The organism is Paenibacillus sp. F4 (assembly GCF_002894905.1).
In the GTDB taxonomy this organism is placed as follows: Bacteria; Bacillota; Bacilli; order Paenibacillales; family Paenibacillaceae; genus Paenibacillus; species Paenibacillus polymyxa_B.
In genome coordinates, this window is record NZ_POVS01000009.1 from 230,687 (window position 1) to 346,029 (window position 115,343).

Annotated in this window: 119 protein-coding genes and 2 pseudogenes (2 of these 121 running past the window's edge); 16 read left to right on the forward strand and 105 right to left on the reverse strand. The window is 45.8% G+C overall.

The window, feature by feature from the left end:
• From C1T21_RS07975 to C1T21_RS08245, 55 genes are all read right to left on the reverse strand, one after another.
• On the reverse strand, positions 1-342 hold the start of the coding sequence (locus C1T21_RS07975; protein ID WP_103047859.1) for a PolC-type DNA polymerase III. Its footprint begins 3,975 nt before the window's first position; only the first 342 of its 4,317 coding nucleotides appear in the window; the start codon lies at positions 340-342; the stop codon falls past the left edge of the window.
• Between the two features lie 202 nt (positions 343-544).
• The gene (gene proS / locus C1T21_RS07980) at positions 545-1,993 is read right to left on the reverse strand and encodes a proline--tRNA ligase (protein ID WP_103047860.1); all 1,449 of its coding nucleotides are present in this window, start codon (positions 1,991-1,993) and stop codon (positions 545-547) included.
• A 51-nt stretch (positions 1,994-2,044) separates the two neighbouring features.
• Positions 2,045-3,316, reverse strand: a complete 1,272-nt coding sequence (gene rseP / locus C1T21_RS07985; RefSeq protein ID WP_103047861.1) for an RIP metalloprotease RseP — start codon at positions 3,314-3,316, stop codon at positions 2,045-2,047.
• Positions 3,317-3,422: 106 nt separating this feature from the next.
• Positions 3,423-4,562 carry a 1-deoxy-D-xylulose-5-phosphate reductoisomerase gene (locus C1T21_RS07990; RefSeq protein ID WP_103047862.1) on the reverse strand — a complete coding sequence of 380 codons (1,140 nt, stop codon included), beginning with the start codon at positions 4,560-4,562 and terminating at the stop codon, positions 3,423-3,425.
• A gap of 145 nt (positions 4,563-4,707) precedes the next feature.
• Complete coding sequence (locus C1T21_RS07995; RefSeq protein WP_103047863.1) at positions 4,708-5,499, reverse strand: phosphatidate cytidylyltransferase; 792 nt, start codon at positions 5,497-5,499, stop codon at positions 4,708-4,710.
• A gap of 17 nt (positions 5,500-5,516) precedes the next feature.
• Positions 5,517-6,284, reverse strand: a complete 768-nt coding sequence (locus C1T21_RS08000; RefSeq protein ID WP_023988210.1) for an undecaprenyl pyrophosphate synthase — start codon at positions 6,282-6,284, stop codon at positions 5,517-5,519.
• Between the two features lie 84 nt (positions 6,285-6,368).
• Complete coding sequence (gene frr, locus C1T21_RS08005; protein WP_029517013.1) at positions 6,369-6,923, reverse strand: ribosome recycling factor; 555 nt, start codon at positions 6,921-6,923, stop codon at positions 6,369-6,371.
• A complete protein-coding gene (gene pyrH / locus C1T21_RS08010; protein WP_013309918.1) occupies positions 6,923-7,651 on the reverse strand; it encodes a UMP kinase in 729 nt (242 codons plus the stop codon). Before pyrH ends, frr begins: the two co-directional genes overlap by 1 nt.
• 120 nt (positions 7,652-7,771) lie before the next feature.
• Complete coding sequence (gene tsf, locus C1T21_RS08015) at positions 7,772-8,422, reverse strand: translation elongation factor Ts (protein ID WP_013309917.1); 651 nt, start codon at positions 8,420-8,422, stop codon at positions 7,772-7,774.
• 131 nt (positions 8,423-8,553) lie between these two features.
• A complete protein-coding gene (rpsB, locus tag C1T21_RS08020; RefSeq protein ID WP_013309916.1) occupies positions 8,554-9,252 on the reverse strand; it encodes a 30S ribosomal protein S2 in 699 nt (232 codons plus the stop codon).
• A 253-nt stretch (positions 9,253-9,505) separates the two neighbouring features.
• Complete coding sequence (locus C1T21_RS08025) at positions 9,506-10,153, reverse strand: endolytic transglycosylase MltG (RefSeq protein ID WP_103047864.1); 648 nt, start codon at positions 10,151-10,153, stop codon at positions 9,506-9,508.
• Positions 10,150-10,782, reverse strand: a complete 633-nt coding sequence (locus C1T21_RS08030) for a hypothetical protein (protein WP_103047865.1) — start codon at positions 10,780-10,782, stop codon at positions 10,150-10,152. The genes C1T21_RS08025 and C1T21_RS08030 overlap by 4 nt, the downstream gene beginning before the upstream one ends.
• A gap of 41 nt (positions 10,783-10,823) precedes the next feature.
• A complete protein-coding gene (locus C1T21_RS08035; RefSeq protein ID WP_103047866.1) occupies positions 10,824-11,144 on the reverse strand; it encodes a hypothetical protein in 321 nt (106 codons plus the stop codon).
• 82 nt (positions 11,145-11,226) lie between these two features.
• On the reverse strand, positions 11,227-12,636 hold the full coding sequence (locus C1T21_RS08040) for a flagellar assembly protein A (RefSeq protein ID WP_103047867.1): 1,410 nt from the start codon (positions 12,634-12,636) through the stop codon (positions 11,227-11,229).
• 44 nt (positions 12,637-12,680) lie between these two features.
• The gene (locus C1T21_RS08045) at positions 12,681-13,469 is read right to left on the reverse strand and encodes a FliA/WhiG family RNA polymerase sigma factor (protein ID WP_103047868.1); all 789 of its coding nucleotides are present in this window, start codon (positions 13,467-13,469) and stop codon (positions 12,681-12,683) included.
• 14 nt (positions 13,470-13,483) lie between these two features.
• The gene (locus C1T21_RS08050; protein WP_103047869.1) at positions 13,484-13,897 is read right to left on the reverse strand and encodes a hypothetical protein; all 414 of its coding nucleotides are present in this window, start codon (positions 13,895-13,897) and stop codon (positions 13,484-13,486) included.
• Between the two features lie 2 nt (positions 13,898-13,899).
• Positions 13,900-14,397 carry a chemotaxis protein CheD gene (locus C1T21_RS08055; RefSeq protein WP_010346358.1) on the reverse strand — a complete coding sequence of 166 codons (498 nt, stop codon included), beginning with the start codon at positions 14,395-14,397 and terminating at the stop codon, positions 13,900-13,902.
• Positions 14,390-15,016 carry a chemotaxis protein CheC gene (locus C1T21_RS08060; RefSeq protein WP_023988204.1) on the reverse strand — a complete coding sequence of 209 codons (627 nt, stop codon included), beginning with the start codon at positions 15,014-15,016 and terminating at the stop codon, positions 14,390-14,392. The genes C1T21_RS08055 and C1T21_RS08060 overlap by 8 nt, the downstream gene beginning before the upstream one ends.
• Positions 15,017-15,019: 3 nt before the next feature.
• Positions 15,020-15,481, reverse strand: coding sequence for a chemotaxis protein CheW (locus C1T21_RS08065; RefSeq protein ID WP_007430046.1), 462 nt, complete (start codon positions 15,479-15,481; stop codon positions 15,020-15,022).
• A 62-nt stretch (positions 15,482-15,543) separates the two neighbouring features.
• Entirely contained in the window at positions 15,544-17,640 is a 2,097-nt protein-coding gene (locus C1T21_RS08070; protein WP_103047870.1) for a chemotaxis protein CheA, read from the reverse strand.
• 33 nt (positions 17,641-17,673) lie between these two features.
• Positions 17,674-19,218 (reverse strand): chemotaxis protein CheB, encoded by a 1,545-nt coding sequence (locus tag C1T21_RS08075; RefSeq protein WP_103047871.1) that lies wholly within the window; start codon positions 19,216-19,218, stop codon positions 17,674-17,676.
• Positions 19,219-19,248: 30 nt separating this feature from the next.
• Positions 19,249-20,136: a MinD/ParA family protein gene (locus tag C1T21_RS08080; RefSeq protein WP_103047872.1), complete on the reverse strand. Its 888-nt coding sequence runs from the start codon at positions 20,134-20,136 to the stop codon at positions 19,249-19,251.
• On the reverse strand, positions 20,133-21,575 hold the full coding sequence (gene flhF, locus C1T21_RS08085; RefSeq protein ID WP_103047873.1) for a flagellar biosynthesis GTPase FlhF: 1,443 nt from the start codon (positions 21,573-21,575) through the stop codon (positions 20,133-20,135). The genes C1T21_RS08080 and flhF overlap by 4 nt, the downstream gene beginning before the upstream one ends.
• Entirely contained in the window at positions 21,572-23,605 is a 2,034-nt protein-coding gene (gene flhA, locus C1T21_RS08090; protein ID WP_016820963.1) for a flagellar biosynthesis protein FlhA, read from the reverse strand. The genes flhF and flhA overlap by 4 nt, the downstream gene beginning before the upstream one ends.
• A gap of 23 nt (positions 23,606-23,628) precedes the next feature.
• Entirely contained in the window at positions 23,629-24,741 is a 1,113-nt protein-coding gene (gene flhB / locus C1T21_RS08095) for a flagellar biosynthesis protein FlhB (protein WP_049827737.1), read from the reverse strand.
• On the reverse strand, positions 24,741-25,526 hold the full coding sequence (gene fliR, locus C1T21_RS08100) for a flagellar biosynthetic protein FliR (protein WP_023988198.1): 786 nt from the start codon (positions 25,524-25,526) through the stop codon (positions 24,741-24,743). Before fliR ends, flhB begins: the two co-directional genes overlap by 1 nt.
• Before the next feature lie 10 nt (positions 25,527-25,536).
• The gene (gene fliQ, locus C1T21_RS08105; protein ID WP_025723725.1) at positions 25,537-25,806 is read right to left on the reverse strand and encodes a flagellar biosynthesis protein FliQ; all 270 of its coding nucleotides are present in this window, start codon (positions 25,804-25,806) and stop codon (positions 25,537-25,539) included.
• A 37-nt stretch (positions 25,807-25,843) separates the two neighbouring features.
• Entirely contained in the window at positions 25,844-26,599 is a 756-nt protein-coding gene (gene fliP, locus C1T21_RS08110; RefSeq protein WP_013309901.1) for a flagellar type III secretion system pore protein FliP, read from the reverse strand.
• Positions 26,596-27,129 (reverse strand): flagellar biosynthetic protein FliO, encoded by a 534-nt coding sequence (locus C1T21_RS08115; protein ID WP_103047874.1) that lies wholly within the window; start codon positions 27,127-27,129, stop codon positions 26,596-26,598. Before C1T21_RS08115 ends, fliP begins: the two co-directional genes overlap by 4 nt.
• Positions 27,130-27,141: 12 nt before the next feature.
• On the reverse strand, positions 27,142-27,507 hold the full coding sequence (locus C1T21_RS08120) for a response regulator (RefSeq protein WP_010346372.1): 366 nt from the start codon (positions 27,505-27,507) through the stop codon (positions 27,142-27,144).
• Positions 27,508-27,536: 29 nt separating this feature from the next.
• Positions 27,537-28,847, reverse strand: a complete 1,311-nt coding sequence (fliY, locus tag C1T21_RS08125) for a flagellar motor switch phosphatase FliY (protein ID WP_103047875.1) — start codon at positions 28,845-28,847, stop codon at positions 27,537-27,539.
• Positions 28,837-29,835, reverse strand: a complete 999-nt coding sequence (fliM, locus tag C1T21_RS08130) for a flagellar motor switch protein FliM (RefSeq protein WP_103047876.1) — start codon at positions 29,833-29,835, stop codon at positions 28,837-28,839. The genes fliY and fliM overlap by 11 nt, the downstream gene beginning before the upstream one ends.
• A gap of 43 nt (positions 29,836-29,878) precedes the next feature.
• On the reverse strand, positions 29,879-30,352 hold the full coding sequence (locus C1T21_RS08135) for a flagellar basal body-associated FliL family protein (protein ID WP_023988194.1): 474 nt from the start codon (positions 30,350-30,352) through the stop codon (positions 29,879-29,881).
• Entirely contained in the window at positions 30,349-30,573 is a 225-nt protein-coding gene (locus C1T21_RS08140; RefSeq protein WP_013309896.1) for a flagellar FlbD family protein, read from the reverse strand. Before C1T21_RS08140 ends, C1T21_RS08135 begins: the two co-directional genes overlap by 4 nt.
• A 60-nt stretch (positions 30,574-30,633) precedes the next feature.
• Positions 30,634-31,443, reverse strand: coding sequence for a flagellar basal-body rod protein FlgF (gene flgF, locus C1T21_RS08145; protein WP_103047877.1), 810 nt, complete (start codon positions 31,441-31,443; stop codon positions 30,634-30,636).
• A gap of 104 nt (positions 31,444-31,547) precedes the next feature.
• Complete coding sequence (locus C1T21_RS08150; RefSeq protein WP_103047878.1) at positions 31,548-31,928, reverse strand: TIGR02530 family flagellar biosynthesis protein; 381 nt, start codon at positions 31,926-31,928, stop codon at positions 31,548-31,550.
• Complete coding sequence (locus C1T21_RS08155; protein WP_103047879.1) at positions 31,925-32,458, reverse strand: flagellar hook capping FlgD N-terminal domain-containing protein; 534 nt, start codon at positions 32,456-32,458, stop codon at positions 31,925-31,927. The genes C1T21_RS08150 and C1T21_RS08155 overlap by 4 nt, the downstream gene beginning before the upstream one ends.
• Positions 32,459-32,477: 19 nt before the next feature.
• Positions 32,478-33,935 (reverse strand): flagellar hook-length control protein FliK, encoded by a 1,458-nt coding sequence (locus C1T21_RS08160; RefSeq protein ID WP_103047880.1) that lies wholly within the window; start codon positions 33,933-33,935, stop codon positions 32,478-32,480.
• A 26-nt stretch (positions 33,936-33,961) separates the two neighbouring features.
• Entirely contained in the window at positions 33,962-34,945 is a 984-nt protein-coding gene (locus C1T21_RS08165) for a magnesium transporter MgtE N-terminal domain-containing protein (protein WP_103047881.1), read from the reverse strand.
• A gap of 47 nt (positions 34,946-34,992) precedes the next feature.
• Positions 34,993-35,436 (reverse strand): flagellar export protein FliJ, encoded by a 444-nt coding sequence (gene fliJ, locus C1T21_RS08170; RefSeq protein WP_013309890.1) that lies wholly within the window; start codon positions 35,434-35,436, stop codon positions 34,993-34,995.
• 10 nt (positions 35,437-35,446) lie between these two features.
• Entirely contained in the window at positions 35,447-36,766 is a 1,320-nt protein-coding gene (gene fliI, locus C1T21_RS08175; RefSeq protein WP_103047882.1) for a flagellar protein export ATPase FliI, read from the reverse strand.
• The gene (locus tag C1T21_RS08180) at positions 36,753-37,589 is read right to left on the reverse strand and encodes a FliH/SctL family protein (RefSeq protein WP_025723732.1); all 837 of its coding nucleotides are present in this window, start codon (positions 37,587-37,589) and stop codon (positions 36,753-36,755) included. The genes fliI and C1T21_RS08180 overlap by 14 nt, the downstream gene beginning before the upstream one ends.
• A complete protein-coding gene (gene fliG / locus C1T21_RS08185) occupies positions 37,582-38,598 on the reverse strand; it encodes a flagellar motor switch protein FliG (RefSeq protein ID WP_013370674.1) in 1,017 nt (338 codons plus the stop codon). Before fliG ends, C1T21_RS08180 begins: the two co-directional genes overlap by 8 nt.
• Positions 38,599-38,609: 11 nt before the next feature.
• Positions 38,610-40,193: a flagellar basal-body MS-ring/collar protein FliF gene (gene fliF / locus C1T21_RS08190; RefSeq protein WP_013309886.1), complete on the reverse strand. Its 1,584-nt coding sequence runs from the start codon at positions 40,191-40,193 to the stop codon at positions 38,610-38,612.
• Between the two features lie 35 nt (positions 40,194-40,228).
• On the reverse strand, positions 40,229-40,543 hold the full coding sequence (gene fliE, locus C1T21_RS08195; protein ID WP_007430020.1) for a flagellar hook-basal body complex protein FliE: 315 nt from the start codon (positions 40,541-40,543) through the stop codon (positions 40,229-40,231).
• 39 nt (positions 40,544-40,582) lie between these two features.
• A complete protein-coding gene (flgC, locus tag C1T21_RS08200) occupies positions 40,583-41,035 on the reverse strand; it encodes a flagellar basal body rod protein FlgC (RefSeq protein WP_013309884.1) in 453 nt (150 codons plus the stop codon).
• 6 nt (positions 41,036-41,041) lie between these two features.
• A complete protein-coding gene (gene flgB, locus C1T21_RS08205) occupies positions 41,042-41,449 on the reverse strand; it encodes a flagellar basal body rod protein FlgB (RefSeq protein ID WP_013309883.1) in 408 nt (135 codons plus the stop codon).
• Between the two features lie 408 nt (positions 41,450-41,857).
• Complete coding sequence (gene hslU / locus C1T21_RS08210) at positions 41,858-43,258, reverse strand: ATP-dependent protease ATPase subunit HslU (protein ID WP_103047883.1); 1,401 nt, start codon at positions 43,256-43,258, stop codon at positions 41,858-41,860.
• Between the two features lie 36 nt (positions 43,259-43,294).
• Positions 43,295-43,837: an ATP-dependent protease subunit HslV gene (gene hslV, locus C1T21_RS08215; protein ID WP_013309881.1), complete on the reverse strand. Its 543-nt coding sequence runs from the start codon at positions 43,835-43,837 to the stop codon at positions 43,295-43,297.
• Positions 43,838-43,863: 26 nt separating this feature from the next.
• The gene (gene trmFO / locus C1T21_RS08220) at positions 43,864-45,204 is read right to left on the reverse strand and encodes an FADH(2)-oxidizing methylenetetrahydrofolate--tRNA-(uracil(54)-C(5))-methyltransferase TrmFO (protein ID WP_025723278.1); all 1,341 of its coding nucleotides are present in this window, start codon (positions 45,202-45,204) and stop codon (positions 43,864-43,866) included.
• Between the two features lie 27 nt (positions 45,205-45,231).
• Positions 45,232-47,334, reverse strand: a complete 2,103-nt coding sequence (topA, locus tag C1T21_RS08225; protein WP_103047884.1) for a type I DNA topoisomerase — start codon at positions 47,332-47,334, stop codon at positions 45,232-45,234.
• A gap of 285 nt (positions 47,335-47,619) precedes the next feature.
• A complete protein-coding gene (gene dprA / locus C1T21_RS08230) occupies positions 47,620-48,738 on the reverse strand; it encodes a DNA-processing protein DprA (protein ID WP_103047885.1) in 1,119 nt (372 codons plus the stop codon).
• A 229-nt stretch (positions 48,739-48,967) separates the two neighbouring features.
• Positions 48,968-49,897: a succinate--CoA ligase subunit alpha gene (gene sucD, locus C1T21_RS08235; protein WP_025723280.1), complete on the reverse strand. Its 930-nt coding sequence runs from the start codon at positions 49,895-49,897 to the stop codon at positions 48,968-48,970.
• Positions 49,898-49,946: 49 nt separating this feature from the next.
• The gene (gene sucC / locus C1T21_RS08240; protein ID WP_053325253.1) at positions 49,947-51,107 is read right to left on the reverse strand and encodes an ADP-forming succinate--CoA ligase subunit beta; all 1,161 of its coding nucleotides are present in this window, start codon (positions 51,105-51,107) and stop codon (positions 49,947-49,949) included.
• Positions 51,108-51,445: 338 nt separating this feature from the next.
• The gene (locus C1T21_RS08245) at positions 51,446-51,916 is read right to left on the reverse strand and encodes a MarR family winged helix-turn-helix transcriptional regulator (RefSeq protein WP_103047886.1); all 471 of its coding nucleotides are present in this window, start codon (positions 51,914-51,916) and stop codon (positions 51,446-51,448) included.
• A 147-nt stretch (positions 51,917-52,063) separates the two neighbouring features.
• On the opposite strand from C1T21_RS08245, the gene C1T21_RS08250 reads away from it, so the two are divergent.
• Positions 52,064-52,492, forward strand: a complete 429-nt coding sequence (locus C1T21_RS08250; RefSeq protein WP_103047887.1) for an organic hydroperoxide resistance protein — start codon at positions 52,064-52,066, stop codon at positions 52,490-52,492.
• A 372-nt stretch (positions 52,493-52,864) separates the two neighbouring features.
• Here the strand turns inward: C1T21_RS08250 and C1T21_RS08255 are convergent, their stop codons facing one another.
• From C1T21_RS08255 to C1T21_RS08405, 30 genes and pseudogenes are all read right to left on the reverse strand, one after another.
• Complete coding sequence (locus C1T21_RS08255; protein ID WP_103047888.1) at positions 52,865-54,484, reverse strand: YifB family Mg chelatase-like AAA ATPase; 1,620 nt, start codon at positions 54,482-54,484, stop codon at positions 52,865-52,867.
• Between the two features lie 178 nt (positions 54,485-54,662).
• Positions 54,663-54,881 carry an EscU/YscU/HrcU family type III secretion system export apparatus switch protein gene (locus tag C1T21_RS08260; RefSeq protein WP_103047889.1) on the reverse strand — a complete coding sequence of 73 codons (219 nt, stop codon included), beginning with the start codon at positions 54,879-54,881 and terminating at the stop codon, positions 54,663-54,665.
• A gap of 1,177 nt (positions 54,882-56,058) precedes the next feature.
• Positions 56,059-56,349: pseudogene (locus C1T21_RS28440) on the reverse strand (ATP-binding protein); the annotation flags it as partial.
• Positions 56,350-56,560: 211 nt separating this feature from the next.
• Positions 56,561-57,112 (reverse strand): nitroreductase family protein, encoded by a 552-nt coding sequence (locus C1T21_RS08275; protein WP_025723284.1) that lies wholly within the window; start codon positions 57,110-57,112, stop codon positions 56,561-56,563.
• A 155-nt stretch (positions 57,113-57,267) separates the two neighbouring features.
• Positions 57,268-57,651 carry a YraN family protein gene (locus C1T21_RS08280; protein ID WP_103047891.1) on the reverse strand — a complete coding sequence of 128 codons (384 nt, stop codon included), beginning with the start codon at positions 57,649-57,651 and terminating at the stop codon, positions 57,268-57,270.
• Entirely contained in the window at positions 57,651-57,950 is a 300-nt protein-coding gene (locus C1T21_RS08285; protein ID WP_023988176.1) for an EscU/YscU/HrcU family type III secretion system export apparatus switch protein, read from the reverse strand. The genes C1T21_RS08280 and C1T21_RS08285 overlap by 1 nt, the downstream gene beginning before the upstream one ends.
• Positions 57,947-60,064 carry a DNA ligase gene (locus C1T21_RS08290; protein ID WP_103047892.1) on the reverse strand — a complete coding sequence of 706 codons (2,118 nt, stop codon included), beginning with the start codon at positions 60,062-60,064 and terminating at the stop codon, positions 57,947-57,949. The genes C1T21_RS08285 and C1T21_RS08290 overlap by 4 nt, the downstream gene beginning before the upstream one ends.
• Before the next feature lie 90 nt (positions 60,065-60,154).
• Positions 60,155-60,802, reverse strand: a complete 648-nt coding sequence (locus C1T21_RS08295; protein ID WP_081112524.1) for a ribonuclease HII — start codon at positions 60,800-60,802, stop codon at positions 60,155-60,157.
• Positions 60,803-61,012: 210 nt separating this feature from the next.
• Positions 61,013-61,873: a ribosome biogenesis GTPase YlqF gene (gene ylqF, locus C1T21_RS08300; protein WP_103048252.1), complete on the reverse strand. Its 861-nt coding sequence runs from the start codon at positions 61,871-61,873 to the stop codon at positions 61,013-61,015.
• An 87-nt stretch (positions 61,874-61,960) separates the two neighbouring features.
• Positions 61,961-62,587: a signal peptidase I gene (lepB, locus tag C1T21_RS08305; RefSeq protein ID WP_103047893.1), complete on the reverse strand. Its 627-nt coding sequence runs from the start codon at positions 62,585-62,587 to the stop codon at positions 61,961-61,963.
• Positions 62,588-62,688: 101 nt separating this feature from the next.
• A complete protein-coding gene (gene rplS / locus C1T21_RS08310; RefSeq protein WP_010346403.1) occupies positions 62,689-63,033 on the reverse strand; it encodes a 50S ribosomal protein L19 in 345 nt (114 codons plus the stop codon).
• A gap of 224 nt (positions 63,034-63,257) precedes the next feature.
• Positions 63,258-64,076 carry a tRNA (guanosine(37)-N1)-methyltransferase TrmD gene (gene trmD / locus C1T21_RS08315; protein ID WP_103047894.1) on the reverse strand — a complete coding sequence of 273 codons (819 nt, stop codon included), beginning with the start codon at positions 64,074-64,076 and terminating at the stop codon, positions 63,258-63,260.
• Complete coding sequence (rimM, locus tag C1T21_RS08320; protein WP_069291714.1) at positions 64,076-64,591, reverse strand: ribosome maturation factor RimM; 516 nt, start codon at positions 64,589-64,591, stop codon at positions 64,076-64,078. Before rimM ends, trmD begins: the two co-directional genes overlap by 1 nt.
• 97 nt (positions 64,592-64,688) lie before the next feature.
• On the reverse strand, positions 64,689-64,919 hold the full coding sequence (locus C1T21_RS08325; protein ID WP_013309863.1) for a KH domain-containing protein: 231 nt from the start codon (positions 64,917-64,919) through the stop codon (positions 64,689-64,691).
• 23 nt (positions 64,920-64,942) lie between these two features.
• Positions 64,943-65,215 carry a 30S ribosomal protein S16 gene (rpsP, locus tag C1T21_RS08330; protein ID WP_013309862.1) on the reverse strand — a complete coding sequence of 91 codons (273 nt, stop codon included), beginning with the start codon at positions 65,213-65,215 and terminating at the stop codon, positions 64,943-64,945.
• 67 nt (positions 65,216-65,282) lie between these two features.
• A complete protein-coding gene (gene ffh, locus C1T21_RS08335) occupies positions 65,283-66,659 on the reverse strand; it encodes a signal recognition particle protein (protein ID WP_103047895.1) in 1,377 nt (458 codons plus the stop codon).
• A 51-nt stretch (positions 66,660-66,710) separates the two neighbouring features.
• Positions 66,711-67,079, reverse strand: coding sequence for a putative DNA-binding protein (locus C1T21_RS08340; protein WP_023988169.1), 369 nt, complete (start codon positions 67,077-67,079; stop codon positions 66,711-66,713).
• A gap of 166 nt (positions 67,080-67,245) precedes the next feature.
• The gene (gene trhA / locus C1T21_RS08345) at positions 67,246-67,896 is read right to left on the reverse strand and encodes a PAQR family membrane homeostasis protein TrhA (protein WP_013309859.1); all 651 of its coding nucleotides are present in this window, start codon (positions 67,894-67,896) and stop codon (positions 67,246-67,248) included.
• Positions 67,897-68,058: 162 nt separating this feature from the next.
• Positions 68,059-69,075, reverse strand: a complete 1,017-nt coding sequence (gene ftsY, locus C1T21_RS08350) for a signal recognition particle-docking protein FtsY (RefSeq protein ID WP_103047896.1) — start codon at positions 69,073-69,075, stop codon at positions 68,059-68,061.
• Positions 69,076-69,113: 38 nt separating this feature from the next.
• Positions 69,114-72,683 (reverse strand): chromosome segregation protein SMC, encoded by a 3,570-nt coding sequence (gene smc, locus C1T21_RS08355; protein WP_103047897.1) that lies wholly within the window; start codon positions 72,681-72,683, stop codon positions 69,114-69,116.
• A 256-nt stretch (positions 72,684-72,939) separates the two neighbouring features.
• Complete coding sequence (rnc, locus tag C1T21_RS08360) at positions 72,940-73,638, reverse strand: ribonuclease III (protein WP_013309856.1); 699 nt, start codon at positions 73,636-73,638, stop codon at positions 72,940-72,942.
• 12 nt (positions 73,639-73,650) lie between these two features.
• Positions 73,651-74,889, reverse strand: coding sequence for a beta-ketoacyl-ACP synthase II (gene fabF, locus C1T21_RS08365; protein WP_061832008.1), 1,239 nt, complete (start codon positions 74,887-74,889; stop codon positions 73,651-73,653).
• A 228-nt stretch (positions 74,890-75,117) separates the two neighbouring features.
• The gene (locus C1T21_RS08370; protein WP_007429985.1) at positions 75,118-75,351 is read right to left on the reverse strand and encodes an acyl carrier protein; all 234 of its coding nucleotides are present in this window, start codon (positions 75,349-75,351) and stop codon (positions 75,118-75,120) included.
• Between the two features lie 108 nt (positions 75,352-75,459).
• Entirely contained in the window at positions 75,460-76,209 is a 750-nt protein-coding gene (gene fabG / locus C1T21_RS08375) for a 3-oxoacyl-[acyl-carrier-protein] reductase (protein WP_103047898.1), read from the reverse strand.
• Positions 76,210-76,259: 50 nt separating this feature from the next.
• Entirely contained in the window at positions 76,260-77,204 is a 945-nt protein-coding gene (fabD, locus tag C1T21_RS08380; protein WP_069291710.1) for an ACP S-malonyltransferase, read from the reverse strand.
• An 81-nt stretch (positions 77,205-77,285) separates the two neighbouring features.
• Positions 77,286-78,275 carry a beta-ketoacyl-ACP synthase III gene (locus tag C1T21_RS08385; protein ID WP_023988162.1) on the reverse strand — a complete coding sequence of 330 codons (990 nt, stop codon included), beginning with the start codon at positions 78,273-78,275 and terminating at the stop codon, positions 77,286-77,288.
• An 8-nt stretch (positions 78,276-78,283) separates the two neighbouring features.
• Positions 78,284-79,276, reverse strand: a complete 993-nt coding sequence (gene plsX, locus C1T21_RS08390; RefSeq protein WP_103047899.1) for a phosphate acyltransferase PlsX — start codon at positions 79,274-79,276, stop codon at positions 78,284-78,286.
• On the reverse strand, positions 79,260-79,856 hold the full coding sequence (gene fapR / locus C1T21_RS08395) for a transcription factor FapR (protein WP_007429980.1): 597 nt from the start codon (positions 79,854-79,856) through the stop codon (positions 79,260-79,262). The genes plsX and fapR overlap by 17 nt, the downstream gene beginning before the upstream one ends.
• Before the next feature lie 282 nt (positions 79,857-80,138).
• Entirely contained in the window at positions 80,139-80,312 is a 174-nt protein-coding gene (gene rpmF, locus C1T21_RS08400) for a 50S ribosomal protein L32 (protein ID WP_007429979.1), read from the reverse strand.
• A gap of 187 nt (positions 80,313-80,499) precedes the next feature.
• A complete protein-coding gene (locus C1T21_RS08405) occupies positions 80,500-81,018 on the reverse strand; it encodes a YceD family protein (protein WP_069291707.1) in 519 nt (172 codons plus the stop codon).
• 355 nt (positions 81,019-81,373) lie between these two features.
• On the opposite strand from C1T21_RS08405, the gene C1T21_RS08410 reads away from it, so the two are divergent.
• Positions 81,374-82,609, forward strand: coding sequence for a nucleotidyltransferase (locus C1T21_RS08410; RefSeq protein WP_103047900.1), 1,236 nt, complete (start codon positions 81,374-81,376; stop codon positions 82,607-82,609).
• Here C1T21_RS08410 and C1T21_RS08415 read toward each other — a convergent pair.
• Positions 82,599-83,630 carry a YlbL family protein gene (locus C1T21_RS08415; RefSeq protein ID WP_103047901.1) on the reverse strand — a complete coding sequence of 344 codons (1,032 nt, stop codon included), beginning with the start codon at positions 83,628-83,630 and terminating at the stop codon, positions 82,599-82,601. The genes C1T21_RS08410 and C1T21_RS08415 overlap by 11 nt on opposite strands.
• Before the next feature lie 197 nt (positions 83,631-83,827).
• Between C1T21_RS08415 and C1T21_RS08420 the strand changes: the two genes are divergently transcribed.
• Positions 83,828-85,111 (forward strand): nucleoside recognition protein, encoded by a 1,284-nt coding sequence (locus tag C1T21_RS08420; RefSeq protein WP_103047902.1) that lies wholly within the window; start codon positions 83,828-83,830, stop codon positions 85,109-85,111.
• Here the strand turns inward: C1T21_RS08420 and coaD are convergent.
• From coaD to C1T21_RS08460, 8 genes are all read right to left on the reverse strand, one after another.
• Positions 85,074-85,595, reverse strand: coding sequence for a pantetheine-phosphate adenylyltransferase (gene coaD / locus C1T21_RS08425; protein ID WP_103047903.1), 522 nt, complete (start codon positions 85,593-85,595; stop codon positions 85,074-85,076). The genes C1T21_RS08420 and coaD overlap by 38 nt on opposite strands.
• Positions 85,588-86,229, reverse strand: a complete 642-nt coding sequence (gene rsmD / locus C1T21_RS08430) for a 16S rRNA (guanine(966)-N(2))-methyltransferase RsmD (protein ID WP_103047904.1) — start codon at positions 86,227-86,229, stop codon at positions 85,588-85,590. Before rsmD ends, coaD begins: the two co-directional genes overlap by 8 nt.
• Positions 86,230-86,543: 314 nt before the next feature.
• Positions 86,544-86,666, reverse strand: coding sequence for a cyclic lactone autoinducer peptide (locus C1T21_RS08435; protein ID WP_023988155.1), 123 nt, complete (start codon positions 86,664-86,666; stop codon positions 86,544-86,546).
• Positions 86,667-86,671: 5 nt separating this feature from the next.
• Complete coding sequence (locus C1T21_RS08440) at positions 86,672-87,187, reverse strand: accessory gene regulator ArgB-like protein (protein WP_103047905.1); 516 nt, start codon at positions 87,185-87,187, stop codon at positions 86,672-86,674.
• The gene (locus tag C1T21_RS08445) at positions 87,180-87,812 is read right to left on the reverse strand and encodes a hypothetical protein (protein WP_103047906.1); all 633 of its coding nucleotides are present in this window, start codon (positions 87,810-87,812) and stop codon (positions 87,180-87,182) included. The genes C1T21_RS08440 and C1T21_RS08445 overlap by 8 nt, the downstream gene beginning before the upstream one ends.
• Positions 87,813-87,983: 171 nt before the next feature.
• Entirely contained in the window at positions 87,984-89,102 is a 1,119-nt protein-coding gene (locus C1T21_RS08450; RefSeq protein WP_103047907.1) for an acyltransferase family protein, read from the reverse strand.
• 179 nt (positions 89,103-89,281) lie between these two features.
• On the reverse strand, positions 89,282-91,099 hold the full coding sequence (locus C1T21_RS08455) for an APC family permease (protein ID WP_103047908.1): 1,818 nt from the start codon (positions 91,097-91,099) through the stop codon (positions 89,282-89,284).
• 193 nt (positions 91,100-91,292) lie between these two features.
• Positions 91,293-92,129, reverse strand: a complete 837-nt coding sequence (locus C1T21_RS08460) for an AraC family transcriptional regulator (RefSeq protein WP_069291699.1) — start codon at positions 92,127-92,129, stop codon at positions 91,293-91,295.
• A gap of 138 nt (positions 92,130-92,267) precedes the next feature.
• Between C1T21_RS08460 and C1T21_RS08465 the strand changes: the two genes are divergently transcribed.
• From C1T21_RS08465 to C1T21_RS08475, 3 genes are all read left to right on the forward strand, one after another.
• On the forward strand, positions 92,268-94,295 hold the full coding sequence (locus C1T21_RS08465; RefSeq protein WP_103047909.1) for a beta-galactosidase: 2,028 nt from the start codon (positions 92,268-92,270) through the stop codon (positions 94,293-94,295).
• Positions 94,296-94,364: 69 nt separating this feature from the next.
• Positions 94,365-95,591, forward strand: coding sequence for an MFS transporter (locus C1T21_RS08470; protein ID WP_103047910.1), 1,227 nt, complete (start codon positions 94,365-94,367; stop codon positions 95,589-95,591).
• A 210-nt stretch (positions 95,592-95,801) separates the two neighbouring features.
• Positions 95,802-96,437, forward strand: coding sequence for a hypothetical protein (locus C1T21_RS08475; RefSeq protein WP_103047911.1), 636 nt, complete (start codon positions 95,802-95,804; stop codon positions 96,435-96,437).
• A 74-nt stretch (positions 96,438-96,511) separates the two neighbouring features.
• Here C1T21_RS08475 and C1T21_RS08480 read toward each other — a convergent pair whose 3' ends face one another.
• The gene (locus C1T21_RS08480) at positions 96,512-97,342 is read right to left on the reverse strand and encodes a DegV family protein (RefSeq protein WP_103047912.1); all 831 of its coding nucleotides are present in this window, start codon (positions 97,340-97,342) and stop codon (positions 96,512-96,514) included.
• A 21-nt stretch (positions 97,343-97,363) separates the two neighbouring features.
• A complete protein-coding gene (locus tag C1T21_RS08485; RefSeq protein ID WP_103047913.1) occupies positions 97,364-97,801 on the reverse strand; it encodes a MarR family winged helix-turn-helix transcriptional regulator in 438 nt (145 codons plus the stop codon).
• Between the two features lie 191 nt (positions 97,802-97,992).
• Here C1T21_RS08485 and C1T21_RS08490 point away from each other — a divergent pair, with 191 nt between their 5' ends.
• Entirely contained in the window at positions 97,993-98,460 is a 468-nt protein-coding gene (locus tag C1T21_RS08490; protein ID WP_103047914.1) for a GNAT family N-acetyltransferase, read from the forward strand.
• 189 nt (positions 98,461-98,649) lie between these two features.
• On the opposite strand, the gene C1T21_RS08495 is transcribed toward C1T21_RS08490, so the two are convergent.
• Positions 98,650-99,231 (reverse strand): NAD(P)H-dependent oxidoreductase, encoded by a 582-nt coding sequence (locus C1T21_RS08495; RefSeq protein ID WP_103047915.1) that lies wholly within the window; start codon positions 99,229-99,231, stop codon positions 98,650-98,652.
• A 71-nt stretch (positions 99,232-99,302) separates the two neighbouring features.
• Positions 99,303-99,725 carry a MarR family winged helix-turn-helix transcriptional regulator gene (locus tag C1T21_RS08500; protein WP_103047916.1) on the reverse strand — a complete coding sequence of 141 codons (423 nt, stop codon included), beginning with the start codon at positions 99,723-99,725 and terminating at the stop codon, positions 99,303-99,305.
• Positions 99,726-99,860: 135 nt separating this feature from the next.
• Here C1T21_RS08500 and C1T21_RS08505 point away from each other — a divergent pair, with 135 nt between their 5' ends.
• Positions 99,861-100,154, forward strand: coding sequence for a MazG-like family protein (locus tag C1T21_RS08505; protein WP_103047917.1), 294 nt, complete (start codon positions 99,861-99,863; stop codon positions 100,152-100,154).
• A gap of 137 nt (positions 100,155-100,291) precedes the next feature.
• Here the strand turns inward: C1T21_RS08505 and C1T21_RS08510 are convergent, their stop codons facing one another.
• The gene (locus C1T21_RS08510) at positions 100,292-101,413 is read right to left on the reverse strand and encodes an NADH:flavin oxidoreductase (protein WP_103047918.1); all 1,122 of its coding nucleotides are present in this window, start codon (positions 101,411-101,413) and stop codon (positions 100,292-100,294) included.
• Between the two features lie 246 nt (positions 101,414-101,659).
• Between C1T21_RS08510 and C1T21_RS08515 the strand changes: the two genes are divergently transcribed.
• The gene (locus tag C1T21_RS08515) at positions 101,660-102,256 is read left to right on the forward strand and encodes a TetR/AcrR family transcriptional regulator (protein WP_167686438.1); all 597 of its coding nucleotides are present in this window, start codon (positions 101,660-101,662) and stop codon (positions 102,254-102,256) included.
• Positions 102,257-102,351: 95 nt separating this feature from the next.
• On the opposite strand, the gene C1T21_RS08520 is transcribed toward C1T21_RS08515, so the two are convergent.
• Positions 102,352-103,503: an iron-containing alcohol dehydrogenase gene (locus C1T21_RS08520; RefSeq protein WP_103047920.1), complete on the reverse strand. Its 1,152-nt coding sequence runs from the start codon at positions 103,501-103,503 to the stop codon at positions 102,352-102,354.
• Between the two features lie 253 nt (positions 103,504-103,756).
• Between C1T21_RS08520 and C1T21_RS08525 the strand changes: the two genes are divergently transcribed.
• From C1T21_RS08525 to C1T21_RS08540, 4 genes are all read left to right on the forward strand, one after another.
• Positions 103,757-104,791 carry a C40 family peptidase gene (locus tag C1T21_RS08525; protein ID WP_103047921.1) on the forward strand — a complete coding sequence of 345 codons (1,035 nt, stop codon included), beginning with the start codon at positions 103,757-103,759 and terminating at the stop codon, positions 104,789-104,791.
• Between the two features lie 241 nt (positions 104,792-105,032).
• Entirely contained in the window at positions 105,033-105,563 is a 531-nt protein-coding gene (locus C1T21_RS08530) for a GNAT family N-acetyltransferase (protein ID WP_103047922.1), read from the forward strand.
• A 160-nt stretch (positions 105,564-105,723) separates the two neighbouring features.
• Positions 105,724-106,095: an iron chaperone gene (locus C1T21_RS08535; RefSeq protein ID WP_103047923.1), complete on the forward strand. Its 372-nt coding sequence runs from the start codon at positions 105,724-105,726 to the stop codon at positions 106,093-106,095.
• 172 nt (positions 106,096-106,267) lie between these two features.
• Positions 106,268-106,945, forward strand: a complete 678-nt coding sequence (locus tag C1T21_RS08540; RefSeq protein ID WP_103047924.1) for a tetratricopeptide repeat protein — start codon at positions 106,268-106,270, stop codon at positions 106,943-106,945.
• A gap of 247 nt (positions 106,946-107,192) precedes the next feature.
• On the opposite strand, the gene C1T21_RS08545 is transcribed toward C1T21_RS08540, so the two are convergent.
• The 5 genes from C1T21_RS08545 to C1T21_RS08565 are packed head-to-tail and all read right to left on the reverse strand — an operon-like array spanning position 107,193 to position 111,063.
• Complete coding sequence (locus C1T21_RS08545) at positions 107,193-107,858, reverse strand: YukJ family protein (protein ID WP_103047925.1); 666 nt, start codon at positions 107,856-107,858, stop codon at positions 107,193-107,195.
• A gap of 14 nt (positions 107,859-107,872) precedes the next feature.
• Positions 107,873-108,607, reverse strand: a complete 735-nt coding sequence (locus tag C1T21_RS08550) for a hypothetical protein (protein WP_103047926.1) — start codon at positions 108,605-108,607, stop codon at positions 107,873-107,875.
• A gap of 26 nt (positions 108,608-108,633) precedes the next feature.
• Positions 108,634-109,629: a S8 family peptidase gene (locus C1T21_RS08555; RefSeq protein ID WP_103047927.1), complete on the reverse strand. Its 996-nt coding sequence runs from the start codon at positions 109,627-109,629 to the stop codon at positions 108,634-108,636.
• 37 nt (positions 109,630-109,666) lie between these two features.
• Positions 109,667-110,533, reverse strand: coding sequence for an endonuclease I family protein (locus tag C1T21_RS08560; RefSeq protein WP_258012395.1), 867 nt, complete (start codon positions 110,531-110,533; stop codon positions 109,667-109,669).
• Positions 110,534-110,550: 17 nt separating this feature from the next.
• The gene (locus C1T21_RS08565) at positions 110,551-111,063 is read right to left on the reverse strand and encodes a histidine phosphatase family protein (RefSeq protein WP_103047929.1); all 513 of its coding nucleotides are present in this window, start codon (positions 111,061-111,063) and stop codon (positions 110,551-110,553) included.
• Between the two features lie 416 nt (positions 111,064-111,479).
• Between C1T21_RS08565 and C1T21_RS08570 the strand changes: the two are divergent.
• From C1T21_RS08570 to C1T21_RS08580, 3 genes and pseudogenes are all read left to right on the forward strand, one after another.
• A pseudogene (locus C1T21_RS08570) lies at positions 111,480-111,863 on the forward strand (tetratricopeptide repeat protein); the annotation flags it as partial.
• Between the two features lie 235 nt (positions 111,864-112,098).
• Entirely contained in the window at positions 112,099-113,502 is a 1,404-nt protein-coding gene (locus C1T21_RS08575) for an efflux RND transporter periplasmic adaptor subunit (protein WP_134903016.1), read from the forward strand.
• Positions 113,499-115,343 carry the 5' portion of an efflux RND transporter permease subunit gene (locus C1T21_RS08580; protein WP_103047931.1) on the forward strand. Its footprint extends 1,236 nt past the window's final position, so the window shows 1,845 of its 3,081 coding nt (coding positions 1-1,845); it begins with the start codon at positions 113,499-113,501; the stop codon falls past the right edge of the window. Before C1T21_RS08575 ends, C1T21_RS08580 begins: the two co-directional genes overlap by 4 nt.

Consider the following 115,343-nt stretch of genomic DNA (forward strand, 5'->3'; position numbering starts at 1 on the left):
ACCGTTAACAGATGGAATCTCACGATGTACCCACTCTAGAAAAAGTTTCCAGTATTCACTAATGATATCACCCGGCTGAATCTGCTCACTATACTGAAAACGGAACGTAATTTTTGCGATGTGACTCATTTTTTCCTGTACTTGAATACAGAACGTACGATACACCTGAGCGGGGACCAGTGTCTCCTTGGCAATAGTGATATTCCAATCCTTATTGGTACGGCTAATCTCCACTTGATCAATCCAACCGTCCAAAAAATAAGGTTCAACCACTCCAGCCGGCATCCCAACTTGCTTCATCAGCAGTTCCAGCCGCTTTCTCTTTTCTTCAGCTCCGCCCATGGCTCTCCCCCCAATTTTAAATCTACCATTCTGAAAACATGAAAAGCTTCTGCGTCAAAAACATCTCCGACCGCAAAAGCTTTTCATAGCCCTCTTCAATCCTTATCACAACGACATAGATCCTTCGGAACATTGTCCCGTAACAGCTACCATGTCAGCAAAGAGAATGAAGTGAGTATAGTGGTATTGTCCTACTTCTATATTAGTACGCCCGTGCGAACACTACTGTATGCTTGGCAGGTTTGCCACAGCACAAACATGTGGACTTTTGCTCGGTTGTTTTAAACGGTATATTACGGCTTGTAGCACCTGTCACTTCTTTAACTTTGTCTTCACATTCTTCAGATCCGCACCAGCCTGCCAAAGTAAAGCCGCGTTTTTCTTCCATGAGAGTCTTCATTTCATCCAGCGTATCGACGGAATAGAAGTTTTCTTCCATGAAGTTTTTCGCACGATCAAACATCTCCTGCTGTACCTGTGCGAGCATCGCGTGTACTTCCTCAACCAGATTATCCTGCTGCACGATTTTTTTCTCACCGCTGATGCGAGATACGAGCACACAGACACCGTTTTCCATATCACGAGGCCCGATTTCCAGACGAACCGGCACACCGCGCATTTCATATTCATTAAATTTCCAGCCTGGACTTACATCGCTGCGGTCGTCCATTTTAACACGCACTCCCGCTTGTTTCAACTCAGCAAATAGTTCATCTGCACGAGCGATAACGGCATCACGCTTCTTAGGTGGTCCAATTGGAACCATAATAACCTGCGTAGGCGCAACTTTAGGAGGCAATGCCAGACCACGGTCATCTCCATGGACCATAATCAGTGCACCGATCAAACGTGTACTTGTTCCCCATGAAGTCGTATGCGCGAATTCCAGGTTGTTTTCACGACTCAAATATTTAATGTCAAATGCAACGGCAAAATTAGTTCCCATATAGTGGGAGGTCCCAGCTTGTACCGCCCGTCCATCCTTCATCATCGCTTCCAGTGAAAATGTATCCTTCGCACCTGCAAACTTTTCAGAAGGTGTTTTCTGTCCAGTAATAACCGGAATAGCCAGAACTTCCTCAATAACCTCACGGTATACTTCCAGCATTTTCATCGTTTCTTCACGTGCTTCTTCTTCTGTTTCATGGGCCGTGTGACCTTCTTGCCACAAAAATTCACTTGTGCGCAAGAAAGGCAGCGTGCGTTTTTCCCAACGTACTACATTAGCCCATTGGTTAATAAGCACAGGCAGATCACGATAGGATTGAATCCATTTGGAGTACATATGACCAATCATGGTTTCCGAAGTCGGACGAATTGCAAGACGCTCTTCCAGCTTTTCCCCGCCAGCCTCGGTTACCCAAGGCAGTTCAGGATTAAACCCTTCAACATGCTCTTTTTCCTTTTGAAAAAAGCTTTCTGGAATGAACATTGGAAAATAGGCATTACGGTGACCTGTTTCTCTGAAGCGCACATCCATGGCTTCCTTGATATGCTCCCAGATTTCAAAACCATCGGGGCGGAATACAATACATCCGCGAACAGGGGAATAATCCATCAGTTCTGCTTTTTTAATAACATCAATATACCATCGGGAAAAATCTTCGCTCTGCGGCGTAATTTCCTCGACAAACTGTTTATCGTTCGACATAGAAATGCATGTCCTCCCATACAGACCGTTTTTATATAAGTCCGTCTCTAATTAACCATTAATTAAGCGTAAAATATCGTTATACGTGACCGCAATCATAAGCAGGAATAGCATAGCAAAACCAACGAAATGGACCATTCCTTCCCTGCTCGGATCGACGGGACGCCCTCTTACCGCCTCCACACCAAGGAAAACAAGTCTGCTTCCATCCAGCGCCGGAATAGGCAGTAAATTAAATATCCCCAGGTAAAGACTCATTATGGCAGTCCAATACGTCAACTGCTCAATCCCCTGCTTGGCAATTTGCCCCGTCACTTCAAAAGTACGTACCGGGCCTCCCAAGTCATTGATAGAAAATCGTTGAATGAGCTGGCTAAATCCTTGGAAAATAATATCGGTCGTTCTGACCATGGATTGTCCGGCAAATTTGAACGTTTCACCCACACCTGCTTGGCGTTTTGGAAGTTCAGGCACAATGCCCACCTTGCCACCCTTTTGTCCTTCCATTGCACGAGGTGTAATAGTAAGATCAAAGGTCTTATTATCACGGCGAACCGTCCACTTCATAGGCTTGTCTTGAGAATCCGCAATCAGTTTGATCATGTTTTCAACATTCGCACCAATGGCTATTCCATTCACCGATTCGATGATATCTCCCTTATGCAAATCAGCTTCAGCAGCAGGCATACCTGCTGTAATTTCACTAATTTGGACATAAGTCGGGTTGTCCACTTGTATGCCGACCATCTGAATATGCAGACCAAACAAAATAAAGGCAAGAATAAAATTCATCAGTGGTCCAGCAAAAATAGCCATCGCACGCTGTCCTACTGTTTTACTCCCATACTGCCGATCCTTGGGTGCAATCTGAATGGATTGACCTTTGGTTACCATCATCGCTTGCGGGTGTACAGTGTATCGCTGATCTTCGCCATCTACATCCAATTTTAAAGTTAGCGACTGTTCCAGATCAATATCCAACACTTCGCCGCGCACCACATTCTTGCGATTATCCAGTTGATCCAGATAGATGGTCTTCACGACGTCATCCGTTACACGTACAGCAATCGTTTGTCCGGTCTCAATTTCATTGACCTCCGGATCCTCTCCCGCCATGCGGGCAAAGCCACCGAACGGCAACAAACGCAACGTAAATCGCGTCTCGTTTCTTTTATAAGAAAACAGTTTCGGACCGAAACCGATCGCAAACTCCCGTACCAGAATCCCGGCGCGCTTGGCAAAATAATAATGCCCCCATTCATGCACCGTCACTATGACGAAAAACATGAGCACCGTCATCAACACTATTTGAATCGTTTCCAATCGTTTCCGTTCCCCTTTCAATGAGATCGAGTTTGTCTTCCTAGATTATCATTATTCTCCGATCCCGCACAAGAGAATCACATTTCGTTTCTAACCCAACATTAGCCTACAACCCCTCAGCTATGCTACGAGTCTCTCCGTCACATGCTTCAATTGCAGACAGATCAGGATTAGCCACATTGACATGCCGCTCCAGCACACGTTCAATAATAGCTTCAATATGCAGAAAAGAAATTTCTCCACGCAGGAAACGGGCAACAGCAATCTCATTAGCTGCATTAAATGCGGTCGGTGCTGTACCACCCATTTTACCACATTCGAAGGCAAGCCTTAAACAAGGAAAACGATTATAATCCATTTCCTTAAAATGGAGTCTGCCCACTTCAGCCAGTGACAACGGCTTCGCCGGGGACTTCATACGCTCAGGATAAGTCAATGCATATTGAATGGGTACTCTCATGTCCGGATTCCCAAGTTGAGCAACAATGCTTGTATCCTGAAACTCAACATAGGAATGAATAATGCTTTCCGGATGAAGCAACACATGAATCTGCTCATAATCAAGTCCGAATAGCCAATGCGCCTCAATGACTTCCAGCCCCTTGTTTACCATCGTTGCTGAATCAATTGTAATTTTGGCCCCCATTGACCAATTGGGATGCTTGAGTGCATCTTCCACTGTAACTTCACGCAACTGTTCTCTTGTCAAATCTCGAAAAGACCCCCCTGATGCTGTGAGAGTAATATGTGCCACATCTTTCATACGCTCACCATTCAAGCATTGGAAAATAGCTGAATGCTCACTGTCAATCGGCAGCAACGGCACTCCTTTCGCCCGAGCCCGCGCTGTGACCAGATGACCAGCAGTAACCAGTGTTTCCTTATTGGCCAAACCGATCTGTTTTCCAGCCTCAATCGCGGCCAGCGTGGAGTGCAATCCGACACTGCCCATTACAGCCGTCACAACCATATCCGCCTCTGTATTCGCAGCAAGCTCAACGAGTCCTTCATTTCCCCAATACAGTTCCATTCCCGAAGGCAGTAAAGGACGAATTTCATCCGCCAACTGCCGAGTACCCACAGACACTTTTTTGGGTTTATAAAGATGCGCCTGCTCAGCAAGTAACTTTATATTAGAACCACCTGCTAAAGCCTCAATAGTAAACTGATCCGGGTGCATGGACACTACATCCAGCGTTTGAGTTCCAATAGATCCGGTTGAACCAAGTACCGTAATTCTTTTCATGATGCACCTTCCTATCCTGAAAATCACTTTTATCCAGGAGCTCATTGATTGTTATTCAGGCAGCTATGCTACTGGTTCCAACCTTCTAGCAGCGCAGAGTGAGCAGCATAGAGATTAGCCTGAGCATAAACTGTAATCAATAGACTCATGGAAGCAGCATCAGCATATGTACAAATGGAAAAACGACAATCCAGCTGTCGCAGCGGTCTAGTATACCACCGTGCCCTGGCAGCAGATTACCGGAATCTTTGATGCCGTACACTCGTTTGTATGCAGATTGTACCAAATCACCCAGTTGTCCCACAACTGCACATGACAAACCGATGCCTATGGCTTTGTCCCATGGCAGCAGTCCACCTGAAAATCCAGCGAATACCAAAGCTATAACCAACGCTAAAACGATGCCACCAATAGATCCTTCGACCGTTTTGTTCGGACTGATCGCAGGCCATAATTTCGTCTTTCCTGCCATTTTGCCTACAAAATATGCCCCTGCATCACTTGCCCAAATACAAGCCAATAATAAAAATGTCCATAACAGTCCATGTTCCATATGACGTGATTCCGCAATATACGAAAATCCAAACCCTATATAAACGGTACCAAGAAATAATATAGCTACCGTTTGAATCGGGATTTTATTTTTTGTTCCTACCGTGATGATCATAAAAGCTATCATTACCAGCCAAAGCATACTGGCAAAGGGTAAGGGTGAGTGCAAACCAAAAGGTTCATACGGGAATACAAAAGCTAATATGCTTACGTATCCAAGTATTGCTGTACCTCCAAAAGGAGATACCTGCGTCATTCGTGCGAACTCATAAAATCCGATTAGGGCCATCGCCAATATAAGCAAATGGTAGGCCAAGCCGCCCCACAGGACCATCGCCAAAAAGAATATGCCTGCCAGAATACCGGTAATTAATCTCTGTCTCAACGGCTTTCATCCTCCATTTACTTCAGTCCGCCATACCGCCGTGTTCTTTGCTGATATTCGATCACTGCTTCGTATAAGTGTTCTTTCTTAAACTCAGGCCAATAAATATCAGTAAACCACAACTCACTGTAGGCAAGCTGCCAGAGCATAAAATTACTAAGTCTAAGCTCACCGCTTGTTCGAATCAGTAAATCAGGGTCTGGCATACCACTAGAAAGCAACGTATTACCGATCAGCTCAGATGTTATATCTTCCGTTTTAAGCTTCCCATCCGCAATTTGACGGCCCAATGTTTGCATGCATTCTGTGATTTCCAACCGACTTCCATAATTCAATGCAAAATTAAGAACAAGTCCGGTATTATTTTCAGTTCGTCGAGTCGCTTCAGTCAGCGCCTCAACGGTATGGGAAGGTAAATGTTCCTTATTTCCCATCATACGCACTTGCACATTTTTTTCAATCAGCTCATCTAGCTCAATAGCCAGAAATTCCTGCGGTAAGCGCATTAGAAAATCAACTTCGTCCTTTGGACGCGTCCAATTTTCAGTTGAAAATGCAAACAAAGTCAAATACTTAATACCCAGTTCATCCGCCGCAATTGCTGTGCGTTTCACTGCCTTCATTCCATTTTGGTGCCCTACAATCCGCGGCATTCCAATCCGTTTGGCCCATCTGCCGTTCCCATCCATGATGACAGCAACATGCTGCGGAATATTGTCTTTTGAAATGGCCGGTGTTTGCTGTTTTTGTTCCCCGTTCCACCAAGACCGAACCCGTTTGATCATTCCAGTTCCTCCAGCATTCTCTGAAAATGTGCCTCAGGCTTGAAAAGAGACAAACCCCACCGTAAGGGAGGGGCTGCCAATCTTTTAAACTTCCATAATTTCTTTTTCTTTTGCAGCTAAGACTTTATCCACTTCAGCGATAAATTTATCAGTTGTTTTCTGGATATCTTCCTGATGTTTGCGAGATTCGTCCTCGGAAATATCACTTTTCTCCAATTTTTTGATGTCATCATTGGCATCACGACGAATGTTACGAATAGCGATCTTCGCTTCTTCACCGTTCTTCTTCGTCAACTTCACCAAGTCAGTTCTGCGTTCCTCCGTCAAAGCAGGAATGCTCAGACGAATGGTGTTACCATCATTCGAAGGTGTCAAACCTAAATCGGATTTTTGTATAGCGCGCTCGATATCGGCCAAGGAAGATTTGTCCCAAGGCTGAATCATCAAGGTCCGGCTGTCAGGTGTATTGATATTCGCCAGCTGGTTGACTGGAGTCATTGCACCATAATACTCTACCTGTACACGGTCCAGTAAAGCTGGTGTCGCCCGTCCTGCACGCAAAGATGCAAGATCACGTTGCAATGCTTGGATTGCTTTTTGCATGCGTTCCTCAGCACTCTTTTTCACAGATTGTGGCATTAATTTACACTCCCTTTGACGATCGTACCAATTTTCTCACCCAGCACGACACGTTTAATGTTACCTTGCTCTGTAATAGCAAAGACAATCAACGGAATATTGTTATCCATGCACAACGAGGAAGCAGTAGAATCCATGACACCGAGGTTTTTGTTGAGCACATCCAAATACGTAAGCTGCTCATATTTCTCGGCTGTGCTATCTTTAAACGGATCAGCAGAATATACGCCATCCACTTTATTTTTAGCCATCAGAATCACTTCCGCTTCAATCTCAGCGGCACGTAGTGCAGCAGTAGTATCAGTCGAGAAGAACGGATTACCTGTACCTGCTGCAAAAATAACAACCCGACCTTTTTCCAAATGACGGATAGCTCTACGGCGAATGTAAGGTTCAGCAATCTGTTGCATCGCAATGGATGTTTGTACACGCGTAGGTACTTCAATCTGTTCCAAAGCATCCTGTAAGGCCAGTGAGTTCATCACCGTTGCCAGCATACCCATGTAATCTGCCGTGGCCCGGTCAATTCCGTTGGCACTTCCAGCAATACCACGCCAGATGTTACCGCCACCACACACGATAGCAACTTCTACTCCCAGTTCCACCACGTCTTTGACTTGTTCGGCAATGGACGCAATCGTATCCGCATCAATACCGTAACCGTTAGGACCTGACAGCGATTCACCACTAACTTTCAGGACAACACGCTTAAACACAGGTTTTTCCAAATGATCACCCTCCAATATCATTTATACTTTATGTAACAGGATAGGTGTCCTGTTGCAAGAAAAGGAACACTGATGTGTTCCATTTCCGTTTTTCCATATGCAATTACCGTTCGTTGGTAATTATTGTTTCACTTGAGACATAACTTCTTCGTAGAAGTTGTCTTCTTTTTTCTCCAGACCTTCACCCAGTTCAAAACGAACAAAGCGACGCAGGGAGATGTTTTCGCCAATTGTACTGATTTTTTCGTTGATAAGCGTGGAGATTGTTTTGTCTGGATCTTTGATGAAAGATTGCTCCAACAAACAGAACTCCTCATAGAACTTACCAATGCGGCCTTCAACCATTTTTTCAACGATTTTCTCTGGTTTACCTTCGTTCAGAGCTTGTGCTTTCAGGATTTCTTTTTCTTTTTCGATCTCTTCCTGTGGCACTTCTTCACGACGAACATAACGAGGGTTCGATGCAGCGATATGCATTGCAATGTCGCGTACAAAATCTCTGAACTGGTCTGTTTTAGCTACGAAGTCTGTTTCGCAGTTTACTTCTACCAGTACGCCGATACGGCCGCCAGCATGAATGTAGGATTCAACAACACCTTCAGTAGCAATACGACCTGCTTTGTTGGCTGCAGCTGCAAGTCCTTTTTCGCGCAGAACTTCAACCGCTTTTGTCAAATCACCGTTTGCTTCTTCAAGCGCTTTTTTACAATCCAGCATTCCTGCGCCTGTTTTTTCACGAAGCTCTTTTACTGCGCTAGCATTAACTGCCATATTATTTCCCTCCAAATTTGATTTTCAGTGGTATACCGTGCTTTATTCCTTAAAAAAAGGGTAGTGAGAGGTTATACACCTGCCAACCACCCTTTTCATTTAATTCATATAGGTATTTCCTAATGGAAATATTATGCTGTAGTTTCTTCGCCTTGGTTTGCTTCCATAACTGCATCAGCCATTTTACCTGTCAGCAATTTAACAGCGCGGATTGCGTCGTCATTACCTGGGATAACATAGTCGATTTCGTCTGGATCGCAGTTTGTATCAACGATACCTACGATTGGGATACCCAATTTGCGAGCTTCAGCAACGGCGATACGTTCTTTGCGTGGATCAATGATAAACAGAGCACTTGGAAGGCCCTTCATGTTTTTGATACCGCCCAAGAATTTTTCAAGACGATCTTTTTCTTTGCGAAGAATGATAACTTCTTTTTTAGGAAGAACTGCGAATGTACCGTCTTCTTCCCAAGCTTCCAGTTGTTTCAAACGGTCAATACGTTTTTGAATCGTTTGGAAGTTAGTCAGCGTACCACCCAACCAACGTTGGTTAATGTAGAATTGGCCAGCGCGTGCTGCTTCTTCTTTAACGGAATCTTGTGCTTGTTTCTTCGTGCCTACGAACAAAATTGTACCATTCTCAGCTGCAATGCTTTTTACGAAGTTGTAAGCTTCCTCAACCTTTTTCACTGTCTTTTGCAAGTCAATGATGTAAATACCGTTTCTTTCAGTGAAGATATAACGATCCATTTTCGGGTTCCAGCGACGTGTTTGGTGACCAAAGTGAACCCCAGCTTCCAAAAGCTGTTTCATGGAGATTACTGCCATCTTCACGCACCTCCTAAGTTTGGTTTTTTGTGTGTCCTCCGCCGACATCATTTTTCATAAAGACTTTCCATTGGAAAGCACCCTTTATAAAATTAACCGACGTGCGTTTTTAACACCGTCAATTAATATACCATAACACTTGCATCGTTGCAACCAACTTTTCGACAATAGTTGGAACAACACAAAATGTGACGTTTTACGCCTCTCATCGAACTTGTCAGCATGAATAAAAGCCGTCCACTTCCCGGTCTGGTCAGTTGGACGGCTTTTTCGTAATTTTAGTAATAATAGAACTGAAATCCTCACCTTTAGCAAACTGATAGGTACCGGTACGAATTTTGGTATTGATTTTTTGGGCCTTAGCTGCTGCCTCAAATGCATTAGCATCCGATACGACCCCTGCCCGTTGCAATCCTGATGCCACACTTCTCAAATTGCTTCCCGATGCAATGCTATACTGCACTTGTGGAGTGGCTGGCTGCTTGGGGATATTGGGAGTCGTTGTAGTGCCAGATCTTTGAGTTTGCGGCTTATTCGGACTTTGTGGAACCGATGCGCTGGTCAAAGGTTTAGAAGCAGCCGAGGATGTGCTGTTTGTAGGTGCCTTTGGTGTTGCCGGCGTTTGAGCTGGTTTAGCCTTTTGGGGTGCAACCGGAGTTTTATTACCTTCCTTGATCACCTTATTACGCCATTCCTCTTCTGTCATTTTCGGATCAGAGCTATCACTGATCTGAAGATTTAATTCGGCTGCTGCCTTTTCTAATTGCTCTCGCGTCATGTTTTTCAGGTCTGTGGAAGATTGCTGTGATTGTCCCTGACCGATCATTGCCAGTTGCAACAGCAATGCCCCCGTTATCAAACCAGTACCCATGCCTAGCATAAATGAACGGTTTTTGATCACGTTACATCCTCCCGCTCCGCGAGTTGCAATATAAGCTGTACTTCACCCCGTTGAATGCCTGATTGCTTGGCTATATAGTCCACCGACTTGCCTTGCTCATGCAGCGCAAACAACTCTTGATAACGATCACGGATGGACTCTGCTTCCTGCTCAGTTTCAGGGTCTTGTAATGCCGTCTGTTCCTCTATAGTTATGAGGGGAGCTTCTGAACCAGAGTAGCCTTCCTGCACAGAAATTCCAGGTTGCGGACTTTGAAATTGACCGTATGCAACCGCTGCCTGATGAGAAGTAGCTGTATGTTGTATTTCCTTAGATACAGGCTCGGTTTGCATAGAGACAGTAGCAAGCATAGCCTGGCGCTCAAGCTCCACGATACGGCTCCGAAGCTCAGCTACTTGTTCCTGTAATGCCACCTGCTTAACTGTATGCTCCTGCTTCATACCAGATACGAGCTCAATCAGCTCGTCATTGTCGTTTTCAATATCGGCCATATACTGCTCCAATGTGGCCTCGACCTTTTGAACGACGGCCTCTTCTGTTCCCTGGCCTGGCTGGCGCTTTGGCAGAAGCCAGGCGTAGACAACAGCTGCAGCGCCCAGCAGAACAATATAAATCCATGGTTGATCCACTGCCCATCGTCTCCTTTAATAACGCTTCTCCACCTGTCGGATCAGAGCGAAAAATCAATATGGTGTCCCTTGTACGGATGCTCTGCCGGATGCTCCTTAGACACCTCAGTCTCACCTGATTGGGAGCGGCTCTGCTGAGAAGAGTCTCTGCTCTGCCCTCCTGTTTGCCGCTCACCGACGAATGTTTCCGCAGACTGATCTACGGCACTGCTTCGCTGACGCATGTTCTCCGTCTCCAGCGCGGCCTTTTGTCCAAGCAATGCTTGATCATTCATCGGCCGCTGCTGGGACTCACTTTGGTATTTTCCTGCTTCGCTGGTGCGAGGTACGGCAATTTGCAATTCAACAGCCTTCAAGCTCATTGGATCACACCCTTTCCGATTGGGCATCCGTATCTGTCTTCCAAGGAATACAATATTGAATGTTGTTTATCAGTGTGCCAAATTACACGTAGGAGGACATGCTGATGTCTCCCTCATGATAATAAAATGCCATTCTTTCCACTGAATCTTTAATAAATTTTGTATATCTGCCGATAACTATTTTAGAGCCACCGTAAATCACATTTTTCACTTCTACCCGTGCGCGGCTTGTATCCTCTAATGTTCGTTCAATTTCAAGCATTCTGGACTTGGTTTCCAAAAGCTCCTGTTCATTAGATTTTTTAGTAGACGTCAGCTTGATTCGCATAGCCATTCTTTCAGGTGCAAGCTGTCCGGCAGCGGCAAGCTGATCCAATATGGTAAGAGCCTTATTCGTTTTATCCTGACTGTCTGTCTGCTGCTTCAAACGTGCGCGGAGTTCTGTCAGTTCATCGCGCAGTTCGGGAAGCACACCCACTTCGATAACAGTAGCTGTGGACATCGTATTACCGATGGTACGAGCCACTACCTTTTTACCAGCTTGTACACTGCCACCTACGATAAGCCCTTTGGTCCCCTCGCAGAGTACATTTACACTCGCTTTAATCTGGGAATGCATGATGCTCTGGGATACAAGTATATCGCCTCCGGCAATCACGTTACCATCTTGTATGAATGAGCATTTGACATTTTGTGCAGCTTTCACGTACCCCTTATGATATCCGATAATACCACCACTGATTTCTACTGAACCTTCCGCCTCAATTTCAGCGCCTTCCACACCACCGATGACACGAATGTCGCCAGCCGCCCGAACGCGAAAACCTGTCAAGACATTCCCACGAATGACGACGGTTCCAACAAAATCAATGTTACCGACACTATAATCGACGTCCCCGTTCACTTCATATACGGGAAACACATTAAGCTTGCCCTTTTCAGTCGTAGTCACCAATCCGTCAATAGCCGCATACATCGCAACACCTTCCGGATGGATCACTACATTTTTTCCAACTTTAAAACGCGCCTCTCTACCTGGAAGAAAAGGAATTTCCTCTCCGGTTACAGCAATCCCCGGTACACCCGGCAGAGGATCAACTCGTTCGGCAATCAGTTGTCCACGTTTTACATTTCTTAAACGAGTTAGTTCTTTATAATCCACCCGTCCATCCACGGTTTCAAGCGGCTTATGTGCATCTTCGCCAGTCACAATATCAGCCAGATTAATTTTCCCGTCTGTACCATGGATCGGCTGCTTTCCCTGAGCAATCAGTAATTTTCCGAAGAAATGATCTTCCGGACTTGCCGCAAATGCGCGAATTGCATCGGTCATTAAACCGTAGGATATTTTTTGGTTGCTTAGAAAACGCTCTAATTCTTCCACAGAACAGGCAAAGCCTTCTTCACGTTTGGCAAATTCCAAGTAGGCTGTTTGTTTGTCAGGTGAGACAACCACTTTTAAATACTGGTCCAAAGCATATTGCTTCTCCACAAGGGTGCTCCTTCCGTCTAACTGTTACTGTAACCTCCCGTACGTTAATCTTTACGCATTAGCAAATCCCGTTGTTTGTCCAATGTCGCTCTCAGACGTAATATTGCTTTGGAATGCAACTGTGAAATTCGCGATGGAGATAGCGACATGACCTCAGCGATTTCGCTGAGTGACAAATCCTCGTAATACAATAAAGAAACAACGATACGTTCTTTTTCAGTCAATTTATCAATGCCTTGTGCAAGGGCATCACGAAGTGTAAATTCATTGACCTTATGATCCGGATTTTTCGCCTTCTCGTCCACCAAAAGGGAAAGCCGTGTTTCCGATTCCTCTTCGCGGATCGGGTCCTCCAGTGAGACAATCGACATAACGGAGACTTCCTGGATCATATTTTGAAACTCTTTTTCAGAAACGTCCAAATAATGGCTCATCTCTTCGTCGCTTACCGTGCGTAAATATCTTTGTTCCAAATGCTGGTAGGCATCCTCGATTTTTTTTGCTTTTTCCCTAACTGAACGAGGAACCCAATCCCCTTGACGAAGACCATCTAAAATCGCTCCACGAACACGCCAAGAAGCATAGGTCTCAAACTGCAAACCACGCTCATAGTCAAATTTCTCTAAAGCGTCAATCAAACCCATAACGCCGTTACTCGCCAGATCATCCTTGGATACATTTTTAGGCAAGCCTACTGCAAGACGGCCTGACACATATTCCACAATATGGATATACTTTTCAATTAACTGTTTTTTTGCTTCCTTGTCACCGTGTTCTTTCCATTGTTCCCATAGTTCGGAATGGTTTAAATGAGCGGCTTTTCGCTCGTTCATCGGCTTCACCCTCCTTATTTGTCTGTCAGGTGACGAACGGCCTTGGCCAATTCTTCAGGGTCCTTGTTGGAAACCAGCTTAGGTGGGTTTAAAGGTGCGAAACCATTTTTCCCCTCGTCCGTCTGCTCTGGTTTCGGTTTCAGCAATTCATTCAGGTTTTCATTTTCGTCTGGTGTCGTCAGGTCCAGATTCCCCCCTACGCCATCTACCTGAGAGCTTGCCCGGCTTTGGGCATTCCCCAGATCTGGCCGCGCTACAACACCTAGTGTCCAGCGCAGCACAAATGCAAGTAGGAACCAAAAAACGAAAGCGATCAAGCCACGAATTAAGCTCGTGGTCAGCAGATTGCTGCCAACGGACAACACAAAAGTCAGAATAAATCCGACTACTCCAGACCAAAGATTAATGCGTAAGCTGCCAAATAACATGTTTATAATTCCTTTACACCTTTTTGTACGCTTCGAATATTCAAAACGCCAGTTTCAGAGTCCAACTCAATCGTTCGTCCATAATTGCCGCCTGTGTCCTCCGCAATCAAAGGAATACCGAGATCTACCAGCATCTCTTTGCATGATTCTACATTGCGTGGACCAATGCGCATGGTATCTCCACTACCGGCAAAGGCGAACATCTGCGCTCCCCCTGCCATTTTGGCAATCAGTCTGCGTCGTTCAGCACCCAATTTCAGCATCCGCTCAAATAACTCGGGCAGCGCCGTATCGGCGTATTTAGCAATATTCAGTTGCCCTTCACGTGCAATATCCGAGGATGGTAGCATCACATGTGCCATACCTGCCAGTTTCAAGTGAGGATCGTAGAGAGTCAATCCGACGCAAGAACCAAGTCCTGTCGTGCGAATCGAGTTCGGGTTACTGGTAACATTTAAGTCAGCCATACCGACTTTAATGATGCTTTTATCCTCAATCATCGTTCATCGGGACTCCTAACGACCTAAAGATTTTCCCGAACGATTCTGGATCAGGAATCAGGAAAAATTGACCCTCTATCTGATTCTGCCCTTCCAGAAACGATGTGTCAATCAATAATGCGGCATCCCCCATCTGCCCAAACTGCAGCAGTCCATAGCTGAGAATTGCTCCTGCCATGTCCAACGCCAGCGCAGGGACTGTTGGATACATAGATAAACGCGTAAAGTCTGCCAGCGAAGACAAATATGAGCCTGCTAAAATGTTTCCGATCTCCGACAGGGCTGAGTGCTCCATTTCGTTAAAACTGTCCTCGTCATCTGAAGGAATATTCGCCAAACGGGAAAGTAAGCTTTTTGCCGCCTGAGGCTGCAATATGAAGAATAGATTCCCGGGGGCTTCCCCTTCTACCCTAAAAAATATTGCAACAACAAGTTGCTCATAGCCGCCGACTTTCTCGGCAATTTCCTCAAAGGGCAGCATTTGTACTTTGGGCACACCCATATCGACCGGTTTATTGAGAAGCCGGGAGAGCGCTGTAGCAGCGTTCCCCGAGCCAATGTTGCCGACTTCTTTCAACACATCCAACTTGAAGTCTTCAAGATTTCCGAGATTTTCCATATGTTAATCCTCTAAGCCTTCCAGTTGGTTCATCTCGCTACGATTCAGGACTTCAGACAAGTTCAGCATAATCAACAAGCGCTCTTCACCAATCTTAGCAACTCCGCGAAGGTATTTAGCCTTAACTCCGCCAATCACTTCCGGTGGTGTCTCGATATTGTCAGTATTCAGGTCAATAACGTCATTCGCTGAGTCAACGATAAAGCCGACTTGCATTTCACCCACTGCAACGATAATGATGCGAGTTTGATCGGTATATTCAGCTTCAGGCAATCCAAATCGGCCACGAAGATCAATAACCGGAATGACTACGCCTCTCATGTTGAATACGCCTTTAACAAAATCGTAGGTTCTTGGAACCCGTGTAATCGGCACCATGCGTTCAATAGATTGGACTTTTTCTACTTCAACACCGTATTCCTCTTCACCAAGCTTAAATACGATAACTTTAATTTCTTCTCCCATGTCTAAAAACCCTCCTTATTGATGTCAGCAACTTCACATTTCTTTCATTTTTGATGAAGACATTATTTAATGAAAACATTCGGGTCGATGATCAAAGCAACCTGACCGTCACCCAGAATCGTGGCGCCTGAAATTCCTTGGATGTTTGGAAGGTATTTGCCCAGATTTTTAAGGACAATTTCACTTTGTCCCAAAAAGTCCTGTACGGAAAGAGCTGCCAGACGGTCTCCCTTGCGGATGACCACGACCTCTGTCTCTTCTTCTTCATCTTCATTGAAGTCCGGTACCTCGAACAGCTGACTCAAGGAGATGAGCGGGATATGAGAATCGCGGAAAGCAATCATTTTATTGCCATGTACTGAACGAATTTGTGTCCGCTTGACGATCGCAGTCTCCACAATGGAGGACAATGGAATCGCATATTTTTCAGAACCGATCTGTATCATCATGGCTGCAATAATGGATAGGGTCAGCGGCAATTGCACAGAGAAATTAGTACCTTGACCCAGCGTAGAGTGAACCGTAACATTGCCACCCAAAGCGGTGATTTTGGATTTAACAACGTCTAAACCAACACCGCGTCCAGATACGTCTGAAATGACTGCAGCTGTGCTAAAGCCCGGAGCAAACAATACCTGATAGGCTTCCTCGTCGGTCATGACCGCTGCTTGCTCTGCTGTCAAAATCCCTTTAGAAATAGCACTGTTTAGTACCTTATCGCGATTAATACCATTTCCGTCATCTTCAATCTCAATGAATACGTTATTTCCGCTATGGAAAGCACGCAAGTGAACCGTTCCTGTCTCAGGTTTACCAGCTGCAATCCGGTCGGCTACCGACTCAATGCCATGATCCACGGAGTTCCGAAGCAAATGCACCAGAGGATCACCAATTTCGTCGATAACAGTGCGATCCATTTCAGTCTCTGCTCCAGTAATAACTAAATCAAGTTTTTTATCCAGCGATTTGGCCAGATCGCGCACCATACGCGGAAAACGATTGAAAACAGTATCTACTGGTACCATCCGCAATTTAAGAACGACGTTTTGCAAATCGCTGCTCACACGACTCATGTGCTCTACCGTTTCTGTCAGTGCTGGATTGGAAGCTTCACTTGCCAACTGCTCTAACCGCACACGGTCAATGAGCAACTCGCTAAATAAGTTCATAAGTACATCCAGACGTTCAATATCTACGCGAATCGTACGGTTATGCGTAGGTGCAGCTGCCTTAGCTGCTGGCGCCTTACCTCCAGCTGGCTTAGCCACAGAGGCCGCAGCTGGAGACTGCGGCTGGGATGGAGCAGGTGGTTGCACGGCAACAGGTGCTTCCTGCACCGCAGCAGCCTCAGCTAGTCCAGCAGTAACTTCGCTCATTTGTTTAAGCGATTCCTGATCTAGTTGTACCACTGAGACAGTGTCAATTTCAGAGATACCCGCGATTTCCTTTTCCAGCTCCCCAACTTCTTTCTGCGTTATGTAATATAACGAGAAGCTTTGCTCGAATTTCTCCTGCTCAATATCCTGTACCGACGGATAGGCCTTGACGATTTCACCAGAGTTTTCCAGCGTGTTGAACACCATAAAGGCACGTGCCGCTTTCAACTGGCTCTCTGAGCTGATTGTTACCTGTATATAGTGAACACGATGACCTTCAGAAATAGATTGCTCCAGTACAGAATACTGGAACTGATCCAAGACAAGCCCAGCACTATCGTTTTTGTCCACTTTTTTAGATGGAGACTCCTCAGTCGCAGCATTTGTGCCGGACTTTTGAAAATCCCCACTCACGATGGATTGTAATGAAGATACAATAGAGGAGACATCCGCTTTTCCGTCGCCTCCCTCTGTAATGTGCTGCACCATGGACTCCAAAGCATCCAATCCTTTAAATAAGGTATCGAATATAAATTCATGCATCGCCAGCTTATTGTTACGTACCAGATCAAGAACGTTTTCCATTTGGTGAGTTAGCGATGCTAGGTCTTCAAATCCCATTGTAGCAGCCATTCCTTTGAGGGTATGGGCAGAACGGAAAATCACCTGAACGATGCCTAGATCGGTTGGATTGCTTTCCAGTTGAAGCATTTTTTCGTTAAGAGATTGCAGATGATCATTCGACTCATCAATAAACATGTTTAAATATTGGTTCATGTCCATTGTGAGACACCTCCTCCATGAGTTACACTCCGATTATTTCACAACTTGTACAAGCTTGGGGGCGATCTCCTGCATTGGCAGAAGGTGACGCACACATTTTAACTCTACTGCTGAGCGGGGCATTCCGTACACTACACAAGTTTCCTCATTTTCAGCAAATGTGGATTGTACCCCAGCATCATAAAGCTTTTTCATCATTTTGGCCCCGTCGCTCCCCATTCCAGTGAGCAATACTAGATGCCGCTCCAACGAGGTTAACGAGAGCAACGATTCAAACATCGTATCTACGGAAGGACGGTGACCATTGCGAGCTTCCTCCATCTTCAGTGACACAGTGTATTTACCACCGGCTCCTGGCACAATTCTTAGTTGATATCCCCCTGGGGCAATGTAGGCCGTTCCAGTCTCCAGCGTCATTCCCTGCTCAGCCTCCACAACTCGGAGTGGACTTAACGTGTTCAAGCGTTGTGCCAGCGAACGAGTGAAGTTTGGCGGCATATGCTGAACGATAACGATTGGAGCAGGAAAATCACCAGGAATGCGTTCCAACAGCGTCTTAAGCGCCCGCGGGCCGCCCGTAGAACATCCCACCGCCACCAGTTTGCGAAAGCTGGACGTGTGCACACCTTTTTTAAGAGAAAATCCCTTAGGTGCGGGAGGAACTGTAGGTGTCGTTACTGGAGGCGTAGCAGCCGCAGGAGTAGGCGTAGCTGATGAAATCACCGTCTTACGGGGCTCCGGCTTAACCAGCCCTGCTTTATCCTTACCATGCAGCGATTTGCCAGCGGCTGCATTAGAACTGTTTAGTTGCCCTGGTGTTCGTCCCATCCCCTTGGACAAGTCTTCTTTCTTCTGAACAGTAGATGCTTGGACTGACCTGCTTGGCTGAGCAGCTGGCTGTTCTATGCGCCCCGCCGTAACAGATGTTCCAGACTGTTGTCGTTTCGTTTCCTGCTTGGCTGCTGCCGGGACGGACTTGCCAGCATCACGCTTCGGCTGAGCTGATACAGCAGGTGAAGGAGCAAGCGGAACAGCAGGAGGCTTGTCTGTCGAAACTTGACTTCCTGCTCGTTTCTCAGTCACAGCCTGTCCTGTAGGCTTTTCCTGTGGCGTTTTTTTCGCTTGTTCCAATGCAGCTTTGCGCTCATTAGCTTCCTTGCGCTCCAGGCGGCTCCGCACTGCTTGCATAGCAGTGTGCATCTGTTCCAGCAGCGCCTTGCTCACTTGCTGAATATCTTGCGCATGAGCAATGGAAGGCTTTCTTATAAAATCGAAAGCTCCTGCCTCCAGAGCCATGATGGTCTCCTTCATACCTTGTTCATTAATGCCTGACAGCATAATAACAGGTAGCGGATGGGCTGCCATAATCAATGGCAATGCTTCAAGACCATTCATTTCAGGCATCTCGACATCCATAGTGACCAAATCGGGCTGCAATTCCTTCACTTTCTCTACAGCCTCTTTGCCATTGGCGGCTGTACCTACGATGTTGAACGACTCATCCCTTACAATTAAATCTGTAATAATTTTGCGCATAAAGGCCGAATCATCTACAACCAGCACCCGGTAAGCACACATGTTAAACACCTCTGTTTCCTCTCATCAAAATCAATGTACAGAACGCCGCAACCATTTTTGCATAAACCCTTTAATTCCACTCAATGCACCTGATTGCGGAATCTGTGGCATTGCTGCAAAACGGTGTGCCAGATTCAATACATCTCTTGAAGCCGCACATCCCGGAAAAGCAACCATAAAAGGTACTTGCCTTTTGACTGCTTGCATGACATGAGTATCATCACTGATATGTCCAAGCAACGGGATTTCGATCTCCAAAAAGCGTTTCGCAACCAGTGCGATCTTATCGGCAACTTGACGGGCCTCATTATCGTTATCGGCACGATTGACTATAATTTTGAATACCGTATCCTTTTGCAACCCGCTGACGACTTTTATTAGCGCATACGCATCTGTTAAGGACGTCGGTTCCGGTGTGGTTACGACCAGGCATTCGTCAGCTGAAGTGATGAATTTAAGGTTTTCTTTAGATAAACCTGCACCTGTATCAAATAGAATGTAATCCATATCTGCCGCCATTTTCTCTACTTCTTCGGCAAAATAATTCAGATCGTTATCCGATAACGTAAACAATTCGCTCAAGCCCGATCCTCCAGCAATATAAGGCAAACCACCTAAACCCGTTTGAATAATTTCATCAATTGATTTCTCACGTTTTAACAGGTGAAGAAGATTGTATTGTGAATTCGCTCCCATTAATACATCTATATTGGCCATACCGATATCAGCATCAAACACAAGTACCTTTCGACCAAGGGATTGCAGAGCCAGAGCAAAGTTCAGCGTGAAATTGGATTTGCCCACCCCGCCTTTACCACTGGTGATCGTTATAATTTTTGCTTGACGATTACGTGGGGGCAATCGATATTTATCCAATGAAGAAGCCATTTGTCTAAGTGATTGGGCTTGGTCACTCATATGGAATCTCCGTTAACTCCTGTTGATGCTTTGGGTCCAAGCAGCATGCTTGTCACCATTTCTGTATCGGGATGAAGCAGGTCGTCAGGAACATTTTGTCCATTGGTAATATAGGCCAGTTGCATCGGAAATTGATGCAAAAGATTAAACATTCCACCGCAGCTACCTGTCTCGTCCATCTTAGTAAATACAACCTTACCAAGACCAAACTTACTGAAATGTCCAGTTATATTAAGCATATCTTTACTTTTGGATGTCAGACTGAGTACCAGATACGTCTCACTTTCATTAATAGGCGAAAGCAGACTTTGCAGTTCCGATACAAGTAATTCATTACGATAATTTCGTCCTGCGGTATCCATGAGGATCAGGTCACAATGTTCCAGCCGTTGAATGGCTCTGTGGACGTCACCAGGAGATTGCACAACTTCAAGCGGTACATTCAAAATCGTAGCATATGTACGCAGTTGCTCGACGGCTGAAATCCGGTACGTGTCAGAAGTAATAAATCCAACTTTGCGATGATGCTTAAACAACTGCTCTGCTGCTAACTTGGCAATGGTTGTCGTTTTCCCTACTCCGGTAGGACCTGCCACATACACAATTTTGGTATCTTTGGAGATCCCTTTGTCCAGTCTTGTCTGAATAAAACTGGCCACTTCCTCACGAAAGGCTTGTTCCCAATCAAAAGTTTCAGGCGCAAAAGGGTGCGCACTCCGACGCACATATACCTGTTCGAGCCAATACTCCAGTAAATCGCGTTCCACTTCCTGCTCCAGCACACGCTCACAAATCTCTTGCAGCGGCTCCGGCCAAGTACTTTCCAATGAAGAATTTCGGGAAAACCGAGTCATCATAGCCTTCATTTCCCGCAATTCATTAAGCAGAGCCTGATTTTCCTCTGCTCCGCTCTTGTCTGGAACACTTACTTCAATGGGCTGTTTAAACAGCTCACTGGATGATTTCATGTTTGAAACCAATGCTTCATGAGCAAGTGCTTGAGACATAGTCTCAAAATTATTAGCAGATTTAGATGACAAATGCTCAGTTGCTGAAGCTGCTTGTTCTACATCAACCGTTAATTCAGCTTGTTCTTCTTTGGAACTCCCCGTCATCTGCGTTACCCGCCGATAAGCTTCTGGAGCAGCTTGCCTGGGAACCACTGGCATAAATGATTTTTCCGGCTGTTTAGGAGCGTTCATTTGAGGTGAAGCCGTCTGGGCAAGCTCTTGTGAAGATGGTTCAAACCGTCGTGGCTTTTGAGGTTGCTTCTCCTCTACCGCAGCAACCACTTCGATTTTCTTTTTACTGAACATCCCCATGAAACCGCCGACCTTCATTTCCTTTGTACTTAAAATGACGGCGTCTGTTCCTAAGTCACCCCTGATTTGCAGCATAGCTTCTGGCATGGTATCCACTACATATCGTTTCACTCTCATAAGTTCACCACCCCGACACTTTGAATTTCAACGTTCGGCTCCAGCTCACTGTACGACAGCACCGGGACATCCTGCATAGTCCGCTCCATCACTTGCCGCAAATACATACGAATTGTCGGTGACGTTAACACAATAGGCTGCTGTCCAGATTGAATGAGACGGTTGATTTGCTCCATCATCCTTTGATACACCGTTTGCGTAGACACCGGATCAAGAGCCAAATAGCTACCTTGCTCCGACTGTTGCACGCTTTCAGCAATTTTCTTCTCCAGTCCGGGTCCTACAGTAATAACGCGCAACGTTTCTCCCTGCTGGGCAAATTGCTGCGTAATCTGGCGGGACAACGCCTGACGGACATATTCAGTCAGCACGTCGGGATCTTTTGTATAAGTACCGTAGTCAGCTAGCGTTTCGAAAATAGTCACCATATCGCGAATGGAGATTTTTTCTTTCAACAGCTTGGCCAGCACTTTTTGTACATCCCCAATCGCAAGCACAGAAGGAATAAGGTCGTCCACCAGCACTGGATAATTCTCTTTGAGATTGTCGACCAGCGACCGTGTTTCCTGTCTGCCAAGCAACTCATGAGCATGTTTCTTGATCGTCTCCGTAAGATGAGTAGCTACAACTGAAGGTGGATCAACTACGGTATAACCCGATAGTTCCGCAACATCCTTGGTGTTCTCATCAATCCAGAGCGCAGGCAATCCGAAGGCAGGTTCTGTCGTTTCGATTCCTGTAATAGAATCATCGTCGTATCCCGGACTCATAGCCAGGTAATGATTTAACAGAAGCTCTCCGCCGCCCACGGTATTACCTTTAATTTTAATTACATACTCGTTAGGCTTGAGCTGAATGTTGTCCCGAATACGAATGACCGGTACAACTAAACCCAGCTCCAAAGCACATTGACGACGGATCATAATAATCCGATCCAATAAATCCCCGCCTTGCTGTGTATCCGCCAGCGGAATTAACCCGTATCCAAATTCAAATTCAATTGGATCTACCTGAAGCAGATTAATGACACTTTCCGGACTACGGACTTCTTCAATTTGTTGCTCCTCTTCCAGCTGTTCATCGGCTATCTGCTTGCGTTCCATATTGCCCTGCATTCTTCGAGCCGCGAAAAACAGCAGTATCGCCAGTGGAAGAGTTGTAATGATATGAATAGGTGTGAAAAGCCCCAATAATGCAATTGTGGCAGCCACAATGTAGATCAGTTTTGGATAAGAAAAGAGCTGTCCAGTTAAATCCTCTGCCAAGTTGCCATCCGACGTAGCCCGCGTAACAATCAAGCCTGACGCCGTGGATATGAGCAGTGCGGGAATCTGGCTGACCAGTCCGTCACCGATGGTGAGGACAGAATAAGTCGACAGCGCCTCTTGAAACCCTTTTCCCTGAACGGCCATACCGATAATAAAGCCGCCAACCAAGTTAATGATCAAAATGATAATACTAGCAATGGCATCACCTTTAACGAATTTACTCGCACCATCCATCGCTCCGTAAAAATCAGCTTCTCGTTCGATTTTACTGCGTCGTTCACGGGCTTGCTGCTCATTGATCAAACCTGCATTCAGATCAGCATCAATACTCATTTGTTTACCCGGCATCGCATCCAATGTAAACCGTGCGCCTACCTCAGCAACCCGCTCAGACCCCTTGGTGATAACAATGAACTGTACCACCACGAGAATGAGAAAGACAACAAAACCGACGGCAATTTGCCCTCCTGCAATCCAACTACCAAACGTAGCAACTACTTCCCCTGCATGGCCCTCACCTAAAATAAGTTTGGTTGTAGAGATATTAAGTGCCAAACGAAACAACGTTGTAATGAGCAGCAATGAAGGGAAAATAGAGAACTGTAAAGCTTCCTTCGTATTCATAGAAACGAGTAGAATCATCAAAGCAATAGAAATATTAATGACGAGTAGGATATCCAGCAGCCATGATGGGATCGGGAGAATCATCATAAGAACGATACCGATGACGCCTGCAAGGACAGTTATTTCTTTTATTTTCACGGGTCTCTAGCCCTCCGATCCCTTTATTTCACTTTACCTTTTAATTTATATACATACGCCAGCACTTCGGCAACGGCCTGGAACAGATCAGCTGGTATCGCATCCCCGATTTCGGCTCGTTGAAACAGCGCCCGCGCCAGCGGCTTGTTTTCCATCGTTATTACGCCGTTTTGCTTGGCAATTTCTTTAATTCGGAGTGCGACGTAATCTTGCCCTTTCGCAATAATCTGCGGCGCTTCCATCTCCGAACCGTCATATTTCAAAGCCACAGCAAAGTGCGTAGGGTTGGTAATGATGACATCTGCATTAGGAACCTCCTGCATCATACGCTGCATAGCCATACGGCGCTGACGCTCGCGAATTTTCCCTTTGATCAGCGGGTCACCCTCCATTTTCTTGTATTCATCCTTGATATCCTGTTTGGACATTTTCAGGTTTTTCTCATGCTCGTAACGTTGATACATATAATCCAATACCGCTAAAACGAACAGCACCACACCAATTTTGAGCCCCAGTTCCATTGTTAATGAAGCTGTAAAGCTCAACATCTGATCGCCGGACATTTCAGCTAGTTTGGGTAGGTCAGCCTTTGTTTTCCAGAGTACGCTGTACACCAGATAACCAATTACGGTCATCTTTAAAACAGATTTCAGGAATTCAACCAATGACCTCATGGAAAAAATATTTTTGAATCCTTTAATCGGATCAATCTTGCTAAACTTGGGCGTAATGCCCTCTCCGGTTAATAAAAAACCGATCTGCATGTAATTCGCTACTATCCCGATAACAATAGCCCCAATAAAAATAGGTGCCAGCATAATCAAGATTTGCACGCCGTACTCGCCCATCATCAGCATCGTTGTGTTCGGCGTTACCTCCATAGAGAGCCGATTCACAAAAATATCTCGAAATAGTCGAACTGCATGATCCTTAAAATACCCGCCGAAAATCATGAGGCAAAAAAACGTAACCAGCAGGACACCAGCGGCGGGCAACTCCATGCTTTTGGCAACCTGCCCTTTTTGTCTTGCATCCTGTTTCTTTTTGGGTGTAGCTTTTTCCGTTTTTTCCCCTGAGAACAACTGCAGGTTCATAGCATATTTAAATGACAAACTACGTTCCTCCAGACCAGACATTAAGGACGATTACCCATAATATCCAACAAGTTGCGCATGGATTCGAACATTACTGAAAACAATCTTTCGAATATAAAAGCAAAACTTGGCATGAGAAGCAGTAACATGAACAGTCCCACAATAATTTTAAGAGGTACACCAATAACAAAAATGTTGAATTGTGGCGCTGTTTTAGCTAAAAAACCAAGTCCCACATCCGTTAAAAAGGTAGCCACTACAATGGGAGCAGCAATTTGAAAAGCAAGCATAAATGATTCCGCAAAAGAACGTACCAGGAATTCAGTTACACTGCCACCATACAACTTTACAAAAAAATCATTTGTCAACGGTACCCAATCATAGCTGTATAAGATAGCATTTAGCAGATGATGGTGCCCATTTATACTTAAAAAGAACAATACTGCAATGGCAAACTTAAAATTCCCCGTCAAAGGCGTTGAAGCCCCTGTCATGGGATCAAACACACTCGCCATTCCGAAGCCCACCTGTAGGTCTATAAATGAACCTGCGGTTTGGATCGCGGTCATGAACAGATATGCAGTAAACCCCAATAACAACCCAATCAGCACTTCACGACCCACTAACAGCACGTACGCTACATCAGTCGGTACCTGTTGATGCGTACCATATGTAAGATACACGACCAAAGCTAGAAATCCTGAAATTCCGACCTTAAAGATATTAGGTACCCCTCGGGTTGAAAAAATAGGCGCTACTACAAAAAATGAGGTAATCCGACAAAAAATCAGCAAAAAAACAGGAAAACTCTGTAACAATATGTTCATAACATTCAGCCTAACCTATATATTTGTACAAATTGTCCAGAATGTTATACGTAAAGTCCACTAATGTGGTCAATATCCAGGGCCCGAACAAAAGCAATGCCAGCAATACGGCGACAATCTTCGGAACAAAGGCCAGTGTTTGCTCCTGAATTTGGGTTGTCGCCTGAAAAATGCTGATAATCAAACCCACGACTAGCCCTAAAATCAGCATCGGAGCACTCACCTTGAGTACAATGAACACCGCTTGCCCAGCCAGGGAAATAATAAACTCCGAAGTCATTGCCGTCCTCCTTGATTGCTGTCCTTGCATGAAGTATTCATGTGTTAAAACTCAAAAGCAATGATTTGACAACCAAATACCAACCATCTACAAGTACGAAAAGCAGTATTTTAAAAGGAAGTGAAATCATTACCGGGGGTAGCATCATCATCCCCATAGCCATGAGTGTACTCGACACTACAATGTCTATAACTAAAAATGGTATAAAAATCATAAAGCCCATCTGAAATGCCGTTTTCAACTCACTGATTGCATAAGCTGGAACCATCACCGTTAGTGGAATATCCTGATAATTCTTTGGTTTTTCCATCTTGGTGTATTTCATAAAGAGCAGTAGATCCTTCTCACGTGTATGAGAGAACATAAAGGTCTTGATCGGTACCGATGCCTTGTCCAGCGCCTGAGACTGTGTTATATCCCCCTTGAGATACGGCTGAAGTGCAGTTTCATTCATAGCTGAGAACGTCGGTGCCATAATGAATAAAGTGAGAAACAAAGCCAGTCCGACAAGCACCTGATTAGGCGGCATCTGCTGGGTTCCCAGCGAAGTTCGCACAAAGCCAAGCACAATCACAATTCGCGTAAAACTTGTCATAAGTACAAGCAACGCCGGCGCTACACTAATGACAGTAATAAGTAAAATAATAGACAGCGAGGTGGCACCGGGCTGTCCTTTGTCCGAATTGCCGACTTGAATATCAATGTTCGGAATCGGTTCCGCAGAGGCCGCCGTCACCGAAATGAAGCTGAACAAGACAAGCAGCAAACATGCAAGTATAATCTTTTTTCTCATGAATCTCCCGACCGATCTGTAGTATTCTCCTCATTGCGCAGCTTTTCAAGTTTATCCTTGCGATTCGGCATTTGTCGAAGCTTGGATTCAAACATCTCGTGAAAAGATGTCTCCTCTTCAGGCTGCTGCTGTGCCGCGTTGTTCCGGCGAAGCCTATCCGCAATTTTAGCGAATAGCGGGGCAATCGGGCCGCGCTGCAGAGAAGCTTCTTGCTCCAGTGCGGCCAAAATTTGCTCCACTTCTTCAGGATCGGATACTTTGTCAACAAGCCGGATATCTTCTCCCACACCAATGAGGTACACACTGCTACCAACTTCAACAAGCTGAAGGGATTTATTGGGACCAAGTCCCACGCCTCCCAGTATGCGAACGGAGCGGTTGCTGAACCAGCTCTGATTTCTTTTACTCAAAAACCGTATCAAGTACACGATCAGTACGATGATAAAGATTAGCACGAAAAGGACCCAGACAATGTTGCCTATATTGCTGGATGTACTCAATGCGTCAGAGGCACCCTGTTGTGTATCCATACTGGGTGCGCCTTACACACCCAGTGTTTTGTTAATGGCTTCGATAACCCGATCCGATTGGAAAGGCTTAACGATAAAATCTTTTGCGCCAGCTTGAATGGCATCAATAACCATTGCTTGCTGACCCATCGCGGAACACATGATAACCTTTGCGTTCGCGTCAATTTGTTTGATTTCCTTCAGAGCGGCAATGCCGTCCATTTCAGGCATCGTGATATCCATCGTAATCAGGTCCGGACGAAGCTCCTTGAATTTTTCAATGGCCTGTGATCCGTCCTGGGCCTCTCCTACTACTTCAAATCCATTTTTGGACAGGATGTCCCGAATCATCATTCTCATAAATGCAGCATCGTCCACGATCAAAATACGGTTTGCCATCTGAAATAAATCCTCCCTAAATTATGCTTTTATTGTAATTTTTGAATACGGTCCCATTGGCTTACAATATCTGTTACACGCACGCCAAAGTTCTCGTCGATTACGACAACCTCGCCCTTGGCAATCAGTTTGTTGTTAACCAAAATGTCCACCGGCTCCCCGGCAAGCTTGTCCAGTTCAATAATTGAACCTTGTGAGAGCTCCAGAATATCTTTAATTTGCTTTTGGGTCCTTCCTAATTCTACGGTGACTCTAAGGGGAATGTCCATCAATAAATTTAAATTGTTTTCATCCACTTGCGCAAATGCACCGGACTGCAAGTTAGAAAATTGTACAGGTTGTACATTTACATTACGTCCCGGTACTGCGCCGTAGTGATGAGGCGTTCCGTAAGGAGCTTGCGGCGGTACACCAGCTGGCATTCCATAACTCGGTGTTCCATAGCCTGGAGCGCCCTGCTGCCCATATCCCGGGTCTTGAGGATACATTGGCGGTTGTTGCCCATAGCCTGCGTCTTGCGGCGCCTGCGCGGCTGCAGGTGGCTGTTGATAGGCTGGTGCAGGCGGTTGCTGCGGAACGCTAGCTTGTTGCGGCGCTTCGGGAGCAGCTGTTGCAGCTACCTGCTGTGCGGACGCTTGCGGTTGTTCTTCATCCTCTCCGCCATTCATTAGGATGCTCACCATTTTTTTGGCGAAATTAACAGGTAACAGTTGCATCAGCGTAGAGTCAATAAGATCCCCGATCAATAACCGGAAGGATACTGTAATGAGCGTTTCTTCATCCGGCAGACTAGATACTCCATCACCGTGCATAGGATCCAAAATATCAATCCCCGGTGGAGAGATATTAACAAAACGATTAAACATGGTAGACATAGAGGTCGCCGACGATCCCATCATCTGGTTCATCGCTTCCTGCACGGCACTGATGTGAATTTCATTCAATTCTTCATCCGCTGGGTTACCTTCACCACCAAGCATTAAGTCCGCTATCACTTGTGCATCACGCTTTTTGATTACGAGTGAGTTAATACCCTCGAATCCATCGACATAATTTACATGTACGGCTACGTGTGGCTTTGGAAATGCAGTTTCAAATTCAGAACGGGTAATAATTGAAACTTTAGGTGTCGTAATATCCACCTTTTGACCGAGCAGTGTGGAAAGAGCCGTAGCTGCGCTGCCGAACGTTATATTACCGATTTCCCCGAGAGCATCCTGCTCCAGAGGAGTCAGAAAATCGTCAACGGTCTTGCCTGCGGGAGTAGAATCCGTCCCCGCTTCAGACTGTTTCAGCAAGGCATCGATTTCCTCCTGGGACAAATAGTCTTTACTCGTCAATTTCTTCAACTCCTTCGTTGACAATTTCATCAATTTGTACGGCAACACGATCTCTTACCATGCCGGGACTTCCCATAAACTTCAATTTCTCGCCTACCCGGATGGATAGTCCTTCTTTGACAGGCTTGTTCAATGAAATGACATCCCCTACCGAAAGACCCAGAAACTCGGCTACATTTATCCGGGATTCACCCAACTCCGCAATAATAGGGAGCTCTGCTTTGGTGACCCGTAATCTCAAGGCGTCGATCTCTTCGGGCGCCCTTGATTTCTTTTCGGATGTAAACCACTGGTGCGTGGACAGTCTGGCCATAATGGGTTCCAATACCACGTGCGGGATACAGAGGTTAATCATCCCTGTGGTATCACCAATTTTGGTGCTAAGCGAAATCAGAGCAATCGTTTCATTCGGCGAAACAATCTGCATAAACTGCGGATTTGTTTCCATCGCCTCTAGGCGCGGTTCAATGTCCAGTACCGTTTTCCATGCCTCTTGCAGGCTTTCAAAGGTACGACTGAAGATTCGCTCCATGATCGTCGTCTCGATTTCGGTCAACGCAGTAACCTTTGACGGTGCCGAACCTGTTCCTCCGAGAAGCCTGTCCAACATGGCATAAGCAACGTTCGGGTGAACCTCAAGCACCATACGGCCTTCCAGCGGTTCAGCTTCAAAAATGTTTAGAATGGTCATTTTCGGAATGGAGCGAATGAATTCATCATAAGGAAGCTGCTCCACCTGAACGACATTAATTTGGACAAAAGTACGAAGCTGCGCTGAAAAATATGTGGTCAGATACCGTGCAAAGTTCTCGTGTATCCGCGTCAGACTCCGTATATGATCCTTGGAAAACCTAAGCGCTCTTTTAAAATCATAAGCGCGAACTTTCTTTTGGGTATCTTCCTTTTTAAGTTCTTCCGCATCCATTTCACCGGACGAAAGAGCTGCTAAAAGGGCATCAATTTCCCCTTGTGACAGTACATCCACCAATGTTATTCACCCCCTTACGTGTTCCTGACAAGTTCACCTGGAATCAAATGGCTGCCAGCAAAAAGTCTGTAATTTTGGCGTTCCCCAGGTGACCTTCAGGGAGCGACTTGTTGATGAGATCCGTCAGCTTGTCACTGAACTGGTCCCGGCCTTTAGCCGTTCTGAGCTCATCAGGTTTGGTGTCTGCAAGCAATTGAATAACGATGGGCTTAATACTGATGTCTTTAATTTTTTCAAAAGATTCTTTTGCTTTGGCATCGTTCAATTGAAAAGATAGGTTCATCTGGACAATGTAATCTGCGTCTGCCAAATTCGTTTTGATACCGGTAATTTCAGAGCTCACTTCCACCAATTCATCTGCTGACAATCTTGGAAGTTGTTCTGCTTGAGCAGCTTGCGCATTCGGTATGACTTCCGACTTCTTCCCGCTAAGCGCTGGTATAAGTACAAAGGCCGCGCCTGCAATCAAAGTAATCGCGAGTAAAATTGTAATGAGCCATGGCAGCATCTTCTTCATTCGTCTTCCTCCATTTGTTGCACTTTTATCGTGGCGGCATGCATGCCGATTTCACGGCTGTAACCCTTGATCAAGGAGACGACATCTGCCGCTTTTTCCAATACAATCAACCGTTTCCCCGTCACCAAAGTGACGTATGTATCCGGTGTTTCCTCCACAGTCTCAATGAGCAGCGCATTAAGCCACATAGGCGAGCCGTTCAGCCGCGTTAACGGGATCATCGTAATACCAACCTCCTGATAGGTGCGGAGGAGCCTCTACTCCTCCGCGTTTAAATGAGATTATCGTTTCAAGTTTACAACTTCCTGAAGCACTTCATCCGAGGTCGTAATGATACGCGAGTTCGCTTGGAATCCGCGCTGAGCTACGATCATTTCGGTAAATTCGCCGGTCAGATCAACGTTGGACATTTCCAGCTGACCCGCGATGATAGCTCCACGCCCTTCTGAGTTGGCTGCTCCAGGCTCAAGTGCATCAATGTTGGAGTTGACCGTTGTACGATACAGGCTCCCACCGATTTTTTCTAAACCTTCTGGATTCGTGACTCTGGCTAATCCGATTTGTGTGCCATTATCAACTGTTCCGTCATCCAATTGTTGTACAATTGTACCGTCCTGCGAGATGGAGAATGCTGTAACATTGTCAGCAAGTGTGATGGGATCTCCACCCGCATCTCCTACGAAAAATCCATCAGAAGTAACCAGATTTCGGTTCGCGTCTACATGAAAATCGCCCGCACGAGTCAGATAAGGAACTTCCTGTGCATCATTCATTTTGACCAGGAAAAATCCGTCACCGTTAATACGTAAATCCGTTGGGTTGTTCGTAGTCATTGCACTACCTGGAAGATGCAGTGTATCAATTGAGCTGACCGATACCCCCAAACCTACCTGCTTGGCATTCTGCCCGGCGGTTGTTGTTCCGTCTGGTGCACTTGCGCCTGAACTCGTTTGGCTCAAGATATCCTTGAACATCACTCGGCTGGACTTGAAGCCTGTAGTATTTACGTTTGCAATGTTGTTACCGATAACGTCCAGCTTCGTTTGAAAGCCCTTCATGCCCGATACACCTGAATACATTGATCTCAACATTGAGTATAAATCCTCCTCTGATTGGTTGCTTAGTTGACCGCATCAGTCGATCCGCGGCTTTTTCATGGCTTTCCTATTCGGGCCAGCCACTTCGTATACATTTTTTATGAAATAATTACAGCACTATCTATCTGCGTAAATACGTTATCCTCCATGGATTTCTTATCCATCGCGGTAACAACTGTTCGATTAGGTACACTTACAATCAAAGCCATATCCTGCATTAAAATCAATGATTCTTTGGCGCCTTTGGCAGCTGCTTTATCCACAGCAGAGTTGATTTTCGCCATTTGGTCACTTCTCAACTCTATTCCCCGCTGCTCCAGACGCTTGGCTGCATGGTTGCTCAGCTTGAGCACCTGTTCCTGCAACACCTGACCGAACGGTCTTGCATCCTTGGATACCGAATTTACTCGGTTTTGTGAGATTGCTGCCGGTGGCACGTTGGCGGGAAAAAGGCGTCCGACCGTTATCCTGTCATTCATGAGTTCTCACCGCTTCCAGTAGAGGAAGAAGATGAAGTATCCGATGTATTTGTAGCGGGAGTCGTTGTATTAGCCTGACTCACTGATGTTACATCTTTTAATGCCACCTCAGCCGCTCCCATTTTGGCATACTGCACACCGTCGCGAATAACGATGGAATCCACGATTCCAGTTTTCACTGTACCCGCACCTGTTTCACCTGTGATGGAATCTTTTTTACCTGCCTCAATCCAGCTGACTTCTTTTCCTATCAAACCGGAAGCCGTACCTAAAGACTGTCCCAATGCATTCAACTGCGTAGAAATGTTCATCAGTTGTTCCACCGAGGAAAACTGGGCCATTTGAGCGATAAATTCTTTATCCTCCAAAGGCTGCATCGGATCCTGATTTTGTAGCTGGGTGATCAAAATTTTCAGAAATTGATCTTTACCCATCGTTTTAGTATCCTTGGCACTTGCTGTTTTGACATTGTTCACATTGTAATTCGGCCAGACGTTACTGGTGGATACATTGTTGTCTGTCGTCGTCATTGTGTTCTCACCTCCATCATTACGCTTGTGCTGTAAAGGAGCCTGTCCGATTTATATCATCTGCACGTTGTTCTGCTGTCCAGTTACGGAGTTCCTCTGCCATTTCAGCTACCTTCATAGCATCTTCGCTCTCTTCTCTACCACGAGCTTTGGAACGTTGATTGGATTGCTGCTGCTGATTAGCTCCAGATCCGCGTCCATCCTGATACATATGGGAGGAAAGCGACTCATTGTGCGTTACTTCTACCTTATCCACCTGGATACCTTGGCTCTGGAGACTCGAACGCAGCTGCGACATTTGCTGTTCCAACAAATCCTTCGCTCCGCTATGCTCAGTCATGAACTGGGCAACCAGATGACCATTTTGCATTGTCAGCTTAACCTCGAGCTGGCCCAGATGATCTGGACGAAGCATGATAGTCGCTTCCGTCAAACCAGTGTGTTTTACAATGTCAAGTTTCTGCACTACAAATTCGGTCATCTCCTTGGCAAATTGCCGTACATGTACGACTGGTTGAGCCGGAGCCGAAGGTGTTGTTCCTTGCGTTTGTACCGAAAGCTGTCCCGCAGTCGTGATCACTGGAGTCTGATTGTCAGTTGCTGTCGAATCCACTTGCTCAGTTGCATCTACGAATGCACTCGCTTCATCCGTTACAGTCGTCTTAACTGCAGACTGAACGAGAATATTAGTTGATGAACGTTGCCCTTCTGAACCTTGTTGATTAGTTTCGCCCTGACTTGCTTGCTGCTGAGAAGCAACAACCTGTTTGTCTGTAGTAGCTGTAGCTACGGTCTGAGTACCATTTCCTCGATTTGCAGAAGGCTGAACTGCTTGTGAATCCCCACCATCAGCAAGTTCCACAGCTTTCATTACACCATTCCACTGTTCATCGGAAATAGCTCCCGTACCTGCCGTTGCGCTTTGGAGCGATTGTAGCAACTGTGCCACCTGGGACTTTTGGTCTCCAGAAGCCTGCTCTGCTACATTGGCAAGTTGTGACAAAGCGTCCTGCAATGCAAATCGAAGAGTAGCCGGGTTGGCTGCCAAGGCTGTTAAGCCTGTCGCCTCTGTCGTTTCTCCACCGTTTAACTGTTGATTTGTTCCGTCGCCTTGTAAAAACTGTTGTACTTGCTGAATCCACGCTTGCAGAGTTGCAAGCAGAGCAGGATTGGCAGCTACTTGATCATCCAGCTTTTCGAGATTTTGCAGCAAAGGAGCCAGTGTTTCGACCAGCGGCTCGGTTGGAGCTTCCGCGGATTCTCCGGTTGCAATCAACGGAAGTACCATAACTAATGGAGAACCGTTCGCATCTGTGCCTGCTGAGCCCGTTTGCCCGCCTGTCATCATTTGCGTAAGTGTTTGATTAAAAGCACCCGTGGTTGCTCCAGCAGCCGTGGCTGTAGTCGTTGTTGAGGCCGTTGTACTGCTAGCTGTCTGACTGGAGCTGAGCGATACACTTTGAGAAATAAGGGTCATTTATTTTTCACCTCCCTTCATTTAAATTACTTACTGCCCATCAGTTTGTTCAAAATTTTTGCGGTCTGAGCCGCATCCTTGGCAGACATATTTTGTAGTAAAGAACCACGTGTCGAATCATCTACTGTATTTAATATGTTTAATGCCTTGTCTGGACTGATTTTGTAAGTTTGTAAAATAAGTTCGGCACCGCTCTTCTTGTCCATGGAAGCAAATGTGCTACTGATTTGAGTGCTTTGCAAACTCTTACTCGTTGTTCCAGCCGTGATACCTTGATCCTTTTTCAGGCGAGACTGCAACGCAGCAACTGACAAATCCGTAGATGGCGTTACGTTTTTCAGAGCCATAGTAATATCGGCTGCTTTTTTAGCGTCCATCTTTTGCAAAATCTTTGCACTGTTGGCAGGGTCCATGTAGCTTAACAGCTGCACAGTCTCTTCCGTGGTCAGATTCTCCATAATCGGTGCCGCTTTACTTGCTGTCATCCCTTCATACATGCTAGCAAGATCTCTGGCCTGTTTTACATAAGGATCTTCATTTGTTGTTCCACCTGTAGTTTGCGTACCGGCCTGTCCCTGCTGACTGGCCTGTGACTGCTGTTCCTGTTGCGTTTGCAGCGTATTGACCTGATTCTGCAGTTCAGTAACCTTTTTATCTTGTGTCGTCTTAGCAGCGGTAGCCTTTTTAAGTTCCTCCGTCTGCTTGGCTAAATCTGCCTTTAACTGCTCAATAGTTGCTTCAGAACTTTCAGACTGAGCCTTCTGATCTGCCTCTTTCGTCTGAGTAGCCTTATCTTTCGGTTCAGGTATCCAATTTTTAACAACTGGTATTTTGTTCCCTAACGAAATCATTTCGCTTCTGAAGTCCATATTGAACAATGTAAGCAGGACCCCGACCAGAACGATTGTGAACACAATCGGAATCAGGAAAAACATAAACCGTTCAAATCCCCCGCCTGATTCTTTTCCTAAATCCATATCCAGTTCATTTTCTGCTAACTTCTGTGCCATCGTCTTCCTCCTCAGGCAGCTGATATGCGTATCCTATGACTTTCCGCTTACCGGGCTTTCATGGCAAATCGCACGGAAGCCATTTCATCCAGCTCGTTCTGCTCGCGCAGGAGCATTTCCTGTTGGAATTTCACGTTGGCCTTCTCTCTCGCTTTCAGCCAAACCTGTTCATCCAGCATTTTATCGGTCAAAACGGTTTGTTTGCTTTGCACATTCTGCTGCGCATATTGAACATCCCTATGCTTGCGTGTAATACATTGGTCCAGATGATTAACATAAGCCTGTAATTCCTGAATAGTAGAGAGTGGCGCGCAATCCTCGGCAGCCTTTTGAATGGCTGATATGACCCGATTCCTTTCGCCTACAAGCTGTGTTAATGTCTGCTCCTCAGCCTGCAATTGTCCGACAGCACTGGAAAGCAACCATTCGGCCTGTGACTTTTCGTTGGTTTTCAAGTCTACAACTTTCTGAAAGGAATACTGAAATCTCATCGTTCAACCTTCATCTCCTCGTAAATTCAGAAATCAAACGCTCCCTTACCTCATCCAGTTCAGCTTTTTCATCTGTTCTTTGTCTTGTAAAATCCCATATATCCCGTATACGCTCCATGGATTCGTCAATTTCTGCATTTGAACCCTGCTGATAGGCCCCGATATTAATCAGGTCCTCCGAATCTTTGTAAATGGCCATCAAGCGCTTAATGTTCTCGGCAGCGTCTATCTGATCTCGTGGTGCGATATCCTTCATAACCCGGCTAATACTCGCTAACACATCAATTGCGGGAAAATGACCTTTGTTCGCAATCCCACGATTCAAGACAATGTGTCCATCCAAAATCCCGCGCACCGCATCCGCGATGGGCTCGTTCATATCATCACCATCGACCAGTACCGTATAAAAAGCGGTTATGGAGCCAGTAGGACCTGTCCCTGCACGTTCTAGAAGCTTAGGTAGACTAGCAAACACGGAAGGTGTGTACCCTCTCATTGCTGGTGGCTCCCCTACGGCTAGTCCCACTTCACGTTGGGCCATCGCATACCGGGTAACTGAATCCATCATCAGCATGACATTCAACCCGCGATCCCGAAAATATTCCGCGATCGTTGTTGCAATAAGTGCACCCTTAATACGGATTAACGCAGGCTGGTCGGAAGTTGCCACAATGACCACGGAACGTTCTAGTCCCTCCGGGCCTAAATCCCGTTCAATAAAGTCCAGCACCTCGCGTCCACGTTCCCCGATCAAGGCAATTACATTCACATCAGCTTCCGTATTACGAGCAATCATTCCCATCAAGGTACTTTTACCTACACCCGAACCTGCAAAAATACCAACCCGCTGTCCTTTACCGATAGTAAGCAACCCGTCGATAGCGCGCACCCCGATACTGATTGGTTCCTGTACACGCGGACGATTCAGCGGATTGGACGGAATATTGAAGGTTGAATATCTCGCCATTCGCGAGGGAATCAATGAGCCATCCAGAGGCTGACCCAAGCCGTCCAGCACTTTGCCTAACAGCTCCGACCCGACCTGCACATTCAACGGTTTCCCTGTTCCTACAACATCACAACCGGGACCAATGGAGTGCAGTTCTCCAAGTGGCATCAGAAGCACCTTATTGTCCCTGAAGCCTACAACCTCCGCTTGCAACGGCTTTGCCGTTTTACCCGGATAAATGTAACAAACATCCCCGATACTGGCGTCTGGACCTTCCGATTCAACCATCAGGCCGATAACCTGCGTAACCTTGCCATTTACCCGAACCGGGTCCAGCTGGCGCAAATGATCCATGTAGCGCTGCGCATTAAGCCCCTTCATGTCTTCGCTCCTCATTCTCATGTGCCAGACGCAGTAATTCCTTTTTGATCTCAGCTAATTGCGTATCAATCCGCGCATCCACACTTCCAAAGGAAGAACGGATAACACAACCGCGATCTTTAACGGTACCATCAGGTATAATTTGCAGTTCTGCCTGCGAATCGACAGTTAATGACAATTCTTCTCGCGCACCTTGCACAAATGCGAAATGCTGAGGCGACACACACAATGTAATGGTTCCTTTTTCCCGCTTACGAGCCAAATTTTTACGAATTAATTCAATCGTGTATTCAGGCTCAAGGCTGAGCTGTTTCTCAATAACCTTCTCAGCAATAGCACTACTCAGTTCAACCAGGAAAGGCTCAGCTTCCTGAATCAGTTGTTCCTTGATCTCATAGGCCTGACGCAGAATATCCTGTGCTTCTTCCATCATCTGCTCTGATTTCGTCTGGAGCTCGGCCTCAGCCAGCTTCTGACCTTCTTCATATCCTTGCTGAAACCCATCAGCTTTTAACGACTGGGTTAACTGCTCGTCATGCTCGCGTCGTTCCTGCCACCAGGCTTCAATCTGCTGCTGTGCCTCCTGAAGCATCCGTTCCGCTTCTTCAGCTGCCTCGCGAACCTGACGTTCGGCAAAATCCTTAGCATCATTCAGCATTTCATCCCGTAGCCGTTCAGCCTCGTGATCTCGCTGAGGCTCCGGCTCCGTATATTCAGTTGTGATTTCTTCGTCCGTCGTTTCTGGCGCATACGTATGTGCCACATCAATTGTTTTCAAAGCCTCTACAGGAACATATTGGAAAGATTTAATCAAGTTAGACAATGATGTCATCTCCTCCGCCGCGTGCGATTATAATCTCACCGGCCTCTTCCAATCTGCGGATCGTCGATACGATACGTGTCTGTGCTTCTTCCACATCACGCAACCGCACCGGTCCCATGTACTCCATTTCCTCTTTGAAGGTTTCTGCCATACGTTTCGACATATTTCGGAAAATCACATCGCGTACTTCTTCACTGGACACTTTAAGCGCCAATTGCAAATCTGCATTGTCGATATCGCGGATAATGCGCTGAATGGAACGATTGTCCACATTGACGATATCCTCGAACACGAACATTCTTTTCTTGATTTCCTCAGCCAGTTCTGGATCTTGAATTTCAAGCGAGTCGAGAATCGTACGTTCGGTTCCGCGGTCTACGCCATTCAAAATCTGAACAATGGACTCGATACCACCCGCATTCGTATAATCCTGCGTCGCGGTTGCAGACAGCTTTTGCTCTAACACTCGTTCCACCTGAGAAATAACTTCCGGAGATGTACTGTCCATGACAGCGACACGCCGGGCTACATCTGCCTGTTTTTCCTGTGGCAGAGACGACAGAATTGCAGCCGCCTGCTCAAATTGCAAGTACGAAAGCACGAGAGCAATCGTTTGCGGATTCTCATTCTGTATAAAATTCAATATCTGGTTTGGATCAGCCTTGCGGGCAAAATCGAAGGGTCTTACCTGTAACGTCGCTGTTAGACGGTTAATGACCTCAACTGCTTTTTGCGATCCGAGTGCTTTCTCCAATATTTCTTTAGCGTAATTAATACCGCCTTGGGAAATGTACTCCTGAGCCAAACAAATTTGATGAAACTCGGCCATGATGGAGTCCTTCTCAATGGCATCGACCTTCCGCACATTGGCAATTTCCAATGTAAGTTGCTCGATCTCCTCATCACGCAAATGCTTGAATATTTGAGCAGATACCTCTGGTCCCATTGTGATCAGAAGTATAGCTGCTTTCTGTCTTCCCGTTAAACCTTGACTGCTTGCCTTTGCCAATGAACTCACCTCTATTCGTCAGCCAGCCATGTACGAAGCAGATTGACGAATTCGTCGGGTTTCTTTTTCGCCAGACTTTCAAGCTGTTTACGCACTTGACTTTCATTTGTCACACTTTCCATGGTAATAGACGGGAACTCCGTCGGCGTTGGCATGAGTTGCAATTCTTCATCCAACTCTTCTTCCTGCTTACGACGACCGCGTACGATGAGGAAGATTACACCCGCCAGCAGTGCCAGAACAGCAGCTCCGATGCCCCATAGCCAAGGGTTGGAAGCTGAGAAGAATGTATTCGTGCTCGCAGGCGCTGGAACAGCTTGTGAGAACACTGAAACCTTTTTAGCCAAATCAGCGTCTGTAATAGTAGTACCAGAATTCGCCAAAGACGCTCTTACAATATTAACCAAAATATTTTGAATTGCTGTCTGAGTTGCAGTATCCAACGTTTGCTGACCTGTTGGTGGTTCAACTGCAACATTAATGGTTAAATCTTTTACAGTGTACGGACTTTGGATAATATCCCTTGCAATTCGGTTAACTTCGTAGTTAATCGTACTTGAGCTCTTATCTGAGCTGGTATTGCCGGAATTAGCTCCTCCGGGGTAGCCCGGAACATCCTGTGTTCCTGTTCCTGCAACTCCTCCGGTTTGTCCACTACTACCCGTATAGCTTTCCTGAATTTGTTGGGCGCTTATTTCAATACCCTTCATTTTCGTTTGATCAACAGGTGTGACCATTTGTTCTTTTGATGTTACTTTGTCGAAATTTAGCTGGGACATAACCAGCACATTTACCTTGTCGTCTCCAACAATTTTCGACAAAAATTGTTGGACATTATTCCTTACATCGCTCTCAAACTTCTTCTGTAGAGCCATGTTTTCCTGAACACCACTAGTGAGCCCACCTTGGCCGCCCTTGGCCGTTGGAATCAACTCATATTCCTTATTGGTGATCGTAATGTTTTCCACTGGCAAATTCGGTACGGCCGTTTTTACCAAATTAAAGTATCCGTCGATCGCTTGCTGATTTGGAGTAAAGCCAGGCTCGAATTCCATTTGAATCGAAGCGGAGGCTTTGTCCTTTTCTTCAAGTCCGGCAAAAATGTTTTCCTTTGGCATATTAATGACAGCTTTGGAGCTTTGGACACCATCCATCCGTTCCAACAGTTGCTGTATTTCGCCGTTCAATGCATTATTGTACTTCACATTGAACTCGTTCTCTGTCATACCAATCGCAGAGGAGGACTGGTCAAAAGCGCTCATGCCGATTGAACCCTTCTGAATCAGGCCTTGAGACCCAACATCTACCTTTGCCTTATCCGCATTAGCGGTTGGGACTGAGATTTGTGTCCCACCAGCATTAAGTTGATACGGTATTCCCGCAGAATCGAGATATTTAATGACTCCGGCAGCATCGTTAGCATTTAAATCTCGGAAAGCCACTTCATACTCGGTTTTGGTAAACTGCATCGTTAGCACTACAACGGCGATAATGATGAATGCTAATGTCGAAACAAGTAATATCTTCTGTTTTTTGCTGAAATTATTCCAATACCCGGAAATCTTATCCCGATATTGGGCGATTCTCTCGTTCACTCCGTCACCCCATCCGAAACTTTGCTAAACCCTCTTTACATCTGTGTACGCATGATCTCCTGATAGGCTTCGATCGCTTTGTTTCGGACCTGTGTAGTAAGCTGCAGGGAAAGCAGCGCTTGTTGGGAAGTGATCATGACCTGATCTACATCAACTTTGCCTGCCATGAATTGGTCGGACATCTGGTGCGTAGCGGCTTCCTGCTGCCCTACTTCATTGAGAGCATCCTTCAGGAAGGAACCAAAATCTTTCAAGGATTCGGAAGGCGTCGCTTTCGTCAACTCATTGTTAGGCGATTGAATCTGCTGTATTACCGGTGTCTGTACATTAAACATGGCGTTCTGAATCATGTTTTACTCTCCCTATTAAGTAGTTAGTAGTCCTAGAAGTTAGCGACCGATTTCAAGCGCTTTGGAAACCATAGCCTTTGATGCATTCAGAGCTGTTACATTGGCTTCGTATGAGCGTGTTGCGGAAATCATGTCGACCATTTCTTTCATAATGTCTACATTAGGCATATATACATAGCCATCTTTATCAGCGTCCGGGTGACCCGGATTGTACACAGGCTTCAAAGGTGACTGATCTTCCTGAATTTGCGAAACCTTAACGCCAGCAGCGCTTGTGCTACTTCCTTCCATTTGAGCCTTCAAAACATCGGCAAAGCCAGATTGGTTCGGCTCCAAAACAACCGTTTTTCTCCGATATGGAACTGCTTGTCCATTCTCTACTTTCGCCCGAGTTGTCTCTGCGTTGGCAATGTTGCTAGATATAACGTCCATCCGCAACCGTTGGGCCGTAAGAGCAGATGCACTAATATCAAAGCCGTTGTTAATCTTCACCTAGTCCTATCTCCCTTCTACCGCTGTTCTCATCATCTTGATGCGCTCATTAATTTCTTGGATGTAGGTATTATATCTTAGTTGATTTTCAGCCATAAGACTCATTTCTCTGTCGATATCTACGTTGTTCATATTGTTATTCATGACTGAGTACCCATCTTTGGTGACCGTGGCATCTGGAATGGAGTTCACAGGTCCTATTTGAAAATGTCTTGAATTGGTTACTTTTCCACGTAGTGGTGTGACATCACCATCCATTTGCTGCTGAAGCAGTTCTTCAAATGAAACCTCCGAACGCTTAAAATACGGGGTATCCGCATTGGATATATTGTCGGCCATCACACGTTGTCTCGTATTTGCCGCCTGTACACCTGCCTGAAGCTTTTGAAAGCTCATATCACCCAGCAGATTCATTTAGCTCCTCCCTCCCAGCGTCTACTCCAAAGTAAGATTCAATAAAACAAGATTTTTCACTTTTTTTCGACAATAAAATTTCATAATTATACATTTCTTTTAGGTCTTAAGTAGAAAATAATAACTTTCTGTCATATATTCTAAGTTTCGTAGAGTTGGGACCTAATTACAATAAGAAAAAAGCCCTATCTTTTTTAAAAAAGAGGGCTTTAGATGCATAAAATGTTAAATTTTTCAGGTTTATTTCAAGAAAATGAATGTTTTCTTAGCACTTTACACCTGTAAAAGATTATACGTCCTACTTTTGGAATAGACAGAAAAATCATCAACTTGACCATTATCTAGGTCTAAACGACGGTGCAAGATAGTGTTATTCTGGACCACACACCCTATTTTTAGAAACCCTATTCATAAAATATACTGACTAAGGTCCCTGTTTTGGGCAATATCTCCCAGCTTCTCACGTACATATTCCGGGGTAATGATCATACGATCCAATGTAAGCTCTGGTGCTTCAAACGACAGATCCTCCAGCAGCTTTTCTAGAATGGTATGCAAACGACGTGCGCCAATATTTTCGGTGTTGCGATTTACAGACTCAGCAATGCTGGCAATCTCACGGATCGCTTCCGCAGAAAATTCGACTTCAATCTCCTCAGTACGGAGTAAATCAGTGTATTGCTTGGTCAGCGCATTTTTAGGCTCCGTCAATATCGACACAAACTCATCCAAAGTCAGGCTACTTAATTCCACACGGATTGGGAAACGGCCCTGAAGCTCAGGGATCAGGTCAGATGGTTTTGCAACATGAAAAGCTCCTGCAGCAATAAACAGAATGTAATCTGTTCTTACCGGACCGTATTTGGTCATGATGGTAGATCCCTCGACAATAGGTAAAATATCGCGCTGGACGCCTTCTCTCGACACATCGGGGCCACTACCCTTACCCTGGCTGGCAATCTTATCTATTTCATCAATAAAAATAATACCGGATTGCTCAGCACGCTTCACAGACTCCTGAATCACATCATCCATATCGATCAATTTGGCGGCTTCATCTTGAATCAACACCTTGCGAGCTTCCTTGACTGGTAGCTTGCGCTTCTTCGTCCGCTTGGGAAGAAAACTTCCGAACATCTCCTGTATATTCATACCCATTTGTTCATTCCCTTGCCCAGCAAACATATCGAGCATATTGGGTGCAGTATCCTCCACATCAATCTCTATGACATCATCCTCAAGCTTTCCGGATAACAGATCGAATTTAACCTTACGGCGCTTTTCTGCCAAAGATCCATCCTGTTGTGGTGGTTCTTCTTCTACCGAAGTTCCCGTGTTATTGCCAAATAGCATTTCAAAGGGATTACGTTGCGATTTGTTTGACTTTTCTGCAGGTACAAGAATGCTGACAATCCGTTCATTTGCCATGTCCTCCGCTTTGTCCTTCACATTCTCTGTTCGTTCCGACTTAACGATGCGAATGGAGGTTTCCATCAGATCACGCACCATGGATTCCACATCACGACCCACGTAACCCACTTCTGTAAATTTGGTCGCCTCTACCTTGACAAAAGGAGCTCCCACGAGCCGTGCAAGTCTACGTGCAATTTCAGTTTTACCCACACCAGTCGGCCCGATCATCAAAATATTTTTGGGCACAATTTCATCCCGGATATCATCCGGCAGCTTACTACGCCGATAGCGGTTGCGCAAGGCAACAGCAACAGATTTTTTAGCTTGCTTTTGTCCGACAATATACTTATCCAGCTCGGATACCACTTGTCTGGGCGTCAACGATTGATTATTCATTTTGCACTCCTCCACCCTTGAATACTCAGAGCCGATTTACAGTTCTTCCACGATAATCTGATTGTTCGTATACACACATATTTCCGAAGCAACCTCTAGCGCTTCCCGTGCCATGTCCTTTGCTTCCATGCCAGAGCCATGGCGTTTGAAAGCACGGGCAGCCGCCAATGCAAAATTACCACCTGAGCCAATCGCAAGCACATCATCATCCGGCTCGATAATTTCGCCACCTCCAGAAATGAGCAGCATTCCAGATGAGTCCATCACAATCATGAGCGCTTCCAGCTTGCGCAGAATACGATCCTGACGCCAGTCCTTGGCCAGTTCCACGGCTGCTCTTTGAAGATTTCCGTGGTGTTCCTCTAGCTTATTTTCGAACTTTTCAAATAACGTGATAGCATCAGCCACCGAACCCGCAAATCCCGCAACGACCTGACCACGATACAATCTGCGCACTTTTTTAGCCGTCTGCTTCATTACAACACTGTTGCCGAACGTTACCTGTCCATCACCCGCAATAGCTCCTTTGCCATTGTGGCGTACAGCGCAGATGGTGGTAGCATGAAAGGACATATCCATAACGCGCTCCTCCTTTTCCTTCATCCTTATGCCTGTACTTCAGCTGACATAACTCCCGTTTCGTTGATATAACCGCGCAAACTTTCCAGCGCGCGATTAGCGAGAGCTTCATTTTTTTCCTTTTTGTTACGAATCCGTGTCTCCAGCTTTGGAAGCAAACCAAAGTTTGCATTCATCGGTTGAAAATGCTTAAAATCAGCGGTCGTAATATACCGCGCCATGCTGCCTAATGTCGTTTCCGCAGGAAATACAAACATTTCCTGTCCACGCGCTGCTCGTGCCGCATTCATCCCGGCCAGCAGACCAGAAGCCGCTGACTCCACATATCCCTCTACACCGGTCATTTGTCCGGCGAAGAATAGATTACTTCTTCCCTTGAACTGATAAGTTGGATGAAGTTGCTGCGGAGAATTAATAAAGGTATTGCGATGCATCACACCGTAACGTACAAACTCTGCCTCTTCAAGACCCGGAATCATTGAAAATACACGCTTTTGCTCCCCCCATTTGAGGTGAGTCTGGAAACCAACCAGATTATACAGCGTTCCTGCGGCGTTGTCCTGCCGAAGCTGAACAACTGCGTGGGGCAGTTCACCTGTATGTGGATTTACGAGACCCACAGGTTTCATCGGTCCGAACAATGCCGTTTGTTTCCCGCGTTGCATCATCACTTCGATGGGCATACAGCCTTCGAAATAAATTTCTTTTTCGAATTCCTTGACTTGCGCTACCTCAGCCGTAATCAGAGCCTCATAAAAAGCATCAAATTCCGCTTCGTTCATCGGACAATTCAAGTACGCTGCTTCTCCCTTATCATAACGGGAAGCCAGATAAACCTTGCTCATGTCGATAGAGTCCTTTTCTACAATCGGGGCTGCCGCATCGTAAAAATAAAAATACTCTTCTCCCATCAGCGATTTAATTTGTTCCGACAAAGCCGGAGAAGTTAAAGGCCCCGTCGCAATGACCACAATACCGTCCTGTGGGATTTCCTGAAGCTCTTCATTAACAACCTCGATCAAGGGATGTTGATGAAGCGTATCAGTAATATGACCGGAAAATCCGTCACGATCCACTGCCAATGCACCGCCAGCCGGAACAGCATGACGATCTGCTGCACTCAGAATCAAGGAGTTTAGTATTCTCATCTCTTCCTTCAGTACGCCTACTGCATTCGTTAGGCCGTTTGCCCGCAAGGAATTACTGCATACCAGTTCGGCAAATTTATCTGTATGATGTGCTGGTGTTTTTACAACCGGCCGCATTTCATATAACTTGACTGGCACTCCACGGCTTGCAATTTGCCAGGCAGCTTCGCTGCCCGCCAAACCTGCTCCGATGACCGTTACCTTTTGTAGTTCACTCACGTTTAAATCCCCCTGCTATTGTTGTTCTTAAGAAGTCTCTACGCTCTCATCGCTCTCTTCCAGCATTTCGCTGTGATCGCAGACAGTACAGTTGAGCTTCGTTCCTTGTTTTGTACGTTTTTCGACCATTAGGCTACTGCAACTTGGGCAAGGCTTAATGGACGGTTTATCCCAGGAAACAAAATCACATTCCGGGTAGCGGTCACATCCATAGAAGATACGTCCTTTTTTACTCCGTCGTTCGACGACATGGCCCTCACCGCATGTAGGACAATTAATCCCGATATCCTTAACAATTGGCTTTGTGTTACGGCAATCTGGAAAAGCAGAACAGGCCAGGAATTTACCGAATCGGCCAAGCTTATACACCATTTGGCTGCCACACTTATCACAAATGACATCGGATACTTCATCTTTTATTTCAATTTCTTTCATTTCTTCTTCAGCCACTTCAAGTCGCTTCTCGAATGACTCGTAAAAGTCACTCAACACCTTGACCCAATTACCTTCGCCTTCTTCGACGTGGTCAAGATCACCTTCCATATTAGCTGTAAACTCCACATTCAGAATCTCTGGAAAGAACTCCTCCATCTGTTCGATGACCAATTCGCCCAGCTCTGTAGGAAAAAATTTCTTTTCTTCAATAGCAACGTACCCACGTTTCTGAATGGTTTCCAGCGTTGGTGCATACGTACTTGGACGTCCTATACCCAGTTCTTCCAGCGTCTTCACCAGTCGCGCTTCCGTATAACGGGGAGGCGGTTGTGTAAAATGCTGCTTCGGCTCAACCGCTTCTTTTTTTAATTTATCGCCTGGTTGAAGTGGTGGCAGCAGTTTATCTTCTTCAGTTTTACCGTCGTCATTTCCCTCTACATACACTTTCATGAAACCTGGAAAACGAACCTTAGAACCTGCTGCCCGGAATATCGTCTCACCCGCTTCAATATCTACGGACAAAGTATCCATAATAGCAGAAGCCATCTGGCTGGCCATGAAACGTTCCCATACCAATTTGTACAAGCGGAACTGATCCCGACTCATAAACGGCTTAACTGTTTCCGGATCGCGTAACGCAGAGGTTGGGCGAATCGCTTCATGCGCATCCTGGGCGTTGGCCGCTTTTTTTGAATATTGTCGAGGAGTTTCAGGCACAAAAGCTTCGCCATATTTTTGAATAATTAATTCTTTCGCTTCCTCCTGAGCTGAAGCGGCGATCCGTGTGGAATCCGTACGCATATACGTAATCAGACCCACGGTCCCTTCTTTACCTAAATCCACACCCTCATATAGCTGCTGAGCTACAGACATCGTTTTAGATGCGCGGAAGTTGAGCTTCCGAGCCGCCTCCTGCTGCAAGGAACTTGTTGTGAATGGAGGAGAAGGATTGCGTAAACGCTCTTTCTCTTTCACATCGCGCACCTTGTAAGACGATTTCCCGATAGCTTCCAACACTTCTTGTACATCCGCTTCGCTGGCGAGCTCTTTCTTTTCACCGCGCAGCTTATGAAATTTCGCTTCAAAGGTGCTGTCTTTAATAGCTAGTTTAGCTGTAATCGTCCAGTATTCTTCCGGTACAAACTCACTGATCTCGTTTTCCCGGTCCAAAATAATCTTCACCGCAACCGACTGCACACGCCCAGCGGATAGACCCTTTTTTACCTTTTTCCAGAGCAACGGGCTGATTTTGTAGCCAACAAGTCGATCCAGTATTCGTCGTGCCTGCTGAGCATTGACCAAATCCATATTGATTTTACGGGGTGTTTTAAAAGCATCTTTGACAGCCTGCTTCGTAATTTCATTAAATACAACACGGCAATCTGCTGTATCGTCCAGTTCCAGCGCATGCGCCAGATGCCAGGCAATAGCCTCACCTTCGCGATCCGGGTCAGCCGCCAGATATACTTTTTTTACTTTTTTTCGGGCATCCTTTAATTCTTTTAGAATTGAGCCTTTACCTCGAATGGTAATGTATTTGGGATTAAAATCATTTTCGACCTCTACGCCGATCTGACTCTTCGGTAAATCCCTGATATGACCCATGGAAGCCTTGACGATATATTTGCTGCCTAAGTATTTGCCGATCGTCTTCGCCTTGGAAGGCGATTCCACGATGACGAGTGAATCCGCCATAGGCTCTTCCTCCTCTCAATTACACACATGAATATGATAGACTTCCTGAAATGTGGTGATTTATGACGCGGAGAGCGCTTCACAGATTGGTCATTTTTCCAGATCGCTGTACTTGTTCAGAAAGATTCCATCTGCTCCGCTGCTGCGAGTCATAATGTCAACACATTTCAGGAAGTGGGGAAGGAGTAGGAATCCGCGGCGCGGATGAATGCCATACTGCCCTCCACCTGATGTTTAAAAATGAATTTGTGCATTTACTAACTAAGGATTTTGCAAAAACAACTACTAAATAAGCTTGTATTTTGTGCCCGCTAGCTGGGCGATCCTTTTTTTTATGATTAACGATAACAGAACTGCGTGTAAAAGTCCAAAATCCCATGCCGTAGCATCAAGCAGTTCATCCAGTGTCATGGTTCCCTGTTCGAGCAACAGTATGACACGGTTTTCCTCAGAAGTCTCACTTTCTGGCACTTTGGAGACCTCCTTCAGATTAAGACTCTGCTCTCTATTGTATGAAGAAACCTCCCTTGTACGCAAATCTGCTTCATACTCTTCAATAATATCCGCAGCTTCAGTGACTGTTTTGGCTCCTTGCTTAATCAAGCTCAGCGTGCCTCTACTCTTCGGTGACGTAATGGGTCCGGGAACAGCAAACACATCTCGATTCGCCTCTAGCGCAGCATCAGCTGTAATCAAGGAGCCGCTTCTTGCATCTGCTTCGACGACGAGCGTTCCCTTCGTTAGGCCAGCTATAATCCGATTACGTTGTGGAAACATTCCCGGATGTGACCTCGTGCCTGGAGGATACTCCGATACGATCAAGCCTTTGCTAGCCATCTCTGCAAATAAAGACGCATTTTGGGGAGGATAAATTTGATCAATCGCTGTTCCCAGTACACCAATCGTGTTTCCTCCCCGGCGCAGGGCTGTTTCGTGACAAATACTGTCAATCCCTCTCGCCAATCCGCTAACTACTGTAATCCCTGCATTACATAACCCCTCTGTTAGTATCTCCGCTGCTCTACGTCCATAAGCGGTGGGAACGCGGGTTCCTACCATGGCTATAGAACATGTATGCAAAAGTGATTTATCCCCTTTTGTATACATTACCCAAGGTGGGTCAACTGTTTCCTTCATTAATAGGGGATAATCCTCATCCACATAAGTTACCGTTCCAATATCACCGGACTGAACTCGCTGATATCGTTCATGCACCCATTCTTCATCGTAACACTGAGCCGCAATTCGTGCCTGAGCAGGGCTTAATCCTATCTCAATCCACTTTTGTTCGCTAAAATACAGTAGCTCATGCAATCGATAGTCACTCGACCAAATACGCTGAATTGTTTTTCTTCCGATTCCCTCTAACTCATGCAAGCCTAACAAAAGCCATCTTTCTTCCAAACTATGGTTCCCCCATTCACGGAAGAGTGAACCCTCCCTTATTTTGTGGCACAATGAATCATTTTGCAAGCGTTTCCCTGACAAGCCTGTCTTAACGCAAAAAAAAAGCAACCTTTTTATCCCCTGTTTCAGAAGATAAAAAGGTTGCTTACCTTTCTTTCATTATACACTAGCCTGCGGCAAATTTCGATGCAGTTTTATGGCGTGTATATTAATGAAGAAACACGATTTAATGTGTCGTACACAAATTCAAAATACCACGTGCTTCCAGCACACTTACCAGTGTCGAGCCCATTTCGGAAGGAGTCGGTGCCACCTTGATCCCACAGGCTTCAAGCGTGGCAATTTTCTCTTTGGCCGTTCCTTTTCCACCAGAAATAATGGCGCCTGCATGCCCCATTCGTTTGCCCGGAGGCGCAGTCACACCGCCGATAAAACCAACTACTGGCTTCGTCATATTGTCCCTGATCCACTCGGCAGCCTCTTCCTCGGCTGTACCCCCAATTTCTCCGATCATAATGACAGCGTGAGTGTTGGGGTCCTCATTGAAACGTTGCAAAATGTCAATGAATTCTGAACCTTTAACGGGGTCACCGCCAATACCAACCGCGGAAGATTGTCCTATACCTCGGGTCGTTAACTGATGCACTGCTTCATAGGTCAAAGTACCACTACGTGACACAACACCTACATGACCTGGTAGATGAATGTAACCTGGCATAATACCGATTTTACATTCTCCAGGCGTAATAACGCCTGGGCAGTTAGGGCCAATAAGAACGGTCTTTTTACCTTCCATAAAACGTTTGACCCTGATCATATCAAGCACCGGAATCCCCTCCGTGATACAAATCACGAGATCTAATTCCGCATCTACAGCTTCCAAAATGGAATCTGCTGCAAAAGCCGGTGGCACGTAAATCACGCTCGCTGTTGCGCCAGTAGCTTCCTTGGCTTCGCTTACTGTGTTAAACACTGGCAATTTGACCTGTTGTCCGTTCTCCAGTGTAATTTCTACCTCGGTGCCCCCCTTACCCGGAGAGGTGCCACCTACCATTTGTGTACCGTAATCAAGTGCACCCTTGGCATGAAACAACGCCGTTTTTCCCGTAATCCCCTGTGTAATCACCTTTGTATGCTTATCGACCAAAATACTCACGATCTTCACATCCCCTATCGTTTATTCGGCATATCGGAATGCAAACAGGCTATTGAACAAGTTCGACGATTTTTTGGGCGCCATCCGCCATGGAATCCGCTGCTACGATATTCAAACCGGATTCCGCTAAAATCTGTTTGCCGAGCTCAACATTTGTCCCTTCAAGACGGACAACAAGCGGACGAGTCAGCCCCAACTGTTTGGCAGCCTCCACGACGCCGTTCGCAATGATGTCACACTGCATAATTCCGCCGAAAATGTTCACGAAAATACCTTCAACCTTCGGATCGGACAAAATGATTTTGAACGCTTCGGTTACCTTTTCCGTCGTCGCACCGCCCCCTACGTCCAGGAAGTTGGCCGGATCGCCACCGTAATATTTGATAATATCCATGGTTGCCATCGCCAAGCCCGCACCATTGACCATACAGCCAATATTTCCGTCCAGAGCGATATAGCTTAGATCGTATTTAGATGCCTCAATTTCCTTCTCATCCTCTTCATCCAAATCACGCAATTCCAAAATATCCTTATGACGGAACAACGCATTAGAATCAAAATTCAGTTTGGCATCCAACGCCAGTACATTCCCATCACCCGTAACGACTAAGGGATTGATTTCTGCAATCGAACAGTCCTTGTCCACAAAAGCTTCGTATAGCGCCAGCATAAACTTAACCGCTTTGTTTACCAGTTCATTGGGGATATTAATGTCATACGCCAACTTACGGGCCTGATACACCTGAAGCCCAATCGCTGGATCAACAACCGCTTTAAAAATCTTCTCCGGAGTGGCTGCAGCCACCTCTTCGATTTCCGTACCGCCTTCTTCTGAGGCCATCATTACGATACGTCCAGTCGCACGATCTACGACAACGCCGACGTAATATTCTTTACGAATATCGCAGCCTTCCTCAACCAAAAGGCGTTTGACCTCTTTACCTTCAGGTCCGGTCTGATGCGTCACCAGCACCTTACCCAAAATTTCAGAAGCAAAAGTCCGCACCTCATCCAAACCTTTGGCAACTTTCACGCCACCCGCTTTACCGCGTCCACCAGCATGAATTTGTGCTTTCACCACCGTAACAGCGCTTCCAAGCGATTCTGCCGCAGCAACGGCTTCCTCCACCGTATAGGCAACCTTACCGTTCGGTACAGCCACTCCGTACTGCTTCAATACTTCTTTACCCTGATATTCATGGATATTCATTCTGGAATCCTCCTATCAACATGACTGCAACAAGGGCGGTTCACAAGGAAATCTATACTAAACCTACATCATTGTAACATGTTTTTAAAACGCTTTCCTTATAATTCAACCTCATGAATTACAGTATTTTGATATCATTATCATTCCCAAAATCGAATGTTTGGATATTATTGGATATTCCTTTAATACAAATTCACACAAAAAAAGCACCTCTACAATATGGGATTACCTAATCCACATTAAGAGGCACTTTAAATTCTTCAAGCATTATTAGGTATTTTTTCTTTCAGCTGAGAACAACTCATGCCATAAGATTCGCAAGAGCAACTGAAAATACCTTATGATTTTTCAATTTGTACATTCGCTTGATGAACACGATCGAGCAGATCATTGAACTGGAGCAGAAGCGACCCAAATTGATCATGATCCATACTTGTTTTTTCCTGGATGCATCCTGGTACAGACAGAGCTTTTTCCCGTAATGCGCTTCCCTCTGTCGTCAAAGAAATCAGCACCTTACGCTCATCCTGAGTGGAACGCTTTCGATCGATAAGCCCGGCGTTCTGCAATCTCTTCAATAGCGGAGTTAGTGTGCCGGAGTCCAAATATAGTGCCTCACCCAATTCCTTCACTGTACACTCTTCACGCTCCCAGAGCACGATAAGTACCAAATATTGCGAGTACGTCACACCGAGCTTTTCCAGATAAGGCTGGTATAGCTTCGTAATCTCTCTGGAGCATGCATATATGGCAAAGCATAACTGATTATCAAGTTTCAACGCTGTACCTTCATTAGGATTGTTTTCCATACTGTCTGATCACCTACTTTCGTCATTATTTTAGCACATTATATAATAAAATACATGCTAATTGCACAAAATACTTTACAAACAATAATTATTTTGATAAATTAAATTGTGTAAAATATAAATTGAGCGAGAGGCAGTGATTGGATTATGATGACCATTCAACAAAAAATGTATGAAACAACAGTAAAAGCGGTTGGTGGACGTAACGGTTATATCGAGTCTTCTTCCCCTGAACTTCGTTTAGATATTGATACCCCAAAAGAAATGGGCGGCGCAGGCGGTGCAGGTACGAATCCAGAGCAATTATTCGCAGCAGGCTATTCCGCTTGCTTTGACAGTGCCTTAAATATGGTTGCTCGCATGCAACGTGTTAAGCATGAAGGTACTGAAGTAACAGCTACGGTCCATTTCGGCAAAGTGGAAGACGGCGGCTTCGGAATCGGAGTAAGTCTCGACGTACTGGTAAAAGGCGTCGATCATGAAACTGCAGTAAAACTGGTGGAAGGCGCACACGAACAATGTCCATACTCCCGCGCTACCCGCGGTAATATTGAAGTGAAACTGAACGTTTTGTAACTTAGATTTCCTTAAGCTTATGTAGGGTGACGTCTCATCTCTCTTCATGGATTCAATCGTTTCGTTAGAATAAAGTTCACAACAAGCCCCTCAACCGTTTTGGTCGAGGGGTTTATTATCCTTTGAGCTATCCATCCCTTAAAGACTGTTTGTTTTTTTCCATCAAGTAACATGGAAGATGATGCATAATCGTATATACGAAAATGATATACTCATAGTATAATCACTATTGTCATAATCTTATTTTTCTTCTCCAGGTCTTTTTGCCTGGAGCTTTTTTTTGCTCTTTTTTCCACTTTCTATTGTACATACCCCTTGAAAAAACTCTTTCATAAAGATAATGTGTTATAACTACTAAGTTTTATCGCCTTTTTAACTTTCAGGAAAACTGGCATTTGCTCTATCCATGTGGCGGTATTGAATAGCTTCAGCCACATGTGAAGTCAAAATTTTCTCTGAGTCATGTAAGTCTGCAATGGTACGCGAAAGCTTGAGAATTCGATCATACGCACGCATGCTTAAACCGAGTGCGTCCATTGTTTGATCAAGCAACTCCGCTGCATTTTTTTCTAATACAGCATATTTACGAAGCATCTGACCGGACAGCTCACTATTCCATGAAAAGGGAAGCTTGCTATATCTGTGGATTTGTATCGCTTGAGCAGCCAGCACCTGTCTTCGCATTTCAGCGGACGACAATGATTCTTTTTCCTCCCGCCAATCCTTCGGTTGCGATACTTCAAGCTGAAGATCAATCCGATCCAGCAGTGGACCAGAAATACGTGAACGGTAGCGGGCTACTGCTGCAGGTGAACAGGTACAGCGCTGATGTTCCGTGTCATTTCCGAAAAAGCCACAATGACACGGATTTAAAGAGGCAGCAAGTAAGAAATGCGCCGGATACTTAAAAACAGCACGTGAACGACTGATCGTAACATTGTGGTCTTCCAAAGGTTGACGCAGCACTTCTAGTACATGACGGCTAAACTCAGGCAACTCATCCAGAAATAAAATTCCCCGGTGTGCAAGACTGATTTCTCCTGGTTTGGGTATACCTCCCCCACCCACCAAACCAGCAGCAGAGATCGTATGATGAGGCGAACGGAAGGGACGAATATTCATCAGATGAGGCGATGACTCCTTCCACTTCCCGGCAGCGCTGTATACTTTGGTGACTTCAAGCGCCTCCTTTTCAGTCAAAGGCGGAAGGATAGATGGCAACCTGCGGATGAGCATTGTTTTCCCAGCCCCCGGCGTTCCCATAAGCAGGATATTATGCATTCCGGCTGCAGCGATGACTAACGCACGCTTGGCGTGCAACTGACCCAACACATCGCTGTAATCCTCCATGTTGCTAGTTATCCCTTCTTTTTCACACAACGGTATATGCTCTGCTTGAGGTAAATGGTCATAGGAACAGATCATGACTTGTTTACTGGCAGTACAACTCTGATTTGTCGCTGGGCTATCAACAGTGCCTTGTGCACGATCTTCAATCGGAATAAGATCTGCTAGATGACGTATAGCGTAAATACGTATATCCGCAATTAGACGAGCCTCGCTTGCGTTTTCTTGAGGAAGCAGCACGGAATCGAATCCTTCTCGCTTGGCCAGATCAACCATAGACAACACCCCATTTACAGGACGAATGCTGCCATCCAGTGCCAGCTCGCCAATAAACAGCGTTCGTTCCCCTACTGGTAAAACAACCTGTCCGCTGGTTGTCAGCAAGCCTAAAGCGATAGCAAGATCAAAAGATGATCCTTCCTTACGCAAATCAGCAGGAGCTAAGTTAATCGTGACACGCTGGGACGGATATTTGAAACCGCAGTTTTTGATTGCTGCTCTCACACGCTCTACTGCCTCTCGAATCGCTGAATCCGGCAATCCGATAATTGCGGTCTGAGGCAAGCCATTGGACAAATCAGTCTCAACTTCGATCAGAACGCCATCTATCCCATATAGACAAGCTCCATGTAATTTTCCATACATATCAAAAAAGCACCTCTCCTCATATTGAAATGTCCCTCTCGGGAATCATTGCCTATATGAAAAAAGGTGCTTCCAAATTTTCATTTATTGCAAATATAATGTTCTAATTTTAGCTCTCAACCCTAATTTCAAATCCTCAACTAAGCTTATCTAACAACAGATTATTTGTCAATTAAGGTTAGCTTATCGACTGCTGGAGTACGTGGTCTTGATTCCAGGGCTCGCCCAAATCAAGTTTGGACAGCACTTCAACTAGCGCAGCATCCTCCTGAACAGGAACACCATGTTCTTTGGCTTTTTCTAAAATGCTATCCGCAATGCGGCCGCTCCCCTTGGCAACGACGATCGGCGCTTCGCTCTCACCAGGCGTATATTTAAGGGCGACCGCCTTCTTCATGGAAGGAGAAGAAGGTTGCAAGGGCTCTCCTGCGGATGAGCATCGTTTTTTTCCAACACCCGGCGGTCCCATAAGAAGGATATTATGATACATTGTCACGCATTGAAAAACCAAGTAATATCAAGGGTTTGACAATACTAAGCGGTTTTTCTTTCGGCGGGAGATCGCTTTTTTTCTTGTAGGCTCTATTAAACACATTTGCGATTTTTTTATAATTTCATAAATACTATCAATTTAAAATTTATCAGGAGCGATGTATTGTCGAGTTTACTTTCCACAATGATGTAACTCTAAAAAGAAGACAAGTAAGCCGTCTCCCTTTAGGTCGGCGTGAAGAGGAGAAGCCGAAGGCTTGACGAGCGTTTCCTATTGCCGTCGTAGGCGGGAGTGCGGTTTCCATTCTTTATTGATATTCTTTATCCTAACTAAAGGATAAATCATCATGGATAACTGGGATCGCCGATAGATAAGTCTGATGAGAAATTGAAGGAACAAAAAAAAACCTGAGATGTCAGGACTTTTTTTGCTCTGTGCGCTGCCCGAATTCGACATTTTATTTCCGCGTAGTGGCGGGAGTTTTCAGTTTTCACCCGTGAGAAGTGCGTTCAGCAGGTCTGAACGATTAGAAAACCACGACTGAAAGTCGTATATTGAGGGGACTACCCCAGCCAGTATTCCCACGTACAATTACTATACCGTCGTCATGCGGAACGACGTTATGGATCGTCATGGTAGCAGCTCCTTGAAACGGCTTAACTTGACCGCCAAAAATACCAATTTCCGTGATCGAGACAAGTACCCTACTTGAGGAATTAACAAACCCAGCCAGGTTCAAGCGACTTTGAAACAAATTCGGACCTACATTGTTGAGACTAAAAATGAATGCGGTACCTGCTTTAGTTCTTAGGCGACGCGTAGGTTTCAGAATTTTTCTAGAAGAATTTACTTTTCCCATTCGAATCAACTTCCCTTCTTTTTTGATAATATAGAATATGCTAGTTTTTATAGAATCGAAACAGACAAACGGATTGGAAAAAGTGACTATCTTTATCACTAGGCAATAAAAAAAGCCCCGCGATGTCAGGGCTATGGTCTAAAACTTGATTGAAGTGAGCGAACGAAAAACGACGGAGAGCTGCTCAAGCGGATTGCCACGCTACAAATGAAGATCAAGGAACTCCGTGAGAACGAATAGAATTACCGAGAGCTGCACGATTAGAAAAGATCCGCTGACCATAAATTTGACGCTTTTATGGATCAGCAGAATATTATGCATTCCTGCTGCAGCGATAACTAACGCACGTTTGGCGTGTAGCTGACCCAATACATCGCTGTAATCCTCCATTATTACTGATCAGCGCTTCTTGCTCACGCAACGGTATATGCTCTGCTTGGGGTAATGGTCATAGGAATGGATTATGACTTGTTCACTGGCAGTACAATTTTGATTGGTCGCTTGGCCGTCCGGTCAGAACGCCATCTATCCATATAGACAAGCTCCATGTAGTTTTCCATACATATCAAAAAAGCACCTCTCCTCATATTGAAATGTCCCTCTCGGGAATCATTGCCTATATGAAAAAAGGTGCTTCCAAATCTTCATTTATTGCAAATATAATGTTCTAAATTAGCTCTCAACCCTAATTTCAAATCCTCAACTAAGCTTATCTGACGACAGATTATTTGTCAAACAAGGTCAGCTTGTCGGCTGCCGGAGTACGTGGCCTTGATTCCGGGATAACGTCAGGATAGCCTGCATATATCATTCCTATTACCTTCTCACCCGGTTGAATTCCTAAGTGCTCACGGAACTTAGGCGAATACAAAAATGGCTTTGTCACCCAAAACGTTCCGATTCCTTTGCTCCATGCGGCAAGCATAAAGTTTTGTACAAGCGCGCTGACCGCTGCAAAATCCTCATCCCAAACCGCTTGACGCGGGTCTTCTTCCAATACTACTAAAAGCTGGATCGGGTTGTGCAAAATGCCGCTCTCAAACTTGTTGTCCTTACCAATATCGGCTGCAATTGCTTTTGCAAGCTTTTTCCGTCCTTCACCAGCAAACAACAGAAAACGCCACGGTTCACGCATTTTATGATTAGGAGCCCACACAGCGACGTCGAGCAGTTCTTTGATCGTATCTACCGGAATGGAGTCGGATTTAAATCGTTTAATCGTCCGACGTTCCTGAATTACATCTATGACATGTTCACTAAAGGTATGCTTTGTCACGTAAATCCTCCTTCACAGGTACAACTTCTCGATATTCATTTTCAGATGAAAATGATAACTATTCTCAATAAAATATACCTGTAGCTTTCCTTCCTGTCAACCTGCACATATGAATTCAGTCCCGCACTCTTACCTTTGAATAAGCTCTTACTCGTTTAAAATGCGCCTATTAAATGGTCCGTAACAACTGCCTTTTCGTCAGTTAATTGTACAGAAATCATGTCAAAACGGATTGGAGCTTCTCCAATCCTGTTCATGCGCAAATATACAGCGGCTGTTTGGCGAACTTGGGCTATTTTACGCGCAGTAACTGATTCTGCTGGCGTTCCATACTTGGAGCTACTTCGACTACGTACCTCAATAAACACGAGTGTATGCTCCTGCTTGGCAATCAGATCTATTTCACCACTGCGGCATCGCCAATTACGCTCTATGATACGGTAACCCAAGTTTTCTAAAAACAAAGCCGCTGCCTCTTCGCCCATCGCTCCTTTGGCTTTCCGTTGATCCTTGCCTCCAGCCTTCATTTCATTCGACATCACCAGTCATCCCTTGATGCAAGCCGATCCATTTGATATATATAGGTAAGCACCTCTGCCACCAACTGATAGAGCTCAGCAGGAATTTGTTCGTCCAAATCGAGTTTGGATAGTACTTCAACCAGCGCAGCATCCTCCTGTACTGGAACACCATGTTCTTTAGCTTTTTCTAAAATGCTATCCGCAATACGGCCACTCCCTTTGGCAACGACAATCGGTGCTTCGCTCTCACCAGGCGTATATTTAAGGGCGACCGCCTTCTTTATGGAAGGAGAAGGAGGTTCCAACGGCTCTTTCATATTTTAAGATCGACTCCTTTATACGGCTGAGGCACATAGCTTTGTACTTCAGAAGAGGCGAGACTGTTCTGTTCAGTTCTTATGGGCATGGGCTCGGCACGAAGCGATAGAAGTTGGTATCCTAGTGACTCCAACGCTGTGTGAATGGACTCACGCCCACTGGTTAACAACGAAGCAGCCCATTCATGATCATTATGGAGCTTGACACTTACAATCCGATCTACAACCTGGACATCTACCAAGGTCGGTCCAAGCCCCTTCATGTCCAAATCAAACCATAGACGACAGTTGGAGGCGTCCAGCTCTCCTCGTTTGCCGCGGCGGGACTGAATCTGGATCGTAGCTGTTTCACGACCGTCCGGTCCAACGAACGGTATAAACATGTGTACTTGGGCAAAAGGCGCCGTTCGGTCTGTGTTGAGCAGCAACTGCTGACCTGTCAGGTGCTGTACAACCTGCTGAGCCGCCTCTTTCAAAGCGGGCGGCAGATCGTCACTGCTCATCAGCTGGAGCAACGCCCCTTTTACGGTATCTGCGTCTGCTGACACCATGTCCCCAGACGCAGCCGCTAATCCCGGCAGCAACTGGGGCATTCCCTCTGGCGGCTCCATACGTGCCGCCGCCCCTTGCGCGACCTGTGTAGTCGCGCGGTGCACTTGCTGCTCGTGCTCTGCACCGAGCAGCTTCAGTACGCGGCCCACCCACGGGTCTTCCGTGGGGGTGAGCTGCGGGCTGGACGCTGCAGGCTGCGATGCAGTGGCGTCTGCAGCCCGCAAAGCGCCGGCCATTGGCTGCGCCACTTCCGTTGCGGGCTGCTCTGGCACGGCCGTGCTCAGCGCGGGTGGCACCGCCGCGCGTAGCTCTTGCAGCAACGTGCGCAGCCGCTGGAGCGGCACCTCTGGCGCAGCAGTGTTACCTGCTGTGGATTGCGGCACAGGGGCACCAGCCTGCTGTGCGGTGGGACGGTCAGCCGTGGCCGCGTTTAAGGCTGTCTTTGCCCCCGCAGGCTCTGCCGTGGCAGCCGCTGGAGCGCCATCCGCATCCTTAAGCTGTGTGCTTGCCGCAGTGGCTTGCTGTGACTGTGACTGCTCCACTCTGGTGCGGGGACCATTTAATGCATCAGCACCCGATTCTGGAGCATTTACGCTAGCTTCCGATGCCACTGTCGCTCCGCGTCCATTGACTGCCTCCGCTTCTCCTGGAGCAGTCCCTTTGGCTGCAGATGTAGCCCCCGTCGCAGTATCTGAATCTGTTGCCAAAGCACTCGCTTCACTCACTGCAGCAGCAAGGTTGGCTGCTTGAGTCCCTTTTAACAATTCCTTACCGCCTGTGGTTTGTCCAGCTTCTGCCTGCTTTGCAACGGTAGAAGCATCCTTGGACAATATAGGAGCTTGGCCTTCCTGTCCATCTACTACCACCCCGGAAGAAGCACCTGTTGGACTAGCAGACATTCGATCAGCGCTCTTTATAGCTGTTGATTCCCCCACTGAGCGTTCAGTGGATATTCCCTGTCCTTGCTGTTTTAAAACCGTTTCAAGCTCTTGCTCCAGCGAAGACAACAGATCATTTAAAGGAGGCCCAAACATCGCTTGACGCAATCCGTTTATGCTTTCTGCCGTCAATGGAAGTCCCCGCTGAAAGGCAACTGCCGCCGCCTGCACAAACGTTCCCAATTGTACATTGCCGCTTTGCTTCGCCATAGCTTCTCGCAAAGAAGCCGCATTTTCAGATGTCAACGGCACACCATTCTTTTGCATTGCCTGTATAAGCTCCCTGTTCTGAGCTGTATCCGGCAGTCCCACCGATTCCAATACATCTGTCAGCGCTACGGTTTGCTGTACTGTATTGGCCACATCGTTCAGAGGCTTAAGCACCGTCATTCCGCTGGGGGAAGCCGGTTGAACCTGAAACGTTGTAGTCTGTCCAGGTTGAAGAGGGGTCTCCAGCTTTGCCCTGACCTGAGAACCTTGTATTTGCAACACAGCCTCGCCGCCGTCCTCAGACACCTTTAGCACGACTCCTCGTACGACCTGACCTGGCTGCATATCAAGTTTTTTTGCCTCTCCAGCCTTCACATCTCCAAGTAATCCACGAAATACAGTTCCGATGTTCATATCGCCCCTCCTCTCACTCTCCCCCATTCAAAGGGGCTTATGGTATTAGTTATACTTTATATCGGCATTGTCCCGATTCATAATAAGTAACTACAGATCAAACAGCGTCGGTTGCTCCGTCAACAGATTGCCCAGAAAGCTACGTCTATGCATCTTTGTAGGTCCTAGCGCCAAAATTTGTTCCCTGTGTAACTTGGTAGCGTAACCTTTATGTATACCGATCCCATATTCCGGATACTTCGCATCCCATTCACCTTTACACAGCCGATCACGGGTTACCTTGGCGATGATAGAGGCCGCCGCAATAGACTGACTGTTGGCATCTCCTTTAATAATAGAGAGTTGAGGAATAGGCACATCTACCTTTTCTGCATCCACCAGTAAATAATCAGGAGACACATGTAAAGCCTCAATAGCCTGCTTCATAGCCAAACGGGCTGCTTGCTTAATATTGATATCATCAATCGTCTGCGCGTCTACATAGCCAACTCCTACAGCAATGGCCTTCTCCATAATCAGCTCGTAGTATGCTTCTCTCTTCTTGTCCGTCAATTTTTTGGAATCATCCACACCTTCCAGTAACTCACCCACTGGTAAAATGACTGCGGCGGCCACAACATCACCAAACAGACATCCACGACCTACCTCGTCAATACCTGCAATCCGCTCACAAGACTGCTCCCAGCATTTTTTTTCATAATGTAGCATGTCCTTCACTACAATCTCTTTGTCTTCCATATTCAATACCTGCCCATCTATATGTAGTTTAACGCGTCATTCATGCCGTAGCTCTAGCGATTGAATTCAGCTTACCACAGACCTTCATCGTCCAAAACCCTTTTCTAACTGCCTTCAAATACCAAAAAGAACCTTCCTCCTCTCCGGAGAGATGGGGAAGGTTCTTCCTTGCCACAAAATGCTATGTTCTCTATCGGTGTACCAGTAGAATCAGTAAGGAGCTTCCAAACTGAACCGTCCCAGCTTCCCTGCACGCAGCTCACGCAAAATGATTTTTGACGCCTTTTCGAGATCCACACGTCCGCCGCTAACAATACAGCCACGTTTACGTCCGATCGCTTCCATGACGTTGACAATTTCATCAGGGTTTTCTGTATCTTCAGGACGTTCGTTGAGCTCAAAGCGCTCTGCCATTACATCCCAATAGTACTGAACCAAATATTTAGTCGCAAAAAAAGCAATATCCTCGACATTCAGAATTTCTTCCTTGATCGCACCTGTAACAGCCAGACGATAGCCTACATTCTGATCCTCGAATTTAGGCCATAGAATACCTGGTGTATCCAGCAATTCAATTTCACCGATCTTGATCCACTGCTGTGCCTTCGTTACCCCTGGACGGTCACCCGTAGCTGCAATATTACGTCCCGCCATTCGGTTGATCAATGTCGATTTACCGACATTTGGAATACCAACAATCAACCCACGCATAGGACGCGGGTTCATTCCCTTCCGAATCTGCCGATCTATCTTTTCCTTAAGCAACAGCTTAGCCTGAATCGGGATTTCTTTTAGCCCCGTTCCAGTTGTGGCATCCACTGGTAAGGCCACATGCCCCTGCTCCTTAAAGTAGGCAATCCATTGCTGTGATACTACGGGGTCCGCCAAATCTGCTTTATTCAATATAATCATTCGCGGCTTGCCTTGCAAAATATCATCAATCATTGGATTTCGGCTGGAGAGCGGCAATCGAGCATCAATCAGCTCAATGACCAAATCAATTAACTTTAATTTTGCCTCAATTTGGCGGCGAGCTCTGGTCATATGACCAGGGAACCATTGAATCGTCACCGTCATCACCCCATTGATCGTAACTCCTACTTTTTACCCTTAGGCTCTTAGTTAGGATTACGGCAGCTATGCTGCTTATTAGTTATTCTAGTGGTTAATCCACTGCATATCTTTCGCCGGCCAAAAAATAACGTCAGCCCGACCCACGACTTCTTTCAAATCAATATATCCGAGCATCCGACTGTCTGTACTATTGGAACGGTTATCCCCCATTACAAAAATATGCCCAGCCGGAACTTTTCCATCCTTAAACTTCTCATTTGGAAAATTTGTAAACTTGTTGTAAAGCTCGCCATTTTGATGCGCTTCTTCCAAAGGAGCTTTCAGGTAAGATTCCTGAATCGGCTTGCCATTTACTGTAATCGTGTCACCTTCTACCTTGACCGTATCTCCTTCAACGGCAATGACGCGTTTGATAAAGTCTCTTCCTTCCTCCGGCACATGAAACACGATCACTTCGCCTGGTTTAGGGGTACGGAAATCATACAAAATCTCATTCACAATGACGCGTTCTCCGGTATGAAAGTTAGGCTGCATCGACGGGCCATCCACAATAAACGGCTTAAAGAGAAGCCAGCGGATTAAAAAGACAAGCACTAACGCAATAATGATGGCCTTGAGCCACTCAAAAATCTCATTTTTTGGTTTACGCTTGGGCGTACCATCCTGATCAGTTGGCTGCTGTACAGCTCCTTGTCCTAATTCTTGCTCCATAGCTCACTGTCCTCTCTTTACGGTCAATAATCCACAGTTCCCTATGTACGTAGAAAAAACGAAAGGAGCTTGTAACCAAGCCCCTTTCGTTATTCGTTGTATTAACGACGAATTTCTTTAATTCTCGCTGCTTTACCGCGCAGTTCACGAAGATAATAAAGCTTCGCACGACGCACTTTACCACGGCGAGCCACGTCGATTTTATCGATTTTTGGGGAATGAAGCGGGAAAGTTCTTTCCACACCTACACCGTAAGAAATTTTACGAACTGTAAAAGTCTCACTGATTCCACCACCACGGCGTTTAATTACAACACCTTCAAACAACTGGATACGCTCACGAGTTCCCTCAATAACTTTCACGTGCACTTTCAAAGTGTCACCAGGACGAAAGTTAGGCAAATCTTTACGCAGTTGTTCTTCAGTGATCGCTTGGACGATATTCATCTATGACTCCCTCCTTCCGTACAGGTGTTCATGCTTCTTCTGGAAACACAACCGTTTCCTTCATCATCCACAGAGGACCACCGTATTACACACAACAGATGTATTGTATCATGGAGGATACCGCATTGCAACAACAAAAAGGGATTTGACCAAACATTATTTAATTGACTCCATTATAAAACAGGTCACTGCCTGCTTTCAAATCCACTCATGTCTAAGGCGCTTTATTGCTTATCCCCCAAACAGTCAGATTTGCGCTGCTCCTCAATCCACACGCGCTCCTTGCCTGTCAGTTCAGCCTGTTCCAACAGGTCTGGTCGGCGTTCCATCGTGCGACGTAACGCCTCTTGGCGTCTCCAAGAATCAATATTGACGTGATGCCCTGACAGGAGTACATCAGGAACTTTCCAGCCCCGAAACTCCGCAGGCCGGGTATAATGGGGGTACTCCAGCAACCCGGTACTAAACGAGTCCGTTACCGCACTCGTTTCGTTCCCCAACACTCCTGGTAGCAACCGTGTCACACTGTCAATGACGGCCATGGCTGGAAGTTCACCACCAGTCAACACATAATCTCCGATAGAAAGCTCATCCGTCACCAAATGCTCTCGAATACGCTCATCATAACCCTCATAATGCCCACATATAAAAATAAGATGGTCCTCTTTGGCCAGCTCTTCCGCTTTCTTTTGCGTAAAAGTCTCGCCTTGTGGACACATCAAAATGATACGCGGAGATTTTATGTCTGTGTTACGTTCTACCCCTTCATGTTGGATAACTTCATCGGCAGTCTCTAATGTTGATTCCTCTGATTTATCCAACAGCGCTTCCACGGCAGCAAAAATAGGGTCAGGCTTCAAAACCATGCCGCCCCCACCACCATAGGGCGTATCATCCACTTGTCCATGCTTGTTGCCGGCATACTGACGAAAATTAACCGCTTGCAGTGATACAATTCCCTTATCCCTTGCTTTTCCCAGAATGCTTGCATTAAATACTCCATCAAACATCTCTGGAAACAGGGTCAGCACATCCACCCGCATTACAGCAGACCTTCCATCAACCGTACCGTAACCCGTTTTTCGCGCACGTTTACATCCAAAATAACATCCTCTATATACGGCAATAGCAGTTCCTTGCCTTTAGGCATTTTGACTACCCATACATCATTGGCTCCCGGAGTCAAAATTTCTTTGACCACGCCGAGCTCATTTCCGTCTTCGGTCACTACTTCCATGCCGACTACTTCATGAAAATAGAATTCATTTTCTTCCAATTCGCCTAACCGCTCAGCAGATACCTTCAACAAAGTACCTTTATATTTTTCAACTTCATTGATATTGTGATATTCCTTAAATTTAGCGACAACCATATTTTTTTGAAAACGCGCTGTTTCAATAGTTACGGGAATCGGGGCTTTACCTTCAGCCGGAACAATCAAAAGTTCACTACCTTTAGCAAAGCGATCCTCTGGGAAATCTGTCGTCGTTAATATTTTAAGCTCCCCACGGATTCCATGGGTGTTCACAATTTTTCCGACATTAAACAATTGTTGCATCGTGTTCCTCCTGCTTGTAATCGGTCCCGCTCCATATCATCTTCATCATGTACGAAAAAGGGTTAGGACATACATCCTAACCCACTTTCGTATATCTTTAAGATATGATGTCTACGGTAACCCGTTTATCCATCTTAACGGCTGCTGATGCAACCACAGTGCGAAGCGCCTTGGCGATACGACCCTGCTTACCAATGATTTTGCCTACATCCTCAGGATGCACACTAAGCTCATATACAACAAGCCGATCCTTCTCCAAGGTCTTCACGGTTACATCTTCCGGATGATCGACTAAAGCCTTAGCAATGATTATCACTAATTCTTCCATGGTTGACCCTCCGTATCAGCACCTTATTTCTGTAGTTTAGACTCATGAAACTTTTTCATTACGCCCGCTTTGCTAAGCAAGTTACGGACTGTGTCGGATGCTTGTGCACCATCTTGCAACCATTTCAGCGCTTTATCTTCATCAATTTTTACAACCGCTGGTACTGTGATTGGGTTGTAGTAACCGATTTCTTCGATAAAACGACCGTCACGCGGGGAACGAGAATCAGATACCACGACGCGATAGAAAGGAGCTTTATGTGCACCCATACGTTTCAGACGAATACGAACTGCCACGAAAATTCACCTCCTTCAAAAAGTAGACTGTATATTGTTATCCCATAATTCCAAGGGCCAATTGGCCTTAGCGGAAAGGAAACTTCATACCTTTACCCATACTCTTCAACTGCTTCATAGCCTTGTTTTTGCCACCCTTAGGTCCCATCATATCTGAGAACTGCTTCATCATACGACGCATTTCGTCAAATTGCTTTATCAGACGATTTACCTCAGCCAGTGATGTTCCACTGCCTACAGAAATACGTTTGCGTCGGCTATGATTAATCATGTCTGGGTTTTGCTTTTCCTGTGTGGTCATAGAATGAACGATAGCCTCAATCCGGCCCATCTGTTTGTCATCCACTTTGATATCTTTCATTTGCTTCATGTTGCCCATACCGGGAATCATATCAAGAATCTGGTCGATTGGGCCAAGCTTCTTAACTTGATCCATTTGCTCCAGAAAATCTTCAAAAGTAAACTCGGCATTACGCATTTTCCGTTCCATTTCCTTCGCCTTATCGGCGTCGATATTGGACTGCGCTTTTTCAATCAGGGACAACATGTCACCCATGCCTAAAATCCGTGAAGCCATCCGTTCAGGATGAAACGGCTCCATCGCATCCAGCTTTTCACCCAATGTAGCAAACTTAATCGGACATCCAGTCACAGCCTTAACCGATAAAGCTGCACCACCACGAGTGTCACCATCCAGCTTCGTCAGTACAACTCCCGTTAACTCCAGGCTATTATTAAAGTGCTCCGCAACGTTAACCGCGTCCTGCCCCGTCATGCTATCTACAACCAGTAGAACTTCATCCGGGTTGACGTTGGTGTGAATCTGGCGCAACTCTTCCATGAGCTCTTCATCAACATGAAGACGACCCGCAGTATCTATAATAACGTAGTCATTACCATTATCCTTAGCATGCTGCAAACCCTGTTTTGCAATTTCTACCGGGCTTGTCTGATCTCCCAGAGTAAATACAGGAGTATTAATCTGCTCCCCAAGAACCTGAAGCTGCTTGATCGCGGCTGGTCTATAAATATCACCAGCTACAAGCAATGGACGATGATTTTGCTTTTGCAGCAATTTCGCCAGTTTACCAGACGTCGTCGTTTTACCTGCGCCCTGGAGACCCACCATCATAATGACCGTAGGCGGTTTGTTTGCTTTGACAAGCTTGGCCTGACTGCCACCCATCAACTCGGTCAGTTCCTTGTTCACGATGTCGATGATGACCATGCCTGGCGTAAAGCTGTCCATCACTTCCTTACCAACGGATTTCTCCTTTACCTTGGCAATAAAGTCCTTTACAACCTTGAAGTTAACGTCCGCCTCAAGCAAAGCTAATCGTACTTCACGCATCGCCTGAGCTACATCATCCTCAGACACTTTTCCTTTACCGCGCAGTTTACTGAATACATTTTGCAAGCGAGTCGATAATCCTTCAAATGCCATACTTTCGCACCTCCTTGTCTACCAGGGTTGTTTGTTCTTAATCTATATGTCCTACAATTCCTGCAGGCGATTTACAATTTGATGGACATGTTGCAGAGTGCCTTCATCGGACTCACCGATTTTACCGAATGCCTCATACAACGTCTTATTTAATTCTTCGAGATCTTGGATTCTACGCTCATACTTACTTAGCAAACCAAGCTTTTCCTCGTACATTTCCAATACCTGTTCAGCACGTTTAATATGTTCATATACTGCCTGACGGCTAATTTGAAATTCCGATGCAATTTCCCCTAAAGAAAAATCATCATGGAAGTAATATTTTAAAAACATCTGTTGCTTCTCTGTAAGCAGAGGTTCATAGAAGTCAAACAGTCGGTTAATCCGGTTTGTCTTTTCCAGCCGATTCTCCTGACTCATCTTGTATACCTCCATCGTCAAGGAAAAACACTTTACAGTTCTTTTCAACGTTCCTTATGATACATAAAAGAAAAGAAGATGTCAAGCGTTATCCCTTGTCATACAAAAAAAAGCCGATCCACTGCCCTTAAACGGAAGTACGGATCGGCTTTTTGCCCACTGTTACTTAAACCCTTACTGGAGTAAGATACAGCAGAACAGCCAGAAAATGAAGTATGCTGCCTGCCAAAACAAACAGATGCCAGATCGCATGGTGATATGGAAATGCCCGCCACACATAGAAAATTGTGCCCAACGTATACATAAGACCACCTACGAACAATAACGTCATCCCTCCGGCGGGAACAGTCGCAACCAGAGGATTCCAGGCAATGGTGATGAGCCAGCCCATCACAATGTAAAACACGGTAGACATAAACAGGAAGCGCTTGGTGAAGAACGCCTTGAACAACACACCAAACAGTGCAATCCCCCAAATCACTCCAAACAATGTCCATCCCAGAGTACCTCGCAGTGCAACGAGCATAAACGGGGTATAGCTACCTGCAATGAACAGGTAAATACAAGAATGATCGAATATTTCGAACAAATCCTTCATTTTCCCTTCACGCAGGCTATGAAGCAATGTTGAATTGGTGTACAACAGCAACATCGTAATCCCGTAAATCGTAAAGCTGACGACATGCCAAGTGGTTCCTTTCAAGCTAGCAAAAACAATGAGTAACACAAGCGCTGCCACGCTTAAAACGGCTCCAATTCCATGTGTAATGGCGTTGGCTACTTCTTCCCGTCGGGAGTAGGTATAGGTGTTTGCCATCGGTTTTTCACCCGGCTTCCTTATTTATATTTTACATACAACATACATTACATATACGGCATCGACAGACCTCTTGCTTTCATTATACATCTGAGCGAACTTGAGCAGCAACAGGATGGCTACTTAGTCCCAAACGTAGCATGAAAGCCTACTTTAAACGTATCAGTTCTGTTCTTCCTCGTCTGCAGCAGTTGCTTCGACGGTCTCTTCCTGAATCAACCCCGCAAACAACGCATGAACGAATTGCTCGGAATCAAACGGTTGAAGATCATTCACTTTTTCACCTAAGCCCACCAGCTTAACAGGCAAATTCAGCTCCTGACGGATGGCCACAACAATCCCGCCCTTCGCTGTACCATCCAACTTCGTTAGCACCAACCCGGTTACACCGCTTTTCTCACCAAACAGCTTGGCTTGGTTAAGTGCATTTTGTCCAGTCGTCGCATCAAGTACCAACAACACTTCATGAGGAGCATCAGGAATTTCGCGTTGGATCACGCGGAAAATTTTGTTCAGTTCCTCCATCAGATTGCTTTTATTCTGAAGACGTCCTGCGGTATCACACAACAAAACATCCACTTGACGCTGCTTGGCAGCCTGTACGGCATCAAACATAACCGCAGCCGGATCGGAACCGGATTGCTGCTTAATAACCTCTACACCTGCCCGTTCGCCCCATACCTCCAACTGTTCAATCGCACCCGCCCGGAACGTATCCCCAGCAGCCAACAATACTTTTTTGCCCTCTTGTTTAAAACGGTGAGCTAACTTGCCAATGGTTGTTGTTTTGCCGACGCCATTGACTCCCACGAATAGAATGACTGTAATCCCGTCAGGACTCATTTTGAGCTGACTATTGTCATTCCCCCGCAGCAACTCGGACAGCTTTTCCGACAATACAGGCTGTAACTCGGATGCGTCCTCGATTTTGCGCTTTTTCACTTCTTCTCGCAGGTCTTCAATGAGGTTCATAACCGTGTTGACGCCTACGTCCGCTCCGATCAGAATTTCTTCCAGTTCCTCATAAAATTCCTCATCAATCTTTTTACGGCGAATCATCAAGTCCGTTACTTTTTCAACAAAACCTTTACGTGTTTTTTCCAAACCATCTTTGAACTGTTTTGTGACAGATTCAGTTTTGTTTGCAATGCTTTCCTTCAATTTCCTAAAGAAACTCATGGATTCCCTCCGTTGGTCTGAAAGTATGTTATTTAATGTCAGGCAATCTCAGCTTCATCGTTGTCCAGCTTGACAGATACGAGTTTGGAAACCCCGCCTTCCTCCATCGTAACCCCGTACAGCACATCTGATTCTTCCATTGTGCCCTTGCGGTGTGTGACTACAATGAACTGTGTCTGCTCCGAGAATTCTCGTAAATACTGGGCAAAACGCACCACGTTTGCTTCGTCCAATGCAGCCTCTACTTCATCGAGTACACAGAATGGAACAGGTTTAACGTGTAAAATGGCAAATAATAACGCCATCGCTGTTAACGCACGCTCACCGCCCGACAGTAGCTGCAAGTTTTGCAATTTTTTGCCCGGTGGCTGAGCTACGATGTCGATCCCCGTCTCCAGCAAGCGTTCCGGGTCAAGCAGCACGAGATCAGCACGTCCGCCTCCGAACAGCTTGGAGAATACCGTTCCAAATTCGCGCCGAATAGCATCGAACGTAGTCTTAAAGCGTTTAGACATTTCTTCATCCATTTCACGAATAACTTGATAGAGCGTTGTCTTGGCCTCCACCAAATCAGACTTTTGCTCATCAAGAAACGTATAACGCTCATGCACACGCTGGTATTCTTCAATGGCGCCCAGATTCACCTCACCCAACGCGGAAATACCCCGTTTGAGCCTTTCTACCTCACTCTGCGTACCTTCAATATCTTCCGGTATAGGGTAACGCTGCTTGGCTAACTCATAGCTGAGTTCATAATCATCACTTAATTTTTTCAGAACGTTTTCCAGTTCCACATCGAGCCGATTTACTCCAATTTCCGTTTGACGAAGCAACTCCTCCACTGACTTGAGCTGAATTCGCTGTTCTTTCGTGTCGTTCTCAGCCACTTCAAGCTTTTTGGACAAGCTGCTACGTGCAGCCCGCTTGAATTCCAGTTGCTGTGCGGCTTCTTCCTTTTTCAAACGGTATTGATTGAGATTTTCAATCTGTTTCACGGTCTCCTGCTCATTGGTCAGCAAATCTGCTTCGATGGAAGCAAGCAAGGTTTTGTTTTGTCTCGAATCCTTACCAAGAGTATCATAATCCCCACGCAATCTGCGCAACTGCTCTTCCAAAGAAAAGCGCTCTTGGTCCAGTTTTCCTTCTCTTACCTTGAGATTCGTAAGCTCTCCCTGCAGCTGCTCTTTGGCAGATTCGTTAGCTTTACGGGCAAATTCAGCAGCGTGAATGGCCTGATGCGTTTTCTTTTCTTCTTCCTCCAGCGCAGCCAACTTTACCAACGCTTCTTCACGGGAAGTTTCCAGCTCCTTGAGTTCCTGATCAAAGCCCTTTTTCTCCTGACCAGACGCAGCGACCTGCTCCAGAACATGACGAAGTTCATGCTCCAGTTGCTTGAGTTCCATTGCCATCTGCTGCTCTTCACTGCGCTTCACATCGCCGCCCTGGCGCAACTCATCCAGACGGGTCTGTGTCTCCTCCAACTGGCGTTTGGTATCTATTGCACTCTGGCGCAACCTTGCAATTTGCTGCTCCGTATCTACAATGTCCTGATCCAACTGATCCAGCTGACGTTTCCGTCCAAGCAGATTAGCATTTTTCTTGAACTGGCTTCCCCCAGTCATGGAACCCCCTGCATTGACAACATCGCCTTCCAAAGTGACCACGCGGTATCTATATTGGCAACGAGCCGCAATACGGTTTGCATCTTCCAACGTACGGGCAATGACCACATTCCCCAAGAGACTGCCTACAATTCCGGCATATCGATCATCATACTGAACAAGATCTGCACCGATCCCGACAAAGCCTTCGGCTCCTTCTGCAATTTGGCGTTCTCCTGCGCCGATTTGACGCGGGCGGATAACATCCATAGGCAAAAATGTCGCTCTGCCCAGTTGACGTTGCTTTAGAAAACTGATCGCCTGTCTGGATACGGATTCATTTTCCATCACGATATGCTGAACTGAAGCACCCAAAGCGGTTTCCATCGCCTGCTCTAAATGCTCAGGCACCCGAATCAGCTCCGCTACCGCTCCATGCACACCGTGCAAAGTATCTTTTCGTGCAGCCTTCAATACCTCTTTAACTCCAAGCATGAAGCCGTCAAAGTCATCCTGCATTTCCTTCATTGTATCTCGTCGTGAAATTTGAGCCTCACGTTTTTGTTCCCATTTACGAACGGTACCCTGGTTTTCTTCCAGTAATTTTTGCAGGGCTTGATACTTTTCACTTCCCTGAATATAGCCACTACGCAAACTACTGATTTCCTGCCCCAGCTTCTGAACCGCAGCTTCCAATCCCTTTTTGCGCTGTTCAAGTTGTACTTTCTGGGCTTCCCATTTGCCGGATTCGTCACTTACGCGAGTCACACGCCGTTCCAATGCTTCCTTCTGTTGGTCTGTATAACGGATTTCGTTACGCGCCTGCGCCATCTGATTCATCAGCTCCAGCAGACCACCCTTTAGGCTTTCTTCCTGCTCCTGGCTGATTCCGCCTGTAACACCAATCAGTTTGGCCTCTTCGTCAGACAGCCGCGCACGCAACTCGTCAAGCTCTACATTCAGTGCAGACAGTTTTTCGTTCAGCTGATCCAGTTCACTCCTGCGCTCGGAATGCCGTGATTCGCTTGTGCTAAGTGATAAGATCAATTGTTCCCGATTAGCCTCCAGATTGCGTGTGCGCTCTTTGAGCAATTCGCCGTAGCCTTCACTTTTCTCCGTCGCTTCACTGTATTGCAGCAGATCCCTTTGCAACTGCTCTACTTGCTCTTCCAGCTGGCGCAATTCGTTGCGATCGCTTTCCAGCATCGCATCGTGGCGGGACACCACCGTAGACAACTGAAGCTGCTCCTGCTGCAACAATGCTAGTTTAGAAGTCGCATCGCTCCACGAAGTATGAATTTGTTCAATTTGATGGACGTACATTGAAATTTCTTTTGATTTCAATTCACCGCGCAGCTCTTTAAAATGAATCGCTTTTTCAGACTGCTCCTTAAGCGGTCCAATCTGATCCTCCAGTTCACTAACCAAATCGTGAATACGCAGCAAATTTTGCTCCGTTTCATCCAGCTTGCGAACCGCATCTTTTTTACGCGATTTATATTTTACGATACCCGAAGCTTCCTCAAAAATACCTCGACGATCCTCAGATCGGGTACTCAGAATTTCTTCAATGCGTCCCTGCCCAATAATTGAATAAGCTTCTTTACCAATGCCTGTATCCATAAACAGCTCTGTAATATCTCGGAGTCTGCATGATTGCCGATTAATGAAATATTCACTATCCCCACTTCGATGTACACGTCGCGTTACCGTGACCTCACCAAAATCCAGAGGCAACGCCTGATCTTCATTATCCAACGTAAGCGATACTTCACCGTAATTAACAGCCTTACGAGCATCACTACCCGCAAAAATAATGTCCTCCATTTTGCCGCCACGCAGTGATTTGGCACTCTGTTCGCCAAGCACCCAACGAATCCCGTCGGAAATATTACTTTTTCCGCTTCCGTTGGGCCCGACGACTGCCGTAATGCCGCGGACAAATTCCATTTCCGTTTTATCTGCAAACGATTTGAAGCCCGCCAGCTCAATGCGCTTTAAAAACATGCTCAATCTCACCTCTAACATTTCAAATATGCTTGTACAACACCGTATACCTGATTGATATGAATTATCCCTATTGTAGCATAAACTAGCTTGTATAAAGCACAGTACCGACACTCACATTACACCAGCAAAGCCACGAAAAAAGAGCAAAACGCAGTCCATTCGCCATTACGGGCCGGGACTCCCCGCGGACTGCCCTTTGCTCTTACTTTGTGCCCCTTGCTTGCGTAACCCGTCCGGGCTGCTCAGGTACCGATTACGATTCTGCCAGCTTCAAACGGTTTAAAGCTACTGCCGCCGCTTGCTGCTCAGCTTCTTTTTTGGAGCGCCCCGTACCTGCCCCTAGCCGTTCGCTGTCCATATATACCTCGGCTACAAACTCGCGCTCATGGGCTGGTCCGCGCTCCTCTACAATCTTGTATTCAAGCATCCCCATGTTATGATGCTGCGTCAGTTCCTGAAGCTCTGTTTTGAAATCACTCATCTGAAGTTTACCGTTTAATACAATTTGAGGAAAAATATAACGTTCCAGAAACGAACGGACTGCCTCCAGACCCTGATCCAAATAAAGCGCACCTACGAATGCTTCGAATACATCAGCCAACAGAGCCGGACGAGTACGTCCACCTGTCAACTCTTCACCTTTTCCAAGCAGTACATATTGCCCGAACTCAAGCCCGACAGCAAACTTCACCAGAGAAGGTTCACAGACAATAGCTGCACGCAGCTTGGTGAGTTCGCCTTCGGGTCGGTTAGGGTACTGATTGTACAATTGCTCGGACACCGTCAGTTCCAGAACAGCGTCACCTAAAAATTCAAGACGCTCATTGTCTGCATGCTGACTGAACCGATGTTCGTTTACGTAGGAAGCGTGCGTAAAGGCCTGCTTCAGAAGCTGCCGATTGTTGAATTGAATATGAAGTTTCTGCTGTAATTGCTTCAAGTCTCCACTCAACGAACTGACCCCTTATGCTTCATATTTTTTTAGAATAACCGTAGCATTGTGACCGCCAAAACCAAAGGAATTGGACATAACCACATTCAGTTCCGCTTTTCTCGGCTTATTAGGTACATAATCAAGATCGCATGCCGGGTCTTGATTATCCAAATTAATCGTTGGCGGAATCGTCTGATGCTGAAGGGCGAGACCACAGATCACAGCTTCAACGCCGCCCGCTGCACCCAATAAATGCCCTGTCATCGACTTGGTTGAGCTGATCGCTACCTTATAGGCATGTTCTCCAAGCGTTTTCTTAACTGCTTCCGTTTCGGATTTATCACCGACTGGCGTAGACGTACCATGTGCATTGATATAATCAATCTCTTCAGGATTCAATCCAGCATCACGGATCGCCATTCTAATGCAGCGTGCTGCTCCCTCTGGATCAGGCTCCGTCATATGATGGGCATCACCAGAAAGACCGTAGCCAATCACTTCACCGTAAATACGCGCACCACGCTTCAAAGCATGATCCAACGATTCTAGAATAAGAACACCGGAGCCTTCGCCCATAACAAACCCGTCTCTTTCGGTATCAAAAGGACGACTTGCCTTTTGAGGCTCGTCATTACGCGTGGACATCGCTCTCATGGAACAAAATCCAGCCATACCAATCGGACGAATAGTCGCCTCAGCTCCTCCGCAAATCATGGCGTCTGCGTCACCACGCTGAATCATGCGGAAGGAATCGCCAATAGCATGACTGCCTGTGGCACAAGCCGTAACTGGTGATGTATTAGGGCCTTTAGCACCGAGTGAAATCGACACTTGACCGGAACCCATATTAGCAATCATCATCGGGATGAAGAAAGGGCTTACGCGTTTAGGTCCTTTTTCAATCAGTGCGTTGTGCTGGTCTTCCCAAGTTCCCAATCCGCCAATACCGGAACCGACAGATACACCAACACGCTCAGCGTCCGCATTTTCTCCGATTACAAGTCCGCTGTCCTCAAGCGCCAATTTACTAGCAGCAACCGCAAACTGCACAAAGCGGTCCATTTTACGCGCATCCTTACGTTCAATATAATCCTCTGGATTAAAATCTTTAATGGAAGCGGCTATTTTCGTAGTGTACTCACTTGTATCGAAAGCTTCGATTTCACTGACGCCGGATTTTCCAGCCATCAGATTATCCCATAGTGTGTTCAAATCCTGTCCCAGCGAAGTGATTACACCCATTCCTGTTATGACAACACGTTGTTTCAAAGATAATCACCTCTATGTCTACTGCATATTGTATTTTAAGACCGCACTCTCTTGTGCGTAAAAATAATATAGAATCAACTAAAGTTAGTAATGCCACATACTCCTCAGCCTTTGACTAAGTGAAGCTGAGCCAAACTCAAAAACACGCGGCAATTCCGTCTTTAGTTCAATCTGTATAATTAGGAGAAAGTCCCGCCTATAACAGAACGGGACTTTTGATGACATGAATTAGGTATGAGATTGTATGTACTTCACAACTTCACCTACAGTTGTAATTTTCTCTGCATCTTCATCAGAGATTTCCATATCAAACTCATCTTCCAATTCCATTACCAATTCAACTACATCGAGAGAATCAGCGCCTAAATCATCTTTAAAAGATGCTTCAAGTGTAACTTCGGCTTCGTCGGCTCCCAAACGGTCAACGACAATGCGTTTTACGCGCTCCAATACATCGGACATCCGGCTCACCTCCTCTTAGGTATTATACGAAAATTACAATTAAAATGCCATAGAAGAGAGTTTTCATTGACAACTCTTCATCGGGGCATGCGGATTGGCAACATGCTACTACATATACATGCCGCCATCCACATGCAAAGTCTGGCCCGTCATATATGAGGAAGCATCCGAGGCCAAGAACAGCACCACGTCAGCAATTTCCTCAGGCCGTCCAAGACGGGCCAGCGGAATACCGCTAAGCATATTGTCACGCAAATCATCAGCCAGTACCTGCGTCATCTCAGTATCGATGAATCCAGGAGCCACACAGTTCACTGTAACACCTCTAGACGCAAGCTCTCGAGCAGAGGATTTGGTAAGACCAATTACCCCTGCTTTAGCAGCAACATAGTTGGCTTGTCCTGCGTTGCCAAGTACACCGACCACGGAGGAGATATTGATAATTCGGCCAGAACGCTGCTTCATCATTGGACGTGTTGCCGCCTTAAGACAATTAAACACACCCTTCAGATTCGTTTCGATCACCTGATCGAATTCCTCTTCCTTCATACGCATGATTAAATTATCTCTTGTTATGCCGGCATTATTCACCAGGATGTCAATTTTGCCCCAAGCGCCAATCACATCCTTGATCAACTGATCTGCTTCGTCAGCGCGACCGACATTAGCCTGAACTGTAATAGCCTCTACACCTTTGGCACGAATCTGCTCTGCTACCTCAGTCGCAGCCGCTTCACTACCAGCATAGTTTACCGCCACATTAGCACCTGCTTCAGCCAGCGCCAGCGCAATACTGCGGCCAATTCCGCGCGACGCTCCCGTAACGAGCGCCGTTTTTCCACTCAATGGCTTAGACATCATAGTCCCCCCTTGCAAGTATATAACCCGTTAAGGCAATGATTATACTTTTAACGGGCCTCCAAGGCTTCCGTTACAGAAGCAAACGACTCCAGGCTGCTTATATTATACAGCTTAACCGTTTTGTCGATTTTTTTAACCAATCCAGTCAAAACACTTCCCGGTCCAAACTCAACAAAGGTGTCAACACCTTGTTCTAGTAGCCATGTTACACTGTCTTCCCACAGTACCGGAGAATAGACCTGATCCACCAACAGTTGGCGGATTTCGCTCCCCTCACGTACAGGTTTAGCTGTTACATTGGCAACAACCGGAATCTGAGCTTTGGAGAAAGTTACAGCCCCCAACTTGCCGGAGAGCTTGGTCGCTGCTTCCTTCATCAATGACGAGTGGAAAGGACCGCTAACCTCCAGAGTAATAGCGCGCTTGCCTCCTGCTTCCTTCACACGTTCAGCGACAGCAGCTACACCCTCCTTCGTACCAGATACAACAATTTGTCCGGGACAATTGATGTTGGCTAGTTCGACCAGTTGACCAGACTCCGTAATATCACGGCACAATGCTGCCAATGCTTCACGATCAGCTCCCAACACAGCAGCCATCCCGCCTTGCCCATCAGGAATGGCCTGCTCCATGAACTCGCCACGTGTACGAACGATCTCAACCGCATCCTCAAATGCGAGGACACCGGAAGCGACTAGCGCGCTGTATTCTCCTAGACTGTGTCCAGCCACATAATCGGGATGAATGCCCATTTTTTCCTTGAACGCTTCATACAACGCAATGCTCGCCGTTAACAGTGCAGGCTGCGTATTAGATGTTTGCTTCAAAGCTGTGTCCGGCCCTTCAAAAATCAGTGTGCTTAGTGCGAACCCTAACCGTTCGTCCGCTTGGCGAAATACTTCTGTTGCAGCTGGAACTGCTTCATAAGCATCTTTAGCCATACCTACAGCTTGTGAACCCTGACCGGGAAATATAAATGCCGTTTTGCCCATCGTGTATGCACCTCTCTGTATCCAATGCTTGTCCTGTAAAACACTACACAAATTCAATATTATATCAAAACTTCCATCTCATTACCAGACAAGAACCGACGCTCCCCAGGTCAAGCCACCGCCAAAGCCCACCATTAATACACGGTCGCCTTCCTTCATGCGGCCTTCCTCAGCTGCTTCCACAAGAGCGAGAGGGATTGATGCTGCCGATGTATTCGCATATTTATGAACATTAACAACTACCTTTTCCTCTGGTAAATCCAGACGTTGCATTGCCGATTGGATAATGCGAACATTGGCTTGATGCGGAACGAACAGATCAATATCATCTTTGGACAGCCCTGCTTTTTCCAACACATCAACCGTTGCCGTTCCCATAACACGAACCGCGAACTTGAACACTTCGCGTCCGTTCATGTAAATGTAGTGCTGTTTATTTTCCAGTGTGTCTGCACTCGCAGGCAAACGCGAGCCTCCTGCTTCCAACTTGAGTAAGCTGCCTCCAGCACCTTCAGCCCCGAGATCAAAGGATTGGAATCCTCTACCTTCAGGCACTTCGCCAATCACTACAGCTCCTGCACCATCTCCGAATAGAACACAGGTATTGCGGTCGGTATAATCTGTAATCCGAGAAAGACAGTCTGCCCCAATGATTAATGCATTATTATAAATACCTGTCTTAATGAAGCTCGTTGCCGTAGCCAGTCCATATACAAAACCTGAGCATGCCGCAGACAAATCAAAAGCTGCTGCGCCTTTGGCTCCCAATTTGTCCTGAAGAATGCAGGCAGTTGACGGAAACGCCATATCCGGTGTAACCGTAGCTACAATAATTAAATCCAGATCCTGTGCCGTCATACCCGCGGACTCCAACGCCTTAATTGCTGCTTCATAAGCTAAATCAGATGTAGCCTGCTCTGGAGCCGCAATATGGCGCTCCTGAATCCCTGTACGGCTGACAATCCATTCATCACTCGTTTCTACGATTGCTTCCAAATCTTTATTGGTCAGAATTTTCTCAGGTACGTATTTCCCTGTTCCGATAACACCAACCGGCCGTAATTTATTCATATCGTCACTCACTTCCTGCTGATTTCCTTGGATATACTTTCCACCAACCGGTTTTGCAAGGCTGTACGAGCCTGCCTTACCGCATTTTTGACGGCAACGCCGTCAGACGAACCGTGACTTTTCAGGACGAGTCCACTCAAACCCAGCAAAGGAGCCCCGCCATGCTCTTTATAATCCAATTTACCTTTCAGACTGCGAAGCTCAGGCATAATTAAGGCTGCCGCAAGCTTGGTCTTCAAGGATTTGGTGAATTGCTCTTTTAAGAGAGAAAATATGGCTCCGGCTGTACCCTCCAGCGATTTTAACATGATATTTCCAGCAAATCCATCACACACCAGTACATCGCAATTCCCGGTTAACACATCTCTCGATTCAACATTACCCACAAAATTGACAGGTAACTGCTCAATAAGCGGAAATGCCAACTTCGTCAGTTCATTGCCCTTCCCAGCTTCAGTCCCCACATTAAGCAGACCCACCCTTGGAGAAGTCACACCGTGAACTTTCTGACGATACAAACTCCCCATCAGTGCATACTGGGCAAGATGCTCAGGCTTGGCATCCATATTGGCTCCCAAGTCCAGCGCCAGAATACCCTGATCATCAATCGTTGGTATCATCGGCGCAAGAGCCGGACGTTCAATGCCCTCCATTCTTCCAACCACCAGCAACCCTGTGGTCATTAGCGCGCCTGTATTACCTGCGGATATCATGGCATCCGCTTCGCCTTCTCTGACCATTCGACCAGCTACGACCATTGAGGCATCCTTTTTACGGCGCACTGCCTTTACAGGCTCGTCCTGCGCATCTATCGTTTCGGATGCATGGCGAATGCTGAGGTTCGTCGGCAACGCCCTACCGTTCAGAACCGATTCAATTTGTTCCCGGTCACCAACCAGCGTAATGTCCGTATCCTTCCATTCCGCCGCCGCAGATAGCGCGCCCTCTACTGTCGCCTCAGGAGCATTATCTCCCCCCATGGCATCAATGGCGATCCGCATGCTGACTTCCTCCTTCGCTATACTCTTCCTCCGTGGAGCGATAAATGACAAAGTTGCCTTGGAACACCATTTCTTCTCCTACGTAGGCAAAGACTTCCACTTTAGCCTTCCCTTTTTGTTCTGGATTTGAGCGTACATATGCCTTGGCAATGCACTTCTCACCTAAATGAACCGGGCGGACAAAGCGTATATCCGCTGACGCGGTCAATGCTATCTCATCATTAATCACGGCAACGGCCAATGAATTGGCCTGGGCAAATACATAATGCCCCCGCGCAATGCCAGTACGCGAAAAAATATGTTCCTCTTTAATCTCAAAAATCGAAATACCGCTTCGATCCAACTGTAGATCAACGATATCCCCGATCACTTCATGCAAAGGCAAGGAACGAACCTGGTCGTAGGAGCGCTCAGCCATCAGCTTTAGCCGTTCCCGCAATTCCGGGATTCCCAGCTCCATCCGGTCCAGCCGAATAGTCTGAATACTTACCTTCAGCTGTCTTGTCAATTCCTGATCCGTTACGAACGGATTATCATCAATTAATTGAGTCAGCCGCTGCTGTCTCTGTCTCTTCGGCAAACGTTCGATGTCAGTGACGCCTCCTTTCTCTACAATAAACTGTCGTTCAGACGACAGTTTGGGTTACTTTACTTCACTTTCTAACGGCGAGACTTCAAGCCGATTTGTCTTCTTGTATGTATAAAGGAACCCCTTCGGCCCTTCTTTCTTAGAACCTGGTACTAAAACAGTATATAGCATGCTGACGTAAAAAGGAAGCATGCAGACAAAAAAAAGTAGCGCCTCACTGAAGTGAAGCGCTACTCTTTCTGCGAAGATTCCAAAGAATCCGCTTATCGGACATTATTGAGAGATGATCTCTCTAGCTTTGTACGTTCCGCAAACTTTGCACACATGGTGAGCAAGTTTCAATTCGCCGCATTCGGAGCATTTCACCATACCTGGTACTGCCAGTTTAAAGTGAGTACGACGTTTGTCGCGACGAGTTTTGGATGTTCTCCGTTGAGGTACTGCCATTATTCCCACCTCCTTAACCAGATCAACCCCGCATAACGGGTATGACTTCTTATCTCATTCAAGACTGAAAGAAAATGCTATAAGCAATTATCTTACAGCCGGTGAATCAAGCCTGCAACATCCACGCATCGGTTCAGTAACTCTCCGGCACAAGCGGATGATGATTTTTCAGAATTGAACTCAATTCTCATTTAAAAAAATCCTTAAGCCCTGCCAGACGCGGATCAATCTTTTCCGTATTGCCATCGCTACTGTCATCGGAGCCAATACTCCAGTTTTGTCCGGTCTTTGGTGCGATTCCCTGACAATCCTCACTGCACAAAGGCGCAAACGGCACATGCAGTACAAACAGTTCTTCACAATACGGTGCAATGTCGAAGGAGTCCTCCGTCACTGCGATAAAATCGCCATCTTCATCCTCCTCTTCAACACTCGAAGAGGTTTGCTTGAACCGTTCACGGAATTCAATCTTTAAATCCTCGTGCATCGGGCTTAAACAGCGTGAGCATAGCATGTCCAGACCTGCGGTCAACGTGCCTTCCACGCTCATCAAGCCTTGACCCAGACTAACGGCGACCAAGTCGGTCTCCAGCGGGGAAACGGCCGTAACATCAGCACGATCATCCACCAATTCACTCACATTAAGAGATTCACGGATAGGAAAAGGACCGTCACTGGTTGCTACTTTGCGAAAAAATAGTTGCATCACTATCACTCCAAACAAACAAAAATTATTATACCGACTGATCGAGTCGTTTGTCAACACCTTTCACTTTACACCACTCACAAATCCACCGGTTTTCCAATGGTTCGACAAGTTTTATGCAGAAGCAAAAATGCATTGTGCTAAACATGCACCGATGAGTATTCGTACCCCCGCCACTCTTCGTGTACAATAATGCGAGTATAAAGCTTTTTCGTCCAGGTCTCAATGGTCTTGTTCATGTCAATGATGAAAAATCAGTAAAGTTGCCCTGAAAACAAACATTGACGGGTACTTAACCATTATTATCAAAATAGTTACCCAATAAGCTACTTTAAGAAAGGAGCCGACTACGGTCTTGAAAACACTCGGTATGATTGTAGAGTACAATCCCCTGCATAACGGACATGTCCATCACTGGGAGGAATCTCTTCGCATCACTGGTGCACAGCGCACAGTGGCTGTGATGAGTGGTCCTTTCCTTCAGCGGGGTGAACCCGCGATTACAGACAAATGGTCCCGCACCGAAATGGCACTCGCCATGGGTGTGGACCTAGTTCTGGAGCTGCCTGTGGCCTATGCCGTCCAGCCTGCAGAATGGTTTGCCCACGGAGCAGTCGCCCTGCTCCATGCGACGGGCATCGTCGACGCGCTCTGCTTCGGTAGCGAGAGCGGAGACATCGCCCCGCTGCGCGCGCTGGCCCGCGTGCTGGCGGCAGAGCCAGCCGAGCTCAAGGCCGGCATCGCGCAGCGCCTAAGCAGCGGCACGAGCTATCCCGCTGCCTACGCGGGAGCCGCAGCCGCGCTCGCGGCCGAAGGAGAGGACGGCGCTGCGCTCGCCGCCCTCATGCAGCAGCCCAACAATACGTTGGGGCTGCATTATTTGATTGCGCTGGAACGGCTGGGCAGCACAATCAAGCCCTTCACGGTAGCCCGCACGGGATCGGGCTACCACGAAGCCGTGGCCCCTGCAGACGGAGTCATCGCCAGCGCCACGGCCATCCGCCGTCTGCTGCTGGACGGCGGGCTGGAGGCCGCGTCGCCGTACATACCTGCGGCGACACTGGAGATTTTGCGGCGCGAGTGGCAAGCTGAACGCGCGCCGCTGCACTGGGAAGCGTTCCGCCAGCCGCTGCTGAACGCCCTAATCACACGTAGCCCGCAGCAGCTGGCGGAGCTGCACGAGGTCACCGAAGGGCTGGAGCATCGTCTGCGGCAATCGCTGTACACGCTGCCCCAGCCTTCTGTGGAGGCCCTGCTCACCGCGATCAAGACAAGGCGGTATACTCGTACGAAGCTTCAGCGGATGTGTACACATATTTTGCTAAATCATGCCAAAGCCGATATGACTCCGGATGAGCTGGCGAAAGGTCCAAGCTATATCCGCGTGCTCGGCTTTAACAGGGCTGGACGCGAGCTGCTGGCACGTATGAAGCAAACAGCCACCCTTCCAGTATGGGTCAAGCTGTCTGCCGGATCACATCCCCACCTGGACTGGGATACAGCCGCAGCCGCCATACACGCAGCCGGGATGCCACGTCCTGTCATCCGCGGCATGTATGCTGATTACTTGCGACCGCCCATTATGGTTTGATGGGCAGCTTTTCCATATAATTCAGCGCATCGCCAAGCTTGCGAACCGAAACAAGCTTCATCCGGCTTCCCATTTGCTCAGCTTTGGCCTTGGCCTCTTTATAATTATCCGCAGGGACGAAAAACAATTCCGCACCCTGACGGTCAGCAGCAACTATTTTATACTTTGCACCACCAATCGCTCCAACCTGACCGTCCTTATCAATAGTACCCGTACCGGCTACACGATATCCCTTACTCAGATCACCTGGTGTCAGTTGGTTATAGATTTCCATGGTAAACATCAAACCTGCCGAAGGACCGCCAACATCCGTAGATGTAAAATGAATCGTTTTACGTTCATCCTTCGGCTCTACCTTCTGTACCGTGGCAATACTGACGCCAAATCCAGAACGTTGCTTACCCGTCTCACTGTCCGTGATGGTCGTTAAGGGAGCTTGCACGGTCAGCAACTTTCCATCGCGCTTTAGCTTCACTTTAGCCATTTTTCCCGATTTTTCATCCTCTAAAGCCTTCCGAATGGAACGATTATCGGTCACCCGCACGCCGTTCAGCTCCAATATTTCATCTCCAGGCTCGAACACGCTATTCGAGCCCGGGACCTTAAATACATACACGTAATCTGGCACAATGCGATAGGGAACATGGGCACGGGTGTAGGCAGCCTCCATCGCGGAAGATTGGGAATCCCCCATATACCATACCTGCTCTGCTGCATATTCGTCTTCACTTCTTCCATGCAGACGATCCTCTTTACGCTGAATCTCCGAATTGCGGTCCAACTTGGACAGGCCCAACATGATAACATTGGCATAACGCGCCGATACCGTCGTCATCATAAAGGTCCCCCGTTCGATGCTGTCACCCTCCTGGACTTTAACCATCGGTTTGATCTCGTTTGCCCCACCTGGTCCATAGATCAGATAAGGGGTTGGCATATAGACCAGCACATAGACCATTGCAGCCAGCATTAAGACATAACCGGTTGTAAAAAAAGCTCTTTTCCGGTTTATTCGTTTCATTGCTTCTCCCCCTTGCAGCCTAACTTCTCCTATCTTACCCAAGTGCCTCTACGCCACCTGTTCTCAAGCCTTCCGAAAAAGCATACATTGTTTACGACAACGTATACGAACAACCTATCCCAAGACAACGAACGTGAATAAACACTGGAGACAGCATCCCACTCTCCTTAGTATATTTATGAGAGGTGAATTCTTTGATGCAAAAGGAAGCCCATTCCGCTCCTTATTGGACAACCATACTGCTTGGCCTCGGAGCCATTTTGCTTGTACTGGCTGTTGTCGCCTCACCAGAAGAAGTATTTCAAGCCTCTACTCAAGGCCTTAAGCTATGGTGGAGTATTATTTTCCCAGCCATGCTGCCTTTTTTGATGCTGTCCGAAATGCTCATCGCCTTTGGTCTAGTACATGGACTAGGTATCCTGCTGGAGCCGTTTATGCGATCCTGGTTCCGTCTACCCGGGCGAAGCGGCTGGGTGTTGGCCCTCGGCCTGACCGCGGGATTCCCCGCTGCAGCGGAAGCGGTGCGCCAATGGGCACAACAGGAGGATATGACTGCGTTTCAGCTTCGACGTCTAACCTCTATCGCTCATTTCTGCAATCCGATTACCATCCTGCTCGTCATCGGGACAGGGCTACTGCACAATGCTGCCGCAGGCGTGATGTTACTTGCAGTTCACTGGATTTCCGGGCTGCTGGCAGGCTGGATCACAGCCAGACTACCTGTACCGTCCAAAGAATTGCAAAAACGGGAAACGCCAGCTGCCCTCCGGCGCACCTCAGTTTCCCGTACTTCTCCCTCCCTGATCCGATCCGCATGGGAAGCTACCCGCTCTGCCAGAGAACGGGACGGCCGCAGTTTCGGAAAACTGTTGGGCGAAACCGTATCCCATGCTGTACAGATGCTGATGGTGACAGGTGGATTCATTATTTTCTTTTCCGTATTGATTCGACTGCTGTCCATATACACAGGCCAAGGATCGTTTTCTTTCATATGGCCTGCCTGGATGGAAATCCATCTGGGTTCCTATGAAATCAGCCGTCTGCCCTACGATCTCCGTACACAAGCAGCCCTGATCAGTGCTGTGTTGGGCTGGGGCGGCCTGTGCGGCTGGCTTCAAATTACCGCCGTCACCAGACCTTCCGACAAGGGCATCACCTTCACCTTGTCACGAGTGCTCCATGGAATCATTGCTTTTGGACTTACCTTGGCAACATGGGTCCCGCTTAACCGCATCGTCAGTAATACAACTCCCGCTTACGTCAGTCGCAGTTCTGTGTCTTCTTTTGCGGAAAGCGTAAATGAATCCGCCACGCATCCTGTCATGGCCGGAGCCAGCAGCTTACTAACACAAATAGAAGGAACATCTATGTACCCCTGGCAACTAACCCTACTGTCCATTGCGCTGCTGGGTACAATTATAGTTACCCTGCTGGCCTTTTCCTTTATGACTTCATGGTGGGGCCGCCGCGATTCGCGTTGACCTTCGCACGCAGCGCGTCTTCCACCTCCGGTGCCACCAGATCTACAACCTTGCCATCAAAATGCGCAATTTCCTTCACCATACTGGAACTCAGATATGAATAAGCCGGATTGGTCATCATAAAGATTGTTTCCGCATCCGGGTTCAGCTTATGATTTGTAGAGGCTAATTGCAGCTCATATTCAAAATCAGTCACCGACCGGATTCCTCTGACAATAACTTGGGCCCCTTTTTGACGTACATAATTAGCTGTCAGATCACGGAAGCTGTCCACTTCAACGTTCGGGATATCGCGAGTTACCGTTCGCAGTAGTTCCATTCGTTCCTCAAGTGAAAACAGCGGATTTTTACTAATATTGTTAAGAACCGCGACAATCAACAGATCAAACTGTCTGGCTGCTCTTTGAATAATATCCTGGTGCCCCATCGTCACGGGATCAAAGGTTCCCGGATATACGGCAATACGTGGTTTGTGCTCAATCATGATGGTCCTCCCCGTCTGATTCGCTGATGCCGAATTTGACCCCTCCGGCTTCTGTATGTTCTACGACATCCGACAAAGCATCGGCTGCAAAATGATAAATAGATAACGCCGTTTCACCATAGACTGCTTTTCTGACCTGTTCGAACGGCCCGAAGCTTTCCGGATATTCATGTCCCGATTCATACTCCAGCACGATGATTGCATCTGAACGAAGCAAGTTCAATTCAGCCATACGGCTCATCAATTCATCTCCGTGTTTGAGACGATAGGGCGGATCAAGAAAAACAGCATCAAAAAGAGCTCCACGTTTTGCCAGCACCTTGAGCGCTCGTCCGGCATCATTGCGGAACACTTCAGCCTGTCCTTCCAATCCAGTTTTTCGCAAATTTTCTTTAATGACATCAATGCTCTTGGATTCCATATCAATAAAAACAGCCTTGTCCATTCCCCGGCTAAGCGCCTCTATACCCAGGCCACCACTACCAGCAAACAGATCAAGTGCGACTCCCCCATCAAAATAAGGACCTATCATGCTAAATAGCGCTTCCTTGACCTTATCTGTGGTCGGCCGCGTCCCTGTGCCGGGAACTGCCTTTAACGGCCTTCCTTTGGCACTACCCGATACCACTCTCACGCTGAAACTCACCTATTTTCTATATGTGTTCATAACCATATAAGATTATGACGCTATCGTACCACATGCACCGCCGTTTGAAAAACTTAGGATGAGGCAGGTATAAAAAACCATCCCCTGGGCATCCTTAGGATATCGGCATTCAACCAATGTCGTAGACAACCGCGGAGAAGACTTACGTTTCCCCATAAGCTCTTCGTCCGGTTTCTCCTCTCCCATTCGGGCGCTCTTTAATGGAGCGCCTGATTTTTTTTTGCATAAAAAGAAGCTGCTTAATAGCAGCTCTATGTATCATTGTTATTCCAGTATTTTGTTTATTTCAGCAGTTCCTCGGGGGTATCCCCTTGATAAACATACACGTAACTCGCCACTGATACAGCAAATGTTGCAAACATAGACAACGATGTGGCTAATCCATATACCATTTTCCTCATCATTCCACTCACCTCCTTCCCTGGATCAATGTTAGGCTTTGGACCAAAAAAGCAACAGCCACTATAGAGGAACCGACTACAAAATTAGTACATACAAGCAAGGAGGATAACAGTCGCAAGAGGGGATAAAAACGTACTGGAATGCGCGACTGCTTTTCAATTCTGGACGGGGCAAAACATAAAACGAGAATGAGAGCTATTGCGGTAAACAGGTTTGTCCACCAACTATTTAAGGCAATGCAGGATATGTAAGTAAAAGCTGCTGAGGTCACCAACACACATGCCATGCCCGTTTTCAAATGAATGCCTCCTGATATTTGGCGTAGCAGGGCGAAAGCGACGAGAATCGTTACAGCTTCTACCATCCGCCCCGTGAAGATTGAGGCGAATAGGGTTAACACGATGATCATGGACGCATTCAGAATGAGAGCAAGTGCGTATTTAAGTACCGCCACAGAGGCTGGATGATCAGGCACAGTACGTTTGATCTGGTTAGCAAGTTTGAAAGCCATCGCTTCAATCATCCCGGTATTCCTTTCCGATTGCATAATAGATGAAAAATCCCGAAACCAGTGCAAAAAATATCATGTTTAACCATACCTCGTTATAGTAGAGCACAATAGAAGTTGAAATGAGAGACAGGATAATCAGCGTGATGACAATGCCATATTCCTCTTTGAACTTTAGCTTCTTGAAATTAGGGGAGAAGCCGATCCCTTTTCGATACAACATCAATGAAATAAGCAGTCCTACTGCCGCGCTTACCATTTGTAGCAGATAGCCCTTCAAGGACCCATCCTGCAGGTCAGAAACCGGAAGGTTGCCGAACATGACTTTTAGGAATACCGACTGAACAACGGCATATGCAAAATAACCTGTAACCGTCATAATACCAGACCACACAATCGGAATCTTCACGACCGTAGCGAGTAAAAAAATAAAAAGCAGCATATTTACAACAGGCACCAAATACGAAAGGGAAAACTCCTCTCGGAGCATATAACTTTGCATATTCATAATCAGGTTAACAAAAATGGCCTGCCATAGATAAGGGGTCATTTTAACTTTAAAAACACTCAAAATCAGCGCAAAAACAGCTACTCCCTCAAGCGTGGAGAAAAGCAAAAAGCCGATTGGCTTCAAAAGCATGCGTGCATCTCCTTTACAATTCCAACAAACCTCATCGGTGTATTCAAAAACTTGGATGTACATCGAATATAAAGGGCTGGGAGCTACTTTTCAAGAGGTCTTTTCAATTATTTCATAGATTTATTCAAGCACTTCAACCAAATGTTATCGGATGCTGCTTTAAGTTGCAGCTTAGGCAACACTTTCTTTGACCGAGTCTCCCTGCTTGCGCACAGGCTTCATACGTGATATAAGTTTTTTCCCCCAACGGATGCCAGGCTGTTCAATCCACGAGTAGGTAAACCAGGATAGTCCGATGGTGAATAGCAACGTCATGATAAACATAAGTGTGAGGCTGACTAGGGGAGCAAAAGGTATTTTAACCTGTACGATTAGTCCCAGAACCAGCATATGCGTCAAATACATGCTGTAGCTAAGGCGGCCGATCCATGACCACACCCGATTAAGCAGCCAGATCGGCTGCCAGTGATACAAAGCATACGCTCCCAGCAGCAACCCGATACCTATGAGATAATCGGTCATGCCTCCAAAAAATGCAAATAGCACAGAAACAAGCAGCAACCCCCCACTGACCCGGTCTATACTTTTCCAATGCCGCTCGTCTTTCCAAATGTAAAACAACAATATACCTAGCCCAAAGACAGGCAATTGATTCGGAAACCATAAATACAGATAGTGACCCCATAAAGAGTGATTACTAATCCATGGATATTGAGCAAATACCGTATTTAGCCCGAAGCTTACCAGAAGCGCCATCACAACAAACCAGGTCGCATGGCGGACTGATCGGATCAGCTTAAATAATAGGGGGATAAACAGATAAAACATACATTCCACCGCAATGGACCATTCCACACCAATAATGCTGTTGATCCAGTACGGATTCAGACCATTCAAAAACAGGACATGAGCAGTGATATTGGCGGCAGTGACTCCCTCCTGATCTCCAAGCCAAAATCGTGGACCTGTCCCGTTCACAACCAAATAGATTCCTAACATTACGTAATACAAAGGAGCAATCCGAAAAAAACGACGCAACAGGTAAGCTGAAATTCTTTCCCTCTTGTCACCCGAACGTCTGCTCAAGGACAGAAATAGTGTAAAAGCGCTGGCCATATAAAATAAAGCGACTCCTTTAGCACCTATACTCAAGCCTTTTTGCAACCATCCGTTTAATCCGTCTACATGCTGGCTGACATGCACAAGTAAAACTCCAATAATAGCCAGCGCCCTCAGCGTATCTACAAATTGCAGCTTGTCATCTTGCATTTTCCCCGTGGCTTCGGGCATCGTATCCCTCCATAACAGTCTTTAATGATACATTTCGTATCTATAATACACAAAATGTATCACCAAAGTAAATATCTCCGTTATGTAAAAAAACACCCTCCGACCGCAAAGAAATGCGGCCAAAAGATGTTCATTTTGGTCATGCTATAGTCAGCTGTACCCTACAATTGGCAGTGACTTTATTTGTTTAAATGAAAAGGAACAGTCGTTACGATCACGTCTTTGTAATTAATCAAATAAGCTCTCATCAGTAAGCTGGTCTGATTGTGTAGAATATTTTCCCACCAGTGCTTGGTGATGAATTGTGGAATGAGGACAGTGATATGGTCCTCGTCTGCTTTTTTCCACTCTACTGTATCGATGAACTTGCGGAGCGGATTAATGATGCTGCGATAACGGGATCTCAGCACTACTAAACGTATGCCCACGTCCCACTCTTCCCACTTCTGTTCCATTTTTTGAATCGCCTCATCATCCACACCCACATATACGGCAACCACATTATCCGACAAGGTTTTGGCATAGCTGATCGTATTCATAACGACTCGCGTAATACCTGCCACCGGAATAATAATCGTATTGCCTTTCACCATAGGTTTATCCTTGGTAATATCAATGCGCAGTTGTTCAGCCGTATTTTTGTAATGCCTGTTGATCTTCATAAAGAAATACAGAACCAAAGGCAGAAAGATAAAGACTACCCACACCTGGCTAAACTTAGTAAAGATAAAGATGAGCGTAATCGACAGCGTGGTCAGCATCCCAACCGTATTAATAGCAAGTTTGACGATCCAGCCTGGCGGTTTGAGCTTGATCCAGCGAATCATCATGCCAAGCTGCGAGAGCGTGAACGGAATAAATACCCCTACGGCATAAAGCGGGATTAGATTTTCTGTGTTGCCACCAAATACGATGACCAGCAATGCCGAGAAGATACTCAGAAACAAGATACCATTAGAGTATCCGAGCCGATCTCCACGAACCATGAACATGTGCGGCATGTATTTGTCCTTGGCGAGCATAAAAGCAAGCAATGGAAAGGCCGAATAGGCTGTATTCGCCGCCAAAAACAAGATGAGCGCCGTTACGCCCTGAATGATGTAATACATCACACCGCGTCCGAAAGTGGCGTTCGCAATTTGCGAAATGACCGTTTCGTGCGGATTAGGACGAACACCGTACCAATAAGCCAGCAAACTAATTCCGATAAACATACACCCGAGAATCAAACCCATCATCATTAGTGTAGTTGCTGCATTTTTGGCAGCAGGCTTGCGGAAGTTCGGAATGGCATTCGAGACAGCTTCTACCCCAGTTAACGCCGAGCAACCCGAGCTGAACGCCTTCAGTAACAGGAACAGGCTGACGTTGGATACTGTAGCTCCAAATTGCGGTGCTGCAGCATGAGCTCCCCCTGCCACGTAATGAATGATACCGCTAATAATCAAAACAAAAATGGCAACAACAAATAAGTAAATCGGTACAGCCAGCACCGAGGCAGATTCTGTCACTCCGCGCAAGTTCATAATAGTTAAAAAGATAATCATAATCAGCGCAATGGCGATCCGATGATCATGTAACGACGGGAAAGCCGATGTAATGGCATCAGTACCTGCTGATGAGCTAACTGCTACCGTCAGAATATAATCGACCAGCAAAGAACCGCCTGCAATCAGACTCGGACTCTTTCCCAAATTGTCCTGTGCAACAATGTACGCTCCTCCGCCACCAGGATAGGAAAATATGGTCTGTCTATAGGACAGGATCAGAATGATCAGCAATCCCAATACCGCAATGGATATAGGAATGGAATACCATAGGGCAGCGAAGCCGGCTGTAATTAAAACCAGCAGAATTTGCTCCGTTCCGTAAGCTACAGAGGACAAGGCATCTGAGGACAGAATGGCCAGTGCCTTGAGCTTATTCAGTTTCTCATCTTCAAGGGCCGTCGACTTTCGCGGACGACCGATTAATAATCTTTTGACTTTACTCAGCATTTCGTTGACTCCTTCTTTGGATGAGGGTTTTGCAAAAGAACTATGGATCTTATGTTTATTATGTCACCTGCACACCAGATTGATGAAACAAATGAACTATTATTTTATACTCCCTCATCCTGAAAAAAACAATAAGGAATGCTCCCTAAAATGAGCATTCCCGAGTAAGAAAGAGTATTTCGATAAAATACCCTTATGTATACAGTAATTTGAACCTTTCAGGCGTAATTCCTTCAGCTCGGCGAAAAGTTGCCACAAAATGACTGGCATCTCGGAATCCTACTCGCTCCGAAATCTCCTTTACTGTTAATTGCGGATATTCCGTCATCATTTCCTTGGCCTTCCGCAGCCGAATTACAATCAGATAAGCATAAGAAGTCACACCAAACGCTTGCTTAAATAATGTATTTAAATGACGGGAGCTGACATTCATCATAACTGCCATATCACCTAGGCCCACATCTGGACTGGCATAATTTTGCTCCATAAAGGCCAGTACAGGGGTTAAACGTTCCACATTATGGGATAGGGAAGGCATCGAGCTATGTTGTCCATGTTTACGTAGTAGAGTCAGAAAACGATACATATTGGCAGAAGCATCTAATCCAGACAAATCACGTTCACTAACCATGGAATGGAGCATCGTTTCCCCAAAGCTGTGCAGCTCGCTATCCGGGTCCCAATGATACCCACGCGTATGCTTCAATCCCAGTGCAGTCAATACAGCAGCGGCGATGGGGCCGTCAAATGTAATGTATAACGTTCGCCATACCTTGGTCGCCCGTCTGTATGCATGGGATTCCCCGGGCAGCAGCAGAACCCCGGACTGCTCTCCCAGACGGAAGCTCCCCCCTTTAAATGTAAACATCCCTTCACCAGACACCGTCTGAATCCAGTGAAAGCACGGATAACCCTCTGGACGGGACACATCCTCCTGCCTGCTGTTAAATCCGATACTTTCAATAAAAAGGGGTAAAGAGTGCTCACGCGTAGTCAGGAAAAATCTTAAATGATGGGGAGTTAAAATCATAAAAAGCACCTCCGGCGTATGCGGGTATGTATTTCACATGTAGATCCATATTGTTATATACACGTTCATTTTATTATATTTAAAAGCAGTTATTTGTATTATAAGATAGGATTATTCTTATATACAGAGGTGATTGGCATGATAAGCAGCAAACTTCCTAAAGTATTTTACGGTGGAGATTATAATCCTGAGCAGTGGGATGAGGCCACGCATCAGGAAGATTTACGGATGTTCAGGCAGGCAGGGATTGATATCGCAACGGTCAACGTATTCTCATGGGCCAAAATTCAATCCGACGAAATCACATATCATTTTGAATGGCTGGATCAATTGATTGACAGTCTTTATGAAAGCGATATCTTCATTTGTTTAGCTACTAGCACGGCAGCGCATCCAGCCTGGATGGCTACGCGTTATCCCGACATTCTGCGGGTCGATGCTGACGGGCGTAAGCGGAAATTCGGTGGACGCCACAACTCCTGTCCGAACAGTCCAACGTATCGAAAATACGCGGAGCAGATGGCTGATCGACTTGCAGAACGATACAAAAACCATCCCGCGATCCTCGTATGGCACGTGTCCAATGAGTACGGCGGAGATTGCTATTGTGATAACTGCGCAGCCGCATTTCGGGTGTGGCTCAAACAAAAATACGGATCATTGGAAGAGCTAAACCGGGTGTGGAATACTTCCTTCTGGGGTCACACCTTCTATGATTGGGATGAAATTGTACCGCCAAATAATCTGAGCGAGCATTGGGGAGAAAATCACTCGACCTTTCAGGGCATATCTCTCGATTATGCGCGCTTCAATTCAGACAGTATGCTGGATTGCTACCTACTGGAATATAACGCGATTAAAAAACATGTTCCCGATGCCGTGGTAACGACCAATCTGATGGGCTTTTTCAAACAACTGGACTATTTTAAATGGGCTAAGCACATGGATATTGTATCTTGGGATAGTTATCCTGCAGCCAATACCCCGCCGAGCTATACGGCCATGGCGCACGATCTGATGCGCGGCTTGAAGGATGGGCAACCCTTTATGCTGATGGAGCAAACACCGAGCCAGCAGAACTGGCAGGCGTATAATTCGCTTAAACGGCCTGGCGTTATGCGGTTATGGAGTTATCAGGCAGTCGCGCATGGCGCGGACACGGTCATGTTCTTCCAGCTTCGCCGCTCGATCGGCGCTTGTGAGAAATTCCACGGGGCCGTCATTGAGCATGCCGGGCATGAGAACACACGTGTATTTCGCGAGGTGGCACAGCTTGGCAGTGAGCTTGGCGCATTAGGCAACACGCTACTTGACGCGACCGTTAATGCCAAAGTAGCCATTTTATTCGATTGGGACAATTGGTGGGCTTTGGAAAAATCAAGCGGCCCTTCTGTCGCCTTGAAATATATGGATCACGTACACAAGTATTATGCTCCCCTCTTCCGGCGGAATGTACAGGTAGACCTGATTTCTGTTGATACAGATTTCCAGAAATATGATCTCATTATCGCGCCTGTACTCTACATGGTCAAGCCGGGTACCGCCGAGAAGCTGGAACAATTCACAGAGCATGGCGGCACCTTCGTAACGACCTTTTTCAGTGGCATTGTAAATGAAAACGATCTGGTCACAACCGGAGGATATCCTGGTAAACTGCGTAACTTGCTCGGGATCTGGGTGGAAGAAATTGACGCGCTTCTGCCAGAATCACACAATCGCATTATATTGAAAGAAAAGGTGGGCGTATTACAAGGTGAATATAAATGCGGTCTGCTCTGCGACTTGTTGCATAGAGAAGGCGCGGAGGTGCTGGCCGAATACGGCGATGATTTCTATCAGGGCATGCCAGTGCTGACACGTAATCGTTTCGGTCAAGGTGAGGCATGGTACGTTGCTTCAGATCCTGAAGAGACTTTCCTTGATGGCCTACTGGGCTACATTTGTGAGCAAAAAGGGATTCCATCCCTGCTGCGCGCTCCTGCGGGTGTAGAAGCCACGGTACGGACCAAAGATGGAAAATCATATCTATTCGTTCTGAATCATAACGCCCAGATGCAGCAATATCATCTGGATGATCAGAAAGGGAATGAGCTGATCAGCGGTAAATACCTGGAAGGAGATATTTCTATTGAAGGCTACGGCTTTCAAGTACTGGAGCTATCATAATCACTCAGATTTGACTCATGCAGTTCAGTTTGCTGCATGAGTCAAATCTAGGTATCAAAGGAGTTCATCATGAAACGACTGCTATGGATCGGCAGCTTGTCTTATTTTTTAATCGGCCTGGCACACGTGGTTGTAGGCTCCCTACTGCCTGTGTTGTTAGAGCATTACGGTAGAAACTATACGGACGGCGGAAGCCTAATCTTCGCTCAATTTTCCGGTTTTCTGGCTGGAGTCCTGCTGTCGCCGTGGCTTGCCCGGAGTTTCGGCAAACGCCGAAGTCTGGTATTCGCCCTGCTCCTGCTGTGCGCGGCTGAAGTGCTGTACTCATTGCTGCCACCTTGGGGTTGGCTATATGCCGTCGGGGCAGCAGCCGGGTTTGGCTTCGGCATGGTAGAAACACTCATTGGCACTATTATTATCAGCGGTATTACTCAAGGAACGGGCGCGGCGATGAGCCGTCTGGAAGTCTTTTTTGGGATCGGCGCTTTGGCTATGCCCGCTATCGCCAGCCAGCTCATTGCTCTCGGTTGGTGGCGATTGGCCTTTCCCATCATTTCCATGTTTGCAGCCGTGACCGTCATAGCTTGGCTGCGTGGGTCCTTCGGCACGCTTGACGCTGTATTAGACCAACAGGAACACCGAGGTGACAACTATGCGCGTTCCACTAACTCACCCAAATCCCCCACGGTGGAGGCTTCTAAAGGTAGCCCTATAGGCAATTGGAAGTTACTTGCACTATTTATCGTCTTTTTCTTTATCTATGTAGGAACAGAGATGAGCCTGGCTAATTTCCTGCCCTCCATGTTCATCGAACGTTTGGGTCTCACACAAGCGGAGGCAGCACTTAGTGTCACCTGCTTCTGGTTAGCAATGGCTACCGGCCGGTTATTCACAGGCTACATTGCCGATCGATACGGCTACGGTGTCTTTGTCGCCCTGAGCTCGCTGGCAGCGACCGTGCTGCTGTGCGTGTTCCCGCTGATCAAAGGCACTGCCGGCGCCTTTATCCTTATTGTACTGCTGGGGCTGGGCATGTCCGGCATCTTCTCCATCGCACTTGTTTTTGCCAGCAAAATGATGCCAGGCACCGAAGAATCCACCACCAGCCTGCTTATAGGCGCAGGTGGAGTTGGAGGAGCTCTGCTGCCTTTATGGCTCGGAAATAGCATGGATCGTGGGGGAGCAGTCTCATCGGCGTGGTTGCTGGCAGGCTTCGCCTGCATCCTGTGTCTGCTTGGGGGCATCTTATACGCCCTATATGTGCGCAAAAAGCGGCTTCAAACCGCTTCATCATGATGTACACCTCTACTGGCGCCTTTGTCTGTTCCTTGGTTGTCATCCAAGTGCACATTCAAAGGTGCTTTTTTACATACTAGACGAATGCACCTTGTACAGCAGCCTGTTTTTAGTCAAAATAGATCGTTTACTATGAATCACAGGACAGATATCCATGCCTCCTCTAGATGAATGGAGTAGTATACAACAAACCATATGGAGGTGTTTGTATTGGCTCATCCTGAATTAAAACGAAAAAAAGGCCGTAAAAAAAATGTTTTTGTCCGTGCCTGGTTTGATAAGTTAGAAAAAAAGTTTGAGGAGAAGCCCCCAAAGAGAAAAGGCCGCTCGAAACGGAAAGGGGTTGGAAAAGATATCATCGTCAAAAAGCAACTTGTAAGTGTGAATATTAATCATGGCGCTTTAGGGCCTGAAGGGGATTCTGGAACCATAGGTGATTTAGCGCAGTTCGGTTATATTTATAATGTGAAGCCCCAAGATGTTCCGATTGAAGGGGATGTCATTTTCGATACGAACGGTATACTTACACCTGGAATTGCTCATGTTCCAGGAACTACACAGATTGCTGTATCCGATGCTGGAAAATATGAAGTTCACTTTTCGGTGTCCGGTGTGGAACCTAACCAATTCGCCATCTTTATTAATGGCGCACTGGCTGTGGGAACTGTATACGGCTCAGGAGCCGGGACACAACAGAACACAGGGCAAGCCATCCTCGCTCTGGCATGCGGTGACGTCCTTACTCTGCGAAACCATAGCTCTACTACTGCTGTTACCCTGCAAACACAAGCCGGAGGAACTCAAGCCAGCATAAACGCTTCTGTCCTCATTAGAAAATTGAGATAGGCTTGAACTCCCGCAAAGCCCCAGTGTACTAAAAAAGGGTTTATCCATACAGCGAGGATAAACCCTGAATATTTTTAAAAGGCCATAATGATCCCTTTGTCATTGGCGTACATTGAACTAATCCCTCTGGTGGACACAATATGAATATCTTTAAATTGATAGCGTTTCTTCAGCGCATTCATTAATTTTTCCGCCAGCCCAGGATTATTGCAGTGAGTAATGACGATGCTTTCTCCTTCGGTAGCCCGGCCACTTTTTTCAATAGTATCTGCCAGCTTTTCGATAATTTGATTCTGGCCGCGTGCTTGAGTAAAAAATGCGATATTCCCGTCACCATCCGAGCCTAAAATAGGCCTGATATGCAAGAGTGAAAGTATCTTTCCAGTGATTTTATTCATTCGTCCGTTCTTAACCAAATTATCCAGATTTTCTAAAACAAAGTACGTTTTCATCTTGCTGATAAAGCTCTCCAAGGTAGAAATAATTTCGCTTTTATGATATCCCTCGTCAATCAACTTGCGTAGTTTTAGAGCCAACAAGAGCTGCCCAGCCGAAGCGCTTTTCGAATCAAATACATGAACATCCGCCCCTTCTTCTTCCGCCATATCTTTTCCTACCAATGCACTGGAATACGAACTGGACAGGTTGCTGGATAATGTAATGGCAAAAGAAGTATGTGCACCTTGAAAGGCTTCCTTATACAGCATTGGGGACGGTGATGCGGATCCAATTTTGGTTGTACAGGCTTTCATTTCTTCCATAAACTGAGGCAAGTCCAATGTGTCATCATCTACGAAGCATTTATCTCCCAGCGTCATATTTAACGGAATCGTAGTAACTTGCATCTCTTCTCTAAGCTCTCTCGTTAAATCACAGCAGCTGTCTGCTATTATTTTATATCTCACCCGGTACACCCTCACATTATGTTATTTTTCAATAGAACCCGCATTCATAATACTCAAAGAAAGCTCAATTAACCGTATAAAATCCTTCACATTCTTCTCACCCAAACCTACTACAAGCGCTTCAAAATAACCTTCAATTCTCTCTTGCTTCTGTTTGATCAAGGATTCACCATTTACTGTGAGCCTTACACACATTCGTCGTCTGTCATGCTCAGACATTTCCATAGTCACATAGCCTTTTTTTCTTAATCCCGTAAGCGCTGCCGTAATTCTTGATCTGGATACATGCAGATGATCGCTGAGCAAGGAAGGATTAATTTCATCATCCCGGTGCTGAACTAAATATTGAAGCACATGGTTTTCCCCCTGAACAAGCTCTGTCAGGCTACTGAATAATTCCATGTCATAAATCCGGTTAACGGATTCTCTCAATTCGTCCCTTAGTTCATAATCTTTCATAGTGAACCTCCGCAAAACACATAATACATACAGTTAACTATTAATACTATGTACTATAATGAATTGCCCACGATAATAACAATGAAATATTTGTGAATTTTAATACAAGGGTTAATGAGCTCAGCGTCGAATAAGAAAAAATAAGCTTGATCACCTCTTGCCTGTTTACGATAAAGGAGTTGTTACATAAGATGAAACAGCTTACTATTCGCCGATCCCACAATTCGGATGTTGAAAGCATTGCTAATTTACGGGCGATTGTACTGCGGAACGATTTAACCAGATTAGGAAGGTTTGATGAAGAGAAAGTTCGTCAACGCTTTCGTGATGCATTCGATTCTGTCCATACCTGGATCATTGAGGAAGACTCTTTTTTTGTGGGCTGCATAGCTTTTAAACCGAAATTAGACGGTTATTTATTGGAGCATTTTTATATTCATCCCAGTTACCAAGGTAAAGGGGTCGGCAGTCAAATATTAAAAAATCTGCTAGAACAAAATCATGTAAAAGGAAAACATGTAACTTTAAATGTTCTGCAAGGAAGCTCAGCCAGACGTCTTTATGAACGGTTTGGTTTTAAAATTGAACGTGAGGACCCTATTGACGTTTACATGTACTTAATCATAGAGGGACATTCCAAAACCGTCGAAAGATCATAGAGTCATGCTTCAACACACCCTTGAATGTCCAGTTATATCTGCCCCAAGATGCTATTACGACTTCAAAAGATCTATGAACCGGGATGTTGGAAAAATATAAGCATTTACAAGAAAAGGCCAACCACTAAATACGGGTTGACCTCATCATTTAAAGAATGTCTTACGCTTCTAAAAGAATATGAACTAACTTTACAGCACCGTTTTAACCGTGTCTTGGACTTGTTTCAGCAGTCCTTTATAGCCATCTTCATCAAGGTAGCCGATACTTCCAAGCAGCAAGTGACCGACGGATTCAATTCCAACGAAATCAAAAATTCCCGTATCTGATGTGATCTTCAATCCTGCGGTTATACCGATTTCATCGTAGATCGCGTTGGGAGTACCATGTGTATTCACGATAAAACCTTTTTTACCTGTAAGCAGCTTATTAATCCCTTCTACACCAGCCGTATATGCAAAGCCGTATGAAAATACACGGTCAACGTAACCTTTCAGGATAGCCGGAAGACCTGTCCACCAGATGGGAGAAATAAAAGTAATCGTATCCGATTGTGAGATGTATTCCTGCTCGACTTTGATATCAGACGGGGTTTGCCCTGCTCTCATAGCGGCAGTATCCTCAGGTTTTAATACAGGTTGAAAATCAAGGGCATATAGATCGCGTACAACGACTTCGTCACCTTTTTCTTTCAAGGTATTTACAACCGTTTCGAGTATCGCGTGATTAAAGCTTTCTGCGTTAGAGTGAGCATAGATAATAAGATGTTTCATTTAATAACCTCCAGATGTTTTATTTTTATTTTGATATTAATATAGATATCTATACATTTACTTAAAAAAATTTATAATCTGTTTTTTACATGCTCCAGCAGATATTCCAGTTGTTCTTTTTCTTCATCTTTGAGACCACCATAGATGGTTTCTTGTAATCTATTGGAGATCATCTCAAATACAGGCTCTATCTTTCTCCCCTTATCAGTCAGAAATATCAGGGTAACTCGACTATCCTCCCTTTCTTTTTTTCTTTCGACATACCCCAACTTCACTAGCTTGTCGATCAAAACAGTGACAGTGGGTTGCTGACGAGAAATTTTTTGCGTCAATTCCTTAATGGAAAGCCCGTCCTTTTGATAAAGGAACATTAGGATTCCGCCATGAGTAGGAACAATCCCTTCAATTCCATTCGATTCGAGCTCAGACACAATCAATTTATTGATCGAGTCTCTAATGGTTCCTATCAGTGCAGCTGCATTATTTTTTAACATACAAGCATTATTACATAGACATCTATATATATCAAGTGTTGGTTTCAGTCTGATCTGGTTTTAGCATATGAATGATTCAAAGAACTAGGATTAAGTTTGATATAATGAAATCTAAAATTGATAGGAGCTTGTTAAATGGAGCAGCTTTTAAAGAAAATTCAATATTTGAGTACCCAAGAAAAGAAAACTTTAGAGCAAATGGTTCTTAAATTGTCCGAAGAAGTAGGAGAAACTTCTCAAGCCATGCTCTCCTATGTGAATGCAAGCGGAAGCGAATATAAGCAGTTGAGTATATCTGATGTCAAAGAAGAATGTGCAGACGTGATTCTGGTTGCCCTTTCCTTATTTTATAAGTTAAGCAGCAATGAAGAAGAACTCCAGGAGTTCTTGAATAAAAAAGTGAACAAATGGGAATCTGTGATGACTTAATCTAAAATGGTTCATGGTGGACTACTATTGCAGACGCATAAAAAAGCCAAAACACCAAAGTTCCTTACCTGACTTTGAGTATTTTGGCTTACAGTGTTTATTTATGAAATGAAGAGGTGTTCAAAGTATGATATGTTTTAGTTGAGCGTTTGAAGTACCTCAGGTGTAAAGGTTTGAAGATCATGAATTCGGCCTTCACGTATTTTCGTAGCCCATGCAGGATCGCTCAGAAGCGCACGCCCAACAGCTACCAGATCAAATTCATTGTTGTCCAGCCGTTCCAGAAGTTCATTAATATCTTGGTGTCCTGCCCCTTTCCCTTCCGTATAACTTACAAAATCCTCATCCAGACCTACAGAGCCAACCGTAATCGTAGTTTTTCCAGTCAGCTTCTTCACCCATCCGGCAAAGCTCAAATCGGAGCCTTCAAATTCAGGTACCCAAAAGCGACGTGTCGAGCAATGGAAGATGTCCACGCCCGCTTGTACCAACACATTCAGGAATTGCCCCAGTTTATCCGGTGTATCGAACGGTTTTGCGTTGTAATCATTCATTTTCCATTGGGATAGGCGCATGGCAATAGGGTAGTCAGGGCCAACCTCAGCACGAATAGCTTCCACAAGCTCAATGGCGAATTGAGCACGTTTTATGATATCTCCACCATAGCGATCTGTACGTTGGTTCGTTCTCTCCCAAAAGAATTGATCAACCAGATAGCCGTGTGCTCCGTGAATTTCAACACCGTCAAAACCTAGTCGTTTTGCATTCGCAGCTGCATCGACATAGGCGCCAATGACCTTGGCGATTTCTTCTTCTGTCATCGGCTCGGTCACTTTATTGCCTTCCAGATCCAGCCCCGATGGACCAATCGATAGCACTTCGGGATTCGGCTGAGATCCCAAAGGACGAGCCATCCCCATATGCCAAAGCTGTGGAAAAATTTTACTGCCTGCTTTATGAACCTGTCTGACCACTTCAGCCCAACCGTTTAAAGCCGCTTCCCCATAAAAATTAGGTATCCTCGGCTCACTTGTTCCAGCCGGATGGTCAATCACTGCACCTTCAGTAATAATAAGACCTACATCATTCTCTGCGCGACGGCGATAATAAGCGGCTACATCCGGTCCTGGCACACCATTTGGTGAAAAAGCACGGCCCATTGCCGGCATTACAATACGAGTCTGTAAGGTCAGATTATGAATGGTATAAGGTTGAAATAAAGCTTCTGTTGAATGGACATTTTGCGGTTGATTACTCAAGGATTGTACCTCCTCATTTTCTTTTATCGTTTTAAAGGATTATATATAAGGCTCATGCATCATCAAACGGGGTGTAAGTGAAATGTTAGCAATGTTTAATTTATCATTCAACCGACAAAATGTTCATTCTGTTGCTTAACCAAAAGGGTTATAAAATTGTTGTATAACTAAACTCATTTGTTGACAAAACAACACATGTTTATAATGGGGGAATCATTTAATTTACCTGAAAGGAGTGTCTTGAAGATGCCTGGTGTAACCTCACCCAACCCAAACGATCCGCGCGTCATTCGAACACGTAGATTAATTCTCGACGCATTCATTGACCAATTAAATAAGAAAGACTTCTACACGATTACGATCAATGACATTACCCAAAAAGCCACCGTTAACCGTGCTACGTTCTATGCACATTTTCAAGATAAATATGCACTGCTTGAAACTCTTTTGTCAGAAGCATTTTTGGAGCATGTTATTAAGAGGATTGATGCTGAGGCGGGTTTGTCGGAGAGGACCATTCAGAAACTTATTCTTTCGTTATGCGACTATCATGACACTAGTAATCAATGCATCCATAAATATAATTCAGTCGCACCGATTCTGGAAGAACATATTAAGAATCAATTAGAGCATTTCATACTTCAACTCATAACAAGAGGAACCAGTAATACAGACCCAAGAACGTTAGAACTTGCCGCGACCATTTTAAGCTGGTCCATTTATGGTGTAACCTTTCGCTGGAATGTGGAAGGAAAAAAAGAGTCTCCTACGGATTTAGCCGAGAGAGCTGGGCCTTTAATATTCAATGGGGTTGTCTTATCTCTAGTCTCACAAATCTCTTAGCAGAAAATGCGAATAAAAAGGGCCGTCCCCAGTATTTTTCGATCAGTTCCTGGGACAGCCCTTATAGTATTTAGTAAAATAATTGCCTCTTTTATTTAAAGAATTTTCTTAAACATCTCGATAACTTGTTCTTTGCTAGGTATGAACGGATTGCCTGGAGCGCAAGCATCCTTCATTGAGTTCTCGGCAAGCAGATCTAAATCCACTTCATTTACACCCAGTTCAGAAAGTTTGGAAGGAATCCCTACTTCCTTCGACAGGTCTTTGATTCTTTGGATTACATAGTCTGCGCATTCCTTATCCGTTTTCCCCTTATCTTCAAAACCTATGACCTTAGCGATGGCACGAAACTTCTCTGGTACATGCTTGGCATTCTCCTCCTCCACAATCGGCAGCAGCATGGCATTACAAACACCATGAGGCAAATCGTATACGCCGCCAAGCTGATGCGCCATCGCATGAACATAACCCAATCCGGCATTATTAAATGCAAGTCCTCCCAAGAAAATAGCGTATACCATTTGCTCACGTGCTTCTATATCATGACCGTTGCTCACTGTACGAGCCAAATGGTTAAAAATAATCTCTACTGCTGCCAACGCAGTCGCATCCGTTACAGGATAGGAACCTGGCGTAACCAAAGCTTCAATAGCATGGGTCAAAGCATCTAGCCCTGTAGCTGCCGTTAACGCGGCGGGTTTGTCTACCATCAGCTCAGGGTCGTTGACCGAAATCGTAGCTACACTATTCTTATCAACCATAACCATTTTGACTTTGCGCTCTTCGTCCGTAATGACATAATTAATCGTGATTTCAGCAGATGTTCCTGCTGTGGTATTAATAGCCACAATAGGTAGCGATTTATGCGTGGATTTATGAACGCCCTCATACTCGGTTATATGTCCCCCGTTGGTAGCAATAATGCCGATTCCCTTAGCCGTATCCTGTGGTGACCCTCCGCCAATCGAAATTAAAAAGTCACATCCGTTTTCTTGCAGAAACTGAACACCATCATGTACATTTTTACAGGTCGGATTTGGTTTTACTTCATCGTATACCGCATAGTCCACTCCAATATCATCCAGCAAAGACGTAACCTTGCCTGCAATACCACTCTTCATCAAAAATTTATCCGTTACGACGAGAGCTTTGTTTAAATTCAGTTCTTTTATATACGGCCCAACTTCATGCAAACAGCCTGTTCCCATAAGATTAATAGATGGTACAAAAAATACATGTGCGCTCATAAAAAATCGGCCTCCTAAAGGATTCACTTCTTATTGCCTCGCTAAATATAGGGCTATCTCTTAAAAGTGAAATGTTTCACATTTATAATGTTATCTTTATTTTATTTTGATGTCAATAATAAAACACAGATATTTTTTTGTTTTATTTTTGTTTGTTTTGTTTTTTTGGACAAATCCAATATTTGGTGCACAACTAATCGGAGGCAGTCTCGTACAACTTAGATGAACACATTCACAATGAGGTGATAACAGCATGACAATCAACAAGAAAGTATTGCTGGCTCTGCTGGCGGTATCACTGCTCCAAGCTCCCCCCTCTTATGCAAAGTCGGTACGGACGACTCCGGTGACAACCGTTTATGTAGATGACCGCCCGCTTCAGCTTACTGCCCAGCCGCTACTGCTAGAAGGAACAGCGCTCGTCCCCATGCGCCAGCTGTTTGAGGCGCAAGGAGCTGTGCTTTCCTGGAACGGATTCAGCAAAACCGTAACAGCAACCAAAACCGACACGGTGCTGACCTACCACATCGGGGAACTCGCTGCCACCCTAAACGGCAAAACGCTGTCCCTGAATGTTCCGGGACAGATCGTTGAGGGCAACACGATGATTCCACTGCGTTTTGTGAGCGAAGCACTTGGGAGCACAGTGAAGTGGGATGCCCTTGCCCGGACAATCCGGATTGCCTCCAGGGACGATTTTTTCACAACAGTTCTTTCCAGGGTCAACCTGCGCAGCAAACCGGATTCATCGGGAGCTTCCCCTTCCCTGCGGCTTATTCAAGCCGACGAAAAGATTCACGTCATCCGCGAGGTCAATGCTCTCTGGCTGGAAGTGCGCACTAAAGACAACCTGACTGGATACATATCGGCAAAACCAAAATACAGCGACTATTCCAGCCCATCCCTGGCGGAACGGCAGGGAGATGAACTCATCGCCTACGGAGAAAAATTTCTCGGTACCCCTTATGAATTCGGCGCAGCAACCGGACAGACATCGACCTTTGATTGTTCTTCTTTTGTGGGGGAAGTGTTCCAGCATACGCTCTCTATCGACCTCCCCCGTGTCTCTTACGATCAGGCTAAAGAAGGGCGGGAGGTCGGGCTGAACGAGCTGCGCAAAGGCGACCTGCTGTTCTTCAGCGCACGCGGGCTAGAGATCGGCCATGTGGCTATCTATGCAGGGAACAACAAATTGCTGCATACCTTCTCCAAAGAACGCGGCGTTCATTTTGACACGCTTGATAGTAAATGGCAGAAACGTTTCGTCACAGCTCGCAGGCTGTTTTAAGACAAACCGGATGGCTAATAATAGCAGGCTATTCCAGTACCACATTCAATATTTTCTGATTGCCTTTTGCCGGACGCCTCCCTTGCGGTTTGCGTTCAGGCGGCAAAAGGTCGGGATTCATTGTAAAATGGAGGTCATAACGTTTAAAGGCTACGATCGCTTAAAAAATTGGATTGAGGTATTAATCGTTTTGAAATACTAGGTAGAGTCTTTTGACTATAGACAGGAGGAATAAATAATTATGCAATTTGAGACAAACCGGCTCATCATTCGTGATATTGGCAGATCCGATTGGGAAAGTATACATACGTACACGTCATTGCCTGAAGTTACTAGCTATACAGCCTGGGGACCGAATACAGAAGAAGATACAAAGGCATATATAGAACAAGTTCTAGCCTCACAGCAGGAACAGCCACGACAAGACTATGAACTAGCCGTTTGTCTGAAAAACAATGGAACCCTGATCGGCGGTGTTGGTATTCATGTCAAAGATACTAATGCAGAAATGGGTTATGTTTTGAATCCAGATTATCAAGGGAAGGGTTATGCAGCAGAGGCAGCACGAGCGTTACTAGACTTTGGATTTAGCACACTTGCTGTCCACCGTATTTATGCAACATGTCGTCCAGAAAACAAGGCCTCTGAGAAGGTTATGCAACAGATCGGAATGCAACGTGAAGGTTTGATGCGTGAACACTGGTACTACAAAGGCGAGTTTCATGATTCATATTTGTACTCTATTCTTGCTGAGGAATATAACAGGGCATAAAAGGTATTTTTTATATCTAAATATATTTTTGTATTTTTCAACAGACAATTACTCCTTGAGAAACATGTTGCTGCGATAAAATGATAGTTAAATCATTTAATGACAAATAGGTTTGAGGAACTTTTCTGAACGATAAAATTTTTATTAAGGAGGGAACAACATGGAAGCTTTTGCAGAATATTTAGCGCATATTGATAACCCCCAACATCGGGCCCGAACGCAAGAAGTTTTGGCTTGGGTAACCAAGAAGTTTCCAAATTTAATGGCAAAAATTGCGTGGAATCAGCCTATGTTTACGGATCACGGCACATTTATTATTGGCTTTAGCGTAGCCAAACATCATTTGGCCGTTGCCCCTGAAAAGGCAGGGATTAATCATTTTTCTGAGTTAATTGTGCAGGCTGGCTATGATCACACCAAGCAGTTGGTACGTATCCAGTGGGATAGTCCAGTTGATTTCTCATTACTTGAGAAAATGATCGAGTTTAATATTTTGGATAAGGCAGACTGTTCAACCTTTTGGCGGGAATAAAAAAAGGTTCCTTTTCTCGTAAAACTATACATCGAGCATCACAAATAAGTATTTTTCTTCTCGCCCCCTCTACCATCCTTCCAAATCTCATCATGCTAATGACCCTTAAAGTGACCCTATGCTATAATGTGGAAAGTATGGATTGTTACATGCACAGGAGGATTGGAGCAGAATGATTGGGAAATTTTTAATTTTCTCTCTACTATGGAGTTTGCTTGGCAACCCGTTTTTGGCAATGCTCGTACTCCTAATCGTGATCTATATATTAGATCGCAGCTTTGTCGGTGTATTGCCCAGCATCAGCAAACCATGGAAAAGAAGACGCAATGCCGCTCGATTGCGCCAACAGATTACGCTAAACGCCAACGATGTGGCTGCCAAGTTCGATTTGGCTCGTATCTGGATCGAAAGCAAGAAATATCCTCAGGCTTTGGAGCTGTTATTGGAAATTCAATCCCGTTATGAAGAATCCGCAGACTATTGGAACGCACGGGGAACGGCTGAAGTACACACAAACCATCTGGAGGATGGAGAACAGGATTTACTGAAAGCACTGGACATTAACCCGCGGGTGCAATACGGTGAGCCTTATTTGCATTTAGCCACTGCTTTCAAAGAACGTGACGTAAATAAGTCACTTCATTATCTGCAGCAATTTCAGGAGATTCAGTCTTCTTCCAGCGAGGGCTATTATCTGACAGGCTTGATGTACCGTATGCTGGGACGCAAGGATGAAGCCACTGTAGCCTTTAACCAGTCCATTGCTGTCTATCGTTCCCTGCCCAAATACCGCAAACGAAGTGAGCGCAAGTGGGCTGCGCGCAGCTTATTCCGTAAATTTATTGTTTAACCATCCTGTTAGCACCCTTAAGGAAATGTTTCCCTATCATGAGATGTGGGAGACAACCTTGAAGGTGCTTTTGTGTTGACAACAGGAAGCTATCCATTCAATGTAAAATCAAAATTTTAGACTTTCCCAACCATATTGAAGTCATACCATATGTGTAAGAAAAGGCCAACCAGTAATGCTGGTTGGCCTCATCGAACTGCAATCCTTTTTTCACTAATCACTCGCTCCCGTGATGCTTAACTAACAGCTATCTCGATACTTCCGTAACTTTCACGGTCTTATGACTACATTGACTGACTGGACGCTCCACATGACCAGCGTCATCTGTACACCATGACTGCGATTGGAAGGCGAGGAACATGCCAAGCCACTTATTTTCATCCTCAAGATGAATCACAATCCCGCCATCCTGCCAAATCCCGTCGTCTTTTTTGAAGTCCTTATGGTTACCTTGGTTCATGTGAATGTTATGCATACCGCTCGGAAAAGGCTCGCCGTACACATAAATCTTGGCATTCTCTTTATCAATTGCCCTGTGTAAATACTCGTCAACTTTCTCGTTTAGATCATTGTTCGGGCCCTCTATGTCATAAGCAAGCTCAATCATTTTAGAAGGTTCGAACAGCCCACCACGGATATAATCCAGCGCAATTTCCCGGTTGGACTCATTTATTTTAGTAAAACCTTCTTTTAAATTTGGCAAATGAGTAATTTGTTCAGAATTGAAATCCTCACTGACCAGATAAATCAGTTCAGAAGGCTTCTTTTTCGATTTAACGTTGATGGCCAATTCGTATTCTTTGCCAGCAGCTTCAACCACCGCATGATAATGCGGAGTGCTGTCATTTGTACGCGGCGCAGGAATTCCTTGGATCACTTTTCCCTTTAATACTCCGTATGAATTTAGTGGCATGGTTATCGGCTCCTTTAATGTATAAGTTGTTGTATATGTGCATTTTTTAATTTCTCAAGTGCCCATTTTGTTTTTGACATATCCTGCCCAAGCAAAATATTATGCTCCTTGAAAAAATCAACAAATTGCAGGTGTTTGGCCTCAGCTACGGCCTCGGTTGCTTCTTTTATTTTCATTGTAGCCTCAGCAATACAGTCTTCACCTATGAACCAAATCTCCAGATGTACTTTCTCTTCGTTCCACTCACTCTTGTATTTTACAGATTGAACAGGTCCCATCACACGGCCATCTTGTTCTACGATTTTAAATACACCGCTGTTCCTAAACGGCTGTGGAGCCCGATCCAGCACGGGCTGCTTCCACAGGTCCGGGGATGTTCCTTCCAGCTTGATTTCCGGGTCTTGTGAAAGAGACAACGCCTTTTTCTCGTATCCCCACTCCACTTCCAGTTCATAATCCACGAGTACAAATCCTTCATTAACCGCTTGTTTTACCGCATTTTCCAAGTTATCATATTCCCTGATTCGTCTCTTATAGGTAAGCTCCCATCTCTCGTCCTTCCAGCGATTGCGGATAATCCAGCCTGTTTCATAAAGCTTCATATCGGGAGTGTCCATCAAATAAATTTGCATCCTGTCTTTGAGAGAGAAGGATAAACCCGCGACCTGGGGAATCAATTCCTTATCCTCGGTTAACACTTTCTTTGGTTCCACAAAAAGCTTGAATTCATAAGACATTTTATCGTTCATTCATACCGCTCCCTTTTAGGCGTTGGTTAAGAGTACTGACTCAGGTCCGGTTTGTTTTGTCTCCAGTAATCGGCTAGTAATTCAGGAGCAGTTAAATAGAGCAGGCCGTTACCTTCCTCAGTTTTGATGCCGCTTAATGGAATTGTACATTTCAGAATCTGTGCATAAAGTTCATCCTCGGTTAAGGTGCGATTGAATTGGGAGTCGCTTTGACAATAGTTAAGCACTAATGCAAGTGCACCGACCACATGGGGAGAAGACATTGAGGTACCGGAGATCACTTTATAAGGCTCGGCTTGATTGGGAACTAAATCAAGGGGATAGCAGGATAGCACATTGACACCTGGGGCAGTTAGATCGACCTCATTGTTTTTCGTTAAAAAATGAGCTGTTTCCCCGTTGAAATCAACTGCTCCCACGGAGGTACACTCATTGTACGCGGCTGGATAGCGCATCTCTTCCTTCCATGTATTCCCTGCTGCACACACTACAATAATTCCTTGGTTAACAGCACGTTTAATGGCCTCATGCATTTCCTCATGCCCCCTTCCAGCGGAAAGAGACATGTTGATAATTTGAACATGTTGGTCAATTGCATAATCAATCGCCTTTGCAATCCATTCGGGACGACCGCTCCCTTCATGATTAAGGACTTTCAGAATAAGTAAACTTGCTTCTGGCGCAACTCCGACCACCCCGCGGTCGTTTTTAGTTGCTGCTATCGTACCTGCTACATGGGTACCATGACCGTTGTAATCAGTGAAGATTTGCTCATTTCCACCATCATCATCCGTAAAATTTCGCCCTCCGATAATCCGGTCTTCGAGATCAGGGTGTCTTTTATCGCAGCCGGTATCTAAAACAGCAATTTTCACTCCTTTACCATATTTCCCTTTCTCCCAAAAGGCTGGAGCCTGAATCATCTGTACGCCCTTCGGAATTTCTTTAATGTGGTGGGTTACATCCTCGGCCTGAAAGGGAAGGAGTGTAACTGCATCACCGGTAAGTGTATTGGTAGTCATTTACTTGTACCTCCTTTGTTCTTCTTTCCACTTATCATTAATGTAAAGGTTTGTACACACTGAAATCGATCCGATCAGCCAATTCGGGAAGATCAATGAAAGGATTTCGATTCCCTTGAATCTTATAAATGGCTTGATTTCTATGCTTTTCATATTTAAGGTTGGGAGGGAAATCCTTATGCCATTTAAGAAGCACATCAACGTCTTGCTTCTTGACATAAGCTTGTTCAATTGCCTTGGGATAGCGGAGAATGAAGTACAGCATTGCCCTCGCGACCATTCCTTTAGCATATTCCGGTTCGAACTGACCATCCGACGAGCCGTCTCCACCTTCTCCTTTACCGCATTCATCGTGGACCCAGTCTGTTCTAAAATCATCAGGATTGTAGTCAGAGAAATCGACGTACACTTTATTCCCTCTTCTTGCATTGCATGTTTTCTCACAGTAAAACAGATGATGCATGTCCCCGCGCATGGGTTCATGTTTATCAAACCAGGATTGAGGCACAACATGCTCAATGTTTACATTATGACCGAGGTGACTCGTTTCATCTGCCGCAGAAATCTCATTCATATCTTCTTCAATGACCTGGTGCGGTTCGGCTTCTTTACCGGAATAAATACTTCGCAAATACCCGTCGTCATGCAAATCTACCTCAGTTTTTAAATACTCGTCGCTATTTTTGTAAGGAATTTTGTTCTTGTGAGTATCCGTAAGCAATTGGGTCAAAGCATGAAACAAAGCTTTGCCATCTTCTTCATCCCGATGAAGCGATGAATAATACTGCTCTACATCCGCTTTATCCCTAGCAGAGTCATAATACTCACGGCTATTGCTACGAATTCTCTCCAGATTTGCATCCAGTTCATGCAGCCGAGTTGCTGCAATTTCAACAGTATTCATAACTCTGTCTCCTTGCATCAAAAATGGAAAACATCAACAACCTCATAGCCTTCCGCATCTCCCTTAGGCATCAGCATGATCATCCCTAAATAAGGAATTGGATCTACTTCGCCGTTAAAGGTAAATTGGTGAGCGATCAATACCTTATTAAATCCTTCCGCAGGGTTGGACTCCAAAAGAGTCAGCAATCGATTTTTCCTTGCCTGTTCTTCTTCGGTTGGATTCTCCCTGAACAACGTGTCCATATCATATAAAGCCTCTTCCACATGGATATTCTGAAAAGCCGCTTTCCCCGTTTGCTGAGCTCTTCGCGCAGAACTTGTCACCACCGGCAGCTGTACTGGAATATTTTGTTCTCTAAAAAAATTCCCAAGTGCAGTTGCCTGCTCTTGACCGATTTCACTTAATTCTGAGTCGCCAGAGCGAGGAAACGGTTCTGCATGCCGAAAATAAAGTATATACCCTCCTTTCTGAAGCCGTTGAACCTGCTCTGTGCTGGGTCTGCTGACATTGGCAGTGGACAAACTCATGATCCTGACCTCCTAGTTCATTTTTTTAAGACTAATCTATACTTCGTAAAACAATCTCCATTTATATATGTAAATTTATGGTTTACAGTTTTTATAGCCCCCTTATGTTGCACTAACAAAGCGTATTTAGAAGATTTATAATTAAGTATTTACAGTTCAGTTTGTATAGCTTTGAAAATCTGAGGGGAGATTAGAATGGATACTATGACATGAAAAACTGGATAGAATCTTTTGAATCTATCTTTACAGCAAGAAAAGCCACAAAAAATTTGAAAGTGACCGTATGTCTGAAAAGCAACAGGAGCTTGGTCGACGGTATTGGTATTCATGTCAAAGGTACGAATTCAGAGATGGGATATGTTTTGAATTTTTAAAAATATGGATAATTATATGTCACGCGAATGGGAGCAGGATAAGATTCAGCAAACTATTGGAATGCACGAGGAACAGCCGAAGTACACACGAGCCATCTGGAAGATGGTGAACTGCATTTACTGAAAGCACTGGACATTAACCCGCGGGTACAATACGGTGAGCCTTATTTGCATTTAGCCGCAGCTTTCAAGGAACACGACGTAAATAAGTTTCTGCACTTTCTGCAGCAATTTCAGGAAATTCAATCCTCTTCCAGCGAAGGCTATTATCTGACAGGCTTGATGTACCGAATGCTGGGACGCAAGGATGAGGCCACGGCAGCCTTTAACCAGTCCATTGCCGTCTATCGTTCTCTGCCCAAATACCGTAAACGAAGTGAGCGCAAGTGGGCTGTACGCAGCTTATTCCGTAAATTAATAGGCTAGACGGATCTATATTTTACCTTAACGACCTTTCTCTTCTTTTGAGAAAGGTCGTTTTTACGTTTGTCTACCATGTACTTCCACGGACCTGAATCGGCTCCCTTTCGCATCCTAAATTTGAGGCATTTTTTTGTAATCAGTCGTTGACATGCCACAAATCAGGTCATATAATCCGTTTATGAACTAATGAGTTTATACATAAACTTTGAAGTACAAAAAGACAGAAAGGATGATCATCTTGTTAAAACCCAGTCTCTACATATCTGCTATATTCATTCTTCTGTTTACCTCAGCTTGCTCATCTACAGGGTTGAGTCAAAATGATGCAGCAGAACAACAAAAGCAAAAGGTGGAAGCAATAACTGTAAAAAAAGAACCGCTGTCTGCTTCTTTTCACCTTTCAGGCACACTACAGCCCTATGAAGACACCACCGTATCGTTCGAGTTATCCGGTCTGATACGTGACACACTTGTGAACGTAGGAGACTCTGTATCCCAAGGACAGATCTTGAGCAAACTTGATCCATCCAGCTATCAGCTCCAACTGGAGCAGGCTAATACGGCCATTCTTGAAGCACAGGCAGGTATCAAAAATGCTACAGCCGCCATTTCCAGCGCAGATGCCTCCATTCAATCCGCCGACGCGCAAAAAGCAGCAGCTCAAGCTGGAGTCAACAAAGTGAACAAGGGTGCCCGTGAGCAAGAAAGGGCACAGGTCCGAACCAAAGTGCAAAGAGCACAGTCCGCTTTGACTAAAGCACAAGCCACCGCTGAACGCACCAAGCTTTTATATGATCAGGGAGCTGCAACCAAAAACGATTATGAAAATGCGCAGCTCGCTTTGACCAATGCCACCAAGGACCTGGAGGATACACAAGAAGCCCTCTCCTTAATCCAGGAGGGAGCAACATTGGAAGATCGGCAATCGGCAGAATCCAGCCTACAGCAAGCCCAAGCTGGGAAAGAAGCTGCTATCGCTGCGAAGGAACAGGCTGGAGCCTCCCGAGATAACTCAACTGCGGCATATCAGCAAGCGGTCATTGCCAAAAAGCAAGCCGAACTTTCCCTCTCCAAGACAGCTTTAAAAGCCCCCATTTCCGGCGTTATTCTGGAGAAAAAAGCAACGGTGGGACAATTGGCGAGCGCTGGACAGCCGGTATATCGTATCGGACAAATCGACAAGCTCAAGGTGCTGCTCCCTGTTCCCGATCATGAAATCACGAACTGGAAGCAAGGTCAGACAGTCCAGCTTCAACTGTACGATGAGAACAGAGAAGGAACGGTCAGTAAAATTTATCCGGCCACCAACACCAATACGGGCAGTATCAACGTGGAAGTGATTGTTCCTAACACCCAGCATGATTGGGCCCCGGGACAAGTCATAAAGGCAGGCCGCCAACTGACTCAGAGTGAGCAAATTTTGCTCCCAGCCAAAGCTGTCATTAATAACGGTACAGATACTTTTGTCTATAAAGTGGTGAACAACAAAGCGGTCAAGACGGTCGTGAATGTCGGTCAGATGTCCAACAATAAGCTCGAAATTACCAAGGGGCTGAATGTCGGGGATCGTATCGTTACCACCGGAGTAAACCTGATCTACGATGGGCTGCTCGTTCAGATCATGGGGGGAACGAGCAAATGATTGCATATTTTATCAAAAAGAAAAAACTGACCCTCTTTATTTTTATCATGGCGATTGTTGCCGGGCTATATAGTGTCTCTCAACTTCCCCGGCAGGAAACGCCGGATATTATCAAGAAAACCGCTGTGGTCACGACCCTCTACCCTGGAGCTACACCCCAAAAGGTAGAACAAACGGTCACGAAGCCTCTGGAACAAAAAATGAAAGAAATCAATCATATTAAAAAGATTTCTTCTACATCCGAAAATGGACTTTCGACGATTATCATTGAGACAGAAGGCAACGCCAATGCCGCAGAAGTCTGGGATACATTACGCAAAAAAATGAACGATGCCCAATCTTTTCTGCCCACAGATGCTCAAAAGCCTGTCGTTAACGATGATTTGAATAAAGTATTTATCCATTCCTACGCCATCACGGGGGACTCTGTGGAGCAATTGTATCAACTAAATGATATGGTGATATCATGGAAGGATCAATTAAAAACCATTCCCGGTGTATCGGAAGTAACAATCAAGGGATTACCGGATCAAGAGGTTCAGATTCAGATTGATGCTCAAAAGCTCCAACAGTACCATATCAGTTGGGAACAGCTCATGAGTGCAGTGCAGAAGGAAAATGAGCAATATCCGATAGGCAATCTGGATTACAATGAACGTACCTATCGCTTGAATGTAAAGCAGTCCAAGGATGCTCAGGATTTGAGGAAAGTCATTATTTCCAGAACGGACAGCGGCGCTCCTGTGTATCTCAGTGATGTGGGCACCGTATTGCTTACACATAACACCAGCAGCTATATGGCCTTTTTTAACGGTAAACCAGCTATTACGCTGACGATTAACGGTAATACCGGCTCTGACGTAGACACGATTTATAGTAAAGTAAATCAAGAAATGCAGTTGTTAAAATCAGATCTGCCTAATACGTTTCAACTGAATACGTTATTTTCACAGACCGAGCGGATTGATCATATTTTTCATGGCTTGACCCGTGAATTGCTGTTTGCCATTGCGGCGGTTGTGATCGTATGTACATTGGGCTTGAATCTGATTACATCCTCTTTTGTGGCACTGGCTATTCCTATTTCAATCGCCATAGGTCTCATTATTCTCCCTATGCTCGGAATAACATTGAATCAGGTTACGGTCATTGGCTTGATTATTGTAATGGGGATTCTAGTCGATGATGCTGTGGTGGTTAATGATAATATTGAACGCAGAATGATGACCTTGGGCGAGAGTCCCAAGATAGCAGCATTAAATGGAACGAAAGAAGTTTCCATTTCCATTTTGACCGCAACCCTGGCAACTGTAGCCTCCTTTGCCCCGCTGTTCTTTTTATCAGGCGATGCAGGCTCCCTTATCAAACCATTACCGTTTGCTGTTATCTTTACGTTATTGGCTTCCATGCTCATGTCCTTTACCGTCATCCCAATCTTTAGAGAATGGTATGGACAACGAAATCAAAAAACGCCCAACTCCACCATGAAGCCGTCGGGACTGCTGGGAAAACAAATTGATGCTCTTCGTAACGTATATACCAGCAAGCTGATTCCGAGAGTCATTAAGCAACCTGGATTATATGCTGCATTAGGATTATTGATCAGTACCACGCTGTACGGCATACTTGCTCTGATTCCGATCGACCTGTTCCCCAGAACCAACGATCCGGAATTAAGCATTAATGTGCGTATGCCTACAGGTACTTCTATAGAAGAAACCAAGCGGGTCACCGAGGATATTGCCAAATGGGTGAAGCAGCAACCTCATGTGGAAACGATCAGTTATGCGGCTGGCGGCGACGCTCCCCGGTTGTTTCAAGATATGACCGCTGACGCCAAA

Coding starts and splice junctions, on each gene's coding strand:
- C1T21_RS08245 (WP_103047886.1), bottom strand. CDS start 51,916: ATGGAAAACAATCCTAATGAAGGTACAGCGTTGAAACTTGATAATCAG.
- C1T21_RS08080 (WP_103047872.1), bottom strand. CDS start 20,136: ATGAGTGACCAAGCCCAATCACTTAGACAAATGGCTTCTTCATTGGAT.
- C1T21_RS08050 (WP_103047869.1), bottom strand. CDS start 13,897: ATGTTATTTGGCAGCTTACGCATTAATCTTTGGTCTGGAGTAGTCGGA.
- flhF (WP_103047873.1), bottom strand. CDS start 21,575: ATGAGAGTGAAACGATATGTAGTGGATACCATGCCAGAAGCTATGCTG.
- C1T21_RS08470 (WP_103047910.1), top strand. CDS start 94,365: ATGAAACGACTGCTATGGATCGGCAGCTTGTCTTATTTTTTAATCGGC.
- trmD (WP_103047894.1), bottom strand. CDS start 64,076: ATGCGGGTGGATGTGCTGACCCTGTTTCCAGAGATGTTTGATGGAGTA.
- C1T21_RS08045 (WP_103047868.1), bottom strand. CDS start 13,469: ATGAACGAGCGAAAAGCCGCTCATTTAAACCATTCCGAACTATGGGAA.
- C1T21_RS08495 (WP_103047915.1), bottom strand. CDS start 99,231: ATGAAACATCTTATTATCTATGCTCACTCTAACGCAGAAAGCTTTAAT.
- C1T21_RS08560 (WP_258012395.1), bottom strand. CDS start 110,533: ATGAATACTGTTGAAATTGCAGCAACTCGGCTGCATGAACTGGATGCA.
- hslV (WP_013309881.1), bottom strand. CDS start 43,837: ATGGATATGTCCTTTCATGCTACCACCATCTGCGCTGTACGCCACAAT.
- rpsB (WP_013309916.1), bottom strand. CDS start 9,252: ATGGCAGTAATCTCCATGAAACAGCTTTTGGAAGCTGGGGTTCACTTT.
- lepB (WP_103047893.1), bottom strand. CDS start 62,587: ATGGAGCAAGAATTAGGACAAGGAGCTGTACAGCAGCCAACTGATCAG.
- C1T21_RS08540 (WP_103047924.1), top strand. CDS start 106,268: ATGATTGGGAAATTTTTAATTTTCTCTCTACTATGGAGTTTGCTTGGC.
- C1T21_RS08285 (WP_023988176.1), bottom strand. CDS start 57,950: ATGAAAGAGCCGTTGGAACCTCCTTCTCCTTCCATAAAGAAGGCGGTC.
- C1T21_RS08140 (WP_013309896.1), bottom strand. CDS start 30,573: ATGATCCCGTTAACGCGGCTGAACGGCTCGCCTATGTGGCTTAATGCG.
- C1T21_RS08255 (WP_103047888.1), bottom strand. CDS start 54,484: ATGTATGGAAAATTACATGGAGCTTGTCTATATGGGATAGATGGCGTT.
- fabG (WP_103047898.1), bottom strand. CDS start 76,209: ATGTCTAAGCCATTGAGTGGAAAAACGGCGCTCGTTACGGGAGCGTCG.
- C1T21_RS08450 (WP_103047907.1), bottom strand. CDS start 89,102: ATGCCCGAAGCCACGGGGAAAATGCAAGATGACAAGCTGCAATTTGTA.
- C1T21_RS08490 (WP_103047914.1), top strand. CDS start 97,993: ATGAAACAGCTTACTATTCGCCGATCCCACAATTCGGATGTTGAAAGC.
- C1T21_RS08385 (WP_023988162.1), bottom strand. CDS start 78,275: ATGAATAAATTACGGCCGGTTGGTGTTATCGGAACAGGGAAATACGTA.
- fliJ (WP_013309890.1), bottom strand. CDS start 35,436: ATGAGATTTCAGTATTCCTTTCAGAAAGTTGTAGACTTGAAAACCAAC.
- C1T21_RS08500 (WP_103047916.1), bottom strand. CDS start 99,725: ATGTTAAAAAATAATGCAGCTGCACTGATAGGAACCATTAGAGACTCG.
- flgF (WP_103047877.1), bottom strand. CDS start 31,443: ATGTTGAGATCAATGTATTCAGGTGTATCGGGCATGAAGGGCTTTCAA.
- C1T21_RS08035 (WP_103047866.1), bottom strand. CDS start 11,144: ATGAGCTTGAAGGCTGTTGAATTGCAAATTGCCGTACCTCGCACCAGC.
- C1T21_RS08290 (WP_103047892.1), bottom strand. CDS start 60,064: ATGAACATCGGAACTGTATTTCGTGGATTACTTGGAGATGTGAAGGCT.
- sucC (WP_053325253.1), bottom strand. CDS start 51,107: ATGAATATCCATGAATATCAGGGTAAAGAAGTATTGAAGCAGTACGGA.
- C1T21_RS08505 (WP_103047917.1), top strand. CDS start 99,861: ATGGAGCAGCTTTTAAAGAAAATTCAATATTTGAGTACCCAAGAAAAG.
- coaD (WP_103047903.1), bottom strand. CDS start 85,595: ATGATTGAGCACAAACCACGTATTGCCGTATATCCGGGAACCTTTGAT.
- C1T21_RS08070 (WP_103047870.1), bottom strand. CDS start 17,640: ATGGACATGAACCAATATTTAAACATGTTTATTGATGAGTCGAATGAT.
- C1T21_RS08295 (WP_081112524.1), bottom strand. CDS start 60,802: ATGGAAGACAAAGAGATTGTAGTGAAGGACATGCTACATTATGAAAAA.
- C1T21_RS08055 (WP_010346358.1), bottom strand. CDS start 14,397: ATGATTGAGGATAAAAGCATCATTAAAGTCGGTATGGCTGACTTAAAT.
- C1T21_RS08485 (WP_103047913.1), bottom strand. CDS start 97,801: ATGAAAGATTATGAACTAAGGGACGAATTGAGAGAATCCGTTAACCGG.
- C1T21_RS08340 (WP_023988169.1), bottom strand. CDS start 67,079: ATGAGTCAGGAGAATCGGCTGGAAAAGACAAACCGGATTAACCGACTG.
- C1T21_RS08525 (WP_103047921.1), top strand. CDS start 103,757: ATGACAATCAACAAGAAAGTATTGCTGGCTCTGCTGGCGGTATCACTG.
- C1T21_RS08515 (WP_167686438.1), top strand. CDS start 101,660: ATGCCTGGTGTAACCTCACCCAACCCAAACGATCCGCGCGTCATTCGA.
- C1T21_RS08460 (WP_069291699.1), bottom strand. CDS start 92,129: ATGATTTTAACTCCCCATCATTTAAGATTTTTCCTGACTACGCGTGAG.
- C1T21_RS08435 (WP_023988155.1), bottom strand. CDS start 86,666: ATGATGAGGAAAATGGTATATGGATTAGCCACATCGTTGTCTATGTTT.
- ftsY (WP_103047896.1), bottom strand. CDS start 69,075: ATGAGTTTCTTTAGGAAATTGAAGGAAAGCATTGCAAACAAAACTGAA.
- hslU (WP_103047883.1), bottom strand. CDS start 43,258: ATGAATAATCAATCGTTGACGCCCAGACAAGTGGTATCCGAGCTGGAT.
- C1T21_RS08060 (WP_023988204.1), bottom strand. CDS start 15,016: ATGGAAAATCTCGGAAATCTTGAAGACTTCAAGTTGGATGTGTTGAAA.
- fliI (WP_103047882.1), bottom strand. CDS start 36,766: ATGAAGGGGCTTAATGCGCAGCGCTACATGGATCATTTGCGCCAGCTG.
- C1T21_RS08445 (WP_103047906.1), bottom strand. CDS start 87,812: ATGCTTTTGAAGCCAATCGGCTTTTTGCTTTTCTCCACGCTTGAGGGA.
- tsf (WP_013309917.1), bottom strand. CDS start 8,422: ATGGCAGTTAATGCTAGCGCAGTAAAAGAGCTTCGTGAAAAAACAGGC.
- fabD (WP_069291710.1), bottom strand. CDS start 77,204: ATGGGCAAAACGGCATTTATATTTCCCGGTCAGGGTTCACAAGCTGTA.
- smc (WP_103047897.1), bottom strand. CDS start 72,683: ATGTTTTTAAAGCGCATTGAGCTGGCGGGCTTCAAATCGTTTGCAGAT.
- C1T21_RS08545 (WP_103047925.1), bottom strand. CDS start 107,858: ATGCCACTAAATTCATACGGAGTATTAAAGGGAAAAGTGATCCAAGGA.
- C1T21_RS08465 (WP_103047909.1), top strand. CDS start 92,268: ATGATAAGCAGCAAACTTCCTAAAGTATTTTACGGTGGAGATTATAAT.
- C1T21_RS08550 (WP_103047926.1), bottom strand. CDS start 108,607: ATGAACGATAAAATGTCTTATGAATTCAAGCTTTTTGTGGAACCAAAG.
- fliP (WP_013309901.1), bottom strand. CDS start 26,599: ATGAGAAAAAAGATTATACTTGCATGTTTGCTGCTTGTCTTGTTCAGC.
- C1T21_RS08520 (WP_103047920.1), bottom strand. CDS start 103,503: ATGAGCGCACATGTATTTTTTGTACCATCTATTAATCTTATGGGAACA.
- ffh (WP_103047895.1), bottom strand. CDS start 66,659: ATGGCATTTGAAGGATTATCGACTCGCTTGCAAAATGTATTCAGTAAA.
- C1T21_RS08325 (WP_013309863.1), bottom strand. CDS start 64,919: ATGGAAGAATTAGTGATAATCATTGCTAAGGCTTTAGTCGATCATCCG.
- proS (WP_103047860.1), bottom strand. CDS start 1,993: ATGTCGAACGATAAACAGTTTGTCGAGGAAATTACGCCGCAGAGCGAA.
- C1T21_RS08150 (WP_103047878.1), bottom strand. CDS start 31,928: ATGAATGACAGGATAACGGTCGGACGCCTTTTTCCCGCCAACGTGCCA.
- C1T21_RS08135 (WP_023988194.1), bottom strand. CDS start 30,352: ATGAAGAAGATGCTGCCATGGCTCATTACAATTTTACTCGCGATTACT.
- trhA (WP_013309859.1), bottom strand. CDS start 67,896: ATGGCAAACACCTATACCTACTCCCGACGGGAAGAAGTAGCCAACGCC.
- C1T21_RS08280 (WP_103047891.1), bottom strand. CDS start 57,651: ATGTCGAATGAAATGAAGGCTGGAGGCAAGGATCAACGGAAAGCCAAA.
- C1T21_RS07990 (WP_103047862.1), bottom strand. CDS start 4,562: ATGAAAAGAATTACGGTACTTGGTTCAACCGGATCTATTGGAACTCAA.
- rplS (WP_010346403.1), bottom strand. CDS start 63,033: ATGAATATCGTCCAAGCGATCACTGAAGAACAACTGCGTAAAGATTTG.
- C1T21_RS08415 (WP_103047901.1), bottom strand. CDS start 83,630: ATGAAACGAATAAACCGGAAAAGAGCTTTTTTTACAACCGGTTATGTC.
- C1T21_RS08420 (WP_103047902.1), top strand. CDS start 83,828: ATGCAAAAGGAAGCCCATTCCGCTCCTTATTGGACAACCATACTGCTT.
- C1T21_RS08370 (WP_007429985.1), bottom strand. CDS start 75,351: ATGTCCGATGTATTGGAGCGCGTAAAACGCATTGTCGTTGACCGTTTG.
- fliQ (WP_025723725.1), bottom strand. CDS start 25,806: ATGACTTCGGAGTTTATTATTTCCCTGGCTGGGCAAGCGGTGTTCATT.
- C1T21_RS08405 (WP_069291707.1), bottom strand. CDS start 81,018: ATGCAACTATTTTTTCGCAAAGTAGCAACCAGTGACGGTCCTTTTCCT.
- fliR (WP_023988198.1), bottom strand. CDS start 25,526: ATGAACATATTGTTACAGAGTTTTCCTGTTTTTTTGCTGATTTTTTGT.
- C1T21_RS08535 (WP_103047923.1), top strand. CDS start 105,724: ATGGAAGCTTTTGCAGAATATTTAGCGCATATTGATAACCCCCAACAT.
- plsX (WP_103047899.1), bottom strand. CDS start 79,276: ATGCGGATCGCCATTGATGCCATGGGGGGAGATAATGCTCCTGAGGCG.
- flhB (WP_049827737.1), bottom strand. CDS start 24,741: ATGTCTGGTCTGGAGGAACGTAGTTTGTCATTTAAATATGCTATGAAC.
- C1T21_RS08120 (WP_010346372.1), bottom strand. CDS start 27,507: ATGGCAAACCGTATTTTGATCGTGGACGATGCTGCATTTATGAGAATG.
- rpmF (WP_007429979.1), bottom strand. CDS start 80,312: ATGGCAGTACCTCAACGGAGAACATCCAAAACTCGTCGCGACAAACGT.
- C1T21_RS08555 (WP_103047927.1), bottom strand. CDS start 109,629: ATGACTACCAATACACTTACCGGTGATGCAGTTACACTCCTTCCCTTT.
- C1T21_RS08530 (WP_103047922.1), top strand. CDS start 105,033: ATGCAATTTGAGACAAACCGGCTCATCATTCGTGATATTGGCAGATCC.
- C1T21_RS08250 (WP_103047887.1), top strand. CDS start 52,064: ATGATGACCATTCAACAAAAAATGTATGAAACAACAGTAAAAGCGGTT.
- fliE (WP_007430020.1), bottom strand. CDS start 40,543: ATGATTCAGAACGCCATGTTTAATGTACAGACACCGGTAATACAGCAG.
- C1T21_RS08165 (WP_103047881.1), bottom strand. CDS start 34,945: ATGGCACAGAAGTTAGCAGAAAATGAACTGGATATGGATTTAGGAAAA.
- C1T21_RS08160 (WP_103047880.1), bottom strand. CDS start 33,935: ATGACCCTTATTTCTCAAAGTGTATCGCTCAGCTCCAGTCAGACAGCT.
- C1T21_RS08115 (WP_103047874.1), bottom strand. CDS start 27,129: ATGGATACACAACAGGGTGCCTCTGACGCATTGAGTACATCCAGCAAT.
- frr (WP_029517013.1), bottom strand. CDS start 6,923: ATGCCACAATCTGTGAAAAAGAGTGCTGAGGAACGCATGCAAAAAGCA.
- C1T21_RS08075 (WP_103047871.1), bottom strand. CDS start 19,218: ATGTGTGCTTACCGGGTGCTGGTTGTAGATGATTCGGCCTTTATGCGC.
- C1T21_RS08455 (WP_103047908.1), bottom strand. CDS start 91,099: ATGCTGAGTAAAGTCAAAAGATTATTAATCGGTCGTCCGCGAAAGTCG.
- C1T21_RS08440 (WP_103047905.1), bottom strand. CDS start 87,187: ATGATTGAAGCGATGGCTTTCAAACTTGCTAACCAGATCAAACGTACT.
- C1T21_RS08000 (WP_023988210.1), bottom strand. CDS start 6,284: ATGATCAAACGGGTTCGGTCTTGGTGGAACGGGGAACAAAAACAGCAA.
- flgB (WP_013309883.1), bottom strand. CDS start 41,449: ATGAATCTGCTGGGTGATATGAGCTTTCAAAAGCTTCAGGCAGGTGTA.
- C1T21_RS08155 (WP_103047879.1), bottom strand. CDS start 32,458: ATGACGACGACAGACAACAATGTATCCACCAGTAACGTCTGGCCGAAT.
- C1T21_RS08260 (WP_103047889.1), bottom strand. CDS start 54,881: ATGAAGAAGGCGGTCGCCCTTAAATATACGCCTGGTGAGAGCGAAGCG.
- rimM (WP_069291714.1), bottom strand. CDS start 64,591: ATGCAACAATTGTTTAATGTCGGAAAAATTGTGAACACCCATGGAATC.
- C1T21_RS08065 (WP_007430046.1), bottom strand. CDS start 15,481: ATGGGAGAAGAAATTAAAGTTATCGTATTTAAGCTTGGTGAAGAGGAA.
- C1T21_RS08565 (WP_103047929.1), bottom strand. CDS start 111,063: ATGAGTTTGTCCACTGCCAATGTCAGCAGACCCAGCACAGAGCAGGTT.
- topA (WP_103047884.1), bottom strand. CDS start 47,334: ATGGCGGATTCACTCGTCATCGTGGAATCGCCTTCCAAGGCGAAGACG.